We start from the raw sequence: 105561 nt of genomic DNA on the forward strand, positions 1-105561 counted from the left end.
AACATATGATCACTGGCACCGCCAGTGTCGGTAAAGTGCTCCTGGATATCGAGGACCGTGTCCTGATCGAAGAGCCCGTCCAGCACATAGGCCGCCTCGCTCTCGGTGGGACTGATGGGCAAAATGCTGAAGTAGCCGTATTGATCTGACAGATGGCTATAGAATTTCGATCCGGGCTCGCTACCGTAATGCAAATTGATGTCGCCGCGCTTTGCAGCCCGGTCGCTCGCACGGAAGAATTGGCCATCGGACGATGACGTTGTGCCATTGCCCCAAAGGCGCGAATGCGGATGCTGGGTGTGGGCATCGGTGATGCACGCTTGAGCCGTGCGGTATGTCTCCGATCGCGCGTGGAATGTGCGCATCCACCCAATCTGGTGAGCGCTAATCCCTTTGGAAGCGCCCGCCATTCGTTTGGGACCAAGGTTCGTAGCATCGGCCAGTACACCAGCGAGCATTGCAGAGACATTTTTTGGTACGTCGCCGGTCCGAACATGCGTGAACTGATCCGCAAAGCCGGTCCATTCATGCACTTCCCTTAACAGATCGGGAACCTCGACCAACGGATACATATCGCTGATCTCGGCATTCAGTGCCTCGGCGGCCGCAGGGATTTCGCTGGCGGTTGGTGTGATGATCAACGTTCCGGCCTCAAGACGAACTCCTTCGAGCTTTCCGGATCGTGCCCTGTGCGCCAGACGCTGCAGGTTGAAGTCGAGCATCTGACGCGCTTCGGCAAGCCACTGCGCGCCATCAGCTTGGACACCTAATCCGAGACGATCCTCCTCCTTCAACGTGATGAATGTTGTTCGCGGCATCAAATGCTCGTCAATGGGCCGGAAAGATCGGCTGCCGTCGACCCATATCTCCGCAGATCGAAGCCGGTCTCGCAAAGCAGCGAGCGTTGCGATCTCGTAGAGTCGGCGATCAGGTTTTTCTCGTTCGAAGATGAGCCGCCGGTCAGTTTGGCTAAGGTGGGTGAGCGGGACGCGATCAGGGAGCGTCCGTCGCTTCTCGGCATGAAGCCGTTTAAGCAGCGCAATTGCCGCTAGAAGTGGATCGTGGCGAAGCGCCGAGCGGAACGCGAATGCCTGAAGGAATGCACCAGTGTATTTGTGGACGGTCGCATATTGCTCGGCTGCTACGATCAACGACGGCGCCTCGTTGTCGTCGACCATCGACTCGAGCTCAGGCTTCATCCGAAGCAGTCGATCCCAGCCGACTCTTTGGTCGAGAACATCCATTGCATTCCGACCATTGTTGTTGGCGGACTGCAGCGCGGTGATCGTATCGAGAAACATGCGCAGCGCTTTGGCGGTGTTCGCTCTGCAGTCCATCTGCCGCTGCTTCTTTCGGTTGTTGGCTTGCGAGAACAACTTACCCATCAGCTTGATGAACATCGTCACCGCATCGTCCGTGAGCTTCTGACAAAGCTTGATGACTTGAGCCACAATCAGAGCGTGGCGACGGCTGGCATTGAAGTCGTTGGCAAGCCAGGCCGGGGTTGCGTTACCCTCCCGGATCATCTGGCCCCACCGTCCTGCTGATATGCGCGCCTGTAACGTCGGATCGATCTCCAGCTGCCGCAGAAAGGCTATCCGCTCTGTCAGCCCGACCAGATTCGACGAACCTGGCGCTTCTGGCGCCGAGCGTAGCCAATGGAAGCGCGTCTGGCCGATCGACGGGTCCACTTCTAACAGCCGGTCCAATGATCGGAGCGTATCGAGCGGGATCTCTTTAATCAGAGTTGTCTCTGCCCAACGGCGGGCTATCGCACGGCCGGCAAGGCCAATCCGTTCGATCGTGTCGATCGCCGGTAGAAGAGCGCCGCGTTCACGAAACGCGACGACAATCGAACTGACTATCGCAGCACCGTCGTCGGACGTCGCCGCCGCCTGAATTGCAGACAATAGCGCGGCGCGGCGATCTTGCAGCGTCGCGCTTCTCGTATCCAGATACATCATTAGCCGTGCTGTGTGATCCCGACGGGTTTCTTCACGGCGTGCATAGAGCGAAAATGCTTCCGGGGCGGCGCCGATCTGATCAGCAACATATTTAAGCATGGCGCGTGGCGGAATTTCTTCTGCCCCCAGCACTCGACCCGGGTATCGCATCAGACATAACTGAATGGCAAAGCCAAGCCGGTTGTGATTACGTCTGCGCAGTTCGATCTCCAGGCGATCGGCCGGTGACAATGAGTAGTGTCGGATTAAGCTGTCCTCGTCGACAGGGATATCGACAAGCTTTCGGCGATCTTGATCTTTGAGAAGCTTGCGCTTTGCCATAGCCCGACTCCATTCATAACCAATCTGCGCTTAGCGTTGTCGAGTCGGGCCGGACACAGAAATCAAAACCAGCGAATATCGATGGCAATCCACAGAGATCCAATGCCCAAGATCTAATCTACGGCATTGTTCATGCTTCGTTCGGCCTTAGCGTACGATTTCGGACTGCTCTTGTTCTGACCCCTGCTTGAGCGATGCGATCGTTCGATTAGCGCTCGCCTCAGAGGGGCCCTGCAAGTCTACGGCCAGAAAGCCCTGGTGCAAGGGCAAGGGCATGCTCAGCACCGTCGCTGCGAGAATGTCGACCACCATGGCCTTGCGTCTCTGTGACGCTTTAAGCCCGGCGGCAGCGAAGCCGATAACGACTGCATTTTCGCCCGCGAGAACCAAGTCGATCGCTATGACTTGCAACAGCGCGGTAGCCCGGCGCCGTCAATATTTCCATCATGGGCAAACTCCATATTCAATAAAGCACGAGGCAACGCAGCACGCTACTCCGATTTGAATGGATCGTACTTGAGTGCGAATACCGCCGCGGAGCCGGCGACGACCAGCAGCACACGGACAATGTGGTGGAAGACAACGAAGGGCACCTCGATGCCGAGCGACAGAGCGATCAGGCTCATCTCGGCGACCCCGCCTGGGGAGTAGGCAAGCATAGTGCCGACGAACTGGTCCCCTGTGATCCGCGAGATCAGGAATGCGAATGCAATCGACACGGACAACAGGAGGACGGTCGAACCGAACGACAACTTCAGCACCCTCAGGATCAGTGCCGGAGCAGTGTTCACGAACCTGCATCCGACGATGGAGCCGATTACGACCTGGGCCGCTCCTAGGAACACGCTCGGTAGCAGAAAGTCGGTAATGCCACTAAGATGAAGGCTCGCGCTCACGACCATCGGGCCGAGCAGATATCGAGCTGGCAGGCGCAGAGCGACGCCGACCCCTACCCCAATTCCGATGGCCGCAACGAACCAGCCGAGATCGCGCGGATCGATGGCGTCCAGCGGCACGTAGCTCGAACCGGTTCGGCTGATCGCGTGCCCGGTTACCAACTGGATCAGGAATGGCAAGCAGAGAACCACGAGGAAAATGCGGGCGGCATGGATAAGCGAGATCATGCGCTCGTCGCCACCGCGTTCGGCGCCCAGCGTGACCATCTCGACCAGTCCACCCGGCATCGCCGAAAAGAAGGCGGTCGGATGATCGAACTTGCCCACTTTTCGGAAATAGACGTAAGTTACAGAGGCTGCCGCCGCGATGAAGAATACCAGTCCGCCGAGCGAAACCATCCATATCCGGAAGTGTTCGAACACAGCCGGCGAAAACGACGTGCCGAGCATGGCGCCGATCGTCGCCGTCATCGGCGGACGAGCAAACTTTGGCATGGCAAGCGGCATGCGAAGCAACGCCCCTGCCCCGCAGAAAATCATGGCGCCAAGTAGCCAGGCAAGTGGCATATGAAAATGCCACATCACCCAGCCGCCAAGGCTGCCGACCGAAATGGTCAGCAGGAACTTGGCGAATGCAGGCATGGCCATCACGACACCTGGTAGCTCGCAGTGACTGCAGTATGTGTCACCACAGGCGGGTTGGCGAAGAACGACCCGACCAGCCGGCGCCACTCCTGAAAGCCGTCGGAGTCCCTGAAATCCACGGTGTGATACTCGACCGTTTCCCACTGCACCACCAGACGGTAGACAGACGGGTCTTCCACCACGCGCTGCAGATTAAGGCCATGGCATCCTTTCGCGCGGAGGAAAAGTGGGGCGGCTCGCGCCACACCATCTTCGAAACTGGCTTCCTCGCCCGGCTTCACCGTGATCTCGGCAACTTCATAGATCATGGATTCACCCCGCCTTCTGTACGTGCTCTGCATCGATCGTGCGCTCTTCGCCTGTCGCGATCATTGTTCGCGTGGCATCTATGGACGCGTAGGTCCAGAAGATGCGCATAGGTTTGTCGGACGCGTTGATGAAGCGGTGCGGAACGTTCGCCGGAATCCAGGTCGTGTCATTGGTGTCCAGATGATGCTGGACGCCGTCGATCTCGGCAATCGCCTGGCCTTCGATGACCATGACGCTCTCTTCGCAATTATGCTTGTGGAGACCGATGGCAGCGCCGGGGTCGAAGGCGGTGATGCCATTGATCATGCTGGTTGAGCCGCACTTGCGGGTGACGAGCGGCGTCGTCCGCGCGCCACCACCCCGGTCGTTGGTCTTGAGTTCCTTGGGACGAAGGATTGCTGCTTCAGACATTGTCGTATCCTTGTTCTTCGTAATGCGGTTACTTGGCCGGGCCGACCCACACCGTCTTGATGTTCACGAATTCCCTGATGCCGTAGACGCCGAGCTCGCGGCCGTAACCGGAACGCTTGATGCCGCCGAACGGGTAGCGCGGATCGGAAGCCACCATTCCGTTGATGAAGACGGCGCCAGCGTCGATATCGCGAGCGAGGTTGCGGGCACGCTCCAGGTCTGTCGACCAGAGCGCGGAGCCGAGACCGAACTCGGTCTGGTTGGCGAGACGGACGGCCTCATCCGCATCCTTGACGCGGATGATTGCGGCAACCGGACCAAAGGTTTCCTCGCAGAATGCCACCATGTCGGGCTTGACGTTGTCGAGAACGGTCGGCGGGTAGTAGTAGCCGGCACCTTCGATCGGCTTGCCGCCTGTCTTGAGAACCGCACCGGAGGCCAGCGTCCGCTCGACCTGGCTGTGAAGCCCTGTCATCAGATTTTCGCGAGCCATCGGACCGATGTTGGTGTCACGTTCCATCGGGTCGCCGATCTTCAGCTTGGCGACACCTTCCAAGAATAGCTCGACAAAACGGTCGGCGATGCTTTCTTCGACGATGAAGCGCTTGGCATTCACGCACGACTGGCCGACGTTAATGTAGCGAGCCTTGACCGCTACCCTTGCCGCCTCTTCCAGGTCGGCATCGGCGAGAACGATGAACGGGTCGGAACCGCCAAGCTCGAGGACCTGCTTCTTTAAGGCCTTGCCGGCTTGCGAGGCAACGATGGCGCCGACCTCCGTGGAACCTGTCAAGGTGACGGCAGCGATGCGATCATCAGCAATGATTCCCGCGACCTTTGAGGCATCGATAATGAGGGTGGCGAACAGTCCCTCCGGGCAGCCGGCCTCCTTCATGATGTCCTGAATTGCGAGGGCGCATTCCGGCACGTTGTTGGCGTGCTTGAGGATAGCGCCGTTACCCGCTGCGAATGCTGGCGCCGCGAACCGGAAGAACTGCCAGAAGGGGTAGTTCCAAGGCATGATCGCCAGCACCACGCCGAGCGGATCGAACTCGACAACACTCTCGGTCGCATTGGAGGGTACAGCTTCGTCCGCCAGGTACTTGGCGGCATGCTCGGCGTAGAAGTCGCAATTGTATGCGCACTTCTCGATTTCGCCCTCGGATTCAGCGATCGGCTTGCCCATCTCTCGGGTAATCATCTCCGCATACCGCGACTTCCCGCTGCGCAGTGCCTTTGCCATGTTCTTCAAAAGGCCGACACGTTCCTCCACCGGAACCTTCCGCCAAGCCTTTTGCGCGTTGGCAGCGGCCGTGAGCGCATTGTCCACGAAGGCGTCGTCATGCAGTTCGTAGCGGGCAAGTTCCTTACCGTTCGCCGGATTGATTGAAACGATCATTATCTTCTCCTTTGGAATTCTTTAGGGAGCCGCGCTGTCGCCAGGCCGGGCTTTCCACCGGGCCAGGAACCGAGCGCTGTCGAGTGTGTTTTTTGAGGGCACATATTCGAAGCCGATTGCGCCGCTGAATTTATGTTTGGCGAGCACATCCAGAACGCCGTCGAAGTCAATGGTTCCGGTCCCCGGCTCATGGCGCCCGGGATAGTCTGCGATGTGGACATGGCCGATACGGTAGGCATTCTCATCGATCCAGGAAATGACATCCTGGCCGTTGCTTGCCGCATGGAATGTATCGACCAGGAGGGTGACATTGCCGGGACCGAAAGCATCCTGAATGCGCACTGCATCTTCAAGTCGTGAAACGGCGTAGCCCGGAACTGCGGCATGACCGATTGCCTCGATTAAAACCCGGGCAGAAGTCGCTGCGGTCTGCTCCACCGCATAGGCGATGTTGGACATGTAAATGTCCCACCACATCTCCGTTGCGCTGACCTCTGGAACACCAGCCATGGGGTGGACGAGCGGCACGCCCACTTCGAGAGCATAGTCCAGCGACTTGTCGAACGAGGCTCTGAAATCCACGTCCCGTCCCGCAAGCGCCGAAATCCCCTTTTCCCCCTTGCTGGCATCACCGGTTGCGGCGGCTAGCTGGGTGAAGACGAGGTTGTTGTCGGCCAGCAACTCCCTCATCCGCTTCGGTGGGATTGCGAAGGGCTGAGGATGCTCGATGGCCGTGAAGCCCGCAGCAGCCGCTGCAGCCACACGCTCCTCCAGCGGCAGCTCAGTGAAGAGGTAGCCAATATGCGCCGACAACCTGTTCACGGTCATGCTGCCGCTCCCAAGGGAGACGCGCGCCCGACCGGGAAGTTGATACCATGAGTGATGCCTTCCTTTTGCAGGTCCTCGATAACGTTGCCTGTGATTGGAATGCCTTCGGCACGGCGCTGTGTCTCACGGCGTTCTTCCGGTTCGCCCGGCATCATAATTTCATCGACGTTGGCCGCCTTTGGCAGCTTCTTGATGCGTTCATAGAACTCGTCCATGCGTGCATCGAAGTCCTCAAGCGACATGAAAAGGTCCGGCTTGATGGCGAAGAACAAGTGGCCGACATTCTGCGGCTCACTGTGATCGAAATAGAGGCTCTTGACGTCACCGCCGAAGTTGGCGCCGGTCAGGACGCCGGACATCAGATCCATCAGGGTCGCGAGAACGGAACCCTTGACGCCGCCAAATGGAAGGCAGACGCCTTCGAAGGCTTTCTCGGCGTTGGTCGTGGGATGGCCATCGACATCGAGTGCCAGACCTTCCGGGATCGGCTCGCCCTTCATTGCCGCCAGTCTGATCTTGCCACGCGCGATGACCGTCATCGCCATGTCCATCACGTAAGGCGCGTGCTTGCCACCCGGAATGCCAGCCGCGATCGGGCTTGCACCGAGGAACGTCGTTCTCCCGCCCCACATGGGGATGGCTGGCGACGAGTTGGTGAAGATCATCGAGATGTAGCCGGCCTTGATGGCCTGAAGTGCGTAAAGTGCGCCCATGCCGAAATGCGTGCTGCGATGAACGCCAACGAGCCCGATGCCGTTCTTCTCCGCGAGCGCCACAGCTTCATCCGTCGCGCGATGCGACGGTATGAAGCCCATGCCGTTGTCGCCGTCCACGAGGGAGACGGCGCCAGCAACTTTCTTGACGGTAACGTTGGGCTTGGGATTGACCAAGCCCTTGGACAAACGCTCCACATACATGGGGATGCGGGAAATACCGTGCGAGTCGATGCCGCGGAGGTTTGCCTTGATGAGATCGTGGCCGATGACGCCAGCGTCGGCAGCCGTCATGCCCGTTTTCTCGAATATTTTGGTTGCGAACTCAATGAGCTCGGCTGTCTCGAAATACCGGGTTTCAGTCATTTTCAAGAGTCCTCTTTCATATTTAAGACAGTGTGACCGCGCCGGTTATAAGCGCGGCGAAGAGCATCAGAGCGGTCAAGACGAGTGTCCACTTGAGCGCGAAACGTTGGAAGTCCCCCATCTCAACCTTCGACAGCCCCAACAGAACGTAGAGAGCGGCGACGAGCGGGCTGAGCTGGTGGACCGGCTGACCGATCAGCGAGGCGCGGGCGATGACTTCCGGAGCGATGCCGTATTTCGCAGCCGCTTCGGCTAGAACCGGCACGACGCCGAAATAGAACGCATCGTTGGAAAGGAAGAAGGTGAAAGGCGCGCTAATCAATGCCGTGATAAGCGGAAGCAGGTTGCCGTGCCCTTCGGGGATCATCCAAACAATACTCTGCGCGAGGGCATCGGTCATGCCCGTACCCTTGAGAATCCCTGTGAAGACGCCAGCAGCGAAAATAACCGAGACGACGGCGAGAACGCTCGGCGCGTGAGCCGAAATGCGCAGGCGTTGTTCGGGGAGCGAGGGGAAGTTGACCGTAATGGCAAGTGCGAATGCGATGATGAAGAGTACGACCAGTGGCGCGACATCGGCAACGAGGAAAACCATCAGAAGAACAGTCAGGACGATGTTGAAGGCAGCGCGCCAGCCGGTTGCGACCTTCACGCCTTCCGGGCGTTCCGCATAATCCTCATCGCGGAACTCCGGTTGCGGACGATCGGTGGGCAGCGTCAAGGTACCCAGACGCTTCCGTTCCTTAAGACCGAAATAGCAGCAGATAGCCACCGAACCCAAGGTCGCCGCAACGATCGAAGGCAGCATCGGCAGGAAAACCTGATTTGCCTCAAGATGCAGAGATGCAAGCACACGGGCCGTGGGGCCGCCCCAGGGCATGATGTTCATGATGCTGTTCGGCATCAGGATGGCCAGCGGTAGGATGAGCGGGTTGATCCCGAGACGACGGTGCAGCGGCATCATTGCGGAAACGCAAAGCATGTAAGTTGTAGAGCCATCTCCATCGAGCGATATGATGGCAGAGAGGATCGTCGTGCCCACGATGACGCGCAGCGGATCGCCGTGGCAGATCTTCACCACCAACCGAACGATCGGGTCGAACAGGCCTGCATCAATCATCAGACCGAAATACATGATGGCGAAGAGCAGCAGTACCGCCGTCGGCGCGATGGACTTTATGCCATCAACCATCATTGCTGGAAGCTCGTGTCCAAATCCGCCAAGAAGGCCAAAGAGGAATGGCACGAGGATCAGCGCAATCAGCGCAGACAGAGTGCGGGTCATTATTGCGGTCATGAAGATCGCAATCATTGTGTAGGCAAGCATGGTAATCACGAAGCAGCTCCATCAGAATTCTTCTCGCCGACGCTGTCGACGCTAGAAGTCCGGGTTTCGTGCGTTCTCGCATTCATTTTCCGCAGCAGATATGGAACGATCAGGATTGCGAACGAGATGGCGATGAGAACGGCAGAGAGAGGGGTTGAAACAAGGGTAAGTGGGTCGCCCTGACCGATAGCGAGTGCACGGCGGAACTGGGTTTCGGCCATGGGTCCGAGGATGAGTCCGATCAGCACAGGAGCAATCGGGAAATCATAGACGCGCATGACGTAGCCGAGGCATCCAATGGTGAACATCAGGACCAAATCGAGCCAGGAGTTGGAAACACCCCAGATGCCGACCAGCGAGAAGATGAGGATGCCCGCATAGAGATAGGGCCGCGGGATCAGCAGCAGACGCACCCATAGGCCGACCAATGGTAGGTTAAGGATCAGCAGCATGATGTTGCCGACATAGAGCGAGGCGATAAGACCCCAGACGAGATCGCCGCTGTTGATGAACAGGAGCGGACCGGGCTGCAAACCGTAGTTCTGGAACGCGGCGAGAAGAATGGCGGCGGTCGCAGATGTTGGAAGGCCCAGTGTCAAAAGCGGAACAAGAACACCGGCGGCAGCGGCATTGTTGGCAGCCTCCGGTCCGGCGACACCCTCGATGGCACCAGTGCCGAAATCTTCCGGATGGCGGGTCAGTTTGCGCTCGATGGTATAGGAAAGAAATGTCGGAATTTCCGCGCCACCGGCAGGCAGCGCACCGATCGGAAATCCGAGCGCGGTTCCACGGATCCATGGCTTCCACGACCGCTTCCAGTCTTCGCGGGTCATCCACAGACCGCCGGAGATGGGATTGAGATGAGGCGGCGCGAATGCAAAGCGGCTTGCGACGTAGAGCGCTTCACCGACCGCGAAAAGCGAGACGAGAACCACCGTCATATCGACGCCATCAAGCAAATCCGGCAGGCCGAACGCAAGGCGGGAGACGCCCGTCTGCCCATCAATGCCGATAAGGCCGAGAGCAAGACCCAGGAACAGCGCAATGAAGCCCCGCAGCCTGGACGTGCCCATGACGACCGACACCGACATGAATGCCAGTACCATCAGCGCGAAGTAGTCCTGCGGCTTGAAAATGAAGGCAAGCTCGGCGATTGGCGGCGCGAGGAAGGTGATGCCAACCGTCGCGATGGTTCCTGCAACGAAGGATCCGATGGCGGCGGTTGCAAGGGCTGCGGCGCCTCGACCGTTACGGGCCATCTTGTTACCCTCGAGCGCGGTCATCATCGAACCGCTCTCGCCCGGCGTATTCAAAAGGATGGACGTCGTGGAACCGCCATACATTGCGCCGTAGAAGATACCGGCGAACATGATGAAGGCACCGGTCGGATCGACGTTTACTGTGACGGGTAGCAGGAGCGCGATGGTAAGCGCCGGGCCGATACCCGGGAGAACCCCGATTGCCGTTCCAAGAAATGTGCCGACGAAGGCCCACATCAAATTGTGCGGTTCAAGTGCGGTCGAGAAACCTTGTGCGAGTGAGTAGAAGGAATCCATGATCAGACCCCCGCCACAGGCAGCAGCCCACCAAGCGGAACGCCCAGCAGCCGGAAACCGTACCAGCAGGTGAGGGCAAAGGTTGCCCCGATGACCGTGTTGAACACGTAGCGACGCGATTGGAAGGCACGCGTGGTCAAGACGAAACTCGCCGTCGCAGTGATGACGAAGCCAAGCGTCGTCATCGTCAGGATCGGAATTCCTGCGCCAGCTGCGGCGAAGGCGAGTGAGCTACGAGATGGAGGAAGGTCACTTGCGACATCTTCCGCCTCCTGTGCCTCAAAAGGCACGCCACGATAAATCTGGAACGCTAAAATTGCGCCGAAGAGGACCAGACCGGCACCGATGAGGGTGACGGTAAAGCCAGGCCCAAGCTCTGCATATTGGGCAAATTGCGGTAGTAGAGAAGCCTGGTAGAGCCAGACCAGGCCGAAGGCGATGACGCCTGCGGCAATCCAATACGGACGTTCGACCATGTTCATCGCCTCCGGCCCTAGATCACTTCGTCAGGCCGACGTCTTTGAGCGTCGCGGTCTGGTTTGTTACTTCCTGGTCGAGAAACTTCTCGAAATCATCGCCGGAAAGGTAAGCGTCTTCCCAATTCTGCTTTTTGAGCGTTGCCTTCCAGGTTTCTGTGCCATGCATCTTCTCGAAACGATCGAGCCATGTCTGCTTTGCTTCCTCGCTCATGCCAGGTGCGCCGACAATGCCGCGCCAGTTGCCGATGACGACGGGATACCCTGCTTCGGTCAGGCTCGGCGCATCGATGCCTTCGACGCGCTCCTTGGAAGTGACGGCTATGATGCGGATGCGACCAGCCTGTGCCAGGGAGCGGAATTCTGAAAGGCCTGAGATCGCAGCCGTGGTGCTGCCCCCGGCCAGTGCCGTCACCACTTCGGCGCCGCCGGCATAAGGGATGTAGTTCAGTTTGGAAGCTTCGAGGCCGTTGGATTTCGCCAGAAGTGCCATGGCGATGTGGTCTACACCACCTGCGGAACCGCCGCCGATGGCAACGCCGCCGATGTTTTCCTTCATCTTTGCGGCGAGATCATTGATCGTCTTGATGTCGGAATTGGTCGGTACGGCAATTGCGCCTGTATCGTTGGTCAGGCGAACGAGCGGTGTAACATCTTTTAGCGAAACCGGGGAATTATTGAGAATGATGCCTCCGATCAGGATCGCACCCATGGACATGACCGCATTGTCGTTGCCCTTCGACGTGTTGACGAACTCCGCAAGACCGATCGTTCCGCCAGCACCGCCGCGGTTGGTGAACTGAGCACCGTCGGTGAAAATCTTTTCCTTGCGCATGGCTTCAAAAGGCAGACGGGCCATTGCATCGTAACCACCGCCCGCGCTTCCCGGCGCAAGCACGACGGCTGGATCGGCCATTGCAGGTGCAGTCATGACGGCGAACGCAATTACAGCGCCGAATACGCTATTCAGTTTCATGGAATCCTCCCAAGAGTAAGCCAGGGCGCGAGACCTCCAACGCCCTTAACAACAACGTCGCCTCCTTGCGATCATTGTTGTAACTAATGACTTAAGACAATTTGGAGCGGCTTGCAAGTATCTGGTGCGAACATCCTGGGTTATTGTAATGAAAGACAGGCAACAGGAATGAACATGGCCAATCAGCTGCACAGGGCGCTCGCCGCCAAAATACTTCGATATGTCAGGACGAGCGGGCTCCAGGCCGGTCACCACCTTACCGAGGCGTCGCTGTCTGACGTGTTAGGCACATCGCGCGGCCCTATCCGTGCAGCGCTGGCTTTGTTGATTGCAGATGGCTACGTTCAGCAAATGCCAAACCGCGGCTTTTTCCTCGGTAATGTCATCGCCGAGCCGACTTTACCGGCGGCCGAGCAGGACGCGTCCAGCGACGATGAAGCGCTTTACCTGTCGATCGCTGATGACCGTCTTATGGGTAATATTGCGCGTACGGTGTCGGAGCCAGATCTAATGCGCCGCTACGACATCTCGCGCCCTCGCCTGAGGCGTATCTTGACACGTATCGCCACTGAAGGCTGGATCGAGCGGCGGGAGGGCCGTGGCTGGTCGTTCGTGCAATTGATCGACTCCGTCGAAGCCTACCGCGAATCATATGAATTGCGGCAAATGCTGGAGCCAGCCGGGCTCATCAACGACTCGTTCAAGCTGGATGAAACCATCCTCAGCAGATTACGCCAGCAGCAAGTGATGGTACGCGACGGGGGCTGGAAATCTCTTAGTCAAATTGAGCTTTTCGAGACCAATGCGCAGTTTCACGAAGGCCTCGCGCAGATGTCCGGAAACCGCTTCCTGCTCGGGACGATAGAGCGACAGAACCAGCTACGAAGGCTGGTTGAGTATCGGCAAACGCTGAATCGCGAACAGGTGCGTGGCCAGAATAACGAACATCTTGATATTCTGGACACGCTCGAAAAAGGGCTTCGCTTTGAAGCCTCGCAAATCCTCGCTCACCACCTCGGCAACGCCAAGAACAGGAAAGCGCGTAGCGCGATTTTCGAGTCCGCGATTGAGTAGAGGCACCGCCTCAGTGGTGCATCCTCAGCCGGAAATCGGCCCTCTCCCATGCCCGACCTGTGAATTCTCATTTGAACGCCGGCGCCCAAATAACCTTTGGATTGTCTTATCTGTATATAAATGATAATCCTTAGGTTGAGAGTCTTTGCGATCATCGGGGAGGATGTACGTGAAATCGACGTTATTGAACGCTACCACTTTTGTGATGCTGGTGTCGCAGTTCGCCATTTGTGCGGCCGCAGATGAGCCGATCGCACAGACCGCAGAGGGGACGTTTGTCGGATTAGTAACAGAGCGAGGAGAGGAATTCCTGGGGGTGCCATACGCCAAAGCGCCTGTCGGCGATCTGCGCTGGAAGGCGCCGGAGAAGATGGCAACGTGGCAAGGCGCTCGCGATGCCAAGACCCTGCCGCCTGCCTGTCCCCAAAAGTTCAACGCCGACCAGCGCGTCTCGTTATCACAGAGCGAGGATTGCCTGTTCCTCAACATCTATCGTCCGAAGGATAGTGCAGGGAAAAATCTTCCCGTTGCTGTCTGGCTTCACGGTCGTGGCAATACCAATGGCTCAGGCAGCAATCACGACGGCGGCACGATGGCCGAGCGGAATGGCATAGTCGTCGTGACCTTAAACCATCGCCTTGGGGCGCTGGGCTTCCTCAACCACCCTGCACTTCAGAAGGAAGCGAAGGATGGGCTGGCGGGCGACTACGGCATAGCCGACATCAAAGCGGCGCTTATCTGGGTGAAGGACAAGATCTCCGGATTTGGCGGGGATCCCAAGAAGGTCACCGTCTTTGGTGAATCCTCCGGCGCGACCAACATCTGCGCCATGGCGGTAACGTCTGCTGGGGTGCAGGGCCTCTACCGCGGCCAAATCATCGAGAGCGACGACTGCTTCCATGACATGGAGACGGCCGAGGGCTCTGAAGTTAAAGCCGTAAAATGGTCGGAGCAGAGGGGCTGTAAAGCGTCAGAAGACGCGGCATCATGCCTGCGCAAAAAGTCGGTGGACGAGATTATCGCCGCCGGAGGACGCTGGTTTCCTCAGGTCGACGCCAAAGGTCTTCTGACCGAATACGGTGTGGATGGCATTGCGTCTGGCAACTTTTTGAAGATCCCGACGATCATTGGCTCCAATCGAGAGGAAGGCCGCAACGCTGGGCCGAGCTATTTCAAGTTCACCCAGTCCGACTACCTGAAAAGGGTCGAGCAAATTGGCGCCCCGGACCGCGCCGAGCGCATTCTTGAAAAATATCCGGCGAATTTACATACCGACAAAAAGCACCCGATCGCCGAAGTCGTGACCGATGTTATCACGGACAGCGGTATGCGCGGCCTTGGCGGCTGCACGGTGCGCGATGCGGCAATCAAGCTCTCCCGGATCGCCCCGACCTATTATTACCAGTTCGATGACCCGGGGGCTCCGGTTACCAATGAGGTCGAAGGTTGGAAATTCGGCGCTGCTCATGGCGCCGAAGTCCCATACCTTTTCCCGCGCCATGACGGCATCGACGAAGCATCGAGGAAGTTCGATGCCGGGCAGCGCCAACTCTCCGACGATATGATCCGCTACTGGGGTGCCTTCGTGCGCAGCGGGGCGCCGCGGGTCGATGGTCTCCCCGATTGGCCGCAGTTCGGCAAGGAGCAAAAGGCAATGATGCTCCGGCCCGCAGGCAAGAGCGGAATCGTGACCAGCGAAGAGATCTCCAAGGACCATCAATGCGACTTCTGGACGTCCATGCCCTGGATCACCGACCGGGGCTAGGCGTCGAGCAACAGCTGTCCGTCGGGAAGACCAAACATGGGAGGAGAGAATGAAAGTGATCAACAGAAGAGCCTTTGTTAAGGGCATCGGAATGTCGGCTGCAGCAGTAGCCGTTTTGCCTATAGCTGTTGCGGCCAAGGAGTCGACATTGAAACCATTTCGGCCCCGCTTTGCCTATGTTGGCTCGCGGACGACAAAGGAACGGAAGGCCCGCGGCAAGGGCATAGAAGTGTATCGTATCGGTCAAAATGAAAGTGAGTGGGAGCACATCCAACTTCTCGATGGACTGACGAACCCGTCCTTCCTTATCACCGACGCCGAGCGCCGCTTCCTCTACACGGTCCATCGTGACGAGTCCGAGATTACATCCTTCGCAATCGACGCCGACATCGGGAAGCTTCGAAAGATCGCGACGGCATCGACCCAAGGCAAGAACCCGGTTCATCTGGTCATACATCCGAGCTCCCAGACGATGCTCGTTGCAAACTATGCGACGGGCTCCATCGTGACGATACCGATTTCGACCGACGGCACTCTCAGCCAGGCAGGAGACCCTATTTTCCTGCCTGGAGAATCGGGTCCGCATCGAACCGAGCAGACGATGTCCCATCCCCACCAGATCGTCGCGGATCGTTCGGGCCGCTTTTTTCTGGTGCCCGACAAGGGTCTCGACCGCATCTTCACCATCGCCGTCGATGAGCGCGGAAAGCCTGAGATCGTGACATCGATTGCTACCCGGCAGGGCGCCGGCCCAAGACACGCGGTATTCAACCCACGAGGCGATATCGTACATGTCGTAAACGAACTGGATTCGTCGATCACTGCCTATGGATTCGACAGCACCAGCGGTGCCCTCACTCCGATCGAAATTGTTCCGAGCGTGCCTACCAGCTTCCTGGGCGATAATCGCGCCGCTGCCATCGGTGCTTCAACCGACGGCAGCCAGCTGTTTGCAACCAATCGCGGTCAAAACACAGTGGTACAGTTCAACATCGATGCCGCCTCCGGCAAGATCTCCGACCCGAGATGGCACCAGACCCTTGGCAAAGGACCCAGGTTCGCGAGTCTCTCTCCGACAGGGAAAACGTTGTTTGTGGCAAACGAACTGACCGATACCGTGGTCGCATATGACTTGAGGGCAGAAGGAATGATGACGAACCCTACTGAAACAGCTGCGACCGGTAGCCCGGTCTCCATTGCATTCGCCTGATCGTCTGAGAGCAGTCATGAAAATCCTTTTTCTCAGCGGAGACGGTATCGGCCCGGAGATAGCGGCGGCAACGAAGTCGGTGCTTAAAGCCGCCGACCGCCGGTTCGACCTCGGGCTTGAGTTCTCAGATATGGAAATCGGCCTCGCGGCACTAAAGTCTCGCGGCACGACGCTGCCGCCAGAGGTGCTCTCGGCGATCCCCGACCACGACGGCGTGGTGCTTGGGCCAGTGTCTCATTACGAATATCCCAGCAAGCAGGAAGGCGGCGTCAATCCATCCGGCGCTTTGCGCGTCGGCCTCGAACTCTTCGCAAATATTAGGCCCTGCCGGTCCCGTCCGGAACTGACCAATCTTCGCAAGCCGATGGATCTGGTCATCGTCCGGGAGAACACCGAAGGCTTTTACTCCGACCGCAACATGCATGCCGGTGACGGAGAGTTCATGCCCGATCCCGACATGGCGCTTTCAATACGGAAGGTCACGGCTCGCGCTTCTGCCCGCATAGCCAGGGTCGCATTCGATATCGCCAGTGGTCGGCGTAACAAGGTTACAGTCGTTCACAAGGCAAACGTAGTCAAGCTGTCCGATGGCCTGTTCCTCCGTGAAGTCCGCAGGGTCGCAAGAGACTACCCCGACGTTGAACTGGAGGAACTGATAGTCGATGCGGCAGCGGCCATGCTGATCCGCAAGCCAGATCAGTTCGACGTCATCGTCACCACCAACATGTTCGGAGACATACTGTCTGACGAAGCGTCCGAGCTCTGCGGCAGCCTCGGATTGGGCGGGGCGATCAACATGGGCGAAGGTGTCTGCGTCGCGCAAGCACAGCACGGTTCAGCGCCGGACGTAGCTGGAAAGGGCGTCGCGAACCCTACGTCGCTTATCCTGTCCGCAGCAATGCTCCTGGCGTGGCGAGGTCGCCACGGTGGAAACAGCAAGCTCGAACAAGCAGCTTCTGGGATCGAAGCCGCCGTCGATAAGGCCTTGCTCGATCCCGACCTGCGGACACCAGACGTAGGTGGCCGAGGCTCTACCACCGAATTCACCAACCTCGTTTGTCAGACGCTGTCGTGACTCCGGCGTTACCTCCGGTGGCAACAGTTCTTCAGTATGGAATGGAACGGGCCAACCCCACAGTAGTCGAGCATTCTCGCTTTCGATCTCACACCGAGGGACGGATATCCGTTATTGGTATCTGGATTTTGCTTCTCGGGCGCGCTCATTAAGACGGCATAGGCAAATCGCTGGGGGCGGCTGATCTGCCGAGGCGGAACGACTCTGAGGTTTCAGTTATGACCCCGTCGGGGGAACGTGATGCGACATGAACATCTTCACGGGCGAAGGCGATTGCTGCGGTGCGCGTGCTTACCCGAGTCGGCGCGTTTGGCGCGAGCCTTTCGGCCAAGGAGTTAAGCCGGAACCGCAGCAGCTTTATCAATATTTGGATAATGTTCGTACAACCACAGCATGAAGTCTCCCGAGCACCGATGCTCTTTAATTGTCATAAATCAAATTATTTAACAACATAGGGGCGCTGGCAATGTTCTTCGAGACAACCCATTTGGCGGGGCGGCTGGTTTGCTTCAGGCCGCCGGGTAAGCTCTCTCCGCCTCGATATACCTGAATGGTTTTGAAGCACAGAAGCATCGCATTTCAATCGATTTGCTACGAAAATTTATTTCAAGGATGAGAAAAATATCATTGTAATATCTATTAATACAAAACATTTTATCTATCGTCTATTCAGTGTTGGAGGAACATTTTGGACAAATATCTCGCAGTTATATTCGCCGCTGCCTTCGCGGCATCGTCGTCCAATGCACTCGCTCGGGTTACAGGTGATCCGCTTCAAATTGAAGGAGGTAAGGTCGAGGGCCAATGGGCTCAAAACACGGAAGTAAAGGCCTACCTGGGAATCCCGTACGCCGCGCCCCCAGTCGGCGAGTTGCGGTGGGCGGAACCAGGCCCAGTTGTTCCCTGGAGCGGAGTGCGGAAGGCCGACAAGCAGCCGGCGATGTGCATGCAGACGCTCCGAACGCCGGGAACCATCAGTATAGAGGTATACGGCAATCAGAACCTCCCGATGAGCGAGGATTGCCTCCACCTTAATGTCTGGGCGCCCGCAGATGCATCTTCATCGTCAAAACTTCCGGTCTTCGTCTGGATACACGGCGGCGCGTTCACTTCTGGCTCAGCGGCGAAACCTGAGTTCAACGGCGAGCGCTTGGCGAAACGGGGTATAATCGTCGTATCGATAAATTATCGCCTGAACATATTCGGTTATTTTGCCCATCCCGACCTGACTGCGGAGTCACCGAACCACAGTTCCGGCAACTATGGTGCCCTTGATCAGGTTGCCGCATTGAAGTGGGTCGAGAAGAATATCTCCTCGTTTGGAGGGGATCCCGGCAAAGTGACAATCGGCGGTCAGTCCGCGGGCAGTACCAGCGTGAACAACCTCATGGCATCTCCCTTGGCACAGGGGTTAATCGACGGGGGATTGGCTCAAAGCGGCGGCGTGACTGCTGCTCAGACGAAACCTCTCAAGGCTGCCGAAGATGAAGGGAGGAAGTTCTCCCGTATGCTCGGCGATCAGTCGATCAAAGACCTAAGGGCGATGCCCGCTGAAGTAGTGCTTTCACTTTGGTCCGATACGAAAACCCGCTTTGCGGGTCCAGTGGTCGATGGATATTTCCTCAAGAAGTCGGTCGGCGACGTATGGGCGGCGGGCGAACAGGCGCAGGTTCCGTATTTTGTCGGATGGAGCAGAGATGAGTTCTACGAGAACATCTACAACCGGACCGAGGACGAGTTTGTCAAACAGGCGACCAAAGAAGTGGGTCTGGAACTCGTCGCGGAGATGCGGACGCTCTACGGCGCCAAGGACGATGTGACAGCGACAGCGGCGCGTGTAGGATTCTCGCGCGATGCCAATTTTGGTCTCAACACCTGGAACGCGGCGTCAAACCAGGCAAAGGGACAGTCGCCGACCTATCTCTATTACTGGACCCGACTAAGCCCATTCTGGGAAGGACAATCGTTTCAGGAGAACTCTCCGGCCTCGCTTCTCGGCGCATACCACGGCTCGCAAGTCCCATACGTTTTCGGCACGCTCGATGTGCTTGATCGGGAATTCACGGCGCGTGATCGGGACCTTTCGGATCTCTGGCAGGCCTACGTAGCCAACTTCGTGAAAACAGGAAATCCAAATGGCAAAGGACTTCCCGACTGGCCGACCTTCGATAACACTTCCGAGAAAGTTCTGGAGATCGGCGACAAGACCACCGTCGTAGACCTGCCAAACAAACTCCAAATGGATTTCTTCCGGAAGATGGTGAAGAAGTGATAGAAGGGCCCCGTCAAAATGCTGGGCGGGGCCAGTTTAAAGTTTGGAACCCCAAGTCGCTCCTGGTGGTTTTGACCACGTAGCGCCGCAATTGTTGACGATGTCCAGCCAGAAGGAAAATATCACGCAAGGGATAGATCGAGTGATCGTCTAGTTGATGTTATGTCTTTCCGACATCACCGATGACAGATGTGTATGTCGCCGGAGGCCAAGCACTTCATCCGATCGTCTCAATCAACCGGCCCTTGTTTACTTTTTTCCTTCTGCTTTATCCTTCCATACTAACCGACGGACCAGTGCAGACCGTCGGCGAGAATAAGCGGGTGCCACCATTGGGTAAGACGACGGTAGCCCCCACTTTGAACGATATTCCTGAGGAGCCAGCCCGTACTTGACCCGCAGATGCCTTTTCAAGGACTTGAATTTCAGCCCGTCTTCCAAGCAGATAATCCATTCATCGGTAACCGACTCATGGCGTGGAACAGCTGGCGAGCGAGTGGATGCGATGACGTCTGTGGGGCTGACTGAAGCTGCCTTCCTAAGGCTGCTCGACACGATAGTTATCAGTCCGGGTAGCGCCGCTGCCGGTATGTGGTTCTTCTTCACCCACGCGCTTACAATCTTCGCGGTCGCTTCAACTGAGGGAAGACACGTCGTCAACCCTGATGGTTGAAGCGCGGTTTCTATCTGCTTTGTCAGGTTTTTAGTCACGGCTGGCTTCTTCACCACTTGATATTCACCCTTATTTTGCTTTTTAGGATTAACTGTAAGCACGATTGATCAGGCTGGCCTTTGCAGAAGCTTCTGCGTGAAGCGAGCACGTGTTGTTCCCGCACTTATACGATGCGCCGAGACAGAGACTGCCGGAGAAGCGGGCTATGACGCCATGAACGGTCGGTGTCAAAAACGGCGACGTTCCCTGTCATCCATGAACGGGATAGCGGAGGCTGGAGGAAGCAAGTTCAGTTGAACTCGTGGCTCAGCCGGCGGCGGGAGACGTTGGCCTTCCTGATCAAGACGGGATAGACACAGGCATCAATGTTACCACCAAATTTTTGGGGCAACGAAGAAGTTGGAGACCAATTCCCTCTGCGTCCAGTTGGGCGAAGCTGCCATTATTCATTCTTCGCGGGTTCCCTCATAGTAGCAATTGTCGCGCTCTGTAGTGCTGCCCAGATCAGGGCAAGGCAAGGGCGGCTGCCTTCATTAAGGTGCGCGCGAAACGCTTCAGCAGTCGATTACCATTATCGACATAAAGTTACACAGTGTCACGTCTAACGGTGAGAAGACTGCATTGGCGCGATTTGCCACCGCGAAGCGATCGCCTGGAGCCTCTATTATAGCGTCGAAGGTGTCCTCAACGACGATAACTGCGTGAGCACTTCCAGCAATAGTAAGAAAACCGGCATCAACTTCGCAAAATCAAAACGAATGCAAAACGATCGACCCGATATTCAACGTGCTGATGTGAATCAAAGCGGGAGAGTGTCTTCAGATTGAGCGGTCTTGGAGGTTTTCTTCATACCCACTTCCCATCGAAATAGGCCGTTACCAACGCCGTGTAGCTAGCCCACCATTGCCGTATCGCATCTCCGTGCCTAAAACCCATCGCGCTGACGTCGCGAAGTTCGTCGCGGCTAAATGGTGCGTGCATCCGATCGTCAAAGGAAAAGCTCAGACCGTCCAGCCCTGCGATCAAACCCGCTTGGTAGCTCGACATAATGGTACGAACATCGTCCGTGCTGAAGCCGAACGACGGATCGCTAACAATTCGTTGAATTTTCTGATCACAGATATGAGCATGTGCCCAGGCATGCTCCGGCCGGTCATCGAGAGGCCGGAATCTGGCCAGCCGGGCAAGTAGAGCGCTAGTCCGCCCGCATCCTGCCTGCGCACCGTCCATCGAGAGACTCGCCAAGGTTTTTCCGGCACGTATTTGAACCTTGCCCTTTACCAACATCCAGCCAAGCGGCTTTCTCTCTTCGCCGTTCAACGGACTTTCTCCCATCCTATCGTCTGAGATCGATTGACCAAACGGTCGGGAAATGTCGGAGCCTGAAAATAATAGCCTTGAAAATATTTCGCACCGGCTGCCTTCGCAGCGTGCAGGTCATCAGCACTTTCTATCCCCTCCACCACAACGATCGGCGCGAACTCGCCGACGAGGCTTACCAAATTCCGGAGCTTAAGCTGCCCCTCGTTGGAAAGCCGGTTGCGCACATGTGACCCATCAATTTTAACGATGTCAGCGTTGGCTTCGCAGGCAAAATTGGGGCAACAGTGGCCCACGCCGAAATCATCGATAGCGACACGTGCGCCGACCCCCTGGACGGCCGAAATAAAGGCCATGGCATCGGTTACGCTTGGCAGTATTGCAGTTTCAGTGATTTCAATCACAAGCCGTTTGGCAATATCGGGTCGTCGGCGCAACTGTGCAAAAGCGGATGTCCACCAAATGTCATCCACAGCAGAGAGCGCCGAAACATTGCAGCCCATAACGACGTCGTGCCGATACTCGAGCTGACGGAAGATCTCCCGAACGACGTGCCAGTCAAAGACCCGCATCAATCCGAGGCGTTCCAGGGCGGCGATATAGGTTCCGGGAAGAACGACGGCACCGTCTGGATCCAACAGTCGGGCAAGGCACTCGTGGTAAAGCGGTCGGTCGTAGCGTTCTCCACCCACAACGGCCTGCTCGGCAAAACGCATCTCACCGACATTCAACGCATCATAGGCGAGCGCTGCGGCACACATATCCATCCGGTATTGTCCAGGGTCGAGTTCGACAAGCGGAGCGATCTTCTCGGTCTCTCCAAAATGAGCGCTCAAACTCGGTACGATCTGTTGAGTCTTGATCGTAACCGGGCGTCGCGCGGCTGCGACAAGCGCTGCCTCCACAAGTTCTGCCCGGGGATATGCTATCGCGTCGCTGGCACGAGAAGAAATTTTTACACCCGAAGGGCTCTCGGATACCTCCCAGTCCTCCGTTTTAAAAATGTTGGAGAGGCGTCTCCAGATTTCGTGCTGTACCCGCGCGGCTACGCCATCAGAATATGCGGCCGCGACGTGAGAGAGATTATCGATGACCACATCAAAGGATCGTGGAAGTCGTCTCATGCGACCTGCCTCCGAGCGAAAATCTGACCACGGAAAAGAAGATCACGAATTTCACCGCTCCTCTGCATGCAGACAGATCGGATCAACGATAGTTCATTCAGCATGGGCTCTCGCATGGGAAACTCCTCTTTGGTGTTGCTGGCGGTCTTAAGGGTAAGACGGTGGCATCCGCGTCGCTTTCGGCCAGTCAGAGGGTCGGAGCCGAAATTGCCCATTACAGGTGTTAAGAGGCGTATGGGCATTCACGCGCTGACGACGTCTCGTAGGCTCCGCCCCTGAGATCGTCGCGGCGTACACCGATCATGTTCAGAAGGCGCAGTGGCGCATATCGTACCGGCTCGTGCTTCGGCCGGAGCAATGGCGGCAAAACTTTCCAGCGCCTTTATGAATAGCGGAAGAAGGCACTTCCCTGGAGGTGATCAAGCTGTTGGCTCACCCTTGAGCATCTTCGCTCGATCGGCACGCGAACCGGTGGAATGGCCGAGATCACCTGCGTGCCTATCGACCTCCTTAACCTCGCGCTGTCCTTAACGGTTTGGTTAAGAGACGGAGCGCCATAACGTTATACAGGCCAACCATCTGAGTACGTTTTCCGAGAATAACCAACCCAAATCAGCTTGAAGGGGATTTGAGCGAGAGTGTAAATGAGCAGGTATACTAGGCAGAAATAGATATCGAATGGAGACCCGCCCAGGAATAGGCGGAAGGTCATCAGCAGAACTATAAATCCGTAAAAGGTTGCAAACACCTTTCGGTATAGTCCGCACAATCCGGTCATCAATATGAAAAGTGCAAGCAGTGCCTGAATGTAACCGCCGAATGCGATAGAGAGGTAACCGACCATAGACAGGAAAATACCCCCTTGGTCCCACCGTAGATACCGGTTGGTGATGTCGAGGCTCAGATCCTTTGGCTTGTCGGGCCAGAGAGCGCGAGGGACAAAAGTCGTGATGGCCACAAGAATATTCGCAGGACGAGCCGGTTCGTTAGGCTGGACGAATTGTGCCAGGCGATAGCCATCAAGCGTATCGATACCTCCCCCATATACGGCGGTAAAAGGGTTTTCGATCGACTCCGCAAACGCGGTATAAAGATCAGCCCCCCTTCCTGAAACAACGTCGCCCCGGAAGTTCGACATGGCCCCGCCTACAACCGCAAGCACAAGCCCGTACACGGCGTATCGCATCAGCATCGCCGCAGTGACTTCTCCGCGCGCAATCTTGCCCGCGAAAAACGCCAGGGCCACGGAGAGAACCGGACTTCTGACCGCCCCCGTGACCAGCAGGATCATCCCGCAAGCACTGACCAGATAATAAATCCTCTGATTGAAGAAGTTATGGAAGGCAAACACGCACAACCCCACCGCCAGGCAGGTCTTGAGAATGGTCACCACCCCCTGCCCTCCATCCGCACGGCTGGACAGGTCGGAATGAAACGCCAGTGTTGAAATGGAACCGACTACGATCAACGCAAGGGCGGCGTTGCGCATAACAAAATTGAATTCGCCAGACGCTCTGGAAATGGAGCGTTGAGAAATAAGGGGGTTACGCTGTGGCACGAGAAACCCCGCCATAACCTCACCCAGCAAAATCACACATAATTCGATCGCCCATTTGCCTGCCAGTCCACCCAGCTCATAGGCCTGGGCAGGCGGCAAAATATGGGGCCCCAGAAGCTTCGTGCTGCTGAGACCTGCTACTTGCATCAAGGCCGAGCCATACAAGCAAAATATATATAAAATACATGCCAGCGCAGACAGCAAGCCTTTCCATGGCGTGTTCCGCAAGGCCAGCCAGTAGAAGCGCAACAGGATAAAAAAGCAGATCCCGATGAATAGAATTTGGTTCAACGTATCCAAATTTCACCTTTATGAGCAGCTGTGGAAGATGCATTCCACGGCAATCATGTGCCAATCGTTCACTTCTGGACGATGACTGCGCTGCTGTTAGCCACAACAAGTGCTTGCCCCCTACCCGGGGGAGCCAGCGTGATCACGTTGTCCGTGATTGTGCCGTCTGTTGCCGATCCGACGATGATGCCATCACGATTGTCCCGGACGGAATTGAATGCGATTTGAAAATGACTGACCCGCTTCGTGTCTATATCGCTTGGATCACCAACCAGTATGCCCACTCCCGGATGGTCGAGCACATTGTTTTTGACGATCGACAGGCCTTTAATTGTCGTCACGACGATGCCGTCGCGCACAGATCCGATGAGCGTGTTGCCGCGAATGGCCACGTTTGCCGATCCACCGGCAACATAAATCGAGTTGCCAACGGGTGATGCCTCTCTACGAAACTGTCCTTCGCCAAAGAAGCGGCCTGCCGCCTTAACGGTGTTGCCATTGACAGTCACGTCTATCGATCGACCCAGCCGATAATAGCTATCGGAAAACACCACAATTCCGCCCGCGAACGTGTCACTCACGGTGTTTTCCTCGATGACCATGCCGTCAACTCCGCTGGACGCAATGCCCTTGGCGTAGCCTTTCGCCACAGTGTTACGGCGAAAGATCACGTTTCGCGTGCCGTTGGGAACACGGAAGTCCGTGACAATCACCAGCAAATCGTCACCCGTCAGGGCAATGTCATTGTCTTCGGCAAGAACATTGGCCACGCAACCGTCAAAACCCAATCCGTTGCCCAAAACCTGGCGTATGCGGCAGCCGCGAACCGTAACGTTACTGGCATGGGAGACTTGGATTCCGCCGCCCCGCGCATTGGTGACCTGAACGCGTTCGACCCGGACCAGCTCTGCATTCCACAAATGCGGGTCACGCGCGCCGCCAAGGCGCAAACCGTAGGCGTTGGGCTTGCGGCTCTCGACGACGCCGGGTCGGCGCACATCAATCGCATCGGTATAATCAAGCGATAGATCGTGGATCCAAAGCTTCCTGGCGTGCAACCAGATTGCCGGCTGAGGAGTGCCGACTGGCAATGTCGATACAAGGACCGCCCCATCGCCGCTGAACTCGATGTCGTCAAACTGCTCTTCCAGGGTGCTGAAGATATATCGGCCTTTGGGGAAATGGACAGTCGCAGGTGTTCTGGATGCCGCCGCCTGCGCCATTGCGGTCCGGATCGCATCGGTATCATCATTGCGTCCATCACCCTTTGCGCCGAAATCGCTAACGTCATAGATTTCTCTTTCGATGGCGGCGTGAACATCGCTGACCGGCCACGCGGCACAGCCTGTGGCGAACAGTAGTGAGGCTTTCAGCAGACGTCTTCGGCGCATAGTTCCTCCTTCAGTCCGTACCTGGAGCCGCGAGCATTTCACCCGGCGTTGCATGTTTCCGCAACGATGCGACGGATGGCCTCGTGAAACCGATGAGGGCTGAATTTCTCCGCATGACGCTTGATGGCGTCGGTATCCCATGTGTCCGGGAAAGCACGCACAGCACTACGGATCGCCTCTGGTGTCGCGTCGTCGATGAAAAGACCGCTCGTGCCTTCATCCGTCGAATCGAGAAATCCACCTGCCCGTAAGAGCAGAACCGGCGTGCCGAACGCGTTCGCTTCAATTGGCGTCAATCCAAAGTCTTCTCGTGACACCGAGATCAATGCCCGCGCATTGGCATAGAGCCAACGCAACTTCGCCTCGCTGACGTAACCGGTCGACACAACATTGGCAGGCGCATCCAGAATCTTGCCGCCACCGGCAACGGCAAGCACATGCTCGGGCATACCCCTGAACGCCTCCACCAACGGCTGCGCTCCCTTGTATCCACGTGACCGTCCCACCATGAGGAAGAAGGTTTTACCCGCGAGCGTCGGAACTGGCTCTGCCGGCAAGGTTGGATCAACCGAAACCGGCGGGAAAACCACGCGGGCTTCGCGGCCGTAAACTTGCCGAATGCGCTCTGCAACCGAGGTGGAATTCGCGATATAGACATCCGCGGAGGCCGCCGCCTTGCGATCCCATTTCAACAGACCCGCTCGCAAGAGGCCCAACGCCACCCGCACTGGCCATGGGCGATCCAGCAGATAATCATCCGCCTGATAAAGCCATCGTGCCGGGTTGTGACAATAGACGATCTTTCGGGTTGCCCCCGCAGTCCGCAGCGCGTGCGCCCAACCAGATGAACTGCACACCACGGCATCCGCGCGCACGGGCCTGATAAAATTCCATGTAGAAGCCAGCAATGGCAGCGCCAGACGAGAATCTCGGCGGAACAACTTCACTCTGCTCAACGCAGTCGATCGTATCGAAATCCGGTTCATTTCCGGGAATGCATCTTCCGGGGAGTAAATCGCGGTTATCAAATAACGCGGGTTGAGCGCCCGCGCGAGTTCCACGGTGACCCGTTCCGCTCCGCCACGCTGGGTGAGATAGTCATGGGCCAATACTACGTCGAGATGTCGCACGATTTTAACCTTCATCAATGGGGGTGGCTCGGGGAAAGTTGGGCAGGTGGGAAAATCATGGCGGCACGTGCGCATGGCCGCGCCCGCTCGCGCCATTGGTGTGACCAGCGTGAGATCAAGGTTCAAAGATCGACGGGTGTCGTGATGTTATGGTGTTTGGGCAGCCGTCAGCGACGTGTCGCAGCAGGTGCGCGGACGGTGATAAGGAGTGGGAGGAGCAACCTGTCTATGCGCGCGAGACGGATGTCAGCGGCGTGAAATGGTCTCTTCAAAAAGCTGAAGGTATCGGGTGGTCGCGTGCTCAAGAGAATAACGCTTGGGCAAAAGAGTTGTGTTGCGAGGTGGCGCACTATCCAATGTGGCTTGGAGCGCATCAGCCACGGCGTCTGGTTCTGTTGGTGGCGCATATCTGGCCACGAGTTCCGGAAGCCTCAGGTGGCTGGACAGAACGGCGGGCAACCCGGACGCCGCCGCCTCAAGCGGTGCAATCGCCAGACCTTCCTGTCTCAGCGACGTGAACAGGAAAACGTCTGCGGCGCTTAAAACCATTGGAACATCGGCACGAGAGACCGGCCCAAGGAAATGCACCTTGTCGGCAATATTCAAGTCTTTTGCCAAGGCTCGGAGCATAGGTTCCGCATCGCCCTCCCCCGCGATCAGATAGGCAACATCCGGGCGTTTCGACACAAGGCGCGCAAAGCCAACCAGTGACTCACGAACCCCCTTTTGCAAGATCACGCGGCTTAGGGAAACAACGATCGCCGTGGACGGACCTATGCCCAATCTCTGCCGAAGGCGGCTGCGAGCTGCCGGGTCAAATCTCAACTCCCCTTCGTTCACACCATTCTCAATCATGGTGACGGGCGTGTGGTGCACAAGCTTCGACATGGGTTTGCGCCGGAGTGCCTCATCGACGGCGGGACCGATGGAGACGATCCCGGAATAGTGTCCAAGCCGCCAGTCTCGCACCAGATAGGGAATGTTCCGGGCTGCCCCCGCCCAGGAAATGGGCGACCGGACGGCCAGCTTCGAGACAATTTCCCCCCAAGGCGTGCCATGCGACTGCAAGATGACCGGCGTCCGACATTTTCCTCTTATTTTGGCATCCAGAACGCCATGCGCGCCTCCCCCAACGCCCATCACCAGATCGACGTTGTCGGCATATTGGTCCAGAAAGACAGAACGTGACTTGCTCCACCAGGCTTTTGAATAGCGCCCTGCTGCGCAATCCAGTGCATGGACGGTAATACCATCAACAGATGCGCCCGGAAGAAAGCCCGTTATGCCGGTGGTCAGAAATTCAACTTGATGCCCGCGTAGAACGATGGCCTTGGCAAGAGCCCAGGAGAGTATTTCCATGCCGCCAAGTCGATGAAATGGTGTCGATCTCGACACAAATAAAAGTTTCATCGGGATTACAGCTTTTTGGATTTAGCGCGCGACAGCCGCATATAAACAACGCGAAGACGATCAACCCATTTGTCGCCAATACAGCCACGCAACCACCGCGCCAAAAGACGCACATTGGTGATCCGTTGCTTCAGGGCCTGAGGAGAAAAGCCGTTTGGCAGACATAGCCTCGGCCCTTCAATGGATAGAACAGGTTTGCCGCTCATTCTCGCAATTTCATTGGCTTGATGCAGTTCGCTCTCGACGAACAGCCTTGCCGAACTCGTCCGATAATAGGCCGCCTTGTGCGATCCATGCACGCCCGCCTGGCGTCGCTCTGCGGCGCTTGGAAGATCGAGCATGATCAATTGCTCGTACACAACGCCGTGGCGCCGCAACCATTCCTCCGTTTCCGGACGGTATTTCTCCAAACGGCTGGTCACGAGCGCCTTGATCGGATGGCTCGGCAGGTAAAGCGGGCGGGCTTGCTGTAGAAAATCGAGGTAAGCCGGTCCGTCATCATTTTCTGCGTAACTGGGATCGTGGCAAAGAACGCCATCAATATCGAGGCATGCGTCTTTCAAAATTCCCGGATGATGCAACACATTCCACTCAAAAATCCGCGCCTTATCAATGATTTCCATCACCACATCGACACGGCCCCGAATAGACGATGTTCCGTAAACCACACAGGTGGTGATGGGCGGCAAGTCGACGCTTGCGGTGTCCAGCTTTTCAACCGCCTTGGCCAACGCTTCTCCAGTGCGGCTACTATCGTCGACAATGAGAGCACGACGATAGTGCTTCGACGCATTTCCCCGCCGCCGTGTCGTCCCTGTTTCAAACACGCGGCCCGCACAAAATCCATCGAGATCGACGAGAGGCAGGTTCAGCGAAAGCGCAATGAAACTCGCTGCCAGAATGCCACTGCGAGGAATACCGACAATTAAATCAACATCATTCGGGATCTTCCATAAATTCCCGACAATATCCTTCTGTAAATCGTTATAGGTCTTCAGTTGCACGCAATTGCCCCTCAGCTAAGCACACACGATCAACGATGCGCAGTACAAAATTCGATCTAAAGAGATCTAAAGAGATCTATAGAGTTCGATGCATTTCCCCGCGACGGCATCCCATGTGAAGGCGGAACTGGTCACAGATGGAAAACGACTGCCCGCTGCCTTTGAAAGGGCCTGATGCCATTTAGGAACATCGCCCGGCTGAACAGTGATTTGGCCTGCCATTTTGAGAAGTTCCCCAAGCCCACCGACATCCGAGCCGATGACAGGCGTCCCGGCCGCCAGCGCCTCTAGCGCGACAAGACCCAAAAGTTCAGGGCGGGAAAAATCACGGCGCTGATAATGCTCGACGGAGGGGACGAGAAGAAACCCTATGGACTTATGGAGACTGGCGACAACTTCATCAGTCGCGTCCGAAACGAAGGTGACATCCTTGTTGCGCGCCAGTTGTTTCAGAGAAGCGAAATAGGCTTGGTCTCTAGGTTGCCCCGCCAAAACCAAACGACGTCCTACGGGTAGAGCCTCAACCGCGATATGGGCGCCCTTGTGAGGCACCAAGCGGCCAATGAAGCCAAAGTCATAGCACTGCTCAAGTGGATCTGCGTCTGGCAAATGATCGCCACCTCCCATAATGATCACATTCTGTTTGATAATACCCGTTGGATCCAGGTCCTGCCTGCTCCAGGCGCTCACATAGCCTGCGGCATCGATGAGACGCAGCCGCAAGCGTCCCAGAGCCCGGCCAGGGGCGAGCGCGCCTCCGCCATGGTCGGTCAAGACCAGTGGTTTGCGCAGCAACTTGGCCATCAGCGCTGCATAGTCAAAACCAGGCGTGTTGAGCTGGTGAACATGGACAATGTCACATCGATACGCCAAGTCGAAAAAACGGCGTAGAGAAATGGCATGCGCCGGCTCATCGAGATCGCCAAGTTCTGCAAATTCGCGCAAGGACCGCACAACAACGACATCGACAGTCAGCCCCCGGTTTCGCGCGGCACGGGCCAGTTCCGTTACATAGCGTTCACCGCCGCCTTTTTTCGCGCCGCCGAAGACCTCAAGCGTGACGAAGAGGATACGCATTATTCAACCTTTTCGCGTGGTACGACGCGCACCGCGGGGGCGCCGGCATAGGTGCCAGGCTGTGTAATCGAACGGGTCACAACCGAGTTCGCCCCAATCCTGACATCGTTGCAAATGGACATGCTGCTGCGCAGGGGGGCGATGATGACAGCACCCGTGCCGATCTCTACTCTGTCGCCGATGGTCAATCGTGATTTGGTCCCGGGAGCATCGCTGACCGACAGGGTGACGCAATGCCACAGCCTCACATCGCGCCCCAGGGATACGTTGGGATGAACAACGATATTCATCGCAAAATGACCGAGAGATGGAAGCCCCGCAAGAACTGCTTCCGGTGGGAGAGCGGCACGAAAAAAAAGGAAAAGATAGGCTTTAATCAGCCGTGCCTTTCGGCGTTTACCTTCGCGATGGTACCGGGTGGACAGGAGCCAGAGACGAGCCGGTTCTGTGAGAAGCATATTAGTTTGCGTCTTCCGCATTTGGGTTTGAAACATTCCGGCTTTGTCCGCGCGGACTTAGCCGAGTAACCAGAACAAGCGTCGTCGCGAGTGCAGCGGCCTGCGACCAGACGCTGATCCATGCAGCTGTCGCGGCGTCCATTCGCTGCCAGGCAGCCCAAAACAGAATGATCGTCGTGAACGCGGCGGCCGCCTGCCCCAAAGAATTGTAGCCGGGCCTGCCCAGTCCACCGAGATACGCGGCGACGACATTGGCCCAGTAACCGATGAAGGTACCAAGCAGCAAAATCCGGATTAATGCCAAAGCAGGCGCAAAATCCCCACCGAACACAATAGGAACGGCATAGGGAAGGCTTACGAGGATTACGATCGTCAGGGCCACCTGCGCAAATCCACCGAGCAGTATTGAGCGAAGCACCGATTGTCTGTGGATGCCGCCAGCCACTTCGGCCAGTACGTTGCGCGTAAGCACTGCCGTAATAATTCCAGGCACCTCTGCAACGGTGACGGCAACAGAATAGTATCCTAGGTCATTGGTCGCGACAATTGCAGGCATGATCGCCTGATCGAGGCGGGCTGACACTGTGGCCGCAATCGTCCCGAAGGCGGACAGTATCGCGTATGAGAAAAAAGACGCGCTTGTAAATTCCGGGATTATGTTGCCGCCTTGGCGTCTCAATGTGTTTGCGGCATTCGCATTCCCCGGAAGCCGAAGCACCGCCGATGCGCTGAGTCCGGCAATCATATAGATGGCGGCAAATGCGATCACGGATTTCACGCCGATTATCCAGAGCAGGACGATGGCGCCCACGCGCAAACCTGACCCCAGCATCCGCTCGAGATCAAGCGCACCATATCGCCGCAACCCCTGAATGTGCCCACGTCGTATGGCGATAAAGGCACTCGGCAAGAACGCCGCCCAAATCAGCAGCAAGAAAGTACGGCTTATATCGAGTTGCTCGGCAATTCTCGCAGAGTACCAGAACAACGCCAAACCCACGAGAAAAGTCATGATCAGTGCTATGATCACCGCCAGCCGAATGACCTTGCCCGGCGGAGACTGCCGGCCGATGAAATAAGTAACGGCAGAAGGTACACCGAGCGCTGCCACGGCAGCGGCCAGGGTCATGGGCTGAAGAATACCCGCTAACTGCCCTCGCCCGGTGGCGCCCAGGGCGTGCGCCAGGATCGGGGCCGTGATTATCCCGGCTGCCGGCATCGCCGCATAAGCAATGAGACTGCGCATAAGCGGTAGCGCGTCGCGAACATAGCGCATCGGCATCCTAAAGCGCAGCTTCCACGGGCTGTTGTTGGCCGGAATCGAGTAATGTCCGGATCTGTTCAAGGCGCGCATCCCAACTGTTTTTGCTGAAATCACCCGGCGGGGAAGCGTATTCGCCTGCGCAGGCGCGAGCAACGACCTCGGCAAAATCTTGTGGTGAGGCGATCGTGACCCCGGGGATCGCACGGCCCGATATACTTGGTAATGCCGTTGCGACAACCGGCAAACCAGCAGCCAGATACTCGTAGACCTTCATTGGAAACACGCCCGTTGTGTATTGGTTGAGGTGATAGGGGATGATCCCGACCCAGCTCTTGCCAATTTCTGCCGCCATTTCCTGCTGATTCAGCGTGCCAAGATAGGTAACATGTGGCGAGGCCAGCAGCCGGCCAAGCGCAGGGTCGCGTTTCGTGCCATCAATGCTGAACGGTCCTGCCAGCGCAAGCCGTACCCCCTTGGCGATGATGGCCTCAAATATTGCGAAGTCGATTTTGCTGGGTGTGAGGTTGCCGACGAAAATAGCGCGCCGCTCACGATCCGATGCCGGTGCGCGCAGCCCCTGAAACAGATCGATGTCGGCAACATTTTCCCACACCATCGGGTTTGCATGGAGGGCCCGCAGATGGTTTGCGACACCTGTACTTGATGCAACCAGCACGTCAGCCCGCGTAATTAGCCGACGCTCGGCTTGAAGCAACGCTTTGCGCGGGATACCGTCAATCGTGTGCAACAGGTCGACCGAATGATACACGACCATCTCCGCTCGTTCCTCCAGCCCATAGGTCAGGGGTGAGAAGCTCCAAAGCGCATAGCGCTCCGGCAAGCGCGGCTGGATACGGCGCTTGATCATCCACCGATTGAACGCTCGCACCGGCGCGCAGGCGTGAAATGGGATAACCATGGGCAGATGTCTATGTAAAGCCTCGACGCCTTCACGGCGCTTGCCAGATGCGTTGATGTTTCGAGGATTGTGTCTTTTCAAAAGGATTGTCGAAATCCGCGCCAAGATCCGGCGCAGATCCTTGATGCTCAATCTCGGTGCCCGCAGACCAAGGGATTCAATATAATGGACCTCACGCTCGGCCACGAGGCGCGCCGCTATATGCTGTTTATTGGTCCAGATCGGCGCATCAATATCAGCCGTAGAGAGGATCACCACCGGCAGCGGGGGTGCCTTTAAGTTCCCATTCTTCATGGTGAGAACGCCTTCCAAAAGGTCTTGTTGAATGAAGGGGCAGAGCCGATCAGAGTCCGGGCAAGAGGCCACCGTTCGGAACGGTGAGGTCTGCGATCAACCCATGATGGTTGGAACCAAAACTCGACGGGATGCGGGACAATTTTTGCGCCATCACTGGCATACGAATGAAAATATGGTCGATGGGAACGCCCAGAATTCCTGCGCCGATCGGCCACGTCGCTGGCTCCAAGCCAGCCGTCGTCAATCCAGCGCGCTTCAAAAGGCCTTGCATGTCGGGGGCTATGGTTGCCGCGTTGAAATCACCCGCGAGCACCAAAGGACCGTCGATCTTACTGAGGGCTTCACCAAGTCCCGCCAGCTCATTTGTATGGTATTTGTCAAAATAAGGTTTGCTCAGATGCGCTGCGGCCAGAGACAGCGTGACGCTGCCCAGATGAATTCGGGCCGTTGCAAATCGATCCTTGCGCAAATCACTGAGATTGCCGACATAAACCATCTCCAGCGGATACTTTGACAACAACAGCAGATCGCATGTGCTCGTATGGTCTCCGCAGCCGATGCGATACGGGAAGGTTTTTGACAGGCGATCGAGATGTAAGCCAACCGGGGCAGCTTCCATGACATAGGCGATGTCTGCGCCCGATTGCAGGATGTAGTCGGCGATCGCACCACCGTTTTCAAGATTTTCGCCCAGGACGTTAAAGGACAGCACACGCAGGCTTTGCGTGCTGGTGGTCCCGGCCGAAAATGTTGGCGGCAGCGAATTCCAAATCATCAGAACAGCATGGCAAACAACCAACATGGTTGCGCACAACATAGCCATCGAGACTGCACCGGGTCGCAGAGCCAGACAAAACAGCGCCAACAGCATCATTGCGACACCGGCATGCAGCTGGAGGGAGAAAACGACAGCCGGCGCCCACAGGTCAGTGGTATATCGCAGGGCGAAGAAAGCCAGCGCCAGACCCAGCAGGGTCGCGCAAATGTGAAAGAGTATGTTTCTCATGAGGTTTTGCGTCCAGTATCGGGCTGCTTCTCAGCTCCCCGATCAGGTCCTGCCGAATTCATCGACAAGACGGACAATGTCATCCTCGCCCAGATAAGACCCAGTCTGGATCTCGATCATTTCCAGCAGAATTTTACCAGGATTGCCAAGCCGGTGCACGGCTCCCTGCGGGATGTAGACGGACTGGTTTTCGTGCAAGATGGTGACCTGATCGCCGATGGTGACCTCCGCGGTTCCCTTCACGCAGATCCAATGCTCCGCCCGATGATGGTGCTTTTGCAAGGACAACTTCTTGGCGGGATGAACGAACAATCGCTTCACTTGGAAGCGATCACCGTTAAGGATCGACGTATACCCACCCCAGGGACGCAGCGATGTTGGATGTGTTTCGGTCAGGCTTGCCGTTTTCCGGTCGGCGGCCAGTAACTTCACCAGATTGCCCACATCCTGCGCATTGTCCAGACGCCCGATCAAAACCGCATCCTCCGAGGCGATCACGGCCACGCCATCCATGCCCTGCACGGCCATATGGGCATTGCGGGAAATTACCAGCGAGTTTGTGGTATCACGTACAGTGACATTGCCGTGCACCACGTTACCGTCGCCGTCCACTTCTCCGATTTTCCAGACCGCATCCCAACTTCCCAGATCCGACCATTGGATGGCGGATGGGACAACGGCGGCATTGGCGGTCTTTTCCATCACCCCGTAGTCGATCGAAATCGAAGGTGCTTGCGCAAATGCATCCCGATCAAGACGAATAAAATCAGCGTCCAGCGTTGCCTCCGCAACCGCGCGATCCACAGCCGTCACAACGTCAGGCGAATAAAGCTCCAATTCAGCGATAATTGCGGCTGCCGAAAACAGGAACATGCCTGAGTTCCAGTAGTAGTTGCCGGTATCGATCAGCGCCTGGGCGGTCTCGGCATTCGGTTTCTCCACAAACCGACCAACCGCATAGGCGCCGTTCTCCAGCTGACCGCCCAGTTCGATATAGCCATAGCCTGTTGCCGGCTCTAACGGCGTGATGCCGAAGGTCACCAGCTCTCCCTTCGCGGCCGCCCTCAAAGCGGCAGAGGTGGCGGCTTGGTAATTGTCATCCATCGTGATCGCGTGGTCCGACGGCAGCACAAATAGCATGGTGTCTTCACCAAACCTATCCGCGACAATACGCGCTGCCGCGGCCAAGGCGGGCGCGGTGTTTCGCGCCACAGGTTCCAGCACGATACCAGACAGCGCGATATCCCTGGCGCGCGCCTGCTCGGCAACCAGAAATCTGAAGTCTTCATTGGTCACCACCAAGGGTGCCTCATAGACAGTTTTGTCGGCCACGCGCGCGAGAGTGGACTGAAAAAGTGTCTCTTCGCCAGTCAATGCCAAAAACTGCTTGGCTGCCGTGGCACGTGACAACGGCCACAGCCGAGTGCCCTTGCCCCCTGCCATGATCACAGGGACAATTTTACTTGTCATATTCCATCCTTTTGATTGAAGCTCTGCGTGCCCGTAGGCGCTACGGAACAGCGTTTGTTTGAGACGAAGCGGGCGCAGGCGGTGCCTCGTCAGATAGGCGGTTGGGCATCGACTTCGTCTGACTTCGTTTCACTGAACAAAGCACACAGTAAATAACCAACGGGACATAGGCTGCCTGCAAGCCAATCGAGGAGAGCGCCGTTCTCAAGACCGTGATTTTGATCAAGCCGGAAGCAAGGCAGGGCATACCGCAGAGACCAGTCGCAATGCTGACATCGCAAAAAACGCGTGGGGGGCGTACTTGACGCTGTCGCGATCTCTTCGATCCATAACCTGACGTTTCTCAGCCTTATACCCGGGTGATGCCCGTCGGGCCTGTGATCGGGTAACAATACCGGCTTAGGGAGCCACCGTGTCGCCCAGCGATAAAGAAGCCGTGCGATGCTCTCAGCTCTCTGTGCCGCATCTGATTTTTCCTGGCACAGTTTGGCAAGTTTCATTCCGGGGTTCTAAAATAAACTGCCTGTCCTCTTCCAAAACCAGACAGGTGAGATTCCCGGTAATATAGGCGCCCGTATCGACATTGATCCGGTTCGACCTGAAAACCGGGCTAGTGACCGGCGTGTGCCCATGCACGATCATGAAATCATGCGGCAGGACACAGTCGAGAAAGGGTTGTCGGATCGACATAAGATCCACCGCTGATTGGTTTTCAAGCGCGATTCCTGGTCGGATGCCTGCGTGAACAAAGGCGTAGTCACCGATCGTTACGTAGAGGCGGAGTCTTTCGAGAAAGCTTTTATGTTCGGCGGGAATTTGCTTCACGGCCAGAGCCATCACGGTATGAACGATATCACGGTCGATATTGACGGGAACAGTAATACCGTAGGCATGGAGTGTTTCGCGGCCTCCCGCAGCCAGCCACCGCAGTGCGATGTCCATATCGTTCAGCGCACGCAGCATGCTGTCATCATGATTGCCACGCAGCGTCACCACACGCCGTGTCATCTGCCGTTCGATCAACTGATCAATGACCTCGCGGGACCGCAAACCGCGGTCAACATAGTCACCCAGAAGCACCGTGACATTACGCTTGAAGGGGTGTGCGGCCTCATTGGCATCGATTTTGGCAAAGGCTTGCGCAAGCAGGTCCGCGCGACCATGGATATCGCCGATCACGTACACACGCACACCATCGGGAACTCTTGCAGCGGCGCGCGCGATTGTCACCTCTTCCCACTCAGGCAGGAGCTTCAAGAAGAAATCAACCAACTTTCGCATCAGGATTGATCTGCCGCCGGCCTGCGCTGGACTGCTGTGTCCGCGAGCGGATCGAACGATGGTCTTTCTCCCAGTGAGATCGTCACGCAGCCAGCGAGAAGGGCTGCAAGAAGGAGCGCGTTTCCGGGGATTTGCAGGGAGAAATCTACGAGTGAATGCAAGGCGACAACGAGAAGGCTTGTCAGGGCAATGACCGGCGCGAAGCGGTAGCGGGACCGCTCGAGCAAGCCTGTCACAAGCGCCCATCCGAGCGCTGTCAGCGCGACCCCTAAAACGACCAAGAAAACGATGCCCAGCCCAAGCGCTCCCTCAAGGTAGGAGTTATGGGCAGCATCCCAGACTCCCTCGATACCGGAACATTGCGGTGAGCGATAGGCGGGGAACACATCCGGGAAACTGCCGAAACCGGAGCCAAGCGGCCAATTGTCTCGCACCGCCTGCGCCGTCGATGAAAATGCGCACAGCCGTGCCTGATCGACCGATTGAGCCCCCATGCGGTAGATCGCTTCTTGTGCAACAACCACTGCCGCTGTCGACATCAAACTGACGATGAGCGCCAACCGCCACCCTCGAGCAATTGATCTCGGAGCGGAACGGCGACGGCGCCTCTTCCCTCCATTGAAGAGCCACACGAGACAGATCAGCCCGATGAAGACCGACGCCGTTGCACCACGCGACTGGGTAGCCGCGAGCGCCAATACGTCCATGAGCAGACCAACTATCATATAAAACGTCGCTTTTTCCACATTGGTCAGGCGACCGGGGTTCAAGACCTTGCTGGCAAGGGCCCTGAGGCTACTACTCTGCAAGTAGAAACCCAGCAAACCGGCATTGATAACGATACCGATGCCAAAATAGGTGCCAGCGGAATTCCTGTTGATGTAAAAGCCGGTAAGACTGCCGATATAGGCGGTTTTCGTCTCAAACCCGACCGTCATAGGGGCAAGCAGGAACTGGCAAAGACTGATCGCTGCCACCGCCGCTACGAGATACGACAATATCGACAGGAGCAGGAAGGCCTCACCTCTACAGTTGAAGAGATGAAGCGCCACGACAAAAGTCAGGAGCGGTGACCATACGATGATATCAGCTTTGGTCTGCTCCGGTGTCACGGACAGGGCCCCCTCGACCGGTCCGACAAGCGACCTGATATAACTCCAGGCGGGATGCTCCCACGGGTTGTCGAGGAGCCGTAACGATTGCCCATATTGGGTCAACGCGAGAACGACGAGGCAAACAAGCGCCACCCCCGCAATGAAGGACACACGCGGATATGGAAACGGACGCCAGCACATGATCGCCGCGCTCACCGCGACCACCATGGTGATAACGGCCAGCGGTTCGAAATCCACCGCACCGAATGTCAGCATCGGGAAGACAAGGACGAGAAAAAAGACGGCACGCATTCCCGTGAAAAACGGCTGCTGCCATGCCCCCGCTCTCCTCATCGCATTGGCCTGATACTCCGTCCCTGCCGGATGACTGTGTGGATCTTTGAGAATTCCGTAAACCCTATCTTGCACAGGCGACGACGAGTTCCGCCGGACGCTTCAGATCAAGCTCCGTCCCCGGTGGACCGTTCAAAGCTGGCGGTCGACAGTTTAAAGGCACAGGATAGGAAACCCCGAGCGCATCAATGATCTTCAAGATCCGCACCCGGCGATCGAGACGTTGCCGGTCAATCACGGTTCGCATCAACTGTCGCGATCGTTCTCCAGCCTCACTATAGAGCGAGGCGATCTCGCGAGGTTCGCCCAGCCTGATGACGCGCTCAATGTCAAGTCCGTGCTGTGGCGGCAGGGTGATCCTCCCTGTATCCACCAAAGTTCCCACCAGTCGCAAGCGAGGAATCATGATCCATTTTTCCGCTGGGGCGTAAAAATACGAAAGATCTAGCAAGCGAGTGAGGCTCGCCTTGTCACCGCCTTGCTGCACCATAATTTGGGCAAGAAGCATCCATGCGTTGCCATCGGTCGGCGTGCATTGAAGCCGATGTTTCACAGCCCGATTTGCAGCAACAAGAAGGCTCTGGATGTCCCGATCCCTGGCTTCGGACCAAATTGCCTGATCGAGCGCGTCCAGCCGGACTGCCAATACACCACGCGACACCTCGTCCAGACAGCTGCTCTCTGCGGCTTTCATCTCTTTCGAGTCTGCCACCTCTGTCAGAACCTTGGGGTCTATCCAACTGTTGGCATCGAATAGCCCTGCCCGCTGGGTAACCGACTGACGACTGAGTGCTGCGAGTTCAGCTGCGCGACCGAGACGGCGAACATCACTGGTCGGCAAGATATCCAGCAGCACGTTGCCGGCCGTCAGAAAGAGAAGGCTGCTGGCCCCGATCGTCAGGACAAAATAGAGAAAGCGTCTCACAAGCGCGTTTTCTTGCCACCCGCCCTCTCCTTACCGGTTCCGCTATCCGTGTAATAGTACGCATACTTTCCGTAATAGTATCCGCGCGATTCACCGTAATTGTATTTCTTCATCCGTGCGCTGATGACACTGTTGAAGATCAGGCCAACGGTTTTTTCGTAGATATCCCTGTTTTCTTCCAGCACTCGCCGAACGACACGGCGCGGCGTGGTGCCCCATTCGACCACGAAGACGAAGGCATTGAAGAAGCGGCTGATCCCGCGGACATCGATGACGGGTCCCAGTGGCGGCAGATCAACGATCACATAATCAAAATTGGCAGCGGCTTCCTCGAGCAATTTCTCCATCTCATTTGAGGCAAGGAGAACCTGACTGTCGAGAATCCGTTTCTTCGTGACGCTTGGCAAGAACAGGAGGCCGCTTTCCGGCTCCCGCAACAAAAGTTCCTCCAGTGGCCGTTCTCTCCGAAGTACCTCGATCAACCCGGCCGTAACATGGGGGGCCATGCGTCGCGTCATTCCGGGATTACGAAAGTCCGCATCGATAAGGAGAACACGAGCGCCCTGCAAAGCAATGAGACTTGCCAGGTTCTTCGCCGTTGTTGTCTTGCCTTCGCCGGGCATCACAGAGACGATGCCAATGACTTTCCGCCCCGCATTGATCTGAAGATCGACCTCGACCTTCGCTGACCGCAACGTTTCGGCAAAGCCTGACAGAGGCATTTCAAGCACGTGCCGCATAATAGGCTCACGTATAAGCACATGGCGGGCATCAGGGCTCTCTGACTGTTCGGGCTCATTTTTTTTGCTAGGCAGTTTCTCAAGCATGCCAATGAAATGAAGTCCGGTGCTCTCCCGCACCTGATCGGGCGTACGGAAGCCTTGATCATTATATTCCCGCCATGCCGCCAGACCACCGCCAAGCATCAGACCCACCAAGCACGACCAGACCATCACAAACGGTATATTGGGCCAACTTGGCTTGCTGGGCAGGGTGGCGCTGGTGATGGTTCGCGCCTCTGTCGTCGGAAACGATTGCTGCTGAAGTGCATCCTGATAGCGCTGCAAGAATGTCGTATACAGGTTTTGGTAGCTGTCCGATTCCCGGATCAATTGACGCAATTGCACCATGACCTCGTTGGACGACGTCTGCTCCCCCGCGAGGGTGTTCATTGAATCGTTCAGCGTTTTCTCGCGCGTCCGTGCGACCTCAAGGTCTGAAGTATAGGTCATCGCGATACGCTTTAACTCTACGAATATTAGCCGCTGGTACTCATCCATATCCTTATGAAGACTGACCACTTGGTAGTGCGTTGGGCCGAGTTTGCTGGTCAGCTCTTGCGCCGTCTTGGCTGCCTTGAGATATTTGCTGCGCAGATCATTGATAACAGCGCTGCCCAATTGATCCGTGACGGCGACGTCGGTTCTACCCGATTGAATAATATCCGTAATCTGCTTCAGGCGGGCTTCAGCATTAGCGGTTTGATCATGCGCAGCAGACAGTTGCGAGGTCAGTTCAGTAACCTGTTGGTCACCGATAAACTTGCCATCACCTGAAGACACCAGCCCGTGCTTCGCCTTGAACTGCTGGATCGCCATATCGGCCTGAATTGAACTTGACTTGAGTTCGGTCAGGCGATCCCGAAGCCAGCCACTGGCGCGCTTGACCTGCTCATAGCGGGCATTCAATTGATCCGTGAAGTAGGCATCCGCGTAGGCGTTGGCGATATCGACGGATAACTTGGGATTGGGCGATGTATAGCTGACGGTCAGAATATAGGTTCGCGCAACGCGCTTGACCTCAAGATTGCTCTCAAGCTTTGCGATGATGGCCTCTCGGACAGCCTGCCGCCTTTCCTCCTCGTTGACCGACGGCGAGACAAACCATGACCCGAAGTTGACGATACGCGAAAATGTGCTTCTGACGGCGGACAACAAACCACCGCCATTCAAAAACAACTCGTTCTGATCAAGCTGCAACTCTTGGCTCACCAACGCTGCGACGTTATCCGATTTGATAACCTCGACCTGGCTGTCAATGGCAGCCGTATCTAGCGTCGCGTCGGCCAGGCTTGCCGTCAGGTCCGAAAGGTTCTTGTGGCTATCGATAATAATCTCATTCGTAGCCGTGTAACGAGGCACCGCTGAAACGCAGTAGACCGCGCCGAGCAAGAGGACTGAACATGTCGCGATGACAACGACCATCTTTTGTCGACGTAAAGCAGCTATGAGCCCGACGACGTCAATTGTTGTTTGTACTCCTGTTGGATTCTCTTTAGGCGGAATAGTTTCAAGGCGATTGTCTACTGCGCGATCGGACATGCCGGATCCTTATGAAAGCACTCTGATGTCTGTCAAATAGCGATTAAGCGAGACACACACTCGACTGCTTTGTTTTCATTGATTTTTCAGGATTCAGTTTCAGGCTGTCCCTGACAAACTCTCGAATCCGATATCTATCGACCGGATGCTTCTTGTACCGTATCAGCGGGGGCTCAACGGCTCCCAACTTGACAGGAGATACTCAACATGTCCGCCGGGGACTAACTGATGTCGAGCAGGTAATGGTCGAGCCCGAAAAACTGAACGTATCGGCGGTGTTGGTATGACTTGAGCTGCCGCTCGCACTTGTTGTCGCACCGACTGAAGGAGCACCTCTGCTTCCGTTCACGACGCCACCAACTCCCCCTCCAACACCAACTCCCCCTCCGACACCAGCACCAACATCTGCGCCACTGGCAGACAGCATCAATGTTTCTGTCGTCGCCATGTTGTAGCCAATCAGCACGTCACTCAAGCCGGAGCTGGCAATCCTGCGCTCAATGTCGTCACCGCACAGCTTGTCAACCGCCATGATTGCCGTGGCCGCCTGCCCCAAGCCTGATCCGATGGCGGCTGCTTGCGTCGAATTTGCCGAGCGTGCGATCTCGAGGAGCGCATCAACTGCGGCTGACGGGTCCGTTTCCGTCAGCGCCTTGACTTTACCGCTCAATTGCAGCCCACCGACCGGATTGCTCTTCAGCAGCGCTTCCGGATTGGACTTAAAATCCGAAAGTTGCTGGCCAGGGAGCTTGTCCGGCAGATTATATGATCCGCCGCAGGCCCCGCCACTTACCGCCGTGGAAGCATTCTGTGCAACGGCAGGGAAAGAGAATGCCTGCGTGAGGACTGATGCAGATATTCCCAACAACAGCAAAAGACGTTTCATGTCCAAGATCTCCATGAGCTGACAATGGGGGCAAGTTATGGAACTCACTTCTCTGTTAGAGTTCATTGGCTGAGATACCGGCCCGCATTTCTGGTTGTAGCGGCGTCTGCGGCCGTCGAGGCTGCCGCGCCGACAATGCCGGTGATGAGTGTGAGGAACTTGAACAATTCGACCTGGTCGGCGTTTGTGACGTAAAGCACGTCACGATCATGTACGAAGAATTTCTTGGCCACGAAGAATGAAGAGGGATCGCGGAAATTGGCGCGATAGATTGTCGGCACCTCCAGAACGTCTGGAGCAAATGCCGAGAGATTCACCTTCATCTTTTCGAGGTTTGCGCGATGCTCCAGTCGATACAGCAGCACTTGGCCGGGATCGGCTTGAGAATCGAGAAGTCCCCCGGCCTTGCCCACGGCATCCGAGAGCAATACATGCTCCTGCTCGAACTTGAACTGCCCGCTGTTGCCAGAAGCCCCGAAGGCGGTGAACGACCGTTGCTCCTGATAGACATAGAGCGTGTCGTCTGGCGCTACATATATATTTTCTTTCGAGTCATCCACCAAGTTCAAGAAATAGATCGTTGCCTTGGTGCCGCGCCGCTGCAGAGTCACAAACGTCTCATAACCTGCATTGGTAATACCCCCGGCGCGCGACAGAATATCGAGCACGCGATCTCCGCCGGAATTGATATTGAGCTTGCCGGGCGACCCAACCTGACCGATCACGGTTACCTCGTTAGAGGCTTGACTCGTCACCGAGATAACCACTTGAGGCTCGATGGCCCGTGACGACAGCCTCTTGACGATATCTGCCTGGATCACACCCAGCGTGCGACCTTTTGCAAGAACCGCCCCAGCATAAGGGATGGAAATATAGCCTTTTTGATCTACGGTTTGCGAAGGAAGTGTCACATAGTTGCCGGGCCGAGAACCCGCGTCATTGGGAACAAACAATCCACCCGACTGCGATTCAAATATGGTGATGGACACGGTATCTCCGACGCCGACCATCAGTTCTGGCGGGCCACTCCGTCCCTTGCCAAAACTTCGCAAAAAAGAGCCCGGACCAGGATCTCCCAAAACAGCAAGAACCTGTTGAGTAAGGTCGACTGACACGTATTTGAACGCGCTCGTAGCAGTTTCCCTTAAGGATGCCGTGGCTTTGGACGCAACGTCACGCGCGCCCGGGCCGCTGCCTGGAAGCGACGAGCAACTCGAAACGCCAACGAGCGATAAGACCGAATAACAAAACTGTCTTCGCTTCATGCGAAAGCTCCTATCATTAAGTTGCCCGGGAGCGGCAAGCCGGGGAGGGTCCGTGCCGTTGAGGTGGGTCGCAGAGCTGGATGAGAAAGGGTCAATTGCCCGGAGAGACCGGTCGCCCGATGGAATGGTATGAAAAGCCGTGTCTGGTGACTTCTTCCGGCGTGTAGACATTGCGCAAATCAATGAAGACCGGCTCGGACATCAGCAGGCGAAGCCGCGACCAGTCGAGTGCTCGAAACTGATCCCATTCAGTCACCAGTGAAATTCCGCAGGCACCTTCCGCAGCCTCATAGGCATTGTCGCAAAACACTACGTTGGGCAGCATTGCGCGCGCTGACTTGACACCCTCGGGATCATAAGCGCGTACCGTAGCACCCGCCTCTTCAAGCGCCTTGATAATCGACAGAGACGGCGCCTCGCGCATGTCATCAGTGTTTGGCTTGAAGGTTAACCCAAGAATTGCAATGGTTTTACCCCGCACGTCACCGTCACAGGCCAGAATGATCTTGCGCGCCATCGCCCGTTTACGTTCATCGTTGACGGTGACGGTCGTCTCGATCAGGCGAATGGGGCTACCATGGTCCTGCGCTGTCTTCACCAGTGCCAGCGTGTCCTTCGGAAAGCAGGACCCACCGTAACCGGCGCCAGCATGAAGGAACTTTGAACCTATACGTCCATCAGCGCCTATCCCCCGCGCCACGTGCTGTACATTCGCGCCGACACGCTCGCAGAGATCGGCGATCTCGTTGATGAAAGTGATCTTCATGGCCAAAAATGCGTTGGAGGCATATTTGATCAGTTCTGCGGTCCGTATGTCCGTGAATATTATCGGAGACTTATTGAGGAAGAGGGGCCGGTAGATTTCCGTAAGGACAGCTTGGGCACGCTCGTCTTGCGTCCCGACCACAATGCGATCAGGCCGCTTGAAATCGGTGATTGCCGCACCTTCACGTAAAAATTCAGGATTGGATGCGACGACCACCTCGGCGGCCGGGTTTTCCGAGCGGATGATGCGCTCGACCTCGTCACCGGTACCTACGGGAACCGTCGATTTCGTTACCACGACTGTGAACCGCTTCACGGATCGAGCTATGTCCCTGGCCGCCCCGTAGACATAGGAGAGATCCGCATGCCCATCACCGTGGCGCGATGGCGTGCCTACAGCGATAAACACCGCATCTGCACCGTCCAGAGCATCGGAGAGATTATTGCTGAATGAAAGCCGCCCAGCACGCCTGTTATTGGCAACGAGTTCCTCAAGACCGGGCTCGTAGATTGGAACTCTTCCCGCAAGGAGAGCTTCAATCTTGGACACATCACTTTCTACACAAACAACGTCATGGCCAAAGTCGGCGAAACAGACCCCGGAGACCAAACCGACATAGCCCGCACCAATTACCACTATCTTCAACGTCTCTCTTCCTTCGGAATGATATTCCGGCGGTTTCCACGCTACCGCCATCCGGGTGAAGCCATGCTCCAACCGGGTTATTTCCCAAACAAATCCCACAGCTGCGGGACCCTATGCTTTGATTTCAATCCACTCGCGGGCAACCGTGGTCCGCACCTGGCTATTCATGAGATCAAGGAGAAGTTCGACACGCCCCCGACCATCCAGGTTTTGCAAAACCCCCAGCGTTCCCGTTAAGGGGCCCTGCCTCACTCGCACTGTCACACCAGGGAGCAATTCAGCATCGGGAGAGAACAGACCGTCTGGACCGGTCGCTGCTTGCAGGTTTTCGATCACTCTGGTTGGAACGCGTTGAGGACCATCAAGCCCCATGACCAACTGATCGACACCGTAAGTCCCATTGACGCTTCGCCATCTGTCACGGGACAGATCCATCAGAAGGAACCCGTACCGCGGGAACAACCATTCCTTTTGGGTAATATACCGACGGGCATGCCGCTTCGTGACTATGACCTTTGGCAGGAAATGAACGAAACCCTGCTTAGTGAGATTAGCCTCAGCCAACCCCTCCCCGCGTGCCACAGAGCGAAATACGTACCAGCCTCTTCCGGCGGCCGGCCGCACATTGACATCAATAGGCGTTGTCATCGCGGAAGACCTTTAAAGCGGTGAGGAAAATAATCTTCGCGTCTAGCCAGATCGACCAATGGTTGATGTACCAGAGGTCATGTTCGATACGAGACCGCATGAGTTCGGACGTCTCTGTTGCGCCTCGCAGGCCATTCACCTGAGCCCAGCCGGTGATTCCTGGTTTCACATGATGACGGAACGCATAGTGCTCGATGAATCGGTCATAGTAGTCGTCATGAGCCATCGCATGCGGCCTTGGTCCGACAAGCGACATCTCGCCGTTCAGGACGTTGAACAGCTGCGGTAACTCATCGATGCTTGTGCGTCGCAGAAAGTGCCCAACCCGTGTGATGCGTGGGTCTTGGCGCTGCGCCTGCGGAATATCGGCGCCATTTTCGGTAACCGTCATGCTTCGGAATTTCAGGATCTTGAATGGCACCCCGCCGAAACCGCGTCTGTCCTGGCGAAAAAGGATCGGGGAACCCGTTTCGAGCCATATCGCCAAAATAGCCAGAAGCATCACCGGGCCAAGAGGAACGATCAACGCAGTTGCAGCTACAACGTCTAACGCACGCTTGGCCCACCGCGCACTCAATCCCAATGGGGCGGACTGCAGTTCGAAGCCGACATCATCCCCTAAGATGATGCGACGATGCTGGCTCAGTCCAACAAACGCTGGATCTGCCAGGAGAACGACCGGCGCTGGCAACGGCCCGATTTCCCGCAGAAGGGATGAGATCCGCCCGGCGTCCTGCCACGAGGCCGCCAGCAGGATCTGATCGCAGCACCCTTTCGCCACCGACCGCTGAAGGATGGCCCGAACGTCACGGCATTGCTCCAGGAATTCAGGAGAAGATACAGGAATGAAATGTCTCTCGACGACTTCGATCCCAGGCGGAGGCACCCAAACAACGTCAAACTGGGTCGGGTGCGTCTGTAAGGTCACCACATGCACGCGCGCAAACGCGATGGAGCCCTTTTTAAGGCGCACCGCTATGAACCGTGATGCAAGCCCATTGACAGCCGTAACTGCAACCAGCCCTGCCAGAGCAAAAGCGGTTAAGCCAAGTCGAGAGTATTGACCGCCACTCCTAACCGTCAAAATCACCAACGCAAGAAGGAGAACGGCAGCGAGCCACGCTATCGCTGACTTCAAATAGCCAACAGAGACCTTCGTACCCGAAGCTGCTGGAAAGTTCCCGATGCCCACAGAGACGAGAACGTAAAACACCATAGAGGCGATCGAGACTTGGCTATAATCGGGGCGAAACGGCGGCTCTCGCCACAGAAGCAAATCTGTCAGTCCACCGCATCCGACAATCGCAATGCCGTGCGACAGCATCAAGACATTCGACAAAGCATCCCGCGTGATCCTCCACGTGACGACAGGAAAGGAACTGGACGCCGGGGCCTCACTCGCCTCCCCCGCAGCTAGATTGATGTCCGATACATCCAGGTTGCCGCGCATCAATGCATGCCCCAGAAACCCGAAGGCGGCAGAATGATAAGCTGACCCGAAATCGTTTCCGCTAGATAACTCGGAATGCCAGCGGCGCCCAAGACATCGGAGCACCGAGGCAGAGACCGAAGAGAGAAACCCATCAATTGAGGCGTGGCGCTGGTTTCGGCAGGCCTCGTCTCATGAGATACACGCGACAAAATTGGTCGATTCTGACCATATGGCGTCGAATGTACTATTTTACAATTCTACGGAAACTACGAACTGAAATCATTAACGAATTTTGACGTGCACTACTCCGTCGCCGGCGCGCGACAGAAAGGACCCTTTTTGTCAAGCGCCTCGGCGTGTGAATCAGCTGGTTAAAAGGATTTTCAGGACAGAAAATTGTCCGCTCGCGCCTCGTCGCCCGTCTTGTTCCGGAAAGTGAGTGTCAAATGATCGTAGGATACGCGCGTGTATCAACTGGAGAGCAGAAGATCGACCTTCAAATACAAGCTCTGGAAAGGATGGGATGTGACCAAGTCTTTAGCGATCACGGGCAATCCGGTTCCGATTTCGAGCGCGCTGGCCTGGAAGCAGCCTTGGACGCGGTTGTACCAGGTGATATGCTTGTAGTCTGGCGGCTGGATCGGCTCGGACGCTCACTCGTCGGATTGGTCGGACTTTTGGAGCAGCTCGGAAAACGTCACGTACATTTCCGATCGCTCAGCGAAAATATCGACACGGCGTCTTCAGGCGGCAAGCTAATGTTTCATATGATGGCAGCTCTTGCCGAGTTCGAGCGCTCGCTTATCAGCGAACGGACACGGGCCGGGATGGCGGCCGCGAAGGTCAGGGGTGCACGGCTTGGCCGCCCGAGCGCACTAACAATGGATCAGATAGTTGGAGCTCAGCACGCAATCGAGCGGCTGCACCGATGTCCTTCAGAGGTTGCGAAAGAGTTGAATGTCTGCCGAAGAACGCTTAGCCGGCACTTGGGTAAGTTAACAGTTAACTCACTTGCGGAATTGTGAGGGTTCTCTGCTGTGTAGCGGGAGGAAACAAAGGTTTCCGCCACAACAACTTGGAATTTTCGCGATCTGGGATTGTTATTTAAGGAGAAAAGTACAACGGAAGAGGGATAAACGCGACCACTAAAGTTTTAACACACAGCTCCAACCAATATTAATCGGCTTGCGGAATTGTGCCCGCCGCAGCGGTATTACGGTACCTGGCCCCGCTTCATGCAGCAATGACAAAAAGGGAGCGTGGAACGTGGCAACCAAGCCGTTGCGTGGGCGAACAGAGTAAGATTTCGTCCTCAAGCTTAATATGGTGATGGACAAATATTTTATGATAGTTGGGTACGCACGCGTTTCGACGGAGGAACAAAAACTTGATCTCCAGCTTACAGCGCTTCGAGGCGCCGGGTGCAATCGGATCTACGAAGATCAAGGTCGGTCAGGCTACAGTTTTGCTCGAGAGGGTCTGGAAGCCGCTCTTGAAAGTCTAACGCCAGGCGGTACACTTGTGGTTTGGCGTTTGGATCGCCTCGGTCGTTCATTATCTGGACTTGTGCAGTTAATTGATCAACTTGGAAAGCGACAAGTCCATTTCCGTTCAGTAATGGAAAACATTGACACCACCTCACCGGGCGGTCGTTTAATGTTCCATATGATGGCAGCACTAGCAGAATTCGAGCGAGCAGTTATAGTGGAGAGGACGCGGGCGGGCTTGGCGGAAGCAAGGGCCCGGGGAAGCGTAATAGGACGACCGAAAGCCATGGACGAGGATCGCGTTCGTGACGCCTGTCACGCCGTGCATTTCGAGGGCCGTTGTATGCGAGAAGTCGCCGGACAGTACGGCGTATCGATCCGCACTCTCCAGCGCTACCTGAAACGCACGTATCGCGTCTCCAAGCCTAGTGTGCCGCCTTTGCCTTCGCACCCAGGAGATCTAGCCACTCAGAACCGATACGGGTACCTCCCGTCCGAGCCACCGATCGATGACCAGGCTCCGGAAACCAGCGTGAACTCGTGATAGGTTTCGCAGTGACGAATCTGCCGCCCGCGTGCTGCACCGTTCCGATGACGGTGCCGCCGACGGCTTCATCGTCTTACTACTGGGTCGTCGCTGAGGAGCGACGCATCCTCCCTACTAACACTGGGTCCGGGATTGGCGGACCTATCGACCGCATAGCCATAGTCCTCTGAAGCAAAACCGAGGCTAAGCGAAAATGGGCCGCGCCCGATTATTGACTTCCCCTGGGAGCCGACCCGGTATTTCCACCGAGAAGCGACCCGCCTTAGATATGGTTTATGTTGGTTGTTGTGGTCAAGTTCCTGCGTTTTCCCTTCGCCGTTTTGGGCTCGTAGGCCAAGCCGTTTTTGATGCGAGAGCTATCATTGCCGGTCTCGAGGATATGACAATGATGAGTGAACCGGTCGAGGAGTGCGGTGGTCATGTTGGCATCCCCGTAGACGCTAGCCCATTCGCTGAAGGTCAGGTTGGTGGCGCGAGCTGCGTAAGAGGAAACGGCGCTTGCCAGTCTTGGCCGCAGCCCTTTAACGTTACGGTGCCACTATCGGTGATCTTCCAACCGCATGAATTGTATACTCTGTAGCTGAATGCGCTGCAATGCGCATCAATCTCGGAGATGAACATTAGAGAAATTTTTGCCGCCAATCTCCGAAAGACGCGGCAGGCCGCTGGCCTTTCCCAAGAAGATCTCGCACTGAGAGCGGGCATCCACCGAACCTATGTGAGTTCGTTGGAACGCTGCCAGTACAGCGCTTCCCTCGACACGATCGAAACGATCGCGAACATTCTTCAAATTGAGGTAGCTGAGTTGTTGCGCGATCCCAGAAAGGGCGGAAGCTCCAGCGAATAACTGCGTTGCGGTAGCTCGAAAAATTTCAACCGATCGGCCGCGGACGGTGCTTGAGAAGTCCTCCGCCCATGGCCACCAGTCTACAAATCTCTGCAGCGACCAGATATGATTTTTCGAATGCCGGAACGGGCAGGAACTCATATCGGGAGTGGAACTTGTAAGCGCCCGTGAAGAAGTTTGGTGTTGGTATTCCCTTCGCGGAGAGGATCGCACCGTCGGTCCCGCCCCGCATTGGCACCAGTTTCCGCGCTATCTCGAGGTCTTCAAGTGCCTGGAACAAAAGCCGTTCTGCACGTGGATCCTGCTGCAGTGCGTGGTTCATGTTCTGATAGGTGTCGACAAGGTCGACACGGACCTCACCGGTCGGATATTTCAGCCGTATGGTCTCGGCGGTATCCAGAATACGCCGTTTTCGATCGTCGAACCGCTCGCGATCGAAGTCGCGGATCAGCATGCTGAGCCGGCCTTCGCTTTCGTCGGTCACGAGATCTTTGCACCAGAAGAAGCCATCACGACCGTCGGTGCATTCGGGCGTGTCATTTCGATCGAACTGATCGATGAAATCCATTGCCATCATCAGCGGATTGACCATCACGCCTCTTGCTGACATCGGGTGAGCGCTGACGCCGCGAAAGGTGATCTTGCCGGAGGCAGCGTTGAAGTTCTCGATCATGACCTCGCCGAGTTCGCAGCAGTCGATCGTATAGGCGAAATCGCAGGGAAACCGTTCGAGATCCAGCACCCTAGATCCTCGAAGGTCGATTTCCTCGTCAGGGACGAAAGCGACGACGATGTCGCCGTGATCCTCCTCACCACTCGATCTCGCAAGAAGCGTCATGATGACGGCAATCGCCGCCTTATTGTCGGCTCCGAGCACGCTCGTACCATCCCCGACAATGATGTCTTCCCCTTTCCATCTGATCAGTTCGGGATGTTCATCTGTCCGCAGCCAGATGTCGTGCTCGGCATTCAAGCACAGGTCTTGGCCCTCATACCGCAGGATTTGAGGATGAACCGTCGGCGAAAGCCCAACGTCGACGGTATCGAGATGGGCAATGAAGCCGACACGCGGAGCCGCTGTCTTGCCGCGCTTGACGCCTGTCACAATTGCCTGATCGTCGACTACGACGTCTTAGACGCCAAGTGCCAGTAACTCCTCAGCAAGAAGGCGAGCGAGTTTCAATTGCCCGGTCGAAGATGGAAGGGTCACTTCCGCCGCATCACTTTGGCTTTCGATCGCCGCATAACGGAAAAAACGCTCGATCAACTCGCTTTTGGCGTCACTCTGAATCATTTGATCTCCGTGTCTGTGAAGGGTCTTCGCGCTGTCCCATTCTTTGGGCCATTCTTCGTCGGCAAAGCAGACATTATTCGAGCCGAAGAATACCAACGTCATCGCAGATGCGGATGTTAGAGCCCAGTTTCCGCGATTGATCGGCAAACCGCTGCAAGATGCGGTGAGCAGCAGCGCCTGTCACCAGCTCCGGCACAATGCGACGTTCGAGCTTGCCGTCCCTCAACGCTTCCTCGCCCCCAATAATGACCGGAAAGAACGTCACCCCTTTCAGGCAATTGTCTTCGCCGAAGGTGCATACGGGTATAACGCTTTCCCACACTTCGGGTGCCGTCCAAAGCGACTTCTCCGATTTGACATGAAAAATGAAGTTTCCTAGGCTGTAGAAGATCGGCCGACCCCGATAAAGCTCAACCGGCTGCAGGACAGGGGCACCGTGGCTGACGAACATGCTTGCGCCAGCGTCGATGCAGCGCTTGGCGACGGCGCTGACCCAACCCGGCATCTGATACCAGTCCGACGCCCAGTGATGGTGATGCAGATAGGCGACGACGAGCCGGCCCTCGTCCGCGGATGTGGTATCGCTTCGAGATTTCTCCTCAAATCCTCCTCGTCGATCTTCACGCTGCGGCCAAAGCGATCGGAGCGTTTGAAGATCGCGCGCGCTATTCCGATCTCGTCGTCAGCGATAAAGGGAGGATCGTCGGGCTGGCTATCGTTGGTGAGATCGATGCGGGTGTAGCCGATCCGGGTTTGCATCTCGCGAAGACTCTCGAATGCCGGCTCGTCGACCTCCAGGACCTGGGTCAGTCGGAGACGGTTCACGCCCGGGCGCGCGGGACGCCCGCTGCCCGCATTCGCCGCATACATGAAGTCGGGTCCAGGTCCACCATCCATTGCGACGATCGATACGGGTCGGCCCGCCACTTCTCCGAGGCCGGCCGTGCCAGCATCAGCCTGGTCTCTGCCGATACCTGAATGGAGGAAGCCCCTCCCCTCCACCTCCTCCAATGTCGATAGCACCCCGGATGGACCGAGATCGAAGGCGTGGTTGTTGGAAAGGGCAACCGCCTGAAAGCCGATGTCTTTCAGCGCGTCCAGCACGATCGGTTCGCTGCTTCCGTAGAACGAACCCTTCAGAGGCCATCCACCGTTGCGGCCCAGGATCGTTCCCTCGAAATTGGTGAAGGACAGATCCGCCGATCGCAGGATCGACTTCACCTGTTCAAAACCGGGAGCACTGACGTCGCGCGTGTCGCGCTTGATGAGTGATTGACCTGTTAAAGCCAATGTAAAATTTGAGGACATAGGACACCTCGCCCGGCGGTGACGCCGGAGCACTTGCGGGTTGGAAATGTGGACGGGGCGGCCCTTGCAGGATGGGCCGGCCTATCAATTCAGTGGATGAAGTGGCGCGGCCGGGCTTCGATAAGGCTGCGCGTATAGGGGTGTTGCGAGTGCATGAAGATGAAGTCCGAGGAGCCGGAATCGACCATCTGCCCGTCCTTCAGGACATAGACAAAGCTGCAGAGGTCCTGCACGACGGCCAGATCGTGCGAGATGAACATCATGGTGACATGCTGCTCCGCGACGACTTCCTTCAACAGATGGATGACTTCCGCCTGTACGGAGACGTCAAGAGCTGAGGTCGGCTCGTCCGCAACGACGATCTCCGGTTTGGCGAGAAGCGCGCGAGCGATGGCTACCCGCTGCTTCTGGCCGCCGGATAGTTGGTGCGGGTAACGCCCCAACAGGCCCCGCGTCAGCCCGACGCGGTCCATCATGGCTCCGACATCGTCCCGTTCTCCCCTCACCGCCCGCCCTCCATAGCGGGCGCTTTCAAGCAGGGTTTTCTCAATGGTCATGCGGGGATTGAGCGATACCGCCGGATCCTGAAAGATCATTTGGACACGTCCGAGCAGACCGCTCCTGGCGCCCGATCGTGAGGCGTCGAACGCATCTTCCCCGATCCTGAATTCGCCGGCGCTGGCGCGATCCAGCCCCGCGAGCAGCCTCCCGAGGGTGGACTTTCCGCTTCCACTCTCTCCGACCACGCCTGTGATCGCACCCCTTTCCAACCGGACGGATATATCGCGAAGCGCGCATTTTCCCTGGGATTTGCCGATAAAGAACAGCGGACCGCGTGACGGAAAGGTCTTTGCGATCCCCTCTCCGGCAATGGTCGTCTCCGGGTCCATCGATCTATTCGAGCAGGAAGCTACGTCAGCAGAACCGGATATTCGCAACTTCGGGACGGCGGCCAGCAGTTTGCGGGTATAGTCGCTCTGCGGTCGCTCGAGCACTTCCGATACCACATTCTGCTCGGCGACCTGGCCGTGCCGCATGACCACGACCCTGTCGGCGATCTGGGCGATGACGCCCATGTCATGAGTGACGAGGATGATGGAAATGCCTGTTTCATCCACGAGTTTGCGCAGCAGCTCGAGGATCTGTTTCTGGACAGTGGCGTCGAGTGCCGAGGTCGGTTCATCCGCAATGATGATGTCCGGCGATCCGGCGAGCGCGATAGCGATAACGACCCTCTGGCGCTGGCCGCCGGAAAATTGATGCGGGTAGGCAACTACGTGCGCGTAGGATATGGCGGATCAGGGACTGCCGCACGGAGGATGAGCAAGTCCTCTTCGGCCGCTGGCGGCGTGTACAATATCCTTTCCGGGGGAGCATCCGCAGAGGCGGATGCGGCTGACGCACCATCCCTCGACGTGAGAACGTTGGCAGGACTGCCGCATTCGGAGATCGCGGAACGTATTGCCGATGCGGTCAACCCAGGTGATGTCTCGCTCGATGACGCGGGCGTCAGGGAGGCGGTTGCCGAGGCCGTTAGTTCTGTACTCAGCGAAAACGAGACTGCCGATATCACCAACCTGCCTAGCGAGCTAATCGAAGAGTGCTACGTCCGCACGCTCGCGGTTTCCGCCTTCAACATAATCATCGCCGATATCGGAGCCTCACTGCAGCGCGCTGCGCACGGAAACGCTGGTCTTGCAAACGATCGTCTCAAGGAAATCAGCGATTTCATGCGGGAGGCTTATCGAGCTCAGTACACAAAGTTCAAGGAACGCGGTGGCCAGGTCAGTCGGCGTACAGCAAAAAGCATCGCCCAATCCGTCACCTCACAGGTCATGGACATTTTCGAAAGCTATCTCGAATGAAAATCGCAGCGCTTCGTCCTGAGCAACCGACGCCCTCAGGTGTCGATCATCGGATCAGTATTTTCGAAGGTGACTTGGGAGCACTTAGCCGATCCTCTGGCCATGCAGGTCTATCGGTGTCGAACGAGCTTTTTAAATGGGCTGGACGTTCGCCATCTACCCTAGCATGGGATTTTACGGCTTTGGCACTGGGCGTGGTCGGCGCGGATCGCCTGGTAAATCGAGTGCAAACCAGCGCCGACGGATGGACCCGCGAGATCGATCTCACGGTAGCGGTCAGCGATCCCGGTCGGTGGCAATCGTTAAGTGACCAGATCGAGCAGATGCTCTCTTTCCTGACCGGAGATTTTTGGTCATTAAGGTTCGTCGAGGGCGGATATCATCCACGCCCGCCGAAACAGGGTGTCGGATCGCGTCCCGAAACCTGCGTTGCACTTTTGTCCGGCGGTCTCGACAGTCTGATCGGCGCGATCGACATGGAGGCAGACGGCCAAGAGAAACCCGTGTACGTATCGAACCGCGTGAGAGGTGATGTTGCGAAGCAGGAAAAATTCGCGAGCAGGCTAGGTGCTGGAAACAGATTGCTCTCTCTGAACGCTGACCCGAGAACCTCAGGGGTGACAGCCGAAATTTCCCAGCGCCCGCGCTCTATTGTCTTCATAGCTTTCGCTGCCTTGGCAGCCACGCTGCTGGACCGCTATAGCGATGGCGAAGTAGTCGACCTGCACACTCCAGAGAACGGCTTTATCAGTCTCAATATTCCGTTGACGACCTTGCGGCGCGGTAGTCTCAGCACTCGGACGACACATCCTAAGTTCATTGAAATGTTGCAGGGTTTGTTTGACAGCCTCGAACTGCGAATTCGCCTTCGAAACCATTACCAGCTCAAGACCAAGGGCACGATGATGCTAGGGTGCAAAAATCAAGACCTGTTGGCAGAGCTGGCATCGGAATCAATGAGCTGTGGCCGAGCCGGACGGAGCTACACTCATTGCGGAAGATGTTTGCCGTGCCTGGTCCGCAGGTCGTCTTGCTTGAAATGGGCAGGTCGCCTCGATGCAGACGAAACCGTCTACATTCATCCGAAAGCGGAAGATTTGGTTCATGGGCGGGTGAACAACGATTTCCACGGCAAGGCATTCGCGGAATACGATGACGTGATGCAAGCTCTGACTGCGTTAAATTTCGTTGAGCGCAACGGTCCGCGCCGATGGACCGGGGCGCACATCACTACATCACATCTAGGAATTGATGCGGAAGCCTATCGAAACGTCGCGGTAGAGGGATTAAAGGAGATCGGAGATTTCCTTGAACTCACCGGACTGCGATGATCGATACACACTGCCACCTGGACCTTTACCCAAAGCCCGGAACCGTGATTGCGGAAGCCGACAAGCGTGGCATGTTCGTTATCGCTGTCACGACGACCCCGAAGGCATTCCTTGGCAACATGCGCATGATCGAGGGGAGAAAGCGCATAAGGGTTGCCGTAGGTCTCCATCCCGAACTGGTAGCCGAGCGTCATCGTGAGGTGGAGGATGTCTGCCAACTTATGGCAAAGACGAAATATGTCGGCGAGATCGGCATTGACGGCTCTCCTCCCCACAAGTCCAGTATCAAGCTTCAAACAGAAGTCTTTTCGAGGTTTCTCACGCGGGCCAGCGAACTGGGTGGAAAAATCCTATCCATTCATTCACGCGGCGCGGCGGCGCTTGTCCTGGACGAAATCGAGAGAAATGGCCATGGAACGCCGCCGATCCTTCATTGGTTCAGTGGCACGAAACAGCAGGTCGAACGTGCTGCCAAACTCGGGTGCTGGTTCAGTGTCGGACCTGCGATGCTTCGAAGCCGGAAAGGACGAGAGCTTCTTGCTTCGATGCCTCGCCATCGGCTTCTGACCGAAACGGATGGACCTTTCGCGACAGATGTCGACCGCCCGCTTATGCCATGGGACGTTTGCATGGCGCTCCCTGCCATCGCGGAGGTTTGGGAAACGACGCCGGCTAACGTCGACCAGATAGTTAGTGCCAATTTTCGGAAGCTGATCAACGCGACCGAACAAGGCGGAGCGGCCGCGAAGCTTATCGGTAATTGCTAAAATCCAAAGAGTAAAAGCAGAGAAAATGCCTGAAGAAGCACCTATCCCGCCGAAAAGACTCAGCCATTACACAACGCTCGAGGGCCTGAAAGGAATTGTGGCATCGGGTTCGCTGTGGGCGTCTAACGCATCATTCTTGAACGATCGAGCGGAGTTGATACACGCTCTCGATGCTTCGGAGCGAGCGATCGGGTTACTATCATCGCGAAAAGCTCAAAAGGCTTGGGCACCGATGTTGCGCGAAGCCTTTGATGAGCTTCGAGATGGTCGGAAGGCTGACACATTCGTAGCGTGCTTCTGTGGAGACGACGACAACTTGAGCCAATGGCGGGGCTATGGGGGAAACGTCCAAGGCGTAAGTGTGACCTTCGACCGAGAAGCCTTGGCGAAACGTTTGGAAAAGGACCACGCAAAGCTAAGGAAAGTTATCTATGCCAGAATTTCTACGGCGAGCAGACTAAAAAACGAGCTTGTCGGCGAACTTGCTGAGCTTGCCAAGTTGGAAGAGTCCTCCCCGGACCGCAACGATTCCCTGCGTTACAACGAGCTTGTAAGTAGGGTTTCGGGATTACTGCCACGGTTCAAGCACTGGGGATTTCGAGATGAGCGGGAGTGGCGGTTTGTCCTGCAGAAGAAAGTTCTGAACGAAGACCTTTCCTTTCGCATATCAGAAAACAAGATGGTCCCATACATCGTTATCGGCAACGCAGAGGAGCCACTACCTATCAAGTCGGTCCGTGTCGGACCCGGATCCGATCAAGAATTGACCGCGAAAAGTATCAAGGCATTTCTGGATGCACATGGGTACAATGTGAAGGTCACAACATCTGACGTTCCTTTCCGACCTTAAGGCGTCATTGCTGAATCACCGAAATGAGGAAAACGATGGCTCGGACAAGGATGCCTACCGAAATCGAAACAGCAGTTTTGCTCGATAGTCGAAGGCGCTGTTGCATCTGCTTCGCGCTGAATCGCGATACAAACGTGAAGCCAGGGCAAATTGCTCATCTCGACGGTAATAATTCAAACCACACCATCCCGAACCTCGCATTCCTTTGTCTGGAGCACCATGACGGATACGACACTACAACGTCGCAAAGCAAAGGCTTCAAAATCGCAGAGGTCAAAAGGTACAAAGAAGAGCTGATGGAATGGTTAGGGTCAGCGCTATCTCAGAAGGTTCACTACGGCGTATTGGAACTCCCCGCGTCTGATCCTTACGCGGGTCAGTGGGTTCGTATGGGCAGCAGTGAGAATCCTGCTGAGCTACAAATCATTCCTTTGCCCGATACCATCGATGGTCAAGCCCGCTATTTCGTGTCAGGCGTTGCTTACTTTGGCACCTCAAACAGATACGGGCCCAACATGGGCACGCTAGAATTTTTCTCGCAAATGATTCACGAAAGTTCCCTGGTATTCGTTCGGCGCTCGATCGTGCTACAGAGTGAACCGGCTATAACAGAGGTCATTTTCACGGACGACGGCCACCTCAAGGTGCGGGAGGAGGCTACAGGTGGGCAGTATGGAAGCGGCGTCACTTTTGATGGTCTTTACCGCCGCGCCTGATCCGAACCCAGGAGTTTTGGCGAGCCAATCGACGGAGGTTATCTCGTGATCGTGCGAACCTCGGGACGGATGTTGTCTCCGACCCGCTGGGGGGGCGGAGACGACGGGATCAAAAACTCCCCCACGCCCGAAACCTCCCCCTCCCCGTCATCTCGCGCAGGCCGAGCTCCAACACGATCCGCCGCGCCGCCTGCGGCGTGACGTCGAGCGTTTTGGCCACCATCCCGGCCGACACGAGCGGTTTTGCCATGACCAGCTCGACCAGTTCCGGCAGTTTTGACGACGTCCGGCGTCCCTCAAGTTTTCGGTCCATCATGGTTTTTGCCAGCGTCAGCCGGTCATGCTCTTTCATCCCGACCTCGGCGGCGGCGATCAGGCCGTGGGCGATGGCCAGCAGCCGTGTCTCGCGATCGCGATGCCGGCGCCGATCGACGGGAATGGTTTTGAGGCCGAGGTTGATCGCCGCGAGATGGGCGCCAGTGGTGATATCGGCCTGACGCAGGATCGACGCTGTGAACAGACGGCCGAGCCAGGGCGCGTGCTGAAGGACAGACAGCTCGTTCCAGGCATCAAGGGCGACGATGGCTTGGAGCACCGCCGGCAAGTTTTCGGCCTGACGCAGCACGCCACGCCATTCCTCGAGCCGCGCGTCTTCGTCCCAATCGAGATCGTAGATCATCGTATCTTTTTCCGGACGGCTAGCCATCGCACGGCTGTCGCCTGCGCGGCCGGGCCGCCTGGCGTCCTCGATCGCCGCCTCCGATCGGGCAAGCACAGCATCGATGGCGACATAATCGACGCCGGGCAGATTATTCGCGTCGTAATCTTCCCCCTCCCCTTCCGCATCGATCTGGATCGCGGGCCGCATGACGCGTGCTGGCTCCGCTGCCTCGGCGCTGACCGGATTTATGTCCGATGTCTGTCGCAAAGTCCGGATACCGTTTGCGGAAAGAGCCCAATCAGGCGACTGGCCAGAAATCCTCCGACGGGTGCGCAACACGTCGCGGGCGATTGTCAGCTCATGGGTCGGGGTGCGGATGTCACGGGTGGCGTCGTGGAGGACGAGGTCTTCCAGGTGGACGAGCTCGCCGTCGATCCACAGCGAGGCGCAGGCATCGGCGAAGTTTTGGCGTTCGAGGAAGCCCGCGCCGACGGGCGAACGAGCAATGCGCTCGTCGAGACGCGTCAAGGCGACACCGGCGTCGAAAGCCGGTCGCATCAGGGCACTCATGCTGATTTTGGAAAAATCGTAAGCCATTGAAATCATGGTAAATGATTTCTTATGAGAACTCTATAGAGATATTAGAATTCCTCACATGGTATGGTTTTGAGTTGAGTTGTCTACCATCGATAAGTACTCCTTATCGATGGTAGTTGATTTCGCGGCGCAAATCGAGGAAAATCGGGGCAAATCACGGTGCCAGCGGCCGCCGAAACCCGCGATTCTGGAGCCTATCGTGCCTAAAACGAAGACATCACACACGTCCGTCGAGTGGCGCGCCGAAGAGCTCGATACCATCGCGTCCGTTTTGCCGCTCGAACGCCGCGACGAGCTTGCCGAGCTGTTGACCGATGATGACATCGAGACGCTGCGGCATCTCGTTAATCAGGGCATGGGCGACAATACGCTAAGGGCCCTGACGTCTGATCTTGCCTACCTGGAGGCCTGGGGTCTCGCTGCCACCGGACAGTCCCTGCCCTGGCCGGCGCCCGAGGCGTTGCTGCTCAAATTCGTAGCCCATCATCTGTGGGATCCGGAAAAGCGCGCAAGTGACCCCAACCACGGCATGCCCGATGATGTCGACAAAAATCTAAGGCGTCAGGGTTTCCTGAAATCCGTTGGCCCGCACGCGCCTGACACGGTACGGCGCCGGCTGGCCAGCTGGTCGACATTGAGTAAGTGGCGCGGCCTTACGGGTGCCTTCGCCTCCCCTGCTCTTAAGTCAGCCATTCGTCTGGCCGTGCGCGCCGTTCCGCGAACCCGTGCGCGCAAGAGCGCAAAGGCCGTCACTGGCGACGTTCTGGCAAAGCTGCTGGCGACGTGCGAGTCAGACAGCCTGCGCGATCTACGCGACAAAGCAATCCTGATGGTCGCCTTTGCTTCCGGCGGCCGTCGACGCAGCGAGATCGCCAGGCTACGCGTCGAGCAGCTGACAGTCGAGCCACCGATCGAGGTGAACGACGGTCCTCCCCTCCCCTCACTTGCCATCCATCTTGGTCGAACCAAAACGACGACCGGCGAGCAGGACGATGTCGTCTATCTCACAGGCCGACCTGTCGAGGCGCTGAACGCCTGGCTGGCGGCCGCAAAGATCGAAAAGGGCAGCGTGTTTCGGGGAATTGGGCGATGGGGCACCGTTTCGCGGCGTGCGCTCGATCCGCAGTCGGTCAATGCGATCCTGAAGCAGCGGGCACAGATGGCCGGGCTAGACAGTGGGGAGTTTTCGGCGCACGGGTTACGATCGGGATATTTGACGGAGGCCGCCAATCGCGGAATTCCCCTTCTCGAGGCGATGGAGCAGTCCAGACACCGGTCGATGCAGCAGGCTTCCAGCTACTATAACAACGCTACAAGGCGAAGCGGGCGTGCGGCACGCATTCTGTAATGGCGCTCATGCGTAGCATCAGACGCCCCGGCTTGTGGGAACTGGTTGCACAGTCAATCGGTCTCCCTGACGACCTAGGCAAGGTCGGAAATCCCGCTTCTCTGACGTTCTCGACAGGCTGGCATGGCCTCCTCTGCCTAAGTCGATGATCGATACGTGCAGAAGCAAGGCAGGCTTCACCAGAGACAATCAAAGAGAGTGCGTCCAGTTGGCGCCTCAGACGATTACCCGCAATGGAAAACCGAGCGTGGTCGTTGTTTCTGCAGAAGAGTGGCTGAAGAAAACTACTCGCAGCGGATCGTTTGCGGAATTTCTATTGGCATCGCCCCTATGCGGCGCCGACTTGGATACTGAGAGACAACACGACGAACCCGTGACCTGTCCTTATGAGACTTCTACTCGATACGAATGTTCTGTCGGAAGTTACAAGGCCTCGCCCTGATGAAGGGTGTCTGAAATACCTTCACGGGCTGGACGTGGATCGAACCTTAACCAGCATGGGGTCTATTGCTGAAATTCGCCGCGGTGTCGCGCTGATGGATAGCGGGTGGCGCCTTGGACGAATGGCTCACGCATGATCTGCCTCAACGCTTAAGAAAACAGGATTATTCCGGTGGCAGGTCATGCCGCCTTCGCCTGGGCCTATCTGATGGCGCTTGCCAAGCGAAATGGTCGCCGGCTCGGCTCGATGGTTGCTACAGCCGTCACTCACCCATTGACCATTGCGACGCGCAACATCAAGGATTTAGAAGGCTTCGGAATAAAAATCAGTGATCAGTGGGTGGACTGATCTGGCCGTTGCTTTTCGATTGAAAGGGCTGGACTGAGCGCTCTCCTACAAAATGATCAGGAATCACGCCGTAATCTTCTTATTGCTCACTGCACGCCCTTGGTCTGGCTGCATGAAGTCATCCATCACGTGATTGAGGACTCGCCGATTGTGAAAGACAAGGACGCCTCGTTCCTTGGGTTGGCCCACGATGTGCGCCGAGCATATGAGCGGCAGCGTCAAATTATTCAGCCGCCTAAACATTTTTGAAGAAATCGGCGTCCGATATGGCGTTCGGATCCTCTGGCCTGTCCTTTGGCTGCAGCATAGGCTGTTGAAGCGATCTCTCGCGTTTCTCGACGATAGAGCTAAGCTATCAATTATGCGTTGGAGGCCGTCATCGACGATGCATTGCGCGAGGATTTTGGCGCGCAGGCAGGTATATCATCGGTCTCTGACAGCACCTTAGTCGAGCACAGCCTGCAGTATTTGAGATGATCGACCGCCCAAGGGGATATTTTCTTCGTGGACGAAAGGGCAACGGAAGGCCGGCTTTGCGCTGCTCATTTCAATTTTCGATCAGATCTGTGACCGCTTCTACCCAATTCCATTTAAGAACAGCGAAAAGAACCTGCTATCTTCAGGAAAATTCGCCGCCTGGAAAAAATCAGGAGCGGGATCCTACAAACGGTCTCTACCCTCGTGACCGCCCTCCTCTGCCGACAGGCAGAAATCTCTCTGCTGTCCCTCCAGATAAGCAGGCTTTCTGAAGTTCTCCCCATTCCAATTTTAGTAGGTATTTCCGCTGCAGATGCCCGGCTACGAAGGGAATATTTCGAAAGCACGTAACGGGCGCAGCGAGGGTTCGATCGTTCTGGTGGCTCTGGTAGTCAAATTCCTCACTTGCCATGTGCTTGGAATATTCTGATGAGCTGCCTTGGCTGGCCGATGGGTCTTTCAAACGACACAGACCGTCGAAGAGCGCTGTCCATTTTCAGTCCATCGGCAATCCGATCGATACGTTCGCTAGACAAGTGTGTTTTTTCGACTGTTCTTTTGCGCCGTCGTGTAGTTGGCGCGAAAGCTGATTGTTGAGCGAACCCAGGTCGCTTTCATGGCGGCAAAAGCCGCATCAACCTGAGAAAAATGCTGCCTTTTCAAGAGAAGCGCCAGGACGCAATCAACGCGGTGTAGACGGCTCCGGAAAAGGCTATACTTCGTCGGACGTTTTCCTCGGCTAGACCCCGGTGCCCGGCCTTTAACAATTTTGCCCGGGTCAAAACTGATTTAATACCCTGCCAGGCTCGTTCCCTGGGGCCGTCACGGGCGACAAAGGCTTTCACGCGCCCTGAACCGCACCGCCGGCTTGAAGCCGCAGCCCGAAGGACTGACCCGACAAGAGGCGACTTTTTTCCGCTGATATCTGTGAACGGGCAGAATTGATCCGTAAGTACAAGCAGCGAAGGCGTGAGCGCATCATCGATGATTTTGCGACAGTTGATATCCCAGGTCCAAGGGCGAAAACCTTGTCAGCTGACAAGGTTTTGGAGACGCGGCTCTGGCTACGGATCAGCTCATCTTCAAGAAGCCCAGATACCAGATCTTCAGTTGTCGCGACCGCTAAAGTTCGCCCAGCTACCAGCGTCAGCGGTTTACCACGCTCGCTACCGACAACCTTGTCAGCTGACAAGGTTTGCAGTCCTCCATCAACTTCAACGGTCGACAATCATCCCGAGGCAGGGGCGGGGGGGGCAGGGGGGCAGGGGGCAGGGGGCAGGGGGAGGTTGATCTCATGCAAAACCCTCACCGCACCCAGACGACCTACACCAAGCGACAATATCCACTCGAGCAGGGCAGGGACGTGGACAACCGTCATTCCTGATGCATTTACATCCGAGCCCGTAAGCTGCCGCAACAGACGGATCTGATTGTGCTATGACAGAATGTGCATTTCAGTGTGAGGATAACTTCTGCTGCTCGATCCCTCGACCCAAGGCCACCAACAGCGCGCGTGGGGACGGAAACTATGAAATCTGACCGCAGAGATAAACTAGGCGTGAATGCGGGGAGGGGCGAGGGGCTCAACAGGCTGCGACAACACATTCTTCTAGGCTACAAACCTGATTCCGTAGTTCGACTAGACTCGCGCCTAATGGCCGCCAAGTTCGATTGCCCAACCCTGAACCAAAACAAAGACCGGTGATCTGTCATGGCGATCATACGGCGAGCCACAGGGCACCTGTGCCTCGCAACGGAAACTTTCGCGCCGCACGGGTCTATTAACGGCGCCGCTGAGCGGGGCAGGGGGAGTCCGACAAAGGCTTCTTTAAAACTGTTCGGCTACCCGCCGAAGAATTTTCCGGGACTTCATATTGAGCGTTGTCAGATGAACCAGCGGATCGATGTCGCCAACCAATGGAACCTCTACCGATATCGTGGCATGGCCAGCAACTTTGTTTAGCAATTGGCTCAGCCCCAATATGCCATCACCTGGCGCCAACCGTCCTGCCCGGGCCTCGGTCATCATGTTTTCTGGACGCTTGGGTGCCGGCCCCACTACGTCACAGAGTTGCACGTGCCGTACGATATCAGTTTTGATCTCGTCAATGTTTCCGCCATTTCGAAAAAAATGAATGGCGTCGACCAAGACACCTGCATTGTCTTGGCCGGACGCCGTGACCAGCGCACCAGCCTTGCTGTAGGTGTTGATAGTGCGCCAACCCATGTTCTCAACGTCGACAGCCAGCCCATATCGTGCGGCAAGCTGGCAGAACTCCGTCAAATTGCCGATTAGCCGTTGCAAGTCGACATCGTCGCCGCATGCGGACAGGCGCTTGGCTCCAATATCGGCGGCGGCGGCAACGATGTGTTCGACGAGGGCAGCGTTAAAGTCCGGGCCGATAATGAAAAACTCGATATCAAAAACGTTGATGCCTTCGCTGTCGAGTAGAGTTCGAAACTCCATTGCATCCCTGCTGCCCTGCGGCAGCTCGTAATAGGGTGCCCCAGGGAAAGCGGGATGCAGCCGAAGTCCTACGGAATTGAAGCCTGCGACTGCGGCATGCCTGACGAACTGCTGGGGCGGCAGTTGGATCGCAGAGAAATGGGCGATGCCGACGGGCGGCTCTTTCACCGCATCGGTCATCGCACAACTCCGGTACTAGCCAAATGATCAAGCAGGTTAGCGCCGGTGCGATGGATGTGCTGACGAAGCTTGTCAGTCGCGTAATCGCTGTCTCTCGCCACAGCGCCCTGAGCGATTTCACTATGCTCCTGGCTGACATTTCGATCGCCTGAAGTCTGGGTCAGGAATTTTCTGCGATATCGATCATTTAGATTGAGTAGGGTCCTGCAGAACTGCAGGAGAAGCGGCTTTCCGCAGCCCGAAATAAGGGTTAGATGGAAGTCGCGATGCGCCATCTCCCAATATTCGAGAGTTTCCGGCTTGTTCGCATCACGGTCGGCACGGTTGAGCTTGTGAAGCGCGCGCATGACATTGCTTTCCCACTCCGCGTCACCAAGCCTAATCGACTCTTTCAACGCGAAAACCTCCAACTCCTCGCGAAGACTCGTGATCTCTTCCAGATTTGCCAGTGATACTGGCGCGACCCGGTAGCCGCGATTGTCTTCAAACTCTACAAGCCCGTCGGAAATCAAGCGCGCAAGGCCTTCGCGCAAGGGGCTGAGGCTCACATTGAATGACTGTCGCGCCTTGTCGAGATTGATCTTGCTGCCAGCCTCCAGCCCTCCCGAAATAATTGCTTCGCGCAGCCGGAATGCCAGTTGGCTTCCAATCGTATTCTTGCCGTCATCGGCAAAGTCACCATTTCCAGCTTGCTCGCTGGGTGCGTCGGGTGAGGCACTCTGTCGCTTCATAAAACCTCCCACACGAATGTCGCGCTTGGTTGATGGGCGATATTATAAACGATTATTATTGTCAACGAATTTGGAGTTCTCCACCATAGTATGACAGGACAATTCAGCATATCGAGAGAAAAAAGCTTCGATATCAGCTATTTATCTCACACTTTTGGAATTTCACAAAATCCTGACGCTGGAGGCGTTGATGAGCGCTTGACAGATAATCGATTATTTACGTATCACTCGAGCGTTGGGAGGTAACGATGGTGATCAAATCTGAAAGGGACTTAACGCCCGCCGTGATTGCGGCCATGGGCCAGACCTCTGATCCAAGGATGCGGGACATCCTGATGGCTCTGGTGAAACATCTCCATGCTTTCGTTCGCGAAGCGCGGCTGACCGAGGTGGAATTCCGGGAAGCGACTGCTATTCTCAACGAGATCGGCCAAATGCAAACCGACAGTCATAATCAATTTGTCCTCATGTCCGGCTCACTTGGCGTTTCGTCCCTTGTCTGCCTGCTCAATAATGGTGACAAGGGGCAAACAGAGACTTCACAGTCGCTTCTTGGACCATTTTGGCGCCTGAATTCTCCAAGAGTTGAAAACGGCGGCACGATCATCCGGTCCTACACGCCCGGTACGCCGCTTTTCGTCCATGCTCGTGTAATCGATCGCGAAGGCAATCCGATATCTGGTGCCGAAGTCGACGTCTGGCACGCATCCCCTGTCGGTCTTTATGAGAACCAGGACCCAGATCAGGCGGAGATGAACTTGCGCGGCAAATTCACGACGGACGGGGAGGGACGTTTCTGGTTCCAGACAGTCAAGATGGTTGGTTATCCCATCCCTGTCGATGGCGTTGTCGGACGCATGCTCAAGGCTCAGGGCCGTCATTCTTTTCGACCGGCACATTTGCACGCGCTGATCTTCAAGCGGGGCTACAAGACGCTGATTTCGCAGGTTTTCGATCCGAGCGATCCGAATATCGAATCCGACGTTCAGTTTGGCGTGACTGCGGCACTCACCGGCGATTTCATTCGCCACGACGAACCGCATCCAACCAACGGAGACATTCAGGCGCCGTGGTTCTCGCTCGACTACACTTATGTCATGGAAGCAGGCGAGGCTCTCTTGCCGCGCCCGCCAATCAAATAACGTTATTTGGAGCCGGATAATGATTACCGAGGAACAACGCCAGTCAGCAGCCAGGGCCATCCTGGAGGCCGAAACCACGCGGACTCCCATTGTCCAACCCAGCAAAACTTATCCCGAGCTCGAAATTGAGGATGCGTATCGCATTCAGGCGCTTTGGGCCGAGTTGCGTGTGTCGCGCGGCGCGCGGATTGTCGGTCACAAAATAGGTCTGACGTCTCGCGCCATGCAAATGGCATCCAAGATGACCGAGCCGGATTATGGGGTGATACTGGATGATGCGCTCTACAATGATGGCGCGCAAATTAATGCGGATTTGTTCATCGAGCCGCGCCTGGAAGTCGAGTTGGCGTTCGTAATGGGTGAAGACCTGGAAGGAGCGGGCACCCGTATCTATGACGTCATGCGCGCGACGGAGTTCATTCTGCCTGCGCTCGAGATCATCGATTACAGAACCGAAGTTCCGCGTGCGATTACCGACACAATCGCCGACAATGCAGCCTTCGGAGCAATCGTCGTGGGTGGGCGGGTGATCCGCCCGTTTGATATCGACATACGCTGGGTCGGAGCAACTCTGTCGAAAAATGGCATTATCGAAGAGTCCGGGGTTTCAGCCGCGATCATGGGTCATCCGGCCGCCGGCGTTGCATGGCTGGTCAACAAACTTCATGCCGTCGGCGGCGGCTTGAAAAAAGGTCAAATCGTCCTTGCGGGCTCATTTACGAGACCGGTCGACATCATAAAGGGCGATGTCATTCAGGCTGATTATGGGCCAGTTGGCTCGATCGGCGTCTCTTTTACGTGAGGTTGAGATGGATCTTCCAGTCAATAAATTTAAAGCGAAACTGCAGGCCGGGCAAAGCCAGATAGGACTTTGGTGCGGGCTTCCAGGGAGCTACGCTGCCGAAATCGTGGCGCCAGCCGGGTTCGATTGGCTGTTGTTTGATACCGAACATTCCCCCAGCGACGTGCTGACCGTGCTGCCACAATTGCAGGCGATCGCCGCTTACGATGTCGCGCCGGTGGTGCGCCCAGCTGTCAACGATCCAGTGCTGATCAAGCGATTCCTGGATATTGGTGTACAATCTCTTCTAATCCCCTTTGTTCAAAATGCAGACGAAGCGAAAGCCGCTGTGGAAGCAACCCGCTATCCACCGAAAGGAATTCGAGGCGTCTCGGCCCTTACGCGTGCCACACGTTTCGGCAGGGTAAAGAATTATGCCCAGCAGGCGGAGGGGGAGATTTGTGTTCTCGTTCAAGTCGAAACGCGGGAGGCTATTGCTCATATTGAGGCCATGGCATCGGTCGAAGGGGTGGACGGGATATTTATCGGCCCGGCGGATCTCGCAGCCAGTTTCGGCTATCCGGGACAACCAGGCCACCCGGAAGTGGTCGAGGCGATTGAAAATACGATCGCATTACTCAAACGGCTCGGAAAGCCGACAGGAATACTCACGCCTGACGAGAAGTTCGCAGCACGTTGCATGGAGTTGGGAACGCTGTTCACTGCCGTCGGTGTCGATGTCGCATTGCTGGCGCGCGGATCAGAAGCACTGGCGGCCAGGTTCTCGAAACAGTTGTAGACATTCGAGCTTCCGGGCACTTCGTCACCGAACTTGCGCCTATGGCCGTGAACCGATTGGCATGTGAGAGCGATGTGGCCATCCGATCCAAACGCGTGCCAACTCGCATTCGAGGCCGAGAGCGGTCCGACCGTATCGGTGTCAACAGTCTTTCCATCCAGCCTGATAGCCAGGATGCACCGGCGCGCGGCGGCGTATCGCTCCTGATTGAGGAGCCCTGTATCACGTTAGCAGCCGGCACAAAGGAGGCGAGGCTGCGTCAAAAAGACCATGCCTGTCGATCTTGTAATTGAGTTCTTAAAGGAGCATTTCGGATGTGTCCTATGCAAAAGCATAGACAATTCCAAGCAACAGACTGGAAGTACTCGAAATGGCTGACCTGGAATGGGTAGACTTTTTCCCAATAGTTTTCTTGCCGTTCAAAATTATCGTACTGGGCATTGGCATGTACTACGCCATCAAGTGGCATCACGATCAGGCTAAGAAAGATAACGAGGCCAAAGGAAACTAAGCGCCGACAGGTGTCAACCTGCTTCAATCCACATTGGTTTGGAAGCAGAATGGACCTTCTTCAAACCCGCCTCGACGAAACGTAGGGGGCGATTTGCGTAGCAGGAGATCGAGCATAGACCTCGCCTCACGCACCTGGCCCAATAGATTATCCGCAAGCCCTTATCCATGCATTTATTTGACCAGCCCCGCCCGTAACAAGGTGGGGCTGAACTAATTTCTCTCGACCGGGCGTCTCTGACGGTAAAGTCGAGGCACAGTTTGAGAAACGTAGCGGGTAAGCGCGGCTTAAAGCAGTGGCACGCGAGTCGTGAAGCTTACTTGCTCAGCGTTTGCGCGATAAGATCGAGACGCCATCTTCGCACTTATTGAATCCGATAATCCGTCAGCTGCCATCATGGCCGACGAACGGATCGTTTTTGCAGCTCTTCGCTTGAGCGCCCGTTAACAAAATATGTTTAGGGCAAGTGGTTAGCTGTCGATCGCTGCCTCGTGAATGGAGAGCTGCAGATTGTGGTGCTGAGCGATAGACGGGCTTGCAATAGCTCATTTATGGCAATAATTATGAGTTATAGAGAGGGATTCTATAACTCATGGAATGGAACTGGCGAAACACTGATTGGCCAAACTTCAGGTGCGACACCGCAAGCCTGGTACCGCTGGAGCAGAAATTCCTGCAATCAGCTGGAGAGGTTATCGGTGCTGTCCGGCATTTCAACGAGGACGACAGCAACCAACTTCGCATTGAGTTGCTGAGCGACGAAGCGGTCAAGACCTCAGAGATTGAGGGGGAATTTCTGGACCGCGTGAGTGTCCAGTCGTCACTCCGCCGACAGTTCGGGCTAAACACTGATGATAGACAGATCCGCCCCCAAGAGCGGGGGATCGCCGAGATGATGGCAGATGTCTATCGAAGTTGGCATGGGCCGCTGCGTCATGAGGGACTGTTCCACTGGCATTCAATGCTGATGGCGGGAAACCAATATATTGAAACGGTTGGGGCTTACCGCACGCATGAAGACGCCATGCAGATCGTGTCAGGTCGATTGGACAAGCCCACCATCCACTTCGAGGCTCCCCCGTCGCGCCGGGTTGCCGCTGAGATGGAGACCTTCATCACATGGTTCAATCAATCAGGGCCAGATGGCCAATGCTCGCTTCAAGCTTTGACGCGTGCCGCAGTAGGCCATCTTTACTTTGAAAGCATACATCCGTTTGAGGATGGCAACGGGCGAATTGGACGCGCGCTCGCCGAGAAATCCCTAGCGCAAAACATAGGGCAGCCAAGCCTCATTTCACTCGCCTTCACAATCGAGAAACACCGGAAGGCCTATTACTCAGAGCTTGAGCGGCATCAGCGCACGCTCGATATCACCGACTGGGTCATTTTCTTTTCAGAAACTATCCTGGATGCTCAACGGGCGACGCTTGAGCGCATAGATTTCTTCATTCAGAAAGCAAAGTTCTATGATCGTTTTCGGGGCCAGCTAAACGATCGGCAGGAAAAAGTAGTCGCGCGCATCTTCAAGGAAGGCACGGCAGGCTTCAAGGGGGGGCTAAGTGCCGAAAACTACATTTCGATCACAGACACCTCCCGCGCTACAGCAACACGCGACCTTCAGCAGCTCGTGGAGATTGGCGCACTGACGCGTACGGGTGAACGTAGGCATACCCGGTACTCGCTGTCATTGCAGAAATAAATTGCCGCTAGTCCAGTGAACTCAACCAAAGTCATTATCTAGGTAACCGATTGTTCGATTCCGCTCTCATCAGGTTTTTCGGAAGGACGCCGGCCGGTAATATCCTTCTCACCGGAGATGCGCGGGGCGATCACATTCTCATTGGCCTCGAACAGAGCGGTGCTGTCGCGACAGGTGCCGCCCACCACCTTCGCCTTCTCAAGGTCTAGCACCACGGCAGCGATAGAAACGTCACGAAAAACTACTTCGAACGCCTGCCTGCTGACATCTATCTGCTCTCGGCGAACGGCAAACATGGGAATCCGGACCAGGAGGTCCTGGCGGTGATCGTTGATGTCGCAAAGGCTGATCAACGCGAACCGCTCATAGTGGTCACTAACGAGGCGCCTTCGCTCGAAGGGCTACGCCAGAATCGCTCTCCTTCGCAATTCGGTTATGAATTGGTCGTTCGAAAGCCAGCCAACCACGCTGTCGTGATCGATCTATTGCAGGTAACGTAGCCTGACGTGCCGCCTTAGAAATGGTCAGGGGCGACTGCCAGATATCGGTCATGGCTCATAATCGGGCTCAGATGCAGAGAATAGCAAGCGTAATCTCCGAATCGCTACCGCACACTCATATTGACCGATAACGCGAGTTACATTTGATGTTTCGTTCCCGTGCCTAGAAATTTTGTGGCGATGAGAAAATAAAAACAAAGGCGTCCTTGGTTCCTATCCTTTCAAGAGCTAAATCTAGCAATTATTTTAGATTGCGTTCCCTCGGACAGGATTGATGATTTCGATCCCGTGAAAATCTCGTTCATTATCGGTGACAACAACGCAGCTATTGGATTGGGCGATGGCAGCCACAATCATGTCCAGCGCACTACGCGGGCGGCCGGTTGCCCTTCCTTGTGCCATCAGCTCTCCCCAAACGAGGGCTGCCTTCTCGTCAAACGAAAGGATGCGACCTGCGAAGAGTGACAGCGGCCCCTCCTTGCCTCCAAACCAAGTTTCGAGATCGGTTCGCTTTTTACCCGCCGGCTTCTCGAGTATCCCTCGGTGTATCTCGGCGATAGTGAGCGACGCGATGAACAAATCATGGTCAACTTGTACAGCCATCCACGCCAACAATGACGCTGAAGGCTCTGGTTTCGTGATATTGCTGAGAATGTTGGTGTCGAGCAAATAGCGCATTACAAATCGATCTCGCGACCTTCTTCGCGTGAACGGGGTGTGTCGAGATCTGCTCCAACCAAGGGTGATCGGCGAAGTGCCGCGAGAATCCCTCCCTTTTTCGGCGGCTCTCCAGCGAGAGTTTCGCTTACAAAGGCTCGTAGATTGGCTGCTTCCGGGCCATCTTCGGCCAATCGGCGCGCAAGTGATCTAATCAGGCTGCGATCACTATCGCGCCCGAGCACCTCAAAACGAGCGAGACCGCGATCGCCCAGGCGGCTTCTATAATTCTGAATTGCGCGTGTCTGAGAGCTAGCCATCTGATCCTCCAGATATTTCCAGTAATATAGCTGGATATCGAGGTTTCGACAAGTCGTCAGGAGGAATGATATTGGCGCAGCTAGAGAGCTAGGTCCTGTTGACAAAGTCAGGTAGCCACATTTTGACTTGCTGCCAAGGCAAGGAATGCCTCAAAGGACTTTCGAGTTTTGTCGTATCTAGTAGCGACTCGCCGAAACTGTTTTAGGCGATTAAACATTCGCTCAATGCGGTTGCAGTCTCTGTTAGCTGTGTGTAGTCGCAAGAAGGTGGGGATTTGCGGTTGGCTTTTGGTGGGATGACGGGCCGAATTCCGTGGATCAGTGGTTCTTGCATACTTCGAGCGATATCCGGCGCCGGAAAGCCCACAAGATCTTACCGAGCACAATTGCGTCAACCTGCGTCTTCCCACTTCAGGTGGGCTTTACGCCTGGGAATTTCGGGAAAATAGTCGCGAATTCAGTGTTCGCGTCGATGGTCAACTGGTTTACAGCAACAATAGCTCGGCAATCGATGCTGCCCTCGACGGGATGGGCCTTGCTTACGCGCCGACAGATCTCGTTAAAGGGTATATTGACAAGGGCCAACTGTGGGAGGCAATCAAAGCGTGGCGCCCGACGTTTCAGGGCTATCACCTGTATTACCCCAACAGACGCAATCACTCTCCCGCATTTTCAGCATTCGTTGATGCGTTCAGGTTCCGCTTTGGAGGGGCCTAGCGAAATTCTGAATTAGTAGGCCAGCGGTTCAATTCCCATCAAGGCGCTGGTAAACAAAGCAAGTGTTCGCATTTACAGCGGCATTGAATAGGGATATGATTTATCCTTAATTCGTTGCCGAGCACTCGCATGATCCTTAAGAGCCAAGTCGAATGGGCGTTACATTGTTGCGCCATTCTCTCGGGCCTTCCCGAAGGCCGATATCTTTCAACCAAAGCGCTTGCTGAACTGCATGGGCTCCCGAAGGAATACTTGTCAAAAGCGCTGCAGAGCTTGTCACAAGCTGGCCTTGTTCACACCACGCTTGGCCCATCCGGCGGATACCGCCTTGCCAAGGCCGCGAATGAGCTGACCTTCCTTGATGTGGTTGAAGCTGTCGAGGGTAGCGGTCGAACCTTTGTTTGCCAAAACATCCGGGCCAATAATCCTTGCCGTCCGAAAGGCCATTGCGAGAGCGGACCCTGCGCGATTGCCCGCATCATGTGGGAAGCCGACGAAGCGTGGCGTTCCGCCCTTCGAAAGGTGACGTTCGCGGATCTTGGCACGATCCTGCAACAGGAAATCACCCCAGAAATCTGGTCCGGGACCTTTGAGTGGGTTCTGAAGCGCGCCGGCTAAGCTCGACCCGATGCCTTATTCAGCGGCGAATTCTCTACGATCCCAAGATAACTTTGTGCGGGCATCGCCAGTGACAGGCCGTGAGTTGCACAGCGCTGATGGACCGTATCGATAACCTCGTTGCGCGCCGGCGTCCGGGCTGCCGGGGCCGTGACCCGAAACTGGAGCTCCACATCGATTGCGATCGCGTCGATGCCCTTGAGTGCGACAACCGGAGCCGGTGACTGGACGATGCACTGACACGTCTGCAACGCAGACTTCAGGATTGCCTCGACCTCGGCTGGTCGACTGTCGGAGGTGACACGGATCGGCAGGATAACAAGGTGGCTCTCGTCTGGTTTTGTAAGGTTGGTCAGGCCGACTTTAGCGAGCGTGCTGTTGGGAAGCACGACGAGATTGTTTGCTGGTGTCAGAACCTGCGTCGATCGCCAATTGTTCTGAACGACATGTCCTTCGGTGCCATCGGCCAGCTGAATCCAGTCTCCGATCGAAAAAGGCCTGCCGAGCGTCAGTGCGATCCCCGAAAACAGATCACCGAGCGTATTCTGCAACGCCAGGCCCAAAATAATCGCTACGACACCGGATGTGGCAACCAGAGTGCCGATCGGGGCACCGAATACAAAACCGACAATCGACAGCGTAACGCCGAGATAGACCGCGGTAACGATGAGATCCTGGAGCAGCCGCGCTTCCTGCGGGCGGCGATCAAGGACGATGTAAAGGCGGATGAAGCCAATTGTTGCCCAGGCAAGATGAATCCACCACAGGACGCGGGCCGCAGTGCCCATATAGAGCGCGAACCCATCGGTCTCTCCGGTGATTACGCGGTGTGGCGGTATGCCGCTCACAACGAACGCTGTCGTCATGCAGGCGAAGAACAGGATCTGGACGATCAGGCGGGCCGTCGGCCTATGCTGTCCCTGGAAATGCCATACAAGAATTCCGAGCACGCCGAGGAGATCGACGGCTAGAAAGGCCGGCATCAGCGAATTATAAGCCATTGCGGGTCCCTTGCCTTGAAAAGAAGAAGGACCGGGGCTGCTCTAGCACCCGGTCCCTGACTGGTTTCATTTCTTTATCGGATAGGTCAGTTCCGTCTGGGTGGTATCAACCACGAAGACGGCAAGAAGTTTAGCGGGCTTAGTGTCGCTCCCGTTCTTGCTGACGCCGTGCCGGTCGCCTGGATATTCCGAAAAGCTCTCGCCGGCTTTGTATTCTTCTACAGGCCCATCATTGACCTGGCTAAGGACGGAGCCTTCCAGCACGGTCGCATAGATGAAAGCCGAATCCGGATGGGTATGGGCATCGGAGAAGCCACCCGGACCATATTCGACGAGTACGCCCTTCATGCTCTTACCGGGTACGTTCGGCAGTTCGTGTTGATAGACGAGTGTCACCTTTGAGGCGGAGCCGCCTGAGGTGTCGTGAGCACCGGCCGTACTTGTTATGAGAAAGAATGCGGCGAAGGCCGCAAGGCAGGGTCTGATCATAGTGTTGTTCCTGTTCAAATGAGCGGAGCTTTGGGCGGGCTACTTTCGCGGCGCCGTTGCAAACCATTGATCGAAGCCAATTTTGCCAAGCCGGGGATTGTTGTCGGTGACAAGGGATCCGTCATCGAGACGCGCCCCGAAATAAGCCGCCTCGGGATCGGCAATGACCTGCCGGCTGTCTCCGGTCAATTCCAGATAACGTGCGACGAACTCGTTGAGGTGGAAGCGATCCGGACCAGCGATTTCGACAATTCCGGCGGCCGGTGCACCAAGCGCCACATCCGCCATCGCATCAGCGACATCATCGGAGGCGATAGGCTGAACAAAGGCGGGTGAAAGGTGCACCTTGCCTCCGACCATATTCGATTGAGCGATACCGCCGACGAATTCCATGAACTGCGTGGAATGGACGATCGTGTAGGGAATGCCGCCTTCTCTGATCAGCTTTTCCTGTACGAGCTTTGCCCGGAAATACCCGCTCTCCTGCAAGCGCTCCGTCCCGACGACGGAAAGCGCGACATGGTGTTTGACGCCTGCTGCCTTTTCCGCCGTTAGCAGATTGCGGCCGGAGGTCTCGAAAAACTCCATTACCGCCTTGTCCTCAAAGGATGGCGAGTTCGCAAGGTCGAGTACGACCTCGGTGCCTTGAAGTGCTTTTGCAAGGCCTTCGCCGGTGATGGTGTTGACGCCGGTGTTCGGAGAGGCGGCAATCACCTCATGGCCTCTGGCGCGAAGCCGCTCGGTCGTCTTCGAACCGATGAGGCCGGTTCCGCCGATGATGACGATTTTCATGTCTGTTTCCCTTGAGGTGATGAGTGCCGAATGGCACTTGGAAATGGCTGCTGTTGTGGAACAAGGCCTCAGTTGAGGCCGGCTTTCTCCAGGCCGTAGAGCTTGTCCGCCGAACCGGGCACGGCCTTGAAGGCGATACTGACACGGTTCCAGGCGTTGATGGTCATGATCGAGAAAGTCAAATCGGAAACTTCCTTCTCCGACAGCTGACCGCGAACGCGCTCGTAAAGCTCGTCCGGAATGCCGCCTTCAGCCAGTCTGGTGACCGCTTCGGTCCAGGCGAGGGCAGCGCGCTCGCGCGGAGCGAACAGGTTCGATTCCCGCCAGATGGCGACATGGTAAAGGCGAAGCTCGCTCTCGCCGTGAATCTTGGCTTCCTTGACATGCATGTCGAGGCAGAAGCCGCAACCGTTGAGCTGGGAGGCCCGGATATTCACAAGATCGCGGATTGACTGCTCGATGACGCTGTCCTTCAGCGACAGGCTGAGGTCCGACAACTTCTTGAAAAACTCTGGGGACTGGGCTGCGTAATTCAGGCGCTGTGTCATGTCTCTCTCCATCTATTAAGGACTTTCAATATCCTTATGGATAATAAATATCCGTAATAGATGGACATGCAACCAAAACCGCTCTAACCTGCCCGCATAAGCTTTATGCGAGGAAGTATGAGGGGGATGACGGATGGATGTGGTTGCTGCCTTGCGAACCTTCCTGAGGGTTGCTGAGACTGGGTCGTTTTCAAGCGCAGCGCTGGACCTCAGTTTGACGCAGCCTGCGGTGTCTCGGCAAATTTCATCGCTGGAGGCGCATTACAGCACCCGGTTGCTGCATCGGAGCACCAGTGGCTTGTCACTGACAGTGGAAGGCGAGCACATGATCCCTATGGCCCGCAAAGTTATCGACGCCATGGAGGCGCTGGGTGATGCAACGGCGACCGAAAACGTGACGACCTCCGGCCGGGTAAGGATCAGCCTGCCGGCTCCACTCGGATTGCATGTCAGCGAGCGTCTGCCTGGCCTTTTGAAACTCCATCCGCGCCTGACGGTCGAAACCGTGTTTCGCGAGGACCCGTCGGATCTTGTCGGCGAGGGGATAGACATTGAAGTTCGTCTCGGTGACGTTTCCGACAGCAGCCTGATCTGTCGCCGGCTTGGCTGGACCACGGCCTTTCTTGTTGCATCGCCCGGCTATGTCGAAGAGCGAGGCCAACCTCGTGGTCTAAGCGAGATCGCAGAGCACGACTGCATTTGCTACAGCCGCGGCGGTGAAACGCGTGCATGGATATTTGCCGACGGTGCCGATCAGGTGCGGGCAGCGATTAGCCCGCGCATGGTGTTCAACAATGCGACTGCTGTCTATAGAGCGACCATCGCAGGAGGAGGGCTGGCCATCCTCTCTCATATCCTGGTTGCCGATGACATCGCATCGGGGAGGCTCATCAACGTTCTGCCCTGTCTGCCGCCGGCACGACTGCCGATCACCGCAGTCTATGCTTCGCGTCGAAATCTTCCAATGCGGGTCCGCACGGTTCTGGATTTTCTTGCCGACGCGGTAAGCGAGGACACATTAATGACTGGCGCGGCCCGCTAACGGACGGCCTTATCTGGCTTAGATTAGTCACCGAGCACATAAATCGCTGGGTCGTCGGTTCATAGTGGTTCAAGAGCTTATAAGACAAACAGCTTCCCTCATGTTCACTGTTAGCTGAGACTAAGACAGCCCTTCAGCCATTTTGACCAGTTGGGCGACAGAGGTAGCCTTCATCTTTTGCATCATATGGCCTCGATGGAGCTTCACGGTGGGCTCGGCAAGCTGTAGCTCTGCCGCGATTTGCTTATTAAGCTTTCCAGCTATAACCAATGCCATTATTTGGCGCTCGCGTTCGGTTAGCGACTTGTAGCTGCTTTGGACGGTAGCCTTTGTCGTTCTTTCCAGCCTGCGAAGTGCATCATTTGCGATCGCGCGATTTACGGCTTCAAGCAAATCCTGTTCACGAACAGGTTTTGTCAGCACGTCGATAGCACCAGCTTTCATTGCACGCACAGCCATTGCCACATCAACGTGGGCGCTTATCAACACGACAGACCTGGGCAGGTCGCTTTGAGCCAACGCTTCCTGAAACTCCAGCCCGCTTTGGCCTGGAAGACGAATATCTAACACAATACAGCCAGCCTTTTCGGGATCGTCGGCGGCTACGAATTCCTTAACGGATCCATGTGTTTCAGCGATAAGTCCTACAGATTCGAAAAGACCCCTGAGGGCCTCGCGTACGCTCTCGTCATCGTCGATGACGATAACGGTGGGACGCCTGTTCCTTTTCTCATCGATCAACGGTTGTTTCCTTGAAGTGGTAGAGTGAAGCTGAACGACGTACCCCGCGGCTGATTGGTAGCGGCCCAGATACGTCCGCCGTGCGCTTCAACGATGGAGCAGCAAATCGTGAGTCCCATGCCGATCCCGTCTGATTTCGTCGTATAGAACGCATCAAATACCCGGTCGACCAGTTCGGGAGGGATACCCTTTCCCGTGTCAGACACAGTGATCTCGATTTCACTATTCGCGTTCTGCGAACACCCGACGTAAATAATTCCCTCTCCATCGCTAGAGGTAGCCTCGGCGCTATTCATTATAAGATTTAGAAGGACCTGTTGCACTTGGGTGGGGTCACCAATGAAGTAGTGCGGATCAGGTGGGAGATCCGTGACGGTTTGGAGGCCCCTGGACTGCAGCTCGCCCTGCAAAAGAAACAGCACATCACGAAGTGCTTGGTTGATGTCTGTTCTTTCCATACGTACTTGAGACCTCTGAGCCATGGCGCGGATGCTGGAAACGATGTCGCCTGCACGGTGCCCATCACGCACAACCCGCTCCGCAGCGAACCGGGCCTGTTCCAGATCTGTCTGACCAGGCTGAAGCCAGCGAACGCAAGTTCCAGCATTGGTAACGATGGCCATAAGCGGTTGATTGACTTCATGTGCGATCGAGACTGCCAACTCCCCAATCGTCGTCAGACGCGTCACGTGAGCAAGGTCGCTTTGGCTTTGACGAAGGGACTCCTCTGCTCGTTTGCGGTCCTCGATATCGACCACGACACCGTACCACCGAACGACCTCGCCCTGCGCATCAAGCAGTGGATTTTGCCGAAGATTAAACCACCGGTACTCGCCGTCAAACCTTCTGATGCGCGCGTCGACCGGTTTAGGCTGCTTTGTCGCAACAACCTCGTCCCAACTGAGACGCATGCGTTCGACATCATCTGGATGAAACATGCGATAGAAGCCCAATCCGACGATTTCCTCAAATGGAAGGCCCACAAAATCGATAAGGTTCTTGTTCCAGTACTCCAGCTGTCCATCGGGCGTGCAAGACCAGGCCATGGCAGGGATGGTATTTATGATGAGGCTGAGCTTGTGCTCGCTTTCCCTGAGGGCGGCTTCGCTTTTGCGTAGGGCGTTCTCTGCACATTGCAAATTGTCGATATCGATGTTGACACCAAACCAGCGGACTACACCGTTTGCGTCTGTGAGCTTGCGGCCGGAAAAGTAAAACCAACGGTACTTGCCATCTCCCCCACGAATGCGTCCCTTCAACTGCGTATGGTCCGAATTCTCAAGGTCTCTCTTCCATATCTCGACCATTTCGGGGATGTCATCGGGGTGGTACAGATCCAGGAAGCCCCAATCCAGGATCCGCTCAGGCGGCAGCCCGGCATAATCCAACCAGCTTTTGTTGACGAAGTCCGCACTGCCATCAGGTCGCGCTGACCAGACGAGGACCGGAAGCGAGTCGATGATAAGTCGGAGATTATGCTCGCTTGCTGCGAGCGCGGCTTTGGTCTCCTTGAGCGCATCTTCGGCTTGTTTGCGGTCCTCGATATCGAGAACCACTCCGTACCATCGGACGACCTTTCCTTCCGAGTCGTGCCGTGGCTTTTGCCGAAGACTACACCATCTAAATTCCCCGTCCGCGCGTCTGAGCCGTCCCTCGACTTCCTTGGCCGTTCTCGAGGTCATAATGTTCCGCCACTCAGTGCCCAGTCGTTCGAGGTCTTCGGGGTGGAAAAGACGGTAAAAGTTTTCGCCGGCGATGTCTGAAAGCGGCAGGCCGACATAGTCCAAAAAATGCTGATTGGCGAAGTCCAACATTCCGTCAGCTGTCGTGGACCAAGCCATCGCCGGGATCATGTCAATGATCTCGTCAGTATTTATTTGGTGTTCCAATTTAATCCCCGGACGCTCGAAACGTTAGCACGGGTTTGAGAATACGCCGGTCGGCGCGTTCACGTTAGCTGAGATTTATAGACCAAGGTCTATTTCCGCAGTCCCTTGGTCTAGTAGGAGCTGACCAATGTCTCAATTGAGAGTTGATCTTGTCAGGCCTACACCTATCGATCAGTCAACCAATTAATCGAGTCGGGCTATCGCTGCCTTGGCACTGCAACATCACTTTCACCGATGGCAATGCTATGTCCGCCACAGAGTTTGACGCTGTTGAATTTATCACGGGCAGTGCAGCCAAATGGTGCCACCTTGGAGCTCGCGTAATGACTATGAAGCCTAACAACCTTTCATCCGAACCAATCTCAGTTGTGCTCGTCCACGGGGCATTTGTCGACGCTTCCGGATGGCGGAAGGTTTACGAGATCCTGTCGCTAGACGGATATGAAGTTCTTGTCGTGCAAAATTCTGCAGTCACGTTTGGCAAAGATGTAGAGCGCACAAAAGGCATTATCGCAGAAGCTGCTCACCCTGTTGTGCTCGTCGGGCATTCGTACGGTGGTGCTGTGATCACGGAAGCCGGGACCGACGAAAAGGTTCGGGGTCTCGTTTATCTGGCAGCTTTCGTTCCGGATACTGGGGAATCCGTGTTCGACCTGGCCTCGCAAGAGGTTCCTGGTGCGGAGAAACCCCCACTCCTTCCGCCGAAAGATGGCTTCATCAAAATTGATCCACGGAAGTTTGCTGACGCATTTTCGGCAGACATAGATCCCGCCGAAGCGAAGTTTATGGCTGACGCCCAAAGGCCGTGGGGCCTTGAAGCCGTCCAGGGCAAGATCACCTCTGCGGCATGGAAATCCAAGCCATCTTTTTACCTGCTCGCAACTCAAGATCGAATGATACCCGCTCAAGCGCAGGCAGCGATGGCCGAGCGCGCCGGGGCCACGGTTGTAGAGGTCAGCAGCAGCCATGCAGTAATGCTGTCCCAGCCTGACAAAGTCGCAGCGCTCATCAGAACCGCAGCTAAGCAAAAATAGCCTAACTGATGCTGAGCGACAGCTGCTGTCCAACATCAATCACCGACTGAGGGAATACTATGCGCAACTTTCTTATGCCGAAACGCTCACAGACATCACAAATATCACTGACAAAACTTGAGGAGAATGGCATGCCTCAGCTGTCACGCCGCGCTTTCGCGAGCGCTCTGCCTCTTGGTCTCGTTGGAGGAACTCTTTTCGGCGGTAGCCTGCTCGGCGACTTGACCGCCCAGGCTGCTACATCCAAAGCTACCGGGGCAGCGGTGGTAACAACGCCGTTTGCACAGATACATATCGGCCGTTTCACGGTAACTGCGCTGACGGACGGGTATGCCGATATGCCCTACAACTACTTCCCGGGGCGCTCGGCCCCTGACGTGGAAAAGGCCGCAAACGCCCAGTTTACGGGCAGACCCGGCGGGGTTCGTTTTCTGTTCAATCAATACCTCATTGAAGACGGTAAGCAGCGCGTCCTGATTGATGCGGGTGCTGCAGGTTCTATCGGGGAAACCGGACATCTGCCGCAGGCGCTGGCGACGCTCGGTCTGAAGCACAGCCAGATCGATGCGGTTATTGTGACCCATATGCACCAGGACCATATGGGCGGTCTGGTTCTCGGCGGTAAGAACAATTATCCGAATGCCGAGGTCTATGTAGACCGTCGCGACGTCAAGCACTGGACTGACCGGGCCAAGAGCAATGGCGCGCCTGATTTCTTACAGCCCAGCTTCAAGATGGCAGAAGAAGTGGTGCGTCTCTATCCGAAGCTGCAATCGATCGACGGAGAGCGTGAAATAGTTCCTGGCGTCTCGATTGTCGACCTAACCGGGCATACGCCTGGCCATATCGGGGTCCGAATCGAGGACGGCGGCAAGAGCCTGATCATGGTATCCGATATGATTTTCCCGGTCGTCCATCCTGCTGCAACGGACGTCTTCTTCCTGTTCGAACAGGATCAGGCTGCTGCGAAAGCGATGCGCGATCGCTTCTTCCCACAAGCTGCCTCGGAAGGCGCCCTGATTGCTGCGACACACATGCCGTTCCCAGGTCTTGGTCGTGTGGTCTCCGATCGTGGTCAGATGCGCTGGGAAGTCGCCGATTGGGCTTTGCAAGACTGATGCTGTAGCCGGGGATTTAGGTAGCTGAGATAGATCAAGGCCCTCATTGTTCGCTGATGCGGGCCTACTCAAGTATGGAGACGAGGTATGCCGTACCACTTTCTGGAAGTCGCCGTCACGCCAAGCGTCCGAGCCGCGCAGGCGGATATGGGGGTGGACCAGATATGGCTGGGCGAGAACGATCGGCCATCGGATACTTTGACGGAGAACGAGATCGCTTTCATCGCCACGCGCGACAGCTTCTATATCGCATCTGTGTCAGAGACGGGTTGGCCATATGTTCAACATCGCGGAGGGAAAACCGGTTTCCTCAAGGTCGTTGATCCCCAAACAATGGCATTTGCCGACTATCGCGGAAACCGCCAATACATCAGCGCAGGGAATTTCGCAGCCAACGACCGCGCCTGTCTGTTTCTCATGGACTATGTCCGACGGACCCGGCTCAAAGTCTATGCCCACGTCGAGCGGCTGACGCTCGACGCCGATCCATCGCTAACTGACCTCGTATCCGATCCGACGTATAGGGGCCGTGCAGAGCGGATATTCAAGCTTCGGCTCGAAGCATACGACTGGAACTGCCCCCAGCACATCATCCCCCGCTACACCGAACAGCAAGTTGAGCAAGCAGTCGCACCACTACGTCAGAAGCTGCAACAGCTCGAAGCTGAAAATGCAGCGTTGCGGGCAAGATTAGAAGGTAAATCCGAATGACCAACGCTCAAAGACCGCCTCTACCGCCGTTTACATCGCAGACTGCTGCCGACAAGGTGCGGCTTGCCGAAGATGGCTGGAATAGCAGGGACCCGGGCAAGGTTGCGTTGGCGTACACGGCTGATAGTCAGTGGCGTAACCGCGCCGAGTTCGTTAGTGGCCGGGAGGCTATCATCGCTTTCCTTGCAGGAAAGTGGCGCCGGGAGCTCGACTACCGTCTGATCAAGGAGCTGTGGACGTTCGGCGGCGACAGGATTGCCGTCAGGTTTGCATATGAGTGGCATGACGACAGCGGCAATTGGTTCCGATCTTTCGGCAACGAGAACTGGGAGTTCAATGATAGTGGCCTGATGCGCAAGCGATACGCCTGCATCAACGACCTGCCAATCCGCGTGGAAGACCGTCGCTTTCACTGGCCCCTCGGTCGTCGGCCCGATGATCACCCGGGGCTCAGCGAGCTTGGTTTCTGATCGACCTCATTTCCATTTCCATCAGTCGAAGACAGCCACATGGTCATTTTGAATTCGCACTTTTCACAACGTTCGTCTCCGACAGAAGAAGAGGCTATCGAGGTCAAAGCCTTCGTCGATCTGTACAATGTCTCACCGGCAACGCTCAAATCCGAAGAGCATTTTGAATGCCTGCCCATCAACGGTGGATGCGCAATATCGCTGCCAAGCGCGCCAGCCATGGGTCTGAACCGTGTACTCGGGCTAAACTCCGTGAATGATCTTGAGGAAGCCTATGGGTGGATGAATGGGAAGAGCGGAAACCGGTTTCTTCAGGTAAATATGGACCGCGCTCCAGCCCGAACTAAAGACTGGATCCTCGCCAAGGGTCTGCTTGAATATGGTGTCGGCTGGGCGAAGCTTGTCTACGACGGCTCATCAGCGAACCTTTCGGAGCCCAACTCGATCCGAACGCGACACGTTCATATTGAGGAAGCCGTGCTCTTTGGATCGATGGTGTGCAAAGGCTTCAACTTTCCATCGACCCTGACGAGGTTGTGGTCAGCAATCGTCGGAAAGGTAGGCTGGTCGTGTTTTTTCGCCTTGGATGGTGACAATCCAGTCGGCACTGCCACCATGTACCAGTCCGGAACCTACGCATGGCTAGGCGGCGGCACCACACTTCCGGAGTTTCGAAATCGCGGCATTCAAAAGGCGCTCATCAAAAGTCGTATCGAACATGGGCTCTGCAACGGCGTGTCGACATTTGCCGTTGAGACATTGGCACCTGCAGAGGGAGAACCCAATATTTCCTTTGATAACCTTAGGAAAGTAGGCTTCCGGCACGCATATCACCGCAAGAATTTTAAGTTGTAAGATAGCGATCTGCCCCCGGCGGGTGAGCACTGGTGGAAGGACGTACGGTGCCTCCTCGCTGCGTTACTCCTCAAATTTCTGTACGATCTGAAGAAGGGACAGTACGAATGAATACGGAAACCCGCATAGAAATGGCCGCCCGGCTGACTTCAGCATCGGGAATCATTGCAGCACTAGATCAAAGCGGAGGGTCCACCCCAGACGCCTTACGCTCATACGGTATATCCGACACCGCTTATCAGGGCGACGCGGAAATGTTGAAGCTTATCCATGAAATGCGCGTGAGGATAATAACTGCACCCGGATTTTCGAGCGAGCGTGTGATTGGCGCCATATTATTCGAACACACCATGGAGAACTTCATCGGCGCCAAATCGGTCCCGGCATATCTTTGGGAAGATAGAGGGATCCTATCGTTTTTGAAGGTCGACAGTGGTCGTGAAGCGGAGCATGACGGCGTTCAGTTGATGAAGCCCATGCCAAATCTTGGCAATTTGCTTGAGCGCGCATTTGAAAAAGGAATCCTTGGGACGAAAATGCGCTCGGTCGTGCGTTCAGCGTCCGAAAGAGGGATTTCTGCAGCTGTGAGGCAACAATTTGAGGTGGCCTCGACGATCCTAAAGAACGGATTGATCCCGATTATCGAGCCTGAGGTTCTCGTCGATAGCCCGGATAAGGCGATTGCCGAAGCGATATTGGTCAAAGAAATCCTGAAGAATCTTTCGGAGCTTGCGCATGGAACGCAGGTCATATTGAAGCTTATCCTGCCAACTCAGCCGGATCTCTACGCAGCACTTGTCGAGCATCCCAAAGTTGCTCGAGTTTTTGCCTTGTCCGGAGGCTACAGTCTAAAGGTCGCTTGCGAAAAACTCAGAGAGAACACCGGCGTAATCGGAAGCTTCTCGCGGGCTCTGGTTGAGAATTTACGCGTTTCCATGCGAGACGCTGAATTCGACCGAAATCTCTCTCAAAACATTGAAGAGATATATCTAGCTAGTGCGTAGGAAGGCGAGAACGCGTGACGCGGGGCACCCGAGAATACGACTGAAGACAAAGGTGAATTCGGAGCCCGTTCCCTGTTACATCGACGGCATATTTGCCTTCACGCAACACTCGTCACCTACCGGCAAATGTCTGCGGTTTTAGCTCACACAGTAGTCCATCATCTCGGTTTAGAGAGCCAAGGAGTTGAATAACCTCGAGATTTCAAAAACAAAGAAATGCCGAGAGTTCGAATCCGTTCAAGAGCTTCACCGCTAAGTCGGTTTACTGAACCCAAACTCGTTTGATTGCGTCAAATGCAGCGACGATCGACGGATCGCTGATACGCGCTTCCAGGCAGAGGAAACTTAAGGTCGTCGAGAGCTTCACATTATCAGCGATGACCAGTCCATGAGACTGCTGTTCATGCAGGGCAATCGACTCCCGGCAAAGGCTCAGCCCTATCCCTGTGCGTGTCATGGCAATCATTGACGCTTCCTGGTCCACCTGGGCGACAATCTGTTGGCGAACGCCAAGATTGGTGAACAGCCGTGCCAGCATCCGGTTATGGACCGATGCGGGTGGCGTGCCGATCCAGGGGAGGGAGGCAAGCTGTAACCAGTTGGCTCCTCGAACAAAGCTGGCGAGCGATGGCGGAGCGACAACGCAATAGGTCAATTGCGCAAGTGCGCGAGAGTGGAAAAGCGACGCGGTACTCCCTCCAGTAACATCGGTCGGCGGGTCATAGTCCCTTGGATCACCAAGATAAAAACCGGCGTCGAGTTCGTTTCGCTTCAGCCTCTCCGGCACATCGCCGCTCATGCCATGACGCAGCGTTGTCTCGATACCTGGCCCGTTTTCGATAAGTGCTTTCAGAAACGCCCCTAATCGTGTGAACTCCGGATCGATGATCGTACCGATCCGCAATTTTCCCCGGACGCCGGTCGATAAACGCCCGGCTGTCTGGCCAAAGTCCGTCAGCGCCGCCAGCACTTGCTCGGCCTTTGCCGCCAACAGTGCACCTTCCTGTGTCAACTCCAAACCTGTCGAGGTCCGCCGGAACAGGGTTAGCCCGGTGTCAGCGGCCAAGCGTTTCAACTGAAGCGTCACCGCAGGCTGCGTGACGTGCAGGTGCTCGGCGGCGCGGGTGACGTTCCCTTCTCGCCCCACGGTAACAAACGCTCGCAATGTTCTCAGATCGATACCTTCCAGCATATTAATTTCACTTATAATGCTTGGTTGAATTTGTCATTGGATTTCACGATCGAATGTTGGCTATGCCTGCATATAAAGCAAGGGAGGAAGCATGGCATGCCAATGCAAAGTGTCCAGTCTTATAATTGTGTGGTGTTCCATCGCGATTGGAGGGTAACCCAATGAGGAATGGTGGTTCCGGCTATATCCACGACGTTTTTGACTACATTATTGTTGGTGGTGGCTCCGCAGGCTGCCTGCTTGCCAATCGCCTCAGTCGTGACCCGTCAAAACATGTTCTGTTGCTGGAAGCCGGCCGCAAGGACGACTACCCATGGATACATATCCCGGTCGGGTATCTTTATTGTATCGGCAACCCACGCACAGACTGGCTTTACAAAACCGAACCGGACGCCGGACTGAACGGTCGTTCGCTACGCTATCCTCGCGGTAAGACGCTTGGTGGCTGCTCGTCGATCAACGGCATGATCTATATGCGTGGTCAGGCACGCGATTTTGACGGGTGGGCAACGGCAACCGGCGACGATGCCTGGTCCTGGCAAAATTGCCTGCCCGATTTCAAGGCGCATGAGGACCACTACCGGCTGGACCATGGCGCAGACCCGAAGACTGGTGGCAACAGCAGATTTTCCGACATGCATGGCCATGGCGGCGAATGGCGCATCGAGAAGCAGCGGCTGAAATGGGATATCCTAGAATCCTTTGCAGAAGCCGCCATGGAAGCGGGCATTCCGCGTTCGGACGATTTCAACAGTGGCGACAATGAAGGCGTCGGCTATTTCGAGGTGAACCAGCGCTCGGGCTGGCGCTGGAACACGTCCAAGGCTTTCCTGCGCCCAGCGAAAAACCGCGCAAACCTGACGATCTGGACGCAATCTCATGTCGAGCGTTTGATCCTTGCGAACGAGGCATCTGGTCGCAAGCGGTGCATCGGTGTTATTGTTGAGCGTCAAGGGCAGCGCACGGAGGTTGGGGCGCGGGGAGAAGTCATTCTGTCGGCCGGCGCCATCGGCTCACCACAAATCCTGCAATTATCAGGCATCGGTCCAGCGGGATTGCTGAAGCGTTTCGGTATTGAGGTCAAACACGACCTGCCAGGTGTCGGAGAAAATCTTCAGGACCATCTGCAGATCCGTGCCGTCTTCAAGGTCGGTAATACGAAAACGCTGAATACGCTCGCCAACAGCGTCTTTGGTAAAGCGATGATAGGGCTCGAATATGCGTTGAAACGCAGTGGTCCTATGAGCATGTCGCCCTCGCAGCTGGGCGCCTTCACCCGTTCGGACGAACGCCAGGCTCACGCCAATCTGGAGTATCACGTCCAGCCGCTCAGCCTCGACGCCTTCGGCGAACCGTTGCACACTGTTCCCGCTTTCACAGCCAGCGTTTGCAACCTCAATCCATCGAGCGTGGGCAGCGTTCGTATTCGCTCCAATAAGGCGTCGGACGCGCCGGCGATTGCGCCAAACTATCTCAGCACGGACGAAGACCGCAGGATTGCTGCCGAAAGTCTCCGGCAAGTGCGCAAAATCGTGTCGCAGCCGGCATTGGCGAAATATAGGCCGGAGGAGTGGAAACCGGGCCCGCAGTTCCAAAGCGATGAGGAGCTGGCGCGGCTTGCGGGCGATATTGCCAATACCATCTTCCATCCGGTTGGTACGACGAAGATGGGCGGGGATGACGATCCTATGGCCGTTGTCGATAGTCGCCTCAAGGTTCGCGGAATCGCAGGACTGCGGGTCGTCGATGCGGGCATCATGCCGAAGATTACCAGTGGCAACACCAATGCGCCGACGCTGATGATAGCCGAAAAGGCAGCTGGCTGGATTGTTGCTGACGCACACGCATAGAAAACTATTGGGGGAGGTTACAGGATGACATCAATAGCAAGTTCAACGCTTCCGCTTTCCGCCGTTCGAGTCGTTGATTTTGGGCAGTATATTGCTGGCCCGGCCGTGGCCATGATCCTTCGCCCGATGGCCGCATCGTGTTCGAAGAACTGGTGCGCTCAGTCAACGTCGTTGTCTGGAACGCCACCGACCGTCAGGTCAAGGCGATGGGGCTCGATGCTCAAAGCCTGAAAGCGCTTAATCCGCACGCAATCTTCTGCCAGCTGGATTGCTTCGGCGGCGTGCGCACCGGCCCGCGCACCGACTATCTCGGCTATGACGACCTCGTGCAATCGGCGACCGGCATCATGCTGCGCTTCGGCGGCTCTATGGATACGCCGAAGGAACACGCCCATGTTGGAACCATTGACGTGATGTGCGGTTTCGGCGCTGCGCTCGGCATTGCAGCGGCTTTGTATCAGAAATCCAGAACCGGCGTTATCGGCCGTCCGCGGACCTCGCTATCGGCGCTTACCGGTCTCGCCCAGATACCGTTCTGCTATAACTATGCCAACCGAGGTCCCTTCGATGAGCCTTCCGGTCGCGAGACCAAGGGATATAACGCCCTGTCGCGTCTCTACGAGACGGCGTCGGGGGATTATATTCTTCTGTGTGCTTCGGAAGTTGATTTGCCACGCTTGGGCAGGGCTGAGGGGCTCGAGGCAATTGTCGAGATGGCCGCATCCGATCGCGAGGCCTATCTGGCGAAAGCCTTCATGACGGCACCTGCTGAAACCTGGCAACAGCGCCTGCAGAAAGCCGATATCGGCGTATCTCTCTGCGAGAACATCGAGGAGATCCGCAGCCGCAGCGCCCGCATTGCCGACGGCACGCCGGGGATCGACCGGGGCAGTTATTCATTCTCGCTTTTTTAAGACCATCCGAGCGGGCACACCGTCACTCAGGTCGACCCCTTCGCCATCCGTCCGGCAGTCGGCAAGGTGACGGCTATAACGCCAGCGGAGAAGTACGGCGCCTCCACGCGCGCCGTTCTCCGCGACCTGAACTACACCGATAACGAGATCGATCGGTTGATTGCATCCGGCACGATCAGCGAGAGTTGGAGCGCAGAGTATCTGCCGAGTTAGCAGGACACGGCAGCTTCGTGTTCTGAGGAGGATACCGAAGCCGCTCACGGCCCGTCCAAGTGCGCGATGGCATTAACGGGTTAGATATTCAACATGGCACCTTGGGAGGAAGTGCCATGAAAGAACTTTTTGCCTCGACATGACTTATACAAGCACTTTCGAGGCTGCCGGGGTGAAAGTGATCAATCCCTAGTCCATAACCACAATCTTCATCTGGGCGCCGTATGATCATACCGCACCGTGATCTGCTTATCGTAGTGTGACCCGAAATAGCTTCGCTCATCCTTGTCCACGGCGCTAGTGAGATTGAAATACCAATAGTCGCGTTATTTGACCGTCACAGTCACGAACTACCCTTCCAAACGGAAGTCCGCCGCAAGTTAGGCACCCAACGTCCGCCGCATCAGCTCCGTGAACAACGTCCGGTAGCTGATGTCAGTCTCTCTCGGCCTTTTAACCTGGCTGCAATCCAACAAGAGTTCAGCTGTCGTTGGGTCGTAAACATTAAGGCGGAAGGAACTGATATGGAAGGCCGGAAAATGAAGGGAAAGCCCCCAAACCTGGATGTGGATTCCTCAAATGCTCCAGTCTCCAGATGGAAACACCGGCGCAACGGGAACCGTCATCCATTACGTCAACGTCACCCCGTTGCCTTCACCGAATGACCGGCCGCCCGCAATAGCGCCATCAGCACCGGCCCCAGCGAAAACTCACCTCGCTTGGCCCGATTGGTTAGGTCTCTGAGATACCCGCCGGCCGAGTTGATGTGGCCGCCACGCTCGAGAATGCAGGCGATCGTCACTGCCGCGTTCTCCGGACCCATCACCTCACAGGCCTCCTGATATGCGGACGGGCTCACCCCGAGCATCGATCTGACCACCACGGCGGCCGTCATGAGATCGCGCCAGTTTCTGATCTGGCCTTCAGGCCCGTAGTTTAAAATCTCGGGGCAGGCGCGCAAGACGAGACCAATCGGAAAAGCCTTAATCGGCACATGTTCGGCCTGCTTATTCTGGCTCGGCTTCGCTTCCTGCTCTTTTTCAGAGCTAGGTTCAAGTTCATTAATGAGGTTGGTATTTGAATTCTGTATGTGACGCTCATTTTGAGCATCATTGGCGGTCATTTCTGAAGAAAAATCATCGGAATTCAACTGGTTGATGATGTTCTGCCGCAAATTATCCATCTCGATGCCCAAATCTCTCAGTTCGTCGAGCGTCGGGTTTCGAGGAATTCGCCTGACAGCGGCCAGATATTGTTCTTCCAGCTCGTCCCAATCGCCTGCAGCTCCCTCTTCGACGGCCGCCGTAATCAGCTTGCGGATATCCCGCCGGCAGATCGTTAGGTTCTCCTTTGCCCTGCGGAACGCGATCCGATCGGCAGCCACCTGCTGGGCAAGGCATGCCAGTTCCTCGGCGCGCATCAGAAGCGGCGATATGTCAAAACCGAAGGCGTGCTCGATCGAGCCTTCACCATCCTTTCGGGCGTAGCGTTTGCCGTTTGCACTATCCTTGCGGATGATCAGCCCTGCATCGACAAGCAGGGCAAGATGACGCCGCAGGGTAGCGCCCGCAATGCCATGCGCACGAATTGACAGCTGGATGTTCGACGGGAAAACGATAAGCTGTGCGTCCTGGCGCAGCTCATTTTCAGGATAGAAACTCAAAAGCGCATCGAGCACTGCAAGGCTGCGATCCTGCAGACCAAGCACCTCTCGCGCCTCCGATGCGTCGCGGAAGACTTTCCATTTGTCTGCCGACTTGCCTTCCTTGATCCTGGTCGTGGCAATCTGCTGCTTCACAAGCGCAAGCGTTACCGACCGCCGCCCAAACGGCGTCGTCACTTGTCCACCTTCCATGTCCCTCGCCTCTTCAAAAAGGCAAAAGATTCACGCTCACCAAAACGGTGCCAAAGACTCTTGACTAGGATTCATGGAAATGCGATTCTCTAGCTCTCACACGACGAGAAGGGCTTCCATGACGGCAACGTTTCGGGGGCCTTTTTCTTTTGCGCGTTTTCCTTACTTAAAATGGTTCCGAAGTCTGTTTCTCGGCTTCAGTTTAAATCTTTGATCTTTCGCGCGTGAACCGCTCAGCCAGTGATGGCAGCTGCGCTTCGATGAAACGCAGGAATTCTGCTCCGGCCGGTGTATCCGCCGAAATACGGATATCCTTGTTCGTGCGCGAAAAGCTGCCAAGTGGTTCGCCTGCGGCGCCGGCAATCATCTTGCCGGCCTTCGACGGTGCGGCAGGTTTCAGGGCGTTAAAGGCGGCCAGAAACTTTTGATCGGATCCAAGCCGTCTTTGCGTAGCGGCCGAAAGCACCCTGCGCAGTTCACCATGCAGGTCAGGCTGTTCGGAGAAAGCCTTCGCAAACTCCACCCACCTTGGACGACCGACCTTGGCTGCCCGACCAATTGTCTCGACGATATCGAGCGGAAGGGCGCGATAAACCGCTCGCATTCGTGCAAGCTCGGGATCGTCGATAGACAATGCCGCCTTGATATCACGAGGCTTCACATCGGCATCATCCATACGGCGGGCAAACAGCGTGCGCTCGATCCAGGTCAGATCCTGGCGATCGGCATTTTCAATACCCTGCGCAATGACAAGCTCGACGTCGGAAATCTCGACTTCGATCGCCTTGACCGGAATTCCAAGATCGCGGGCTGCCTGAAGCCGGCGATGGCCGTAGATTACCTGATAGCGATCGGGCGATGCTGGTGACTTGCGGACCTGGATCGGGACCTTCTGACCCTCGGACTTTATCGAGTTCCTGAAAGACTCGAAATCCGATGCGTCGTCATCTGGAAGACGATCGGGAAAGGGAGAGGGATCGACCTTTGACGGGTCGAGCTCTCTGATCGCACCACCACCCGATTCAACAAGCGCCTTGAGGCGGTCGCGTTCCGATTTGATGTCGTCGATCGCCCTGTGCGCCGCACCGATCACCCCGGCACCGACACGTGCAGTTGGTGCAGGTTGCTGCGGGGAGGCAGGAGCATCGGTCGCCAGCCGGTTTTCAAGTTCCGCCGACAGCAGGCCAAAATTTGCAACGATGGATTTACGCGATGACTTGTTGGTCATGTGCGTCCCCAGCTGGTGTTGATGAGTTTCACGACCGCTTCGTTGACGGCATCGACCGCCTCGCGTGCGCGTTTATGCGTGTCACGGCCGATCTGGCCCATTTCGAGTTCGTAGATCGAGCGCTTTGCAAGTCCTGCTGCCTCGACAGCGGTGCTTTCAATCAGCGTCGGAAGAAGCACATCCGTTCCGAAGAGATGGCGCATCAGCGCAACGACCTGAGACTGTGGTGCGTCGTTGGGATCATGGCGGGTAATGAGATAGCGGATGAAATCCTGATCAAGCTGCGCTCCGCTCTCATTGAGCACGCTTATCAGGTCCCCCATCATCAGGAGAAACTGGCTCATGGATGCGACATCGAGCATCGCCGGGTGTACCGTGATAATCATGCTGGTCGCAGCATAAATCGCACTCAGCGTCAGAAACCCGAGAGACGGCGGAGTATCGAGAATGACGACGTCATAGTCCTGATCAACCTCGGCAAGAGCAAGCTTCAACCGTTCGAAGAAGATCGCTCCCGAGCCCGATTTCTGCGCCAGAACCCGCGGCGTTTCATGCTCATATTCCATCACTTCGAGGTTGCCGGGTATCAGATCGATCCCGTCGAAATAGGTCTTGCGGATGATATCGCGGATTGGCCGGCGCTCGGCGTCGTCGTAGCGAAGAGCAGCGTAGATCGTTTCGTTGGCACCAACGTCAAACTCAGGTTGCGCGCCGAACAGTGCAGAAAGTGATGCCTGCGGATCGAGATCAAGAGCAAGGACGCGGTAGCCCTGCAGCGCGAGATAATGCGCAAGATGGACGCAGGTCGTGGTCTTGGCACTGCCGCCCTTAAAGTTGGCGATCGCAACGACCTGGAGATGCTCGCCCTCGCGTCGGCGAGGAGAAAATCTCAGCGCTTCAGAAGGCTTCTGGGCGGCAAAGAGCTCGCGCAATTCATTGATCTGAGCAAGCGTATAGACACGATGGTTATTTTCCAGCCGGCCAGGGATCGGTCCACGGCCTTCGCTCGACATGAGTTTCAGAGTAGAATCGGGTATTGAGGTCAGCTTGGAGACTTCGTTGGTGAGGAACGGTCGCAGGCTTTTCTCCGACTTCGGAGGATACATGCGGGTGCGAAGGTCCTGCAACTGCTGAGACAGAAGACCCGCATGGCGCATGATCTTGGCGCCCGCGTCTTCCTTCTGACCGCTCGTCATTTCTGCGTGTTTTGCTATCGCCATATTTTCCTCTTGGCGGGCATTCGCCGGTTTGCCGACCATCGTCCGCCAAAGGTACAACATGATTCTGTTTCGCCGTCCAGTTATTTACGGTTAACCGGATATTGACGTCCGTGGTTGACAGGGGAATAGAGGCGGCCATTTTATAAATTATAATCAGATACTTATAGAATATTTCGGACATCCTGTCCCTGCGGCGGCAACTGCATTTTTGCTCGGCAATCAAGGTCATCAGCATCGGTCGAAACGAGATTTTCAGTGCAAAAAATCTACCCCATGGCGAATCGAACGACATTCGATCTCAAGAGGCAACCACTCGGCCATACTAAAAGGGCCGGCTGCGAGCCGATCTATCGGATTTTGTCTGACCGAGGACCAGCGCCGTTTTTACGTTGGCGATAATAGTGACAGCGGATCGATCGGCGAGGGGCCGTCACAAAACGACGGAGGGCTCAAAGCAGCTTTTCAACACCGTCTACCGAGTCAAAGTGCTTCCCGCATGGAGGCACGTTCAACGATTTCGGTTTTCAGAACGACCTTGCGGACCGTCTGACCTTTGCCATTTAGCCGGTCGACCAGCAACCTGGCCGCCGTCGCACCGAGATCGTAGACGGGTTGGCGCACGACGGTCACGGGAGGCGTTGTTACAGACGTCCAATCCGCATCATGGAACGATACCAGCGACAGGTCGTCCGGGATGCTAAGCCCCAGTTGACGGTGAACCTTGAACACCTCCAGGCCGATTATACTGTCCGATGCAATGATTGCCGTCGGACGCTGCGCCGACTGGAGCATTTCGGTAACGATGCGATGCGTCTCTTGCTGCGTGACGGCACCGACCTGTACCCAGCTTTCCATGTTGGTCAGACCAGCCTCACTGCACGCACCAAGATACCCTTCGATGCGTCGCCTGACCGAACCGGTACTGATGTCGTCTGCACTGCGGAACCGATGATCCGGCGTGTCGCAGGCGGTTAAATAGGCGATGCGGCGGTGGCCGAGCGCAATCAGCCGGCGTGTAATATTCTCGGCGGCATGCCGGTCGTCGGCAATAACGGTGTCGACATCGAGCGTGTCGCTTCCACGATCGAGCAACGCGAGCGGCAGCCCCGAGCGAATAACCTCATGCAGATGCTCGACATCGTTTTCCTTGGCCGGCGAGACGATGAGACCGTCGACACGCTTGGCAAGCAGAGTGCGGATGGCCGCTCTTTCCGCAACGACGTCTTCACCCGAGTTAATGAGGATGACGGTGAAGCCTGCCTGCCGGGCAATATCCGTGATGCCTCGCACGGCGAGGCTGAAAAAGGGGTTTTCAATATCTCCCACCACGACGCCGATGGTGCCTGAACGACCTGTCGTCATGCTGCGAGCAAGCTCATTGGGGCGATAATCGAGGGACTGAGCCGCGGCCAGGACCGCCTCTCTCACCCGGTCGCTAACAGTTCCGTAGCCACCTAGCACGCGTGCAGCCGTTGCCTTTGAGACGCCGGCTTGGCGTGCGACGTCAGCGACTGTCACGGAAGGAGTTTTAGGCGGGATCTTGTCCATAAGCGGTAGCCTTACAAGAGAACTTGACGACTGGCAAATGCGAAGATAACAATTGCCAATACCCAAAGAGACCGGTCTCTTTCTAGTTGAGACCGGTCTCAAAAATAAAAAGACTTCCGACATGCGAACTGCGTGGGCCGGGTAGGTGACATCATGCGCCGACCGGGTGGGACCCGTGCGCCTTGAATTTATCGCAGACAACGACACCAGAGGAGAAGAAACCAATGCAATTTACCCAAGCCTTAACATCCGTCTTCGCAAAAATTCGCGCGACCACGGCCGCGATCACACTCGGTGTCCTTGCAGGCGCGGCGACGCCCGCACTTGCCGACAATCCGCTTGGCCTCATCGATCCCGCCACCATCAGTGTCGGCACGATGGGCGATGCCAAGCCTTATGCCTTCACCACCGCCGACGGCAACTTTACCGGTTTCGACATAGAGTTGTTCCTCAACGTAGCCGAACGTCTTGGGTTCAAGAAGGAACAGGTGGTGTTCACCGGCCAGGAATTCTCGGCCCTGATGCCCTCTGTCGCCAACGGCCGCTTCGATGTTGCGGCCGCTGCGATCGGCACGACTGCCAAGCGCAAGGAGACCATTGATTTCTCTGATGGTTATCTTGCAGGTTTCTTGAGCGTCCTCACTTCGGAGCCAGGCATCACCGATGCAGCGGGTCTTAAAGGCAAGCGTCTCGGTGTGGTGCAGGGTACACTTCAGGAAATCTATGCCGAGAAGAATTTTGCCGGCACCGATCTCGTGAAGTTCCCGGACAACAATTCTGCCGTTTCCGCACTCAACAACGGGACGGTCGATGCACATTTCCTCGATTTCGAGGCTGCAAAGGACTATTCCGCCCGTTATCCGGCGCTAAAAGTCGCAGTCAACATTCCGAGCTTCGACGCGCCCGCCGGCTTCGTCATCCGCAAGGGTAACGATGCATTGCGCGAGGCGCTTAACAAGGGCCTGAAAGAGGCCATGCAGGACGGCACCTGGAAAAAGCTGCACGAAAAATGGTTCCCCGGCACGCCGATGCCGCAGGCATATCTTCCCAAGCAGTGATGCCACCTTCCGGTCCGGCCTTTACCGGTCGGACCGGCCTTTCTTTCAAGGGATATCCTGATGAACTGGCTTGAAAACCTGCGCCGTAGCTTCCTCGACTGGAATGCCATGGCCGAAGTGCTGCCGACCATGATCACCGTAGGTCTCAAGAATACTCTGATCCTGGCTGCGACCTCGACTGTGCTTGGCGTCGCTATCGGCATGATGCTCGCGATCATGGGCATTTCCCGCTCGCCCTGGCTGCGCATTCCCGCTCGTCTTTATACCGATATTTTCCGCGGCCTGCCGGCCATCGTCACAATTCTCCTCATTGGCCAGGGTTTTGCCCGCATTGGCCGCGAGCTCTTCGGTCCATCGCCTTATCCGCTCGGCATTCTGGCACTCAGCCTGATCGCCGGTGCCTATATCGGCGAGATTTTCCGCTCTGGTATCCAGAGCGTCGACCGTGGGCAGATGGAGGCCTGCCGGGCATTGTCGATGAGCTATGGCCAGGGCATGCGCCTTATCGTCGTGCCGCAAGGCGTGCGCCGCGTTCTGCCGGCCCTCGTCAACCAGTTCATCGGCAACGTCAAGGATTCGAGCCTGGTCTATTTCCTCGGGCTTCTGGCCTCAGAGCGTGAGATCTTTCGCGTGGGACAGGACCAGGCAGTGGTGACCGGCAATCTGTCACCGCTCCTGCTGGCAGGCGTATTTTATCTCGTCGTCACCGTGCCGCTTACCCATGTCGTCAATGCGATCGACAATCGTCTGCGGGTTGGCAAGCAGCGCCCCTCCGTCATCACCAGCGGACTGGAGGAAGTCAGTGAACTCGACAGCGCAGCTCGCGCGACTGGCGTCTCGTTCAAGGGCGGCAGCCTTGAAGTGCGCCGTCTCGGTATGGCCTATGGCGATCTTGATGTGCTGAGGGGTGTCGATCTTTTAGTCAAGCCAGGCAGCGTCACCTGCATCATCGGCCCGTCCGGATCCGGAAAATCGACTTTGCTGCGTGGGCTCAACCGTCTGGTCGAGCCGAAGAGCGGCGATATTCTTATCGATGGCGAAAGCATTCTCGCAATGAAGCCGGAAACGCTGCGCCGCCGGGTCGGCATGGTCTTCCAGCATTTCAACCTCTTTCCCGACCACACGGCGCTGGAAAACGTCATGCTGTCGCTTACGAAGATCAAGGGCCTGCCCGCAGCCGAGGCCGAGCGCATCGCCAAGGCAAGGCTTGCCGATGTCGGCCTTGCGAGCCGCCAGCACCACCGTCCGGGCGGTCTTTCCGGCGGGCAGCAGCAGCGCGTTGCCATTGCCCGTGCGCTTGCCATGGAACCGGAGGTTATCCTCTTCGACGAGGTGACGAGTGCGCTCGATCCGGAATTGGTCAAGGGCGTGCTCAACCTCATGGCTGAGCTCGGCACGCGTGGCATGACCATGGTCGTCGTCACGCATGAAATGGGATTTGCCCGCCGGGTGGCCGATCAGGTCGTATTCATGGACGAGGGGCGCGTCGTTGAAGCCGGCACGCCAGAGGCAATATTCGACAACCCGCAAAGCCCGCGTCTCCAGCGCTTCCTAGCGGAAGTGCTCTGAGCGCCGGGAGGAGAAACCAATGATACAAACGATACGATGGGGTGTGCTCGGTTGCGCAGGCATTGCTGCCAAGGCGGTCATTCCCGCCATCCAGTCCAGCCGCCTGGGGCGCGTTGCGGCAATCGCCTCGCGCGATGCCGCTAAGGCGAAGGAGATGGCGGCCCGCTTCGGCATCGCCAAGTCCTATGGCAGCTACGAGGAACTGCTTGCCGATCCGGAAATAGACGCAATCTACAACCCTTTGCCCAATCATCTGCACGTGCCACTGACGATAAAGGCACTGGCGCAGGGCAAACCTGTACTCTGCGAGAAACCGATCGCGCTTGATGCCGAGCAGGCGAGGGAACTGGCAGCGGCACAAAAGGCGGCGGGCCTGCCGGTCGCGGAAGCCTTCATGGTGCGCCACCATCCGCAATGGAAAAAGGCGCGCGCGTTGATTGCCGAGGGGCGCCTCGGCGAGGTGAGGGCCATCCAGACGATCTTTTCCTATTATCTCGACGACCCCGGGAATGTACGCAACCAGGCTGATATTGGCGGCGGCGGTCTGTTCGACGTTGGTTGTTACGCCATCAACACAGCGCGGTTCCTGTTCGACGCGGAACCGGTACGGGCGATCGCCCTCATGGAGCGCGATCCCGTCTTCGGCACGGACCGGCTGACGAGCGGGCTGCTGGCGTTTCCAGAGGGAAGGCAGCTTGCCTTCACCTGTTCCACACAACTCTCCCTCACGCAGAAGGTCACGGTGCTTGGAACGCGCGGGCGTCTGGAAATCCCCATTCCCTTCAATGCACCGGCTGATGAGCCGACCATCCTTGTCTTTGATGATGGTCGCGATCTTGCCGGCGGCGGCCGCGAGGAGATCGCGATCGGGCCTGTCGACCAGTATCGCGAACAGGCCGATGCATTCGCCGAGGCTGTCCTCTCCGGCGGACCACTCGAGACGGGGCTTGGCGACGCAATCGCGAATATGACGGCGATCGACGCGCTGTTCCGCTCCGCAGCCAGCGGTCGCTGGGAGATCCCCGATGCCTTACCCCCATCCGTATGACAATTGATTGAAAGCCAATTCCATGACCGACAACACCATCTCTTCGGCCGTCATCATCGGCGCCGGTATCTTCGGCGTTTCCACTGGCGTACAGCTTGCGCGGCGCGGCATTAAGGTGACGATCCTCAATGACGGGCCGCCGGCCAATGGTGCCTCCGGCCGCTCGCTGTCCTGGCTGAATTCGGCACGCATGCGCTCTGAGCCCTATCATCGGCTGCGTATGGCCGGCATCGACCGGTATCGCACACTCGCGGCGCAGAATCCCGGCGCAGAATGGCTTCGCTTTGATGGCGGGTTGACCTGGGACGCGGATGACGAGCGCAACGAGATCGACGCGGCCTATCGCCACGAAGTTTCGCTTGCCTATGATGCGCAGCGCCTTTCAGCAGCCGAAGTCGCCCGCGTCGTGCCTGGTGTCGACGCCGGCGCAATCACTCCACAGGGCGCAATCTACAATCCCGGCGAAGGCTGGGTCGATTTGCCGACGCTGATTGGTGTGCTGCTTGAGGAGTTTTTCGCACTCGGTGGCATTCTGGTAACGGACCAGGGCGCTGCACGAGTCGTGATCGAGGGTGGTCGTGTCATTGGCGCGCAAACCGCAAATGCTGTCCTCCATCGGGCGGATGCCGTCGTTCTTGCCACCGGTCCGGCCGTCCCGAAGATGGCTGCTGAAAGCGGGCAGACCATTGCGGACGGAACACCGATCGCCCTTCTCGTGCAGACGAGGCCGCTCGCCCATCCCCTGCGCGCTGTTCTCAATACACCGCGCGTCGCTGTTCGCCCGGCGCCGGGCCGCACATTCTCACTGGATGCCGACTGGGCGGCCGATGAGGGTGTGACAGTGCGCGCGGACGGCAGCTATGATATCGACGATAGCGTGGTTTCAGAGCTTTTGGTTGAGGCTGCGCGGGTGATGGAAGGCAATCCGAAACTCGAGGTGGCTTCCATCGGCGTTGGTGGCAAACCGATCCCCGGCGATGGCGAGCCGGTGATTGGAGCCATCAAGAGTATTTCCGGTTACTACGCGGCCTTCAGCCACAGCGGTGCTACACTCGGCCTCATCGTGGGCGAGCTGCTCGCGTTCGAGGTTGCGACAGGCACCGAACATCCCATGCTCGCAACCTTCCGACCTGAGCGTTTCCCCTTGAATTGAGCAATGTGAGGCAGATATCGCCAAAATGAGCCGGCCGCCGCCGCGGCCGGCATTTTTTATTGATATGGAAACGCCCGTCCGGTCTCTTACATAAGGCTAATGCCCTGGTCGGCTGCACGGCCCCTGGAGAAAACCTGCGGTTCAGAGATACCAACAGACCGTTGCCACGCATAGAAAAGCCGGCACCACGCGGGCAGGAGTTGGCACCCTGCGTCGCGACACGCCGCACAATTTAAAGGCGAGTTTGCATTATTTGAAAACTAATCGTTGACGCGACGACTTCAGTCCGTTATACATAAATCATCGATCTTTTGCTTGCCGAGCTTTGTCTACCGCGCGATTGGCACCGCGCTTTAAGCGAACTTCCATTTCAAAAATAGTCGGTTTCCTCGCTGCGCAGCATCAGCTTCGCGGTCCTACACTCTATGCTTTGAAAGGGTTCAACATGACCACTGGCACAGTAAAATGGTTTAATTCCACCAAGGGCTTCGGCTTCATCCAGCCCGACAACGGCGGCGCTGATGCGTTCGTTCATATCTCCGCTGTCGAGCGCGCCGGAATGCGCGAGCTCGTTGAAGGCCAGAAGATCGGCTTCGAACTCGAGCGCGACAACAAGTCGGGCAAGATGTCTGCTACCAATCTGCAGGCCGCATAAATCAAGATTTGCTTCCCTTTGACCACGGATGTACTGGCACTGTCGGAAGCTGCTTCATTAAGGTCAGGCGTTTTGCCTGGCCTTTTTCGTTTCGGTTTCAAGCCGAACCAATTGAGATTGCAAGAGCAGAAAAACAAAGTGGATCCGGCTCGCAGACGACGATCTGCCTCACCGGCATCCAGATGTTATTTTCTGTCAAAAGCAACCTTGCGGTAGTGTCGGAATACGGCGCCCACGCCCCGTAGACCGAATGGCTGCCAGCGGCACGTCTTGCCAAGAAGGCAGGGCCACTGCTCCATCAGTCTGGTCATAAAACGCGAAAACGCGATGATCTCTCTTCCACTCATTATCAGGATATCCATGAAGAACGCCCGAAACAATGACGTCGCCGACCGTCGCGCCGCATCTACCGAAGCGAAAGCTGCTCTGCTCAATGCGTACCGCGCGGCAAAGACCGCTTTAGAACCTTCCAGGCTGGCAAGACAGGCAGAACGAGCAGCCATTGCCACAGCTCGAGAAGAGCGACGTCTTCAACGCGAGCGCACGAAGCTTGAGGAACAGCAGCGTATCGAGACCGACGCTTTGGAGCGCCAGGCAGCGATTGAGGCGGTCGCAGTCGCAGAAATTGAAGCGCGGGAGAGTGCCGAAAAGGCACGTATAGCCCGGGTCATTGAAGATGAGACGATGCGAAAGGCTGAACGCGACCGGCGCTACGCTAACCGCAAGGCAAGACAAGCCTAACCTTGCCCTTGCACGCCGACCCCACAACATGACGGCGTCATGCTGGTGACACTCTAACGAAAGCAGCCCCATGGCACCGGATAATAACGAGCTCCAGGCAATCAACACGTCGTGGCAAATCGCTATCCAGGAAATCCTGCGCATGGTCATTCGCGACATGTACCATGACGGTGGAGAAGCGAATTTCAAGGCCCATATAAAACGTATTGAAGAAGCTGCGGTCGACAGCATCCACTCCGATCTGCGACTTCGAGGAACCGACGAGTGGACTGAAGTGCTTGTAAAGGAGCGGGCGAGCAACTTCGTGACGACATTGCTGACGTCCTTCACTTACGACCGTGCCTGACCGCTGGACGTCGGTTTCAACGAGGAACTGAGCCAATTACCAAGGAGAAGTGCGCCACCTCCGGGTACGATTTTCTGATCAGGGTTTGGTCGAGGGATTGGCTTTTTCTCCTTTCTTCTGTGCCAGGGCGACCGCGCTGGCCTTAAAGCCGAAACTGTCGTTCCCGGTATTCCACATCAGTGGATCGAGCTCTCGGCTCCTTCAGAAGCGATCAACCAAACCCTACCCCCGCTTTGCGAGCCCCGCGGGGCGGTGTACGGTGAAGGCAGACAAACGAGCTCCTGGCTCAGGGGTAGCTCGCCCCCTGCTGCCAGCGCGCCGCCTTACGGGAGATGAGACCATGTTCACGCACATCATGATCGGAAGTAATGATCTGGAGCGGTCAAGAAACTTCTACGACGCCACGTTTGCTGCATTGGGCGGCACGCCCGGCGAGATGGATGCGAGAGGCAGACTGATTTATGTCCACGAAGGCGGACGACTGATGATCACGAAACCGATCGACGGCAAGGCGGCGACCGTTGCCAATGGCGGGACAATCGGAATCGCCGCCCTGAGCCGCGAGCATGTTCTGGCGTGGCACGACGCCGGTGTTACGCACGGCGGCACATCGATCGAGAGCCCGCCGAATGAGCGCCCGAACGGGGCCTTCGTCGCTTATCTTCGTGATCCGGACGGACATAAACTGAGCGCACGGTCTCAGCCGACAAAGTAACGCAGCGCCAATTGCGCTGGTATTCTCACAGCTGTTGTGGGTTGGTCTTTCTGCATAACTTTTGCAGCCGGATCCACCACATCAATCGCAACATTACGCTCAAAATCCACGCATCTTGGAACCTACCATCGGCGGATTAAGACGGGCAAAGCCCTCCTGACGATGATAGGGGAAATGCGGATATGGCGGCGTCAAGACGCTCGCATTGTCCAAGAGAGCAATCTGATCATCGGTGAGATGCCAGCCGACCGCTCCGAGGTTCTGCCGGAGCTGCTCTTCGTTTCGCGCTCCCATGATAATGGAAGACACCGTGGGCCGGCCTGTAAGCCAGTTGAGCGCCACTTGCGCAACTGTTTTGTCGAGTTGTCTTGCGACGTCTTCAAGGGCATCAACGACGCGGTAGAGATGCTCCTCATCGACCGGAGGACCAAAGCTTGCGGTTTCGTGAAGACGACTGCTCTCCGGCAGGGGAGAGCCGCGCCTGATCTTTCCCGTAAGCCGCCCCCAGCCAAGCGGACTCCAGACGAGTGCTCCAAGGCCTTGATCCATACCCAGTGGCATCAGATCCCACTCGTAGTCTCGGCCGATAAGGGAATAGTACACCTGATTGGCAATGTAGCGAGGCAATCCGTACGCGTCGGCAACCGCCAGCGACTTCATGATTTCCCATCCCGAAAAGTTCGAGATGCCGACATAGCGGACCTTTCCCGCCCGAACGAGCATATCAAGGGTCGACAAGACTTCTTCGACGGGTGTCCGGGCGTCGTAGGCATGAAGTTGCAGGATGTCTATATAGTCCGTCCGAAGCCGGCGAAGTGCGTCTTCGACCGATCTGATCAAGCGAAACCTGGAGGACCCCGCATCGTTCGGCCCTTCTCCCATAGGAAGGCTGGTCTTCGTCGATATCAGCACGGTCTCGCGACGACCTTCCAGCGCTGCACCCAGCACCTCCTCCGATGCACCGTTCGAGTAGACATCTGCGGTATCGAACAGATTAACGCCTGCTTCAACGCAGATATCGATAAGTCGCCTTGCCTCGGTGACATCGGTCGTGCCCCATGCACTGAAAAGGGGACCTGCCCCTCCAAACGTGCCTGCGCCCAAGCTCAGGACCGAGACTTTGAGGCCTGATCGGCCAAGAGAACGATATTCCATCTGGTCTTCCTTTCTTGAGAAATGGAAGCGACTTGCGCCACCTGATGGGGAAGAGATAGGAGATCCGGCTTTCGTGATATAGATTGCGGGCGGGAACAACATTTGTGAAATCAGGGACCAGATGGCTCGAGCGGAAGTCAATCGATCCGGAGAAATGGAAGTCTTCGTGCAGGTTGTCGAGTGCGGTGGCTTATCGTCAGCTGCTCGCAGCGTCGGAATGACGCCGTCGGCGGTGAGCAAACTGGTCGCGAGACTGGAGGCGCGGCTGGGTACCCGTCTCATCAATCGCTCGACGCGCGTGTTCAAGTTGACTTCGGAAGGCTGCGTCTTTTTCGAGCGCGCCACGCGTATCCTGGCAGACATCGAAGATGCCGAGCGGATCGCCAGTGCGGGTGAGGTGCCCAGTGGCCGCCTCCGCCTGAGCACCAGCGCCTCCTATGCCACCCATGTCCTCGTCGGCATACTCCCGGAATTCCTGGAGCGATATCCTGCGATTACCGTCGATATCGTGCAAAGCGACCTTGTCGTCGATCTGCTTGAGGAGCGAATGGACGTTGCGGTTCGAGCAGGCCCGCTTAAAAGTTCGAGCCTCATCGCGCGCAGGCTTGGCGATACTGCAATGACAATCGTCGCTGCTCCCTGCTATGTCGACCGGCGTGGCCTTCCCCGGACTATCGAGGAGCTTGAAAGGCATGACAAGCTGGGCCTTGGTTACACCCGCTCGATGGATGGCTGGCCGTTAATATCGGCAGGCGCGACGATTTTTGCCCCAGTCGCCGCCCGTGTCCAGGCCAATGACGGCGAGGCGCTGCGCCAGCTGGTACTCGCTGGAAATGGAATTGCCCGCCTCGCCAACTTCACGATACGCGATGATTTGAGGGCCGGCCGACTGGTGCCGGTGCTCGACGAGTATAATCCTGGGGACCGGGAGGGGTTTCATGCCATTCATATAGGGCAGGGTGGCCCGCTGCCTTCCAGAGTGCGCGCTCTTCTTGATTTCCTGGCCAAGCAAGGCAAAGTTACATAGCAGAGAAACCCGCCAATCGGGGAGGATACCCTCACCCAAACTCGAGTCGACGTCTCGCGTTAGGTTTTAGGCACCGGCATGTCTGTCCCGCGCCATTGAGTTGTTCCTGCCGGGGATGGAAAGCTCCCTTGGCGTTCGCCGTGCAGTCTAGTAGAGCAAGTATCACGATATTGACGAGCCACACCGGGTCAAACATATACGCCAGAACTGGCGGATCGACCTCCAAAAGAAGGCGATTTAAACCGTATGAAATACAAGTCGCTCTATATTTGGCTGCTGATGCTAGCTGTCCCTGTGTCGGTTCTGATAGCAGCTCAAGTCGATACAAGTTCTGCACCATCAATTGGCGGGGGAGGCTACGACCTTGGTCCGTTTGTGTATTCCTGGTTATTGATTATTTTCACGGCACTCTGGTCTCTGTGCGCTTTTGTGGCAGCGCTGCTTAAGAAAGGCCGAGCTTCCTCTTTTCGCGCTTTCGGCCTGGCAGGCTTTGGTATTCTCGTCTTCGCTGTAATGATGCTTTTTTACGGAGAAAACCTTTCATAACTGCTCGTCCTGAAAGCGCCTCGATGATCTGGATAGGGAGAATGCCCCAGGGTGACGACTTATAGAACCACCCACCGTTTGCACCTGCGCGTATCGCTTAGATCCAGTCAGGATTGAAAGAACATCGCCTTTTCGACAAATTGAGTTCCATAATATATGTTATGCGATTACCGTATGTAGCCGCAAAGTTAAAGTGTCCTGTTTCTGCAAAGTTGGAATGTCACACTCCCCGGAT

The 105561-nt window shown here is 56.4% G+C and carries 92 protein-coding genes and 9 pseudogenes (1 of these 101 cut by a window edge); 42 read left to right on the forward strand and 59 right to left on the reverse strand.

The window, feature by feature from the left end; genetic code table 11:
- The 12 genes and pseudogenes from AC5SEO_RS23820 to AC5SEO_RS23875 form a co-directional block, all read right to left on the reverse strand.
- Positions 1-2285, reverse strand: the 5' portion of a protein-coding gene (locus AC5SEO_RS23820) for a Tn3 family transposase (RefSeq protein WP_112402041.1). 691 nt of this gene lie to the left of the window's left edge; the window shows 2285 of its 2976 coding nt (coding positions 1-2285); its start codon is at positions 2283-2285; its stop codon lies off the left edge, out of view.
- A gap of 279 nt (positions 2286-2564) precedes the next feature.
- A pseudogene (locus AC5SEO_RS23825) lies at positions 2565-2730 on the reverse strand (TerC family protein); the annotation flags it as partial.
- Positions 2731-2776: 46 nt separating this feature from the next.
- A complete protein-coding gene (locus tag AC5SEO_RS23830) occupies positions 2777-3829 on the reverse strand; it encodes an AbrB family transcriptional regulator (protein WP_112155455.1) in 1053 nt (350 codons plus the stop codon).
- Positions 3829-4134 carry an antibiotic biosynthesis monooxygenase family protein gene (locus AC5SEO_RS23835; protein ID WP_112155454.1) on the reverse strand — a complete coding sequence of 102 codons (306 nt, stop codon included), beginning with the start codon at positions 4132-4134 and terminating at the stop codon, positions 3829-3831. Before AC5SEO_RS23835 ends, AC5SEO_RS23830 begins: the two co-directional genes overlap by 1 nt.
- A gap of 4 nt (positions 4135-4138) precedes the next feature.
- Positions 4139-4546 (reverse strand): cupin domain-containing protein, encoded by a 408-nt coding sequence (locus AC5SEO_RS23840; protein ID WP_112155453.1) that lies wholly within the window; start codon positions 4544-4546, stop codon positions 4139-4141.
- A gap of 28 nt (positions 4547-4574) precedes the next feature.
- Positions 4575-5945: an NAD-dependent succinate-semialdehyde dehydrogenase gene (locus tag AC5SEO_RS23845; RefSeq protein ID WP_112155452.1), complete on the reverse strand. Its 1371-nt coding sequence runs from the start codon at positions 5943-5945 to the stop codon at positions 4575-4577.
- 21 nt (positions 5946-5966) lie between these two features.
- A complete protein-coding gene (locus tag AC5SEO_RS23850) occupies positions 5967-6773 on the reverse strand; it encodes a hydroxypyruvate isomerase family protein (RefSeq protein ID WP_112155451.1) in 807 nt (268 codons plus the stop codon).
- Positions 6770-7852, reverse strand: coding sequence for an Ldh family oxidoreductase (locus tag AC5SEO_RS23855; RefSeq protein WP_025590939.1), 1083 nt, complete (start codon positions 7850-7852; stop codon positions 6770-6772). Before AC5SEO_RS23855 ends, AC5SEO_RS23850 begins: the two co-directional genes overlap by 4 nt.
- A gap of 22 nt (positions 7853-7874) precedes the next feature.
- Positions 7875-9179, reverse strand: coding sequence for a CitMHS family transporter (locus AC5SEO_RS23860; RefSeq protein WP_323687085.1), 1305 nt, complete (start codon positions 9177-9179; stop codon positions 7875-7877).
- A gap of 5 nt (positions 9180-9184) precedes the next feature.
- Positions 9185-10735: a tripartite tricarboxylate transporter permease gene (locus AC5SEO_RS23865; RefSeq protein ID WP_111795649.1), complete on the reverse strand. Its 1551-nt coding sequence runs from the start codon at positions 10733-10735 to the stop codon at positions 9185-9187.
- Positions 10736-10737: 2 nt separating this feature from the next.
- Entirely contained in the window at positions 10738-11211 is a 474-nt protein-coding gene (locus AC5SEO_RS23870) for a tripartite tricarboxylate transporter TctB family protein (protein WP_323687015.1), read from the reverse strand.
- A 22-nt stretch (positions 11212-11233) separates the two neighbouring features.
- On the reverse strand, positions 11234-12187 hold the full coding sequence (locus AC5SEO_RS23875; RefSeq protein WP_112155450.1) for a Bug family tripartite tricarboxylate transporter substrate binding protein: 954 nt from the start codon (positions 12185-12187) through the stop codon (positions 11234-11236).
- Positions 12188-12361: 174 nt separating this feature from the next.
- Here AC5SEO_RS23875 and AC5SEO_RS23880 point away from each other — a divergent pair, with 174 nt between their 5' ends.
- The 5 genes from AC5SEO_RS23880 to AC5SEO_RS23900 all read left to right on the forward strand — a co-directional run bounded on the left by AC5SEO_RS23880 (position 12362) and on the right by AC5SEO_RS23900 (position 19583).
- Positions 12362-13261: a GntR family transcriptional regulator gene (locus tag AC5SEO_RS23880; RefSeq protein ID WP_162632766.1), complete on the forward strand. Its 900-nt coding sequence runs from the start codon at positions 12362-12364 to the stop codon at positions 13259-13261.
- 169 nt (positions 13262-13430) lie between these two features.
- Positions 13431-15026 (forward strand): carboxylesterase/lipase family protein, encoded by a 1596-nt coding sequence (locus AC5SEO_RS23885; protein WP_495364094.1) that lies wholly within the window; start codon positions 13431-13433, stop codon positions 15024-15026.
- A 49-nt stretch (positions 15027-15075) separates the two neighbouring features.
- A complete protein-coding gene (locus AC5SEO_RS23890) occupies positions 15076-16236 on the forward strand; it encodes a lactonase family protein (protein ID WP_111802856.1) in 1161 nt (386 codons plus the stop codon).
- Positions 16237-16252: 16 nt separating this feature from the next.
- A complete protein-coding gene (locus tag AC5SEO_RS23895; RefSeq protein WP_111802855.1) occupies positions 16253-17311 on the forward strand; it encodes an isocitrate/isopropylmalate dehydrogenase family protein in 1059 nt (352 codons plus the stop codon).
- 688 nt (positions 17312-17999) lie between these two features.
- Complete coding sequence (locus AC5SEO_RS23900) at positions 18000-19583, forward strand: carboxylesterase/lipase family protein (RefSeq protein WP_162632426.1); 1584 nt, start codon at positions 18000-18002, stop codon at positions 19581-19583.
- 249 nt (positions 19584-19832) lie between these two features.
- Here the strand turns inward: AC5SEO_RS23900 and AC5SEO_RS23905 are convergent, their stop codons facing one another.
- The 23 genes from AC5SEO_RS23905 to AC5SEO_RS24015 form a co-directional block, all read right to left on the reverse strand.
- Positions 19833-20174: a Ros/MucR family transcriptional regulator gene (locus AC5SEO_RS23905; RefSeq protein ID WP_323687084.1), complete on the reverse strand. Its 342-nt coding sequence runs from the start codon at positions 20172-20174 to the stop codon at positions 19833-19835.
- Between the two features lie 928 nt (positions 20175-21102).
- The gene (locus tag AC5SEO_RS23910; protein ID WP_025590924.1) at positions 21103-21576 is read right to left on the reverse strand and encodes a hypothetical protein; all 474 of its coding nucleotides are present in this window, start codon (positions 21574-21576) and stop codon (positions 21103-21105) included.
- Positions 21573-22700, reverse strand: coding sequence for an EAL domain-containing protein (locus AC5SEO_RS23915; RefSeq protein WP_025590921.1), 1128 nt, complete (start codon positions 22698-22700; stop codon positions 21573-21575). The genes AC5SEO_RS23910 and AC5SEO_RS23915 overlap by 4 nt, the downstream gene beginning before the upstream one ends.
- Before the next feature lie 562 nt (positions 22701-23262).
- A complete protein-coding gene (locus AC5SEO_RS23920) occupies positions 23263-24558 on the reverse strand; it encodes a hypothetical protein (RefSeq protein WP_152530014.1) in 1296 nt (431 codons plus the stop codon).
- A 59-nt stretch (positions 24559-24617) separates the two neighbouring features.
- Positions 24618-25940 (reverse strand): right-handed parallel beta-helix repeat-containing protein, encoded by a 1323-nt coding sequence (locus AC5SEO_RS23925; protein ID WP_025590918.1) that lies wholly within the window; start codon positions 25938-25940, stop codon positions 24618-24620.
- A gap of 38 nt (positions 25941-25978) precedes the next feature.
- Positions 25979-27196, reverse strand: a complete 1218-nt coding sequence (locus AC5SEO_RS23930) for a glycosyltransferase (protein ID WP_323687014.1) — start codon at positions 27194-27196, stop codon at positions 25979-25981.
- A gap of 120 nt (positions 27197-27316) precedes the next feature.
- Positions 27317-28480: a glycosyltransferase family 4 protein gene (locus AC5SEO_RS23935; protein ID WP_111795647.1), complete on the reverse strand. Its 1164-nt coding sequence runs from the start codon at positions 28478-28480 to the stop codon at positions 27317-27319.
- Between the two features lie 5 nt (positions 28481-28485).
- Complete coding sequence (locus tag AC5SEO_RS23940; RefSeq protein WP_025590912.1) at positions 28486-29484, reverse strand: phosphoribosyltransferase family protein; 999 nt, start codon at positions 29482-29484, stop codon at positions 28486-28488.
- A 66-nt stretch (positions 29485-29550) separates the two neighbouring features.
- Complete coding sequence (locus AC5SEO_RS23945; protein WP_025590910.1) at positions 29551-30561, reverse strand: glycosyltransferase family 4 protein; 1011 nt, start codon at positions 30559-30561, stop codon at positions 29551-29553.
- Positions 30561-31019: an LbetaH domain-containing protein gene (locus AC5SEO_RS23950; protein WP_025590908.1), complete on the reverse strand. Its 459-nt coding sequence runs from the start codon at positions 31017-31019 to the stop codon at positions 30561-30563. Before AC5SEO_RS23950 ends, AC5SEO_RS23945 begins: the two co-directional genes overlap by 1 nt.
- 1 nt (position 31020) lies before the next feature.
- The gene (locus tag AC5SEO_RS23955) at positions 31021-32364 is read right to left on the reverse strand and encodes a lipopolysaccharide biosynthesis protein (protein WP_162632425.1); all 1344 of its coding nucleotides are present in this window, start codon (positions 32362-32364) and stop codon (positions 31021-31023) included.
- On the reverse strand, positions 32303-33496 hold the full coding sequence (locus AC5SEO_RS23960) for a glycosyltransferase (RefSeq protein WP_111795646.1): 1194 nt from the start codon (positions 33494-33496) through the stop codon (positions 32303-32305). The genes AC5SEO_RS23955 and AC5SEO_RS23960 overlap by 62 nt, the downstream gene beginning before the upstream one ends.
- Before the next feature lie 49 nt (positions 33497-33545).
- The gene (locus AC5SEO_RS23965) at positions 33546-34505 is read right to left on the reverse strand and encodes an endonuclease/exonuclease/phosphatase family protein (RefSeq protein ID WP_111795645.1); all 960 of its coding nucleotides are present in this window, start codon (positions 34503-34505) and stop codon (positions 33546-33548) included.
- 42 nt (positions 34506-34547) lie between these two features.
- Positions 34548-35975, reverse strand: a complete 1428-nt coding sequence (locus AC5SEO_RS23970; RefSeq protein ID WP_025590901.1) for a mannose-1-phosphate guanylyltransferase/mannose-6-phosphate isomerase — start codon at positions 35973-35975, stop codon at positions 34548-34550.
- 447 nt (positions 35976-36422) lie between these two features.
- Positions 36423-37256 carry a metallophosphoesterase gene (locus AC5SEO_RS23975; protein WP_162632424.1) on the reverse strand — a complete coding sequence of 278 codons (834 nt, stop codon included), beginning with the start codon at positions 37254-37256 and terminating at the stop codon, positions 36423-36425.
- Entirely contained in the window at positions 37256-38662 is a 1407-nt protein-coding gene (locus AC5SEO_RS23980) for an O-antigen ligase family protein (protein WP_162695867.1), read from the reverse strand. Before AC5SEO_RS23980 ends, AC5SEO_RS23975 begins: the two co-directional genes overlap by 1 nt.
- A gap of 106 nt (positions 38663-38768) precedes the next feature.
- The gene (locus AC5SEO_RS23985) at positions 38769-39629 is read right to left on the reverse strand and encodes a hypothetical protein (protein WP_111795642.1); all 861 of its coding nucleotides are present in this window, start codon (positions 39627-39629) and stop codon (positions 38769-38771) included.
- Positions 39626-41950, reverse strand: a complete 2325-nt coding sequence (locus AC5SEO_RS23990) for an AAA family ATPase (RefSeq protein WP_111795641.1) — start codon at positions 41948-41950, stop codon at positions 39626-39628. Before AC5SEO_RS23990 ends, AC5SEO_RS23985 begins: the two co-directional genes overlap by 4 nt.
- A gap of 202 nt (positions 41951-42152) precedes the next feature.
- Positions 42153-42836, reverse strand: a complete 684-nt coding sequence (locus tag AC5SEO_RS23995; protein ID WP_111795640.1) for a hypothetical protein — start codon at positions 42834-42836, stop codon at positions 42153-42155.
- Between the two features lie 62 nt (positions 42837-42898).
- Positions 42899-44101 carry a polysaccharide biosynthesis/export family protein gene (locus tag AC5SEO_RS24000; protein ID WP_029658604.1) on the reverse strand — a complete coding sequence of 401 codons (1203 nt, stop codon included), beginning with the start codon at positions 44099-44101 and terminating at the stop codon, positions 42899-42901.
- 91 nt (positions 44102-44192) lie between these two features.
- Positions 44193-45512 carry a UDP-glucose dehydrogenase family protein gene (locus AC5SEO_RS24005; protein ID WP_025590888.1) on the reverse strand — a complete coding sequence of 440 codons (1320 nt, stop codon included), beginning with the start codon at positions 45510-45512 and terminating at the stop codon, positions 44193-44195.
- 111 nt (positions 45513-45623) lie between these two features.
- Positions 45624-46160: a transcription termination/antitermination NusG family protein gene (locus tag AC5SEO_RS24010; RefSeq protein WP_080670334.1), complete on the reverse strand. Its 537-nt coding sequence runs from the start codon at positions 46158-46160 to the stop codon at positions 45624-45626.
- Positions 46144-47610 carry an exopolysaccharide biosynthesis polyprenyl glycosylphosphotransferase gene (locus AC5SEO_RS24015; RefSeq protein WP_025590886.1) on the reverse strand — a complete coding sequence of 489 codons (1467 nt, stop codon included), beginning with the start codon at positions 47608-47610 and terminating at the stop codon, positions 46144-46146. Before AC5SEO_RS24015 ends, AC5SEO_RS24010 begins: the two co-directional genes overlap by 17 nt.
- Before the next feature lie 428 nt (positions 47611-48038).
- Here AC5SEO_RS24015 and AC5SEO_RS24020 point away from each other — a divergent pair, with 428 nt between their 5' ends.
- Both AC5SEO_RS24020 and AC5SEO_RS24025 read left to right on the forward strand, forming a co-directional pair.
- Entirely contained in the window at positions 48039-48617 is a 579-nt protein-coding gene (locus AC5SEO_RS24020; RefSeq protein ID WP_025590885.1) for a recombinase family protein, read from the forward strand.
- A 319-nt stretch (positions 48618-48936) separates the two neighbouring features.
- Positions 48937-49623, forward strand: a complete 687-nt coding sequence (locus AC5SEO_RS24025) for a recombinase family protein (RefSeq protein WP_111795757.1) — start codon at positions 48937-48939, stop codon at positions 49621-49623.
- A 265-nt stretch (positions 49624-49888) separates the two neighbouring features.
- Here the strand turns inward: AC5SEO_RS24025 and AC5SEO_RS24030 are convergent.
- Positions 49889-50095, reverse strand: a pseudogene (locus AC5SEO_RS24030) (ATP-binding protein); the annotation flags it as partial.
- 144 nt (positions 50096-50239) lie between these two features.
- On the opposite strand from AC5SEO_RS24030, the gene AC5SEO_RS24035 reads away from it, so the two are divergent.
- Entirely contained in the window at positions 50240-50473 is a 234-nt protein-coding gene (locus AC5SEO_RS24035) for a helix-turn-helix domain-containing protein (protein ID WP_025590883.1), read from the forward strand.
- A 25-nt stretch (positions 50474-50498) separates the two neighbouring features.
- Here AC5SEO_RS24035 and pepT read toward each other — a convergent pair.
- From pepT to AC5SEO_RS24050, 3 pseudogenes are all read right to left on the reverse strand, one after another.
- Positions 50499-51767 (reverse strand): annotated as a pseudogene (gene pepT / locus AC5SEO_RS24040) (peptidase T).
- A 73-nt stretch (positions 51768-51840) separates the two neighbouring features.
- Positions 51841-53075 (reverse strand): annotated as a pseudogene (locus AC5SEO_RS24045) (CapA family protein).
- An 89-nt stretch (positions 53076-53164) separates the two neighbouring features.
- Positions 53165-54343 (reverse strand): annotated as a pseudogene (locus tag AC5SEO_RS24050) (ABC transporter ATP-binding protein); the annotation flags it as partial.
- Between AC5SEO_RS24050 and AC5SEO_RS24055 the strand changes: the two are divergent.
- From AC5SEO_RS24055 to AC5SEO_RS24075, 5 genes are read left to right on the forward strand one after another with little or no spacing between them, the layout of a single operon-like run.
- Positions 54335-54940: a Qat anti-phage system associated protein QatB gene (locus AC5SEO_RS24055; protein WP_495364098.1), complete on the forward strand. Its 606-nt coding sequence runs from the start codon at positions 54335-54337 to the stop codon at positions 54938-54940. The pseudogene AC5SEO_RS24050 and the gene AC5SEO_RS24055 overlap by 9 nt on opposite strands.
- Positions 54937-56271, forward strand: coding sequence for a Qat anti-phage system QueC-like protein QatC (gene qatC / locus AC5SEO_RS24060; protein ID WP_111795639.1), 1335 nt, complete (start codon positions 54937-54939; stop codon positions 56269-56271). Before AC5SEO_RS24055 ends, qatC begins: the two co-directional genes overlap by 4 nt.
- Positions 56268-57038, forward strand: coding sequence for a Qat anti-phage system TatD family nuclease QatD (gene qatD / locus AC5SEO_RS24065; RefSeq protein ID WP_111795638.1), 771 nt, complete (start codon positions 56268-56270; stop codon positions 57036-57038). The genes qatC and qatD overlap by 4 nt, the downstream gene beginning before the upstream one ends.
- 25 nt (positions 57039-57063) lie before the next feature.
- Positions 57064-57888, forward strand: coding sequence for a DUF2971 domain-containing protein (locus AC5SEO_RS24070; protein ID WP_111795637.1), 825 nt, complete (start codon positions 57064-57066; stop codon positions 57886-57888).
- Between the two features lie 50 nt (positions 57889-57938).
- Entirely contained in the window at positions 57939-58604 is a 666-nt protein-coding gene (locus AC5SEO_RS24075) for a hypothetical protein (protein ID WP_244434296.1), read from the forward strand.
- Between the two features lie 109 nt (positions 58605-58713).
- On the opposite strand, the gene AC5SEO_RS24080 is transcribed toward AC5SEO_RS24075, so the two are convergent.
- Positions 58714-59871 carry an RHE_PE00001 family protein gene (locus AC5SEO_RS24080; RefSeq protein WP_162632423.1) on the reverse strand — a complete coding sequence of 386 codons (1158 nt, stop codon included), beginning with the start codon at positions 59869-59871 and terminating at the stop codon, positions 58714-58716.
- Between the two features lie 190 nt (positions 59872-60061).
- Here AC5SEO_RS24080 and AC5SEO_RS24085 point away from each other — a divergent pair, with 190 nt between their 5' ends.
- From AC5SEO_RS24085 to AC5SEO_RS24095, 3 genes and pseudogenes are all read left to right on the forward strand, one after another.
- Complete coding sequence (locus AC5SEO_RS24085; protein WP_162694979.1) at positions 60062-61210, forward strand: site-specific integrase; 1149 nt, start codon at positions 60062-60064, stop codon at positions 61208-61210.
- Positions 61211-61355: 145 nt separating this feature from the next.
- The gene (locus AC5SEO_RS24090; protein ID WP_495364095.1) at positions 61356-61652 is read left to right on the forward strand and encodes a type II toxin-antitoxin system prevent-host-death family antitoxin; all 297 of its coding nucleotides are present in this window, start codon (positions 61356-61358) and stop codon (positions 61650-61652) included.
- A pseudogene (locus AC5SEO_RS24095) lies at positions 61597-62000 on the forward strand (PIN domain-containing protein). The gene AC5SEO_RS24090 and the pseudogene AC5SEO_RS24095 overlap by 56 nt, the downstream one beginning before the upstream one ends.
- A gap of 1318 nt (positions 62001-63318) precedes the next feature.
- Here the strand turns inward: AC5SEO_RS24095 and AC5SEO_RS24100 are convergent.
- The 3 genes from AC5SEO_RS24100 to AC5SEO_RS24110 form a co-directional block, all read right to left on the reverse strand.
- The gene (locus AC5SEO_RS24100) at positions 63319-63705 is read right to left on the reverse strand and encodes a hypothetical protein (RefSeq protein ID WP_162694978.1); all 387 of its coding nucleotides are present in this window, start codon (positions 63703-63705) and stop codon (positions 63319-63321) included.
- Between the two features lie 600 nt (positions 63706-64305).
- A complete protein-coding gene (locus AC5SEO_RS24105; RefSeq protein WP_112286124.1) occupies positions 64306-65124 on the reverse strand; it encodes a sugar phosphate isomerase/epimerase family protein in 819 nt (272 codons plus the stop codon).
- Complete coding sequence (locus AC5SEO_RS24110; protein ID WP_076845622.1) at positions 65121-65855, reverse strand: GntR family transcriptional regulator; 735 nt, start codon at positions 65853-65855, stop codon at positions 65121-65123. The genes AC5SEO_RS24105 and AC5SEO_RS24110 overlap by 4 nt, the downstream gene beginning before the upstream one ends.
- A gap of 248 nt (positions 65856-66103) precedes the next feature.
- Here AC5SEO_RS24110 and AC5SEO_RS24115 point away from each other — a divergent pair, with 248 nt between their 5' ends.
- The 5 genes from AC5SEO_RS24115 (at position 66104) to AC5SEO_RS24135 (ending at position 70787) form a co-directional block, all read left to right on the forward strand.
- Positions 66104-66997: a dioxygenase family protein gene (locus AC5SEO_RS24115; protein ID WP_112286123.1), complete on the forward strand. Its 894-nt coding sequence runs from the start codon at positions 66104-66106 to the stop codon at positions 66995-66997.
- A gap of 19 nt (positions 66998-67016) precedes the next feature.
- Positions 67017-67799 carry a 2-oxo-hept-4-ene-1,7-dioate hydratase gene (hpaH, locus tag AC5SEO_RS24120; protein WP_112286122.1) on the forward strand — a complete coding sequence of 261 codons (783 nt, stop codon included), beginning with the start codon at positions 67017-67019 and terminating at the stop codon, positions 67797-67799.
- 7 nt (positions 67800-67806) lie between these two features.
- Entirely contained in the window at positions 67807-68577 is a 771-nt protein-coding gene (gene hpaI / locus AC5SEO_RS24125; protein ID WP_076845624.1) for a 4-hydroxy-2-oxoheptanedioate aldolase, read from the forward strand.
- 370 nt (positions 68578-68947) lie between these two features.
- Positions 68948-69088: a hypothetical protein gene (locus AC5SEO_RS24130; protein ID WP_003518781.1), complete on the forward strand. Its 141-nt coding sequence runs from the start codon at positions 68948-68950 to the stop codon at positions 69086-69088.
- 592 nt (positions 69089-69680) lie between these two features.
- A complete protein-coding gene (locus AC5SEO_RS24135; protein WP_076845625.1) occupies positions 69681-70787 on the forward strand; it encodes a Fic family protein in 1107 nt (368 codons plus the stop codon).
- 38 nt (positions 70788-70825) lie between these two features.
- Here AC5SEO_RS24135 and AC5SEO_RS24140 read toward each other — a convergent pair whose 3' ends face one another.
- From AC5SEO_RS24140 to AC5SEO_RS24155, 4 genes and pseudogenes are all read right to left on the reverse strand, one after another.
- Entirely contained in the window at positions 70826-71083 is a 258-nt protein-coding gene (locus AC5SEO_RS24140) for a hypothetical protein (protein ID WP_127966549.1), read from the reverse strand.
- A 450-nt stretch (positions 71084-71533) separates the two neighbouring features.
- Positions 71534-71965: a type II toxin-antitoxin system VapC family toxin gene (locus AC5SEO_RS24145; RefSeq protein ID WP_035200718.1), complete on the reverse strand. Its 432-nt coding sequence runs from the start codon at positions 71963-71965 to the stop codon at positions 71534-71536.
- On the reverse strand, positions 71965-72264 hold the full coding sequence (locus AC5SEO_RS24150; protein WP_035200721.1) for a hypothetical protein: 300 nt from the start codon (positions 72262-72264) through the stop codon (positions 71965-71967). Before AC5SEO_RS24150 ends, AC5SEO_RS24145 begins: the two co-directional genes overlap by 1 nt.
- 88 nt (positions 72265-72352) lie before the next feature.
- A pseudogene (locus tag AC5SEO_RS24155) lies at positions 72353-72586 on the reverse strand (transposase); the annotation flags it as partial.
- Positions 72587-72624: 38 nt separating this feature from the next.
- Between AC5SEO_RS24155 and AC5SEO_RS24160 the strand changes: the two are divergent.
- Positions 72625-72981: pseudogene (locus AC5SEO_RS24160) on the forward strand (LysR substrate-binding domain-containing protein); the annotation flags it as partial.
- Between the two features lie 129 nt (positions 72982-73110).
- Positions 73111-73599 (forward strand): RrF2 family transcriptional regulator, encoded by a 489-nt coding sequence (locus AC5SEO_RS24165; protein WP_077122503.1) that lies wholly within the window; start codon positions 73111-73113, stop codon positions 73597-73599.
- Here AC5SEO_RS24165 and AC5SEO_RS24170 read toward each other — a convergent pair.
- The 4 genes from AC5SEO_RS24170 to AC5SEO_RS24185 form a co-directional block, all read right to left on the reverse strand.
- Positions 73596-74600, reverse strand: a complete 1005-nt coding sequence (locus tag AC5SEO_RS24170; protein ID WP_077122502.1) for a mechanosensitive ion channel family protein — start codon at positions 74598-74600, stop codon at positions 73596-73598. The two genes, AC5SEO_RS24165 and AC5SEO_RS24170, sit on opposite strands and share 4 nt — an antisense overlap.
- A 66-nt stretch (positions 74601-74666) precedes the next feature.
- Positions 74667-75089: a cupin domain-containing protein gene (locus tag AC5SEO_RS24175; protein ID WP_077122501.1), complete on the reverse strand. Its 423-nt coding sequence runs from the start codon at positions 75087-75089 to the stop codon at positions 74667-74669.
- Between the two features lie 39 nt (positions 75090-75128).
- Positions 75129-75881, reverse strand: a complete 753-nt coding sequence (locus tag AC5SEO_RS24180) for an SDR family oxidoreductase (RefSeq protein ID WP_112192465.1) — start codon at positions 75879-75881, stop codon at positions 75129-75131.
- 68 nt (positions 75882-75949) lie between these two features.
- Positions 75950-76429 carry a carboxymuconolactone decarboxylase family protein gene (locus tag AC5SEO_RS24185; protein WP_077122499.1) on the reverse strand — a complete coding sequence of 160 codons (480 nt, stop codon included), beginning with the start codon at positions 76427-76429 and terminating at the stop codon, positions 75950-75952.
- A gap of 133 nt (positions 76430-76562) precedes the next feature.
- Here AC5SEO_RS24185 and AC5SEO_RS24190 point away from each other — a divergent pair, with 133 nt between their 5' ends.
- Complete coding sequence (locus AC5SEO_RS24190) at positions 76563-77471, forward strand: LysR family transcriptional regulator (RefSeq protein WP_077122498.1); 909 nt, start codon at positions 76563-76565, stop codon at positions 77469-77471.
- Positions 77472-77591: 120 nt separating this feature from the next.
- On the opposite strand, the gene AC5SEO_RS24195 is transcribed toward AC5SEO_RS24190, so the two are convergent.
- Together AC5SEO_RS24195 and AC5SEO_RS24200 are read right to left on the reverse strand one after the other, a co-directional pair.
- Entirely contained in the window at positions 77592-78212 is a 621-nt protein-coding gene (locus tag AC5SEO_RS24195; protein WP_077122497.1) for a response regulator transcription factor, read from the reverse strand.
- Positions 78209-80065, reverse strand: a complete 1857-nt coding sequence (locus tag AC5SEO_RS24200) for a PAS domain-containing sensor histidine kinase (RefSeq protein WP_410171208.1) — start codon at positions 80063-80065, stop codon at positions 78209-78211. The genes AC5SEO_RS24195 and AC5SEO_RS24200 overlap by 4 nt, the downstream gene beginning before the upstream one ends.
- A gap of 359 nt (positions 80066-80424) precedes the next feature.
- On the opposite strand from AC5SEO_RS24200, the gene AC5SEO_RS24205 reads away from it, so the two are divergent.
- From AC5SEO_RS24205 to AC5SEO_RS24230, 6 genes are all read left to right on the forward strand, one after another.
- Positions 80425-81135: an alpha/beta hydrolase gene (locus AC5SEO_RS24205; RefSeq protein WP_077122533.1), complete on the forward strand. Its 711-nt coding sequence runs from the start codon at positions 80425-80427 to the stop codon at positions 81133-81135.
- Positions 81136-81266: 131 nt separating this feature from the next.
- Positions 81267-82253: an MBL fold metallo-hydrolase gene (locus AC5SEO_RS24210; protein ID WP_495364096.1), complete on the forward strand. Its 987-nt coding sequence runs from the start codon at positions 81267-81269 to the stop codon at positions 82251-82253.
- 87 nt (positions 82254-82340) lie between these two features.
- Positions 82341-82964 carry a pyridoxamine 5'-phosphate oxidase family protein gene (locus AC5SEO_RS24215; protein WP_013637151.1) on the forward strand — a complete coding sequence of 208 codons (624 nt, stop codon included), beginning with the start codon at positions 82341-82343 and terminating at the stop codon, positions 82962-82964.
- Entirely contained in the window at positions 82961-83434 is a 474-nt protein-coding gene (locus AC5SEO_RS24220) for a nuclear transport factor 2 family protein (RefSeq protein ID WP_013637152.1), read from the forward strand. The genes AC5SEO_RS24215 and AC5SEO_RS24220 overlap by 4 nt, the downstream gene beginning before the upstream one ends.
- Positions 83435-83473: 39 nt before the next feature.
- On the forward strand, positions 83474-84289 hold the full coding sequence (locus tag AC5SEO_RS24225; protein WP_013637153.1) for a GNAT family N-acetyltransferase: 816 nt from the start codon (positions 83474-83476) through the stop codon (positions 84287-84289).
- A gap of 107 nt (positions 84290-84396) precedes the next feature.
- The gene (locus AC5SEO_RS24230) at positions 84397-85293 is read left to right on the forward strand and encodes a fructose bisphosphate aldolase (protein WP_112192468.1); all 897 of its coding nucleotides are present in this window, start codon (positions 84397-84399) and stop codon (positions 85291-85293) included.
- Between the two features lie 262 nt (positions 85294-85555).
- On the opposite strand, the gene AC5SEO_RS24235 is transcribed toward AC5SEO_RS24230, so the two are convergent.
- Complete coding sequence (locus AC5SEO_RS24235; RefSeq protein ID WP_112192469.1) at positions 85556-86485, reverse strand: LysR family transcriptional regulator; 930 nt, start codon at positions 86483-86485, stop codon at positions 85556-85558.
- Between the two features lie 161 nt (positions 86486-86646).
- Between AC5SEO_RS24235 and AC5SEO_RS24240 the strand changes: the two genes are divergently transcribed.
- A complete protein-coding gene (locus AC5SEO_RS24240) occupies positions 86647-88335 on the forward strand; it encodes a GMC family oxidoreductase N-terminal domain-containing protein (RefSeq protein ID WP_112192470.1) in 1689 nt (562 codons plus the stop codon).
- A gap of 119 nt (positions 88336-88454) precedes the next feature.
- A pseudogene (locus AC5SEO_RS24245) lies at positions 88455-89462 on the forward strand (CoA transferase); the annotation flags it as partial.
- Positions 89463-90102: 640 nt separating this feature from the next.
- On the opposite strand, the gene repC reads toward AC5SEO_RS24245, so the two are convergent.
- From repC to AC5SEO_RS24265, 4 genes are all read right to left on the reverse strand, one after another.
- Positions 90103-91317 (reverse strand): plasmid replication protein RepC, encoded by a 1215-nt coding sequence (repC, locus tag AC5SEO_RS24250; RefSeq protein ID WP_112286121.1) that lies wholly within the window; start codon positions 91315-91317, stop codon positions 90103-90105.
- Between the two features lie 202 nt (positions 91318-91519).
- Positions 91520-92545 carry a plasmid partitioning protein RepB gene (gene repB / locus AC5SEO_RS24255; RefSeq protein WP_112153428.1) on the reverse strand — a complete coding sequence of 342 codons (1026 nt, stop codon included), beginning with the start codon at positions 92543-92545 and terminating at the stop codon, positions 91520-91522.
- Entirely contained in the window at positions 92542-93825 is a 1284-nt protein-coding gene (gene repA, locus AC5SEO_RS24260) for a plasmid partitioning protein RepA (protein WP_003518687.1), read from the reverse strand. The genes repB and repA overlap by 4 nt, the downstream gene beginning before the upstream one ends.
- A gap of 420 nt (positions 93826-94245) precedes the next feature.
- Positions 94246-95313: a LacI family DNA-binding transcriptional regulator gene (locus tag AC5SEO_RS24265; protein ID WP_065658949.1), complete on the reverse strand. Its 1068-nt coding sequence runs from the start codon at positions 95311-95313 to the stop codon at positions 94246-94248.
- Positions 95314-95537: 224 nt separating this feature from the next.
- Between AC5SEO_RS24265 and AC5SEO_RS24270 the strand changes: the two genes are divergently transcribed.
- The 8 genes from AC5SEO_RS24270 to AC5SEO_RS24305 all read left to right on the forward strand — a co-directional run bounded on the left by AC5SEO_RS24270 (position 95538) and on the right by AC5SEO_RS24305 (position 102598).
- On the forward strand, positions 95538-96371 hold the full coding sequence (locus AC5SEO_RS24270; RefSeq protein ID WP_112286120.1) for an ABC transporter substrate-binding protein: 834 nt from the start codon (positions 95538-95540) through the stop codon (positions 96369-96371).
- A 60-nt stretch (positions 96372-96431) separates the two neighbouring features.
- On the forward strand, positions 96432-97940 hold the full coding sequence (locus AC5SEO_RS24275; protein ID WP_112286119.1) for an amino acid ABC transporter permease/ATP-binding protein: 1509 nt from the start codon (positions 96432-96434) through the stop codon (positions 97938-97940).
- 19 nt (positions 97941-97959) lie between these two features.
- Complete coding sequence (locus tag AC5SEO_RS24280; RefSeq protein ID WP_112286118.1) at positions 97960-98988, forward strand: Gfo/Idh/MocA family protein; 1029 nt, start codon at positions 97960-97962, stop codon at positions 98986-98988.
- Positions 98989-99010: 22 nt separating this feature from the next.
- Positions 99011-100141: an NAD(P)/FAD-dependent oxidoreductase gene (locus tag AC5SEO_RS24285; RefSeq protein WP_112286117.1), complete on the forward strand. Its 1131-nt coding sequence runs from the start codon at positions 99011-99013 to the stop codon at positions 100139-100141.
- Positions 100142-100586: 445 nt separating this feature from the next.
- A complete protein-coding gene (locus AC5SEO_RS24290; RefSeq protein WP_003519318.1) occupies positions 100587-100796 on the forward strand; it encodes a cold-shock protein in 210 nt (69 codons plus the stop codon).
- Positions 100797-101156: 360 nt separating this feature from the next.
- The gene (locus tag AC5SEO_RS24295; RefSeq protein ID WP_003519316.1) at positions 101157-101537 is read left to right on the forward strand and encodes a DUF6481 family protein; all 381 of its coding nucleotides are present in this window, start codon (positions 101157-101159) and stop codon (positions 101535-101537) included.
- A gap of 70 nt (positions 101538-101607) precedes the next feature.
- The gene (locus tag AC5SEO_RS24300; RefSeq protein ID WP_003519315.1) at positions 101608-101883 is read left to right on the forward strand and encodes a hypothetical protein; all 276 of its coding nucleotides are present in this window, start codon (positions 101608-101610) and stop codon (positions 101881-101883) included.
- 340 nt (positions 101884-102223) lie between these two features.
- Positions 102224-102598: a VOC family protein gene (locus tag AC5SEO_RS24305; RefSeq protein WP_041694767.1), complete on the forward strand. Its 375-nt coding sequence runs from the start codon at positions 102224-102226 to the stop codon at positions 102596-102598.
- A 99-nt stretch (positions 102599-102697) separates the two neighbouring features.
- Here AC5SEO_RS24305 and AC5SEO_RS24310 read toward each other — a convergent pair whose 3' ends face one another.
- Complete coding sequence (locus tag AC5SEO_RS24310) at positions 102698-103753, reverse strand: aldo/keto reductase (RefSeq protein ID WP_495364097.1); 1056 nt, start codon at positions 103751-103753, stop codon at positions 102698-102700.
- A 121-nt stretch (positions 103754-103874) separates the two neighbouring features.
- On the opposite strand from AC5SEO_RS24310, the gene AC5SEO_RS24315 reads away from it, so the two are divergent.
- Together AC5SEO_RS24315 and AC5SEO_RS24320 are read left to right on the forward strand one after the other, a co-directional pair.
- Positions 103875-104780, forward strand: a complete 906-nt coding sequence (locus AC5SEO_RS24315; RefSeq protein WP_112949052.1) for a LysR family transcriptional regulator — start codon at positions 103875-103877, stop codon at positions 104778-104780.
- A 246-nt stretch (positions 104781-105026) separates the two neighbouring features.
- Positions 105027-105326, forward strand: a complete 300-nt coding sequence (locus AC5SEO_RS24320) for a hypothetical protein (RefSeq protein ID WP_112949053.1) — start codon at positions 105027-105029, stop codon at positions 105324-105326.
- Positions 105327-105561: the final 235 nt, after the last annotated feature.

This window comes from Agrobacterium sp. K11 (genome assembly GCF_059429395.1).

Excerpts from the sequence above, each read along its gene's own strand:
- AC5SEO_RS24140 (WP_127966549.1), bottom strand. The coding sequence starts at position 71,083 with ATGTTTGCCGTTCGCCGAGAGCAGATAGATGTCAGCAGGCAGGCGTTC.
- AC5SEO_RS24265 (WP_065658949.1), bottom strand. The coding sequence starts at position 95,313 with ATGGACAAGATCCCGCCTAAAACTCCTTCCGTGACAGTCGCTGACGTC.
- AC5SEO_RS24130 (WP_003518781.1), top strand. The coding sequence starts at position 68,948 with ATGGCTGACCTGGAATGGGTAGACTTTTTCCCAATAGTTTTCTTGCCG.
- AC5SEO_RS24190 (WP_077122498.1), top strand. The coding sequence starts at position 76,563 with ATGGATGTGGTTGCTGCCTTGCGAACCTTCCTGAGGGTTGCTGAGACT.
- AC5SEO_RS23895 (WP_111802855.1), top strand. The coding sequence starts at position 16,253 with ATGAAAATCCTTTTTCTCAGCGGAGACGGTATCGGCCCGGAGATAGCG.
- AC5SEO_RS24015 (WP_025590886.1), bottom strand. The coding sequence starts at position 47,610 with ATGCGCGGCAACCTGGATGTATCGGACATCAATCTAGCTGCGGGGGAG.
- AC5SEO_RS24135 (WP_076845625.1), top strand. The coding sequence starts at position 69,681 with ATGGAATGGAACTGGCGAAACACTGATTGGCCAAACTTCAGGTGCGAC.
- AC5SEO_RS24180 (WP_112192465.1), bottom strand. The coding sequence starts at position 75,881 with ATGAAAATCGTCATCATCGGCGGAACCGGCCTCATCGGTTCGAAGACG.
- AC5SEO_RS24290 (WP_003519318.1), top strand. The coding sequence starts at position 100,587 with ATGACCACTGGCACAGTAAAATGGTTTAATTCCACCAAGGGCTTCGGC.
- AC5SEO_RS24090 (WP_495364095.1), top strand. The coding sequence starts at position 61,356 with ATGATCGATACGTGCAGAAGCAAGGCAGGCTTCACCAGAGACAATCAA.
- AC5SEO_RS24215 (WP_013637151.1), top strand. The coding sequence starts at position 82,341 with ATGCCGTACCACTTTCTGGAAGTCGCCGTCACGCCAAGCGTCCGAGCC.
- AC5SEO_RS23865 (WP_111795649.1), bottom strand. The coding sequence starts at position 10,735 with ATGGATTCCTTCTACTCACTCGCACAAGGTTTCTCGACCGCACTTGAA.
- repB (WP_112153428.1), bottom strand. The coding sequence starts at position 92,545 with ATGACCAACAAGTCATCGCGTAAATCCATCGTTGCAAATTTTGGCCTG.
- repA (WP_003518687.1), bottom strand. The coding sequence starts at position 93,825 with ATGTTGTACCTTTGGCGGACGATGGTCGGCAAACCGGCGAATGCCCGC.
- AC5SEO_RS23960 (WP_111795646.1), bottom strand. The coding sequence starts at position 33,496 with ATGAAGAATGGGAACTTAAAGGCACCCCCGCTGCCGGTGGTGATCCTC.
- AC5SEO_RS24115 (WP_112286123.1), top strand. The coding sequence starts at position 66,104 with ATGGTGATCAAATCTGAAAGGGACTTAACGCCCGCCGTGATTGCGGCC.
- AC5SEO_RS24270 (WP_112286120.1), top strand. The coding sequence starts at position 95,538 with ATGCAATTTACCCAAGCCTTAACATCCGTCTTCGCAAAAATTCGCGCG.
- AC5SEO_RS24150 (WP_035200721.1), bottom strand. The coding sequence starts at position 72,264 with ATGGCTAGCTCTCAGACACGCGCAATTCAGAATTATAGAAGCCGCCTG.
- AC5SEO_RS24235 (WP_112192469.1), bottom strand. The coding sequence starts at position 86,485 with ATGCTGGAAGGTATCGATCTGAGAACATTGCGAGCGTTTGTTACCGTG.
- AC5SEO_RS23915 (WP_025590921.1), bottom strand. The coding sequence starts at position 22,700 with ATGAGACGACTTCCACGATCCTTTGATGTGGTCATCGATAATCTCTCT.
- AC5SEO_RS24075 (WP_244434296.1), top strand. The coding sequence starts at position 57,939 with ATGCCTACCGAAATCGAAACAGCAGTTTTGCTCGATAGTCGAAGGCGC.
- AC5SEO_RS24105 (WP_112286124.1), bottom strand. The coding sequence starts at position 65,124 with ATGACCGATGCGGTGAAAGAGCCGCCCGTCGGCATCGCCCATTTCTCT.
- AC5SEO_RS24205 (WP_077122533.1), top strand. The coding sequence starts at position 80,425 with ATGACTATGAAGCCTAACAACCTTTCATCCGAACCAATCTCAGTTGTG.
- AC5SEO_RS24210 (WP_495364096.1), top strand. The coding sequence starts at position 81,267 with ATGCCTCAGCTGTCACGCCGCGCTTTCGCGAGCGCTCTGCCTCTTGGT.
- AC5SEO_RS24315 (WP_112949052.1), top strand. The coding sequence starts at position 103,875 with ATGGCTCGAGCGGAAGTCAATCGATCCGGAGAAATGGAAGTCTTCGTG.
- AC5SEO_RS23855 (WP_025590939.1), bottom strand. The coding sequence starts at position 7,852 with ATGACTGAAACCCGGTATTTCGAGACAGCCGAGCTCATTGAGTTCGCA.
- AC5SEO_RS24020 (WP_025590885.1), top strand. The coding sequence starts at position 48,039 with ATGATCGTAGGATACGCGCGTGTATCAACTGGAGAGCAGAAGATCGAC.
- AC5SEO_RS23890 (WP_111802856.1), top strand. The coding sequence starts at position 15,076 with ATGAAAGTGATCAACAGAAGAGCCTTTGTTAAGGGCATCGGAATGTCG.
- AC5SEO_RS24275 (WP_112286119.1), top strand. The coding sequence starts at position 96,432 with ATGAACTGGCTTGAAAACCTGCGCCGTAGCTTCCTCGACTGGAATGCC.
- AC5SEO_RS24285 (WP_112286117.1), top strand. The coding sequence starts at position 99,011 with ATGACCGACAACACCATCTCTTCGGCCGTCATCATCGGCGCCGGTATC.
- AC5SEO_RS23970 (WP_025590901.1), bottom strand. The coding sequence starts at position 35,975 with ATGACAAGTAAAATTGTCCCTGTGATCATGGCAGGGGGCAAGGGCACT.
- AC5SEO_RS23830 (WP_112155455.1), bottom strand. The coding sequence starts at position 3,829 with ATGGCCATGCCTGCATTCGCCAAGTTCCTGCTGACCATTTCGGTCGGC.
- AC5SEO_RS24300 (WP_003519315.1), top strand. The coding sequence starts at position 101,608 with ATGGCACCGGATAATAACGAGCTCCAGGCAATCAACACGTCGTGGCAA.
- AC5SEO_RS24295 (WP_003519316.1), top strand. The coding sequence starts at position 101,157 with ATGAAGAACGCCCGAAACAATGACGTCGCCGACCGTCGCGCCGCATCT.
- AC5SEO_RS24010 (WP_080670334.1), bottom strand. The coding sequence starts at position 46,160 with ATGACAACGCCTATTGATGTCAATGTGCGGCCGGCCGCCGGAAGAGGC.
- qatC (WP_111795639.1), top strand. The coding sequence starts at position 54,937 with ATGAAAATCGCAGCGCTTCGTCCTGAGCAACCGACGCCCTCAGGTGTC.
- AC5SEO_RS24070 (WP_111795637.1), top strand. The coding sequence starts at position 57,064 with ATGCCTGAAGAAGCACCTATCCCGCCGAAAAGACTCAGCCATTACACA.
- AC5SEO_RS24240 (WP_112192470.1), top strand. The coding sequence starts at position 86,647 with ATGAGGAATGGTGGTTCCGGCTATATCCACGACGTTTTTGACTACATT.
- AC5SEO_RS23975 (WP_162632424.1), bottom strand. The coding sequence starts at position 37,256 with ATGCGAAAGTTGGTTGATTTCTTCTTGAAGCTCCTGCCTGAGTGGGAA.
- AC5SEO_RS24165 (WP_077122503.1), top strand. The coding sequence starts at position 73,111 with ATGATCCTTAAGAGCCAAGTCGAATGGGCGTTACATTGTTGCGCCATT.
- AC5SEO_RS24280 (WP_112286118.1), top strand. The coding sequence starts at position 97,960 with ATGATACAAACGATACGATGGGGTGTGCTCGGTTGCGCAGGCATTGCT.
- AC5SEO_RS23845 (WP_112155452.1), bottom strand. The coding sequence starts at position 5,945 with ATGATCGTTTCAATCAATCCGGCGAACGGTAAGGAACTTGCCCGCTAC.
- AC5SEO_RS24110 (WP_076845622.1), bottom strand. The coding sequence starts at position 65,855 with ATGAAGCGACAGAGTGCCTCACCCGACGCACCCAGCGAGCAAGCTGGA.
- AC5SEO_RS23995 (WP_111795640.1), bottom strand. The coding sequence starts at position 42,836 with ATGAAACGTCTTTTGCTGTTGTTGGGAATATCTGCATCAGTCCTCACG.
- hpaI (WP_076845624.1), top strand. The coding sequence starts at position 67,807 with ATGGATCTTCCAGTCAATAAATTTAAAGCGAAACTGCAGGCCGGGCAA.
- AC5SEO_RS23840 (WP_112155453.1), bottom strand. The coding sequence starts at position 4,546 with ATGTCTGAAGCAGCAATCCTTCGTCCCAAGGAACTCAAGACCAACGAC.
- AC5SEO_RS23870 (WP_323687015.1), bottom strand. The coding sequence starts at position 11,211 with ATGGTCGAACGTCCGTATTGGATTGCCGCAGGCGTCATCGCCTTCGGC.
- AC5SEO_RS24035 (WP_025590883.1), top strand. The coding sequence starts at position 50,240 with ATGAACATTAGAGAAATTTTTGCCGCCAATCTCCGAAAGACGCGGCAG.
- repC (WP_112286121.1), bottom strand. The coding sequence starts at position 91,317 with ATGGAAGGTGGACAAGTGACGACGCCGTTTGGGCGGCGGTCGGTAACG.
- AC5SEO_RS24220 (WP_013637152.1), top strand. The coding sequence starts at position 82,961 with ATGACCAACGCTCAAAGACCGCCTCTACCGCCGTTTACATCGCAGACT.
- AC5SEO_RS24320 (WP_112949053.1), top strand. The coding sequence starts at position 105,027 with ATGAAATACAAGTCGCTCTATATTTGGCTGCTGATGCTAGCTGTCCCT.
- AC5SEO_RS23860 (WP_323687085.1), bottom strand. The coding sequence starts at position 9,179 with ATGCTTGCCTACACAATGATTGCGATCTTCATGACCGCAATAATGACC.
- AC5SEO_RS23945 (WP_025590910.1), bottom strand. The coding sequence starts at position 30,561 with ATGCGTATCCTCTTCGTCACGCTTGAGGTCTTCGGCGGCGCGAAAAAA.
- AC5SEO_RS23990 (WP_111795641.1), bottom strand. The coding sequence starts at position 41,950 with ATGTCCGATCGCGCAGTAGACAATCGCCTTGAAACTATTCCGCCTAAA.
- AC5SEO_RS23850 (WP_112155451.1), bottom strand. The coding sequence starts at position 6,773 with ATGACCGTGAACAGGTTGTCGGCGCATATTGGCTACCTCTTCACTGAG.
- AC5SEO_RS24000 (WP_029658604.1), bottom strand. The coding sequence starts at position 44,101 with ATGAAGCGAAGACAGTTTTGTTATTCGGTCTTATCGCTCGTTGGCGTT.
- AC5SEO_RS24185 (WP_077122499.1), bottom strand. The coding sequence starts at position 76,429 with ATGACACAGCGCCTGAATTACGCAGCCCAGTCCCCAGAGTTTTTCAAG.
- AC5SEO_RS23965 (WP_111795645.1), bottom strand. The coding sequence starts at position 34,505 with ATGAGAAACATACTCTTTCACATTTGCGCGACCCTGCTGGGTCTGGCG.
- AC5SEO_RS24170 (WP_077122502.1), bottom strand. The coding sequence starts at position 74,600 with ATGGCTTATAATTCGCTGATGCCGGCCTTTCTAGCCGTCGATCTCCTC.
- AC5SEO_RS24310 (WP_495364097.1), bottom strand. The coding sequence starts at position 103,753 with ATGGAATATCGTTCTCTTGGCCGATCAGGCCTCAAAGTCTCGGTCCTG.
- AC5SEO_RS23835 (WP_112155454.1), bottom strand. The coding sequence starts at position 4,134 with ATGATCTATGAAGTTGCCGAGATCACGGTGAAGCCGGGCGAGGAAGCC.
- AC5SEO_RS24225 (WP_013637153.1), top strand. The coding sequence starts at position 83,474 with ATGGTCATTTTGAATTCGCACTTTTCACAACGTTCGTCTCCGACAGAA.
- AC5SEO_RS23880 (WP_162632766.1), top strand. The coding sequence starts at position 12,362 with ATGGCCAATCAGCTGCACAGGGCGCTCGCCGCCAAAATACTTCGATAT.
- AC5SEO_RS24230 (WP_112192468.1), top strand. The coding sequence starts at position 84,397 with ATGAATACGGAAACCCGCATAGAAATGGCCGCCCGGCTGACTTCAGCA.
- AC5SEO_RS24080 (WP_162632423.1), bottom strand. The coding sequence starts at position 59,871 with ATGATTTCAATGGCTTACGATTTTTCCAAAATCAGCATGAGTGCCCTG.
- AC5SEO_RS24145 (WP_035200718.1), bottom strand. The coding sequence starts at position 71,965 with ATGCGCTATTTGCTCGACACCAACATTCTCAGCAATATCACGAAACCA.
- AC5SEO_RS24055 (WP_495364098.1), top strand. The coding sequence starts at position 54,335 with ATGCGGGTAGGCAACTACGTGCGCGTAGGATATGGCGGATCAGGGACT.
- AC5SEO_RS24025 (WP_111795757.1), top strand. The coding sequence starts at position 48,937 with ATGATAGTTGGGTACGCACGCGTTTCGACGGAGGAACAAAAACTTGAT.
- AC5SEO_RS23875 (WP_112155450.1), bottom strand. The coding sequence starts at position 12,187 with ATGAAACTGAATAGCGTATTCGGCGCTGTAATTGCGTTCGCCGTCATG.
- AC5SEO_RS24200 (WP_410171208.1), bottom strand. The coding sequence starts at position 80,065 with ATGATCCCGGCGATGGCTTGGTCCACGACAGCTGACGGAATGTTGGAC.
- AC5SEO_RS24305 (WP_041694767.1), top strand. The coding sequence starts at position 102,224 with ATGTTCACGCACATCATGATCGGAAGTAATGATCTGGAGCGGTCAAGA.
- AC5SEO_RS23980 (WP_162695867.1), bottom strand. The coding sequence starts at position 38,662 with ATGCGTGCCGTCTTTTTTCTCGTCCTTGTCTTCCCGATGCTGACATTC.
- AC5SEO_RS23935 (WP_111795647.1), bottom strand. The coding sequence starts at position 28,480 with ATGAAACTTTTATTTGTGTCGAGATCGACACCATTTCATCGACTTGGC.
- hpaH (WP_112286122.1), top strand. The coding sequence starts at position 67,017 with ATGATTACCGAGGAACAACGCCAGTCAGCAGCCAGGGCCATCCTGGAG.
- AC5SEO_RS24175 (WP_077122501.1), bottom strand. The coding sequence starts at position 75,089 with ATGATCAGACCCTGCCTTGCGGCCTTCGCCGCATTCTTTCTCATAACA.
- AC5SEO_RS23925 (WP_025590918.1), bottom strand. The coding sequence starts at position 25,940 with ATGCGCCGAAGACGTCTGCTGAAAGCCTCACTACTGTTCGCCACAGGC.
- AC5SEO_RS23950 (WP_025590908.1), bottom strand. The coding sequence starts at position 31,019 with ATGCTTCTCACAGAACCGGCTCGTCTCTGGCTCCTGTCCACCCGGTAC.
- qatD (WP_111795638.1), top strand. The coding sequence starts at position 56,268 with ATGATCGATACACACTGCCACCTGGACCTTTACCCAAAGCCCGGAACC.